Annotated in this window: 90 protein-coding genes, 1 tRNA gene and 1 riboswitch (1 of these 92 running past the window's edge); of the genes, 50 read left to right on the top strand and 41 right to left on the bottom strand. The window is 66.6% G+C overall.

Translation table 11 applies throughout. From position 1 onward, the window contains the following. Positions 1–347: 347 nt before the first annotated feature. The gene (locus ASE90_RS14810; protein ID WP_056002413.1) at positions 348–1,163 is read right to left on the bottom strand and encodes an LD-carboxypeptidase; all 816 of its coding nucleotides are present in this window, start codon (positions 1,161–1,163) and stop codon (positions 348–350) included. A 48-nt stretch (positions 1,164–1,211) separates the two neighbouring features. Between ASE90_RS14810 and ASE90_RS14815 the strand changes: the two genes are divergently transcribed. The 3 genes from ASE90_RS14815 to ASE90_RS14825 all read left to right on the top strand — a co-directional run bounded on the left by ASE90_RS14815 (position 1,212) and on the right by ASE90_RS14825 (position 4,631). Further along, positions 1,212–2,603 (top strand): glutamate ligase domain-containing protein, encoded by a 1,392-nt coding sequence (locus tag ASE90_RS14815; protein WP_056002416.1) that lies wholly within the window; start codon positions 1,212–1,214, stop codon positions 2,601–2,603. Positions 2,604–2,866: 263 nt separating this feature from the next. Further along, positions 2,867–4,216: an MFS transporter gene (locus ASE90_RS14820; RefSeq protein WP_056002419.1), complete on the top strand. Its 1,350-nt coding sequence runs from the start codon at positions 2,867–2,869 to the stop codon at positions 4,214–4,216. Positions 4,217–4,292: 76 nt separating this feature from the next. Beyond that, a complete protein-coding gene (locus ASE90_RS14825) occupies positions 4,293–4,631 on the top strand; it encodes a DUF3060 domain-containing protein (protein ID WP_056002422.1) in 339 nt (112 codons plus the stop codon). 88 nt (positions 4,632–4,719) lie between these two features. On the opposite strand, the gene ASE90_RS14830 is transcribed toward ASE90_RS14825, so the two are convergent. Then, entirely contained in the window at positions 4,720–5,649 is a 930-nt protein-coding gene (locus ASE90_RS14830; RefSeq protein ID WP_056003004.1) for an ROK family protein, read from the bottom strand. A 212-nt stretch (positions 5,650–5,861) separates the two neighbouring features. On the opposite strand from ASE90_RS14830, the gene ASE90_RS14835 reads away from it, so the two are divergent. Then, positions 5,862–6,251, top strand: a complete 390-nt coding sequence (locus ASE90_RS14835) for a hypothetical protein (RefSeq protein WP_056002425.1) — start codon at positions 5,862–5,864, stop codon at positions 6,249–6,251. A gap of 9 nt (positions 6,252–6,260) precedes the next feature. Here ASE90_RS14835 and ASE90_RS14840 read toward each other — a convergent pair whose 3' ends face one another. After that, complete coding sequence (locus ASE90_RS14840) at positions 6,261–7,457, bottom strand: ROK family transcriptional regulator (RefSeq protein ID WP_056002429.1); 1,197 nt, start codon at positions 7,455–7,457, stop codon at positions 6,261–6,263. A gap of 224 nt (positions 7,458–7,681) precedes the next feature. On the opposite strand from ASE90_RS14840, the gene ASE90_RS14845 reads away from it, so the two are divergent. From ASE90_RS14845 to ASE90_RS14860, 4 genes are all read left to right on the top strand, one after another. Continuing rightward, on the top strand, positions 7,682–10,192 hold the full coding sequence (locus ASE90_RS14845) for a glycoside hydrolase family 3 protein (RefSeq protein WP_082449855.1): 2,511 nt from the start codon (positions 7,682–7,684) through the stop codon (positions 10,190–10,192). Between the two features lie 221 nt (positions 10,193–10,413). Continuing rightward, positions 10,414–11,913, top strand: coding sequence for a carboxylesterase/lipase family protein (locus tag ASE90_RS14850; RefSeq protein WP_162235106.1), 1,500 nt, complete (start codon positions 10,414–10,416; stop codon positions 11,911–11,913). Next, positions 11,910–12,641: a GDSL-type esterase/lipase family protein gene (locus ASE90_RS14855; RefSeq protein ID WP_056002439.1), complete on the top strand. Its 732-nt coding sequence runs from the start codon at positions 11,910–11,912 to the stop codon at positions 12,639–12,641. The genes ASE90_RS14850 and ASE90_RS14855 overlap by 4 nt, the downstream gene beginning before the upstream one ends. A gap of 125 nt (positions 12,642–12,766) precedes the next feature. Further along, complete coding sequence (locus ASE90_RS14860) at positions 12,767–13,099, top strand: hypothetical protein (RefSeq protein WP_056002442.1); 333 nt, start codon at positions 12,767–12,769, stop codon at positions 13,097–13,099. A 106-nt stretch (positions 13,100–13,205) separates the two neighbouring features. Here ASE90_RS14860 and ASE90_RS14865 read toward each other — a convergent pair whose 3' ends face one another. From ASE90_RS14865 to asd, 3 genes are all read right to left on the bottom strand, one after another. Beyond that, the gene (locus ASE90_RS14865; protein ID WP_056002445.1) at positions 13,206–14,093 is read right to left on the bottom strand and encodes an ROK family protein; all 888 of its coding nucleotides are present in this window, start codon (positions 14,091–14,093) and stop codon (positions 13,206–13,208) included. Positions 14,094–14,095: 2 nt separating this feature from the next. Then, a complete protein-coding gene (locus ASE90_RS14870; RefSeq protein ID WP_056002448.1) occupies positions 14,096–15,970 on the bottom strand; it encodes a M61 family metallopeptidase in 1,875 nt (624 codons plus the stop codon). A gap of 130 nt (positions 15,971–16,100) precedes the next feature. Further along, positions 16,101–17,021: an archaetidylserine decarboxylase gene (asd, locus tag ASE90_RS14875; RefSeq protein ID WP_235531849.1), complete on the bottom strand. Its 921-nt coding sequence runs from the start codon at positions 17,019–17,021 to the stop codon at positions 16,101–16,103. A gap of 35 nt (positions 17,022–17,056) precedes the next feature. Here asd and ASE90_RS14880 point away from each other — a divergent pair, with 35 nt between their 5' ends. Beyond that, positions 17,057–18,709: an aminotransferase class III-fold pyridoxal phosphate-dependent enzyme gene (locus ASE90_RS14880; RefSeq protein ID WP_056002451.1), complete on the top strand. Its 1,653-nt coding sequence runs from the start codon at positions 17,057–17,059 to the stop codon at positions 18,707–18,709. Between the two features lie 21 nt (positions 18,710–18,730). Here the strand turns inward: ASE90_RS14880 and ASE90_RS14885 are convergent, their stop codons facing one another. From ASE90_RS14885 to ASE90_RS14905, 5 genes are all read right to left on the bottom strand, one after another. Continuing rightward, entirely contained in the window at positions 18,731–18,925 is a 195-nt protein-coding gene (locus ASE90_RS14885; RefSeq protein WP_056002454.1) for a hypothetical protein, read from the bottom strand. A gap of 18 nt (positions 18,926–18,943) precedes the next feature. Beyond that, on the bottom strand, positions 18,944–19,147 hold the full coding sequence (locus ASE90_RS14890; protein ID WP_235512057.1) for a hypothetical protein: 204 nt from the start codon (positions 19,145–19,147) through the stop codon (positions 18,944–18,946). A 408-nt stretch (positions 19,148–19,555) separates the two neighbouring features. Next, positions 19,556–19,840 carry a hypothetical protein gene (locus ASE90_RS14895; protein ID WP_056002460.1) on the bottom strand — a complete coding sequence of 95 codons (285 nt, stop codon included), beginning with the start codon at positions 19,838–19,840 and terminating at the stop codon, positions 19,556–19,558. Between the two features lie 397 nt (positions 19,841–20,237). Beyond that, positions 20,238–20,849, bottom strand: coding sequence for a hypothetical protein (locus ASE90_RS14900; protein ID WP_056002462.1), 612 nt, complete (start codon positions 20,847–20,849; stop codon positions 20,238–20,240). A gap of 31 nt (positions 20,850–20,880) precedes the next feature. Then, positions 20,881–21,567, bottom strand: a complete 687-nt coding sequence (locus ASE90_RS14905) for a class I SAM-dependent methyltransferase (RefSeq protein WP_082449873.1) — start codon at positions 21,565–21,567, stop codon at positions 20,881–20,883. Between the two features lie 266 nt (positions 21,568–21,833). Here ASE90_RS14905 and ASE90_RS14910 point away from each other — a divergent pair, with 266 nt between their 5' ends. Beyond that, the gene (locus ASE90_RS14910; RefSeq protein WP_056002465.1) at positions 21,834–22,706 is read left to right on the top strand and encodes a UDP-2,3-diacylglucosamine diphosphatase; all 873 of its coding nucleotides are present in this window, start codon (positions 21,834–21,836) and stop codon (positions 22,704–22,706) included. Further along, the gene (locus ASE90_RS14915) at positions 22,703–23,758 is read left to right on the top strand and encodes a glycosyltransferase family 4 protein (RefSeq protein ID WP_056002468.1); all 1,056 of its coding nucleotides are present in this window, start codon (positions 22,703–22,705) and stop codon (positions 23,756–23,758) included. The genes ASE90_RS14910 and ASE90_RS14915 overlap by 4 nt, the downstream gene beginning before the upstream one ends. A gap of 92 nt (positions 23,759–23,850) precedes the next feature. Here the strand turns inward: ASE90_RS14915 and ASE90_RS14920 are convergent, their stop codons facing one another. The 3 genes from ASE90_RS14920 to rph all read right to left on the bottom strand — a co-directional run bounded on the left by ASE90_RS14920 (position 23,851) and on the right by rph (position 25,635). Next, positions 23,851–24,066: a hypothetical protein gene (locus ASE90_RS14920; RefSeq protein ID WP_056002471.1), complete on the bottom strand. Its 216-nt coding sequence runs from the start codon at positions 24,064–24,066 to the stop codon at positions 23,851–23,853. A 226-nt stretch (positions 24,067–24,292) separates the two neighbouring features. Beyond that, a complete protein-coding gene (gene rdgB, locus ASE90_RS14925) occupies positions 24,293–24,922 on the bottom strand; it encodes an RdgB/HAM1 family non-canonical purine NTP pyrophosphatase (protein ID WP_056002474.1) in 630 nt (209 codons plus the stop codon). Beyond that, a complete protein-coding gene (rph, locus tag ASE90_RS14930; protein ID WP_056002477.1) occupies positions 24,919–25,635 on the bottom strand; it encodes a ribonuclease PH in 717 nt (238 codons plus the stop codon). The genes rdgB and rph overlap by 4 nt, the downstream gene beginning before the upstream one ends. A gap of 117 nt (positions 25,636–25,752) precedes the next feature. Here rph and ASE90_RS14935 point away from each other — a divergent pair, with 117 nt between their 5' ends. The 6 genes from ASE90_RS14935 to ASE90_RS20225 all read left to right on the top strand — a co-directional run bounded on the left by ASE90_RS14935 (position 25,753) and on the right by ASE90_RS20225 (position 32,038). Next, positions 25,753–26,256, top strand: coding sequence for a DUF6438 domain-containing protein (locus ASE90_RS14935; protein WP_056002481.1), 504 nt, complete (start codon positions 25,753–25,755; stop codon positions 26,254–26,256). Positions 26,257–26,432: 176 nt separating this feature from the next. After that, positions 26,433–27,473: a heat-inducible transcriptional repressor HrcA gene (hrcA, locus tag ASE90_RS14940; protein ID WP_056002483.1), complete on the top strand. Its 1,041-nt coding sequence runs from the start codon at positions 26,433–26,435 to the stop codon at positions 27,471–27,473. A gap of 20 nt (positions 27,474–27,493) precedes the next feature. Then, positions 27,494–28,051: a nucleotide exchange factor GrpE gene (locus ASE90_RS14945; RefSeq protein WP_056002486.1), complete on the top strand. Its 558-nt coding sequence runs from the start codon at positions 27,494–27,496 to the stop codon at positions 28,049–28,051. An 80-nt stretch (positions 28,052–28,131) separates the two neighbouring features. Then, on the top strand, positions 28,132–30,831 hold the full coding sequence (locus tag ASE90_RS14950; RefSeq protein WP_235531850.1) for a [protein-PII] uridylyltransferase: 2,700 nt from the start codon (positions 28,132–28,134) through the stop codon (positions 30,829–30,831). A gap of 39 nt (positions 30,832–30,870) precedes the next feature. Further along, on the top strand, positions 30,871–31,077 hold the full coding sequence (locus tag ASE90_RS14955; protein WP_056002492.1) for a hypothetical protein: 207 nt from the start codon (positions 30,871–30,873) through the stop codon (positions 31,075–31,077). Positions 31,078–31,288: 211 nt separating this feature from the next. Beyond that, complete coding sequence (locus tag ASE90_RS20225) at positions 31,289–32,038, top strand: helix-turn-helix domain-containing protein (protein WP_056002496.1); 750 nt, start codon at positions 31,289–31,291, stop codon at positions 32,036–32,038. Between the two features lie 149 nt (positions 32,039–32,187). On the opposite strand, the gene infC is transcribed toward ASE90_RS20225, so the two are convergent. From infC to ASE90_RS14975, 3 genes are all read right to left on the bottom strand, one after another. Further along, on the bottom strand, positions 32,188–32,721 hold the full coding sequence (infC, locus tag ASE90_RS14965; RefSeq protein ID WP_055758887.1) for a translation initiation factor IF-3: 534 nt from the start codon (positions 32,719–32,721) through the stop codon (positions 32,188–32,190). A gap of 63 nt (positions 32,722–32,784) precedes the next feature. Next, on the bottom strand, positions 32,785–34,797 hold the full coding sequence (gene thrS, locus ASE90_RS14970; RefSeq protein WP_056002500.1) for a threonine--tRNA ligase: 2,013 nt from the start codon (positions 34,795–34,797) through the stop codon (positions 32,785–32,787). A gap of 138 nt (positions 34,798–34,935) precedes the next feature. After that, a complete protein-coding gene (locus ASE90_RS14975) occupies positions 34,936–35,736 on the bottom strand; it encodes a hypothetical protein (protein WP_056002503.1) in 801 nt (266 codons plus the stop codon). 208 nt (positions 35,737–35,944) lie between these two features. Continuing rightward, positions 35,945–36,168: riboswitch (cobalamin riboswitch) on the top strand. 125 nt (positions 36,169–36,293) lie between these two features. Between ASE90_RS14975 and ASE90_RS14980 the strand changes: the two genes are divergently transcribed. The 6 genes from ASE90_RS14980 (at position 36,294) to ASE90_RS15005 (ending at position 45,284) form a co-directional block, all read left to right on the top strand. Next, positions 36,294–37,271, top strand: coding sequence for a putative oxygenase MesX (locus ASE90_RS14980; protein ID WP_056002506.1), 978 nt, complete (start codon positions 36,294–36,296; stop codon positions 37,269–37,271). 28 nt (positions 37,272–37,299) lie between these two features. Next, complete coding sequence (locus ASE90_RS14985; RefSeq protein ID WP_056002511.1) at positions 37,300–38,328, top strand: methionine synthase; 1,029 nt, start codon at positions 37,300–37,302, stop codon at positions 38,326–38,328. Between the two features lie 105 nt (positions 38,329–38,433). Further along, positions 38,434–39,018: a hypothetical protein gene (locus ASE90_RS20375; RefSeq protein ID WP_200910920.1), complete on the top strand. Its 585-nt coding sequence runs from the start codon at positions 38,434–38,436 to the stop codon at positions 39,016–39,018. A 497-nt stretch (positions 39,019–39,515) separates the two neighbouring features. Then, positions 39,516–40,250 carry a FadR/GntR family transcriptional regulator gene (locus ASE90_RS14995; RefSeq protein WP_056002517.1) on the top strand — a complete coding sequence of 245 codons (735 nt, stop codon included), beginning with the start codon at positions 39,516–39,518 and terminating at the stop codon, positions 40,248–40,250. 109 nt (positions 40,251–40,359) lie between these two features. Further along, complete coding sequence (locus tag ASE90_RS15000; protein ID WP_056002520.1) at positions 40,360–43,497, top strand: TonB-dependent receptor; 3,138 nt, start codon at positions 40,360–40,362, stop codon at positions 43,495–43,497. Positions 43,498–43,601: 104 nt separating this feature from the next. Next, positions 43,602–45,284, top strand: a complete 1,683-nt coding sequence (locus ASE90_RS15005) for a DUF5597 domain-containing protein (RefSeq protein ID WP_056002523.1) — start codon at positions 43,602–43,604, stop codon at positions 45,282–45,284. A 522-nt stretch (positions 45,285–45,806) separates the two neighbouring features. Here ASE90_RS15005 and ASE90_RS15010 read toward each other — a convergent pair. Beyond that, positions 45,807–45,883: transfer RNA gene (locus ASE90_RS15010), tRNA-Pro, on the bottom strand. A gap of 164 nt (positions 45,884–46,047) precedes the next feature. On the opposite strand from ASE90_RS15010, the gene lepA reads away from it, so the two are divergent. The 7 genes from lepA to ASE90_RS15040 all read left to right on the top strand — a co-directional run bounded on the left by lepA (position 46,048) and on the right by ASE90_RS15040 (position 51,703). Further along, positions 46,048–47,856 carry a translation elongation factor 4 gene (gene lepA / locus ASE90_RS15015; protein WP_056003014.1) on the top strand — a complete coding sequence of 603 codons (1,809 nt, stop codon included), beginning with the start codon at positions 46,048–46,050 and terminating at the stop codon, positions 47,854–47,856. A 91-nt stretch (positions 47,857–47,947) separates the two neighbouring features. Continuing rightward, positions 47,948–48,286: a hypothetical protein gene (locus tag ASE90_RS20050; protein WP_156361610.1), complete on the top strand. Its 339-nt coding sequence runs from the start codon at positions 47,948–47,950 to the stop codon at positions 48,284–48,286. 188 nt (positions 48,287–48,474) lie between these two features. Next, positions 48,475–48,810 (top strand): phasin family protein, encoded by a 336-nt coding sequence (locus ASE90_RS15020; protein WP_056003017.1) that lies wholly within the window; start codon positions 48,475–48,477, stop codon positions 48,808–48,810. A gap of 74 nt (positions 48,811–48,884) precedes the next feature. Beyond that, positions 48,885–49,643 carry a molybdate ABC transporter substrate-binding protein gene (modA, locus tag ASE90_RS15025; RefSeq protein ID WP_056002526.1) on the top strand — a complete coding sequence of 253 codons (759 nt, stop codon included), beginning with the start codon at positions 48,885–48,887 and terminating at the stop codon, positions 49,641–49,643. Between the two features lie 10 nt (positions 49,644–49,653). Continuing rightward, a complete protein-coding gene (modB, locus tag ASE90_RS15030; RefSeq protein WP_056002529.1) occupies positions 49,654–50,343 on the top strand; it encodes a molybdate ABC transporter permease subunit in 690 nt (229 codons plus the stop codon). Then, positions 50,333–50,953: an ATP-binding cassette domain-containing protein gene (locus ASE90_RS15035; protein ID WP_056003020.1), complete on the top strand. Its 621-nt coding sequence runs from the start codon at positions 50,333–50,335 to the stop codon at positions 50,951–50,953. The genes modB and ASE90_RS15035 overlap by 11 nt, the downstream gene beginning before the upstream one ends. Before the next feature lie 57 nt (positions 50,954–51,010). Next, positions 51,011–51,703 carry a hypothetical protein gene (locus ASE90_RS15040; protein WP_056002532.1) on the top strand — a complete coding sequence of 231 codons (693 nt, stop codon included), beginning with the start codon at positions 51,011–51,013 and terminating at the stop codon, positions 51,701–51,703. On the opposite strand, the gene ASE90_RS15045 is transcribed toward ASE90_RS15040, so the two are convergent. From ASE90_RS15045 to ASE90_RS15055, 3 genes are read right to left on the bottom strand one after another with little or no spacing between them, the layout of a single operon-like run. Next, positions 51,694–52,113, bottom strand: a complete 420-nt coding sequence (locus ASE90_RS15045) for a hypothetical protein (protein WP_235531852.1) — start codon at positions 52,111–52,113, stop codon at positions 51,694–51,696. The genes ASE90_RS15040 and ASE90_RS15045 overlap by 10 nt on opposite strands. After that, positions 52,101–52,550, bottom strand: a complete 450-nt coding sequence (locus tag ASE90_RS15050; RefSeq protein ID WP_056002537.1) for a hypothetical protein — start codon at positions 52,548–52,550, stop codon at positions 52,101–52,103. Before ASE90_RS15050 ends, ASE90_RS15045 begins: the two co-directional genes overlap by 13 nt. Next, positions 52,547–53,110 (bottom strand): hypothetical protein, encoded by a 564-nt coding sequence (locus ASE90_RS15055; protein WP_056002542.1) that lies wholly within the window; start codon positions 53,108–53,110, stop codon positions 52,547–52,549. The genes ASE90_RS15050 and ASE90_RS15055 overlap by 4 nt, the downstream gene beginning before the upstream one ends. Positions 53,111–53,313: 203 nt before the next feature. Between ASE90_RS15055 and ASE90_RS15060 the strand changes: the two genes are divergently transcribed. Then, positions 53,314–55,806, top strand: coding sequence for a PhoX family protein (locus ASE90_RS15060; RefSeq protein WP_056002545.1), 2,493 nt, complete (start codon positions 53,314–53,316; stop codon positions 55,804–55,806). Positions 55,807–56,246: 440 nt separating this feature from the next. On the opposite strand, the gene gspD is transcribed toward ASE90_RS15060, so the two are convergent. The 5 genes from gspD to gspG all read right to left on the bottom strand — a co-directional run bounded on the left by gspD (position 56,247) and on the right by gspG (position 60,595). Continuing rightward, the gene (gspD, locus tag ASE90_RS15065) at positions 56,247–58,289 is read right to left on the bottom strand and encodes a type II secretion system secretin GspD (RefSeq protein ID WP_056002548.1); all 2,043 of its coding nucleotides are present in this window, start codon (positions 58,287–58,289) and stop codon (positions 56,247–56,249) included. An 11-nt stretch (positions 58,290–58,300) separates the two neighbouring features. Then, positions 58,301–59,080, bottom strand: a complete 780-nt coding sequence (locus ASE90_RS15070) for a type II secretion system protein N (RefSeq protein ID WP_056002551.1) — start codon at positions 59,078–59,080, stop codon at positions 58,301–58,303. Next, complete coding sequence (gene gspI, locus ASE90_RS19360) at positions 59,077–59,571, bottom strand: type II secretion system minor pseudopilin GspI (protein WP_082449858.1); 495 nt, start codon at positions 59,569–59,571, stop codon at positions 59,077–59,079. The genes ASE90_RS15070 and gspI overlap by 4 nt, the downstream gene beginning before the upstream one ends. Beyond that, on the bottom strand, positions 59,568–60,035 hold the full coding sequence (locus ASE90_RS15080) for a prepilin-type N-terminal cleavage/methylation domain-containing protein (RefSeq protein WP_321163791.1): 468 nt from the start codon (positions 60,033–60,035) through the stop codon (positions 59,568–59,570). The genes gspI and ASE90_RS15080 overlap by 4 nt, the downstream gene beginning before the upstream one ends. 107 nt (positions 60,036–60,142) lie before the next feature. Beyond that, positions 60,143–60,595 carry a type II secretion system major pseudopilin GspG gene (gspG, locus tag ASE90_RS15085; RefSeq protein WP_268795022.1) on the bottom strand — a complete coding sequence of 151 codons (453 nt, stop codon included), beginning with the start codon at positions 60,593–60,595 and terminating at the stop codon, positions 60,143–60,145. A 106-nt stretch (positions 60,596–60,701) separates the two neighbouring features. On the opposite strand from gspG, the gene gspL reads away from it, so the two are divergent. From gspL to glsA, 5 genes are all read left to right on the top strand, one after another. Then, a complete protein-coding gene (gspL, locus tag ASE90_RS15090) occupies positions 60,702–61,748 on the top strand; it encodes a type II secretion system protein GspL (protein WP_082449875.1) in 1,047 nt (348 codons plus the stop codon). After that, positions 61,745–62,239: a type II secretion system protein GspM gene (gene gspM, locus ASE90_RS15095; RefSeq protein WP_056002563.1), complete on the top strand. Its 495-nt coding sequence runs from the start codon at positions 61,745–61,747 to the stop codon at positions 62,237–62,239. Before gspL ends, gspM begins: the two co-directional genes overlap by 4 nt. Continuing rightward, a complete protein-coding gene (locus ASE90_RS15100) occupies positions 62,236–63,717 on the top strand; it encodes a GspE/PulE family protein (RefSeq protein ID WP_056002566.1) in 1,482 nt (493 codons plus the stop codon). Before gspM ends, ASE90_RS15100 begins: the two co-directional genes overlap by 4 nt. Before the next feature lie 163 nt (positions 63,718–63,880). Beyond that, entirely contained in the window at positions 63,881–65,107 is a 1,227-nt protein-coding gene (locus ASE90_RS15105; protein ID WP_056002569.1) for a type II secretion system F family protein, read from the top strand. Between the two features lie 271 nt (positions 65,108–65,378). Beyond that, positions 65,379–66,293, top strand: a complete 915-nt coding sequence (glsA, locus tag ASE90_RS15110; RefSeq protein WP_056002572.1) for a glutaminase A — start codon at positions 65,379–65,381, stop codon at positions 66,291–66,293. Between the two features lie 290 nt (positions 66,294–66,583). Here glsA and ASE90_RS15115 read toward each other — a convergent pair whose 3' ends face one another. Then, complete coding sequence (locus ASE90_RS15115; protein ID WP_056002575.1) at positions 66,584–67,912, bottom strand: amidohydrolase; 1,329 nt, start codon at positions 67,910–67,912, stop codon at positions 66,584–66,586. A gap of 94 nt (positions 67,913–68,006) precedes the next feature. On the opposite strand from ASE90_RS15115, the gene uvrB reads away from it, so the two are divergent. The 3 genes from uvrB to ASE90_RS15130 all read left to right on the top strand — a co-directional run bounded on the left by uvrB (position 68,007) and on the right by ASE90_RS15130 (position 71,543). Next, complete coding sequence (uvrB, locus tag ASE90_RS15120) at positions 68,007–70,211, top strand: excinuclease ABC subunit UvrB (protein ID WP_056002578.1); 2,205 nt, start codon at positions 68,007–68,009, stop codon at positions 70,209–70,211. Between the two features lie 286 nt (positions 70,212–70,497). Beyond that, the gene (locus ASE90_RS15125; protein ID WP_056002581.1) at positions 70,498–71,016 is read left to right on the top strand and encodes a hypothetical protein; all 519 of its coding nucleotides are present in this window, start codon (positions 70,498–70,500) and stop codon (positions 71,014–71,016) included. Continuing rightward, entirely contained in the window at positions 71,016–71,543 is a 528-nt protein-coding gene (locus tag ASE90_RS15130) for a hypothetical protein (protein WP_156361611.1), read from the top strand. The genes ASE90_RS15125 and ASE90_RS15130 overlap by 1 nt, the downstream gene beginning before the upstream one ends. Before the next feature lie 350 nt (positions 71,544–71,893). Here ASE90_RS15130 and ASE90_RS15135 read toward each other — a convergent pair whose 3' ends face one another. The 4 genes from ASE90_RS15135 to rpoB form a co-directional block, all read right to left on the bottom strand. Further along, a complete protein-coding gene (locus ASE90_RS15135; RefSeq protein WP_056002587.1) occupies positions 71,894–72,673 on the bottom strand; it encodes a formate/nitrite transporter family protein in 780 nt (259 codons plus the stop codon). A gap of 60 nt (positions 72,674–72,733) precedes the next feature. Continuing rightward, on the bottom strand, positions 72,734–73,813 hold the full coding sequence (locus tag ASE90_RS15140; protein ID WP_082449859.1) for a DUF5694 domain-containing protein: 1,080 nt from the start codon (positions 73,811–73,813) through the stop codon (positions 72,734–72,736). A 535-nt stretch (positions 73,814–74,348) separates the two neighbouring features. Continuing rightward, positions 74,349–78,629, bottom strand: a complete 4,281-nt coding sequence (rpoC, locus tag ASE90_RS15145; RefSeq protein WP_056002593.1) for a DNA-directed RNA polymerase subunit beta' — start codon at positions 78,627–78,629, stop codon at positions 74,349–74,351. Positions 78,630–78,755: 126 nt separating this feature from the next. Further along, entirely contained in the window at positions 78,756–82,901 is a 4,146-nt protein-coding gene (rpoB, locus tag ASE90_RS15150) for a DNA-directed RNA polymerase subunit beta (protein ID WP_056002596.1), read from the bottom strand. A gap of 325 nt (positions 82,902–83,226) precedes the next feature. Here rpoB and ASE90_RS15160 point away from each other — a divergent pair, with 325 nt between their 5' ends. The 5 genes from ASE90_RS15160 to ASE90_RS15180 all read left to right on the top strand — a co-directional run bounded on the left by ASE90_RS15160 (position 83,227) and on the right by ASE90_RS15180 (position 88,029). Beyond that, positions 83,227–84,363 (top strand): hypothetical protein, encoded by a 1,137-nt coding sequence (locus tag ASE90_RS15160; protein WP_156361612.1) that lies wholly within the window; start codon positions 83,227–83,229, stop codon positions 84,361–84,363. Between the two features lie 69 nt (positions 84,364–84,432). Then, complete coding sequence (locus tag ASE90_RS15165) at positions 84,433–84,954, top strand: DUF2975 domain-containing protein (protein ID WP_082449860.1); 522 nt, start codon at positions 84,433–84,435, stop codon at positions 84,952–84,954. Beyond that, positions 84,954–85,184 carry a helix-turn-helix domain-containing protein gene (locus ASE90_RS15170; protein ID WP_056002603.1) on the top strand — a complete coding sequence of 77 codons (231 nt, stop codon included), beginning with the start codon at positions 84,954–84,956 and terminating at the stop codon, positions 85,182–85,184. The genes ASE90_RS15165 and ASE90_RS15170 overlap by 1 nt, the downstream gene beginning before the upstream one ends. A gap of 18 nt (positions 85,185–85,202) precedes the next feature. Beyond that, positions 85,203–86,615 carry a M16 family metallopeptidase gene (locus tag ASE90_RS15175; protein WP_200910921.1) on the top strand — a complete coding sequence of 471 codons (1,413 nt, stop codon included), beginning with the start codon at positions 85,203–85,205 and terminating at the stop codon, positions 86,613–86,615. Position 86,616: 1 nt separating this feature from the next. Then, the gene (locus ASE90_RS15180) at positions 86,617–88,029 is read left to right on the top strand and encodes a M16 family metallopeptidase (protein ID WP_056002606.1); all 1,413 of its coding nucleotides are present in this window, start codon (positions 86,617–86,619) and stop codon (positions 88,027–88,029) included. Between the two features lie 35 nt (positions 88,030–88,064). Here ASE90_RS15180 and ASE90_RS15185 read toward each other — a convergent pair whose 3' ends face one another. The 3 genes from ASE90_RS15185 to rplJ form a co-directional block, all read right to left on the bottom strand. Continuing rightward, a complete protein-coding gene (locus tag ASE90_RS15185) occupies positions 88,065–89,159 on the bottom strand; it encodes an energy transducer TonB (protein ID WP_056002609.1) in 1,095 nt (364 codons plus the stop codon). Between the two features lie 251 nt (positions 89,160–89,410). Continuing rightward, positions 89,411–89,788, bottom strand: coding sequence for a 50S ribosomal protein L7/L12 (gene rplL, locus ASE90_RS15190; RefSeq protein ID WP_056002613.1), 378 nt, complete (start codon positions 89,786–89,788; stop codon positions 89,411–89,413). Between the two features lie 48 nt (positions 89,789–89,836). Continuing rightward, a complete protein-coding gene (rplJ, locus tag ASE90_RS15195; RefSeq protein WP_055761025.1) occupies positions 89,837–90,352 on the bottom strand; it encodes a 50S ribosomal protein L10 in 516 nt (171 codons plus the stop codon). 384 nt (positions 90,353–90,736) lie between these two features. Here rplJ and ASE90_RS15200 point away from each other — a divergent pair, with 384 nt between their 5' ends. Next, positions 90,737–91,480, top strand: coding sequence for a copper homeostasis protein CutC (locus ASE90_RS15200; protein ID WP_056002616.1), 744 nt, complete (start codon positions 90,737–90,739; stop codon positions 91,478–91,480). A gap of 22 nt (positions 91,481–91,502) precedes the next feature. Then, positions 91,503–94,400 carry a beta-galactosidase GalA gene (gene galA / locus ASE90_RS15205; RefSeq protein WP_156361623.1) on the top strand — a complete coding sequence of 966 codons (2,898 nt, stop codon included), beginning with the start codon at positions 91,503–91,505 and terminating at the stop codon, positions 94,398–94,400. A gap of 265 nt (positions 94,401–94,665) precedes the next feature. Here the strand turns inward: galA and ASE90_RS15210 are convergent, their stop codons facing one another. The 7 genes from ASE90_RS15210 to ASE90_RS15240 all read right to left on the bottom strand — a co-directional run bounded on the left by ASE90_RS15210 (position 94,666) and on the right by ASE90_RS15240 (position 111,731). After that, positions 94,666–96,573 (bottom strand): alpha-L-fucosidase, encoded by a 1,908-nt coding sequence (locus ASE90_RS15210; RefSeq protein ID WP_056002619.1) that lies wholly within the window; start codon positions 96,571–96,573, stop codon positions 94,666–94,668. Beyond that, complete coding sequence (locus tag ASE90_RS15215; RefSeq protein WP_056002622.1) at positions 96,570–98,684, bottom strand: hypothetical protein; 2,115 nt, start codon at positions 98,682–98,684, stop codon at positions 96,570–96,572. Before ASE90_RS15215 ends, ASE90_RS15210 begins: the two co-directional genes overlap by 4 nt. A gap of 356 nt (positions 98,685–99,040) precedes the next feature. Beyond that, entirely contained in the window at positions 99,041–101,335 is a 2,295-nt protein-coding gene (locus tag ASE90_RS15220) for a GH92 family glycosyl hydrolase (protein WP_056002624.1), read from the bottom strand. After that, positions 101,332–103,926, bottom strand: coding sequence for a glycoside hydrolase family 3 C-terminal domain-containing protein (locus ASE90_RS15225; RefSeq protein WP_056002626.1), 2,595 nt, complete (start codon positions 103,924–103,926; stop codon positions 101,332–101,334). The genes ASE90_RS15220 and ASE90_RS15225 overlap by 4 nt, the downstream gene beginning before the upstream one ends. Further along, positions 103,923–106,535 carry a beta-mannosidase gene (locus tag ASE90_RS15230; RefSeq protein ID WP_056002628.1) on the bottom strand — a complete coding sequence of 871 codons (2,613 nt, stop codon included), beginning with the start codon at positions 106,533–106,535 and terminating at the stop codon, positions 103,923–103,925. Before ASE90_RS15230 ends, ASE90_RS15225 begins: the two co-directional genes overlap by 4 nt. Then, on the bottom strand, positions 106,532–108,817 hold the full coding sequence (locus tag ASE90_RS15235; protein ID WP_235531854.1) for a beta-N-acetylhexosaminidase: 2,286 nt from the start codon (positions 108,815–108,817) through the stop codon (positions 106,532–106,534). Before ASE90_RS15235 ends, ASE90_RS15230 begins: the two co-directional genes overlap by 4 nt. A gap of 139 nt (positions 108,818–108,956) precedes the next feature. Continuing rightward, on the bottom strand, positions 108,957–111,731 hold the full coding sequence (locus tag ASE90_RS15240) for a TonB-dependent receptor (protein ID WP_056002634.1): 2,775 nt from the start codon (positions 111,729–111,731) through the stop codon (positions 108,957–108,959). A 482-nt stretch (positions 111,732–112,213) separates the two neighbouring features. Between ASE90_RS15240 and ASE90_RS15245 the strand changes: the two genes are divergently transcribed. From ASE90_RS15245 to ptsP, 4 genes are all read left to right on the top strand, one after another. Continuing rightward, positions 112,214–112,951, top strand: coding sequence for a GntR family transcriptional regulator (locus ASE90_RS15245; RefSeq protein ID WP_056003033.1), 738 nt, complete (start codon positions 112,214–112,216; stop codon positions 112,949–112,951). A gap of 31 nt (positions 112,952–112,982) precedes the next feature. After that, positions 112,983–114,041: an SIS domain-containing protein gene (locus tag ASE90_RS15250; RefSeq protein ID WP_056003036.1), complete on the top strand. Its 1,059-nt coding sequence runs from the start codon at positions 112,983–112,985 to the stop codon at positions 114,039–114,041. Continuing rightward, complete coding sequence (nagA, locus tag ASE90_RS15255; RefSeq protein ID WP_056002637.1) at positions 114,038–115,165, top strand: N-acetylglucosamine-6-phosphate deacetylase; 1,128 nt, start codon at positions 114,038–114,040, stop codon at positions 115,163–115,165. Before ASE90_RS15250 ends, nagA begins: the two co-directional genes overlap by 4 nt. 76 nt (positions 115,166–115,241) lie before the next feature. Continuing rightward, positions 115,242–115,343 carry the 5' portion of a phosphoenolpyruvate--protein phosphotransferase gene (ptsP, locus tag ASE90_RS15260; protein WP_056003039.1) on the top strand. 2,397 nt of this gene lie beyond the right edge of the window, so the window shows 102 of its 2,499 coding nt (coding positions 1–102); the start codon lies at positions 115,242–115,244; its stop codon lies off the right edge, out of view.

Consider the following 115,343-nt stretch of genomic DNA (forward strand, 5'->3'; position numbering starts at 1 on the left):
CCTCACGCCCTACGAATACATCGCCAAGATCTGGACGTCAGAGCCAGACCGGTTCATCGTCAACCCGATCCACCAGATGCCGGGACTAAACACCTAGCCACAAATACTACCGTTCGTGACGCAAAAATCATGAGTTCCATAGTAAGTGTCATAGTCTGCAAGCTCGATTACTTTCGTGATGCGTCAACCCGATGCAGGTGAGGTCCTACGTCCGGTTCGGAACAGCACTTTCCTACAGCCGCCTCATGCGGCATCGTCCGCCGCTCGCCCGTCGGTAATCCTCACCGGTTCCTTCGAACGCGTCTACGTCGGATGCTGCACGAGTGTGACCTTTGTGACCTTTGGCCTCACACCACCCCGAACGGCACCACCATATTGTCGGCATAATGCCCGACATGCGCCCGCCCAAGATACGGCACGCCCATCGCGCAGGCCCAGCGGGTGACGATCTGTTCCTCGGTTTCGCCGAAGCCGGTGTCGTCGGGATGACGATCGGTAACCGCGCCCAGCCGGATGCCGGCAATCCCCTTCAGCTGCGTCGCCTCGCTCAGCTGCCATAACAGGCGGTCGATCCGGTACAGGTCCTCGCCCACCTCCTCGACGATCACGACATGGTCGGTCAGGTCGGGCAGCCACGGCGTACCGATGAGCGCGCAGAGGATGACGAGGTTGAAGGCGACGGTTGGCCGTCCGTCGAGCTCGGGGGCCAGCATCGCCCGGTCGCCATCGATCAGCCATGCCAGCGATCGTGCCGCGCTGTTGGTGCCGCCGGCCTTGCCGACCTGCGCCGCCATCGGTCCGTGTACCGGCCGCCCGATCCGCCGGGCATAGAGTGCGCCCAGCAAAAACCCCATGTCGGAAAAACCGACATAGCTCTTCGCCGCCGCCGCGCGGTTCAGCTGCGGCATCACCATGTCGAGGATGCGGTTCGAACCATAGCCACCGCGCGCGAACCAGATCGCATCGAACGCGGGATCATTGGCGAATTCGAGGAAGGCTGCGGCGCGCTGTTCGTCGGTGCCGGCGAAATGGCCGGCGTCGAGGAAGCATTGCGGATGCACGACCAGATCGACGGAAGGGTAGGTGAGCGCGGCATAGCCCTGTGTGCGGGCCATCTGTTCCTCGTCCACCCGCCGCGCCGGTGCCACCACGCCGATCCGCATCCCGCAACCCCGCTTGCCACTGAAGGTCAAGGTCGATAGCCCCGCGCGATGCTGTACGGCAAATCCTTCTTCCTCGTCGGGATCGGCGGTTCGGGCATGTTGCCGCTCGCCATGATCCTTGCCGGGCGCGGCGCGACCGTGGCCGGATCGGACCGCTCGCTTGATCAGGCGAGCCTGCCCGCCAAGTTCGACGCGCTGCGCGCCGCCGGCATCGCGCTCTACCGCCAGGACGGCAGCGGTGTCGTGTCGGCCGATCAGATCGTCGTCGCGTCGGCCGCGATCGAGCCGACCGTCGCCGATATCGTCGCAGCGGACGCGGTCGGCGCGCAGCGGATGGGCCGCGCCGAACTGCTTGCCGACCTGTTCAATGCGGCACCGCTGTCGATCGGGGTCGCGGGGACCAGCGGCAAGTCGACCGTCACCGGCATGATCGGCTATCTGCTCCACACGCTCGGCCGCGATCCGACGGTCATGAACGGCGCGGTGATGAAGGATTTCGTGCGCTCCGACCGCCCCTTCGCCAGCGCGCTGGTCGGGCAGGGCGATGCGTTCGTCAGCGAGATCGACGAGAGCGACGGATCGATCGCCTTCTACCGGCCGCAGGTCGCGGTGCTGAACAATGTCAGCCTCGACCACAAGACGCTGGAGGAACTGCGCGCGCTGTTCGGCGGGTTTGCCGACCGCGCGGGCCATGTCGTCGTCAATGTCGGCGATGGCGAAGCGGCGGCGCTGGCGGTGGCGGTTCCGGCGAGCAAGCGCACGACCTTTTCGGTCGAGGGCGATGCCGATCTGGTCGCGCGCGCGCTGGTGCTCGAACCCTTTGCCAGCCGGTTCGAGCTGGTGGCGGACGGGATGGTCCATGCCGTCCGCCTCGCGGTGCCGGGGCGGCACAATATCGCCAACGCGTTGGCCGCGATCGGCGCGGTCGTCGCCGCCGGGGTGCCGATCGCCGATGCGGTCGCGGCGATTGCCGGTTTCTCGGGGCTCAAGCGGCGGTTCGAACTGGTCGGGACGGCGCGCGGGGTCGGCGTGATCGACGATTTCGGGCACAATCCCGACAAGATCGCCGCGACCATCGCGACGCTGCGCACCCAGCCGGGACGGTTGCTGCTGCTGTTCCAGCCGCATGGCTATGGTCCGCTCAAGGTCATGCGCCGCGAGCTGGTGACGATGTTCGCCGGCGCGCTGACTCCCGACGACCTGCTGGTGCTGCCCGATCCGGTCTATCGCGGCGGCACGGTCACGCGCGAGGTCACCAGCGGCGACATCGTCAACGACCTTACGATACAAGGCGCGCCCGCCCGCCACATCCCCGACCGTGCGGCGGCGGCGGCGCATCTGGTGGCGCAGGCACGCGAAGGCGACCGGATCGTGGTGATGGGCGCGCGCGACGACACGCTGTCCGAACTAGCGGCGCAGATTGTCGCGATGCTGGATTAGCGGCGTTCCGGCACCCGGGATCAAGTCGAGACTTCTGCGAAAGTCCGTGGACCGTATCCCGGCCTTCGCCGGGGTACGGCTCGGCTTGGCTCCGTTCGGTACTTTCCCAGAGTTCTCGATTTAGTCCGGGGTGACGAGGGGAACGTGGTCCGGGACTGGCACATCGCGACCGTCCCCCTGCTTGACATTCCCCCCGCCCTCGGCGAGCGCTGTGAATATCATAAGCAAATAGTCGAATTAGTCCGACTAAGGGGAGCGCCGCTTTGGCTGACAAACAGGCGGGATCCGCCACCACCGGGCTGGCATTCGCCGCCGTCACCACCCTGTTTTTCGCCTGGGGCTTCATCACCTCGCTGATCGATCCGCTGGTCGCGGCGGTGAAGGGTATCTTTACGCTGACCGATTTCGAGGCGCAGCTGGCGGCATCGGCCTTTTTCCTCGCCTATGGCCTCATCTCGATGCCCGCCGCGATCCTGCTCGGCCGGTTGAAGGCGGTTCCCTCGATCCTGTTCGCGCTGGTGACGATGGTCGTCGGCTGCCTGACGATGCTGGTCGCGGCGAACCTCGCCGTATTCCCGCTGGTCCTGCTCGGCCTGTTCATTCTCGCCGCCGGCATCACCGTGTTGCAGGTCGCGGCCAACCCGCTGGCCGCCGCGCTGGGCGACCCGAAGCTCAGCCATTTCCGCCTGACGCTCAGCCAGACGTTCAATTCGTTCGGCACGTTCCTCGGGCCGCTGCTCGGGGCCAGCCTGTTCCTCGACGGGGTCGAGGTGAAGGACGGCACGGTGTTGACGCAAGCGGTGCGCGCCGGCGCGTTGGCTGGGATCGACCGCGCCTATTTCTGGATCGCCGGACTGATCGCGGCGCTGGCGGTGTTCTTCTTCCTCAGCCGCAAGGTCGTGTCGGCCGCCGTGCCCGAAACCCCGGCCGATACGCCGTCGCCCGCCGCGCTGCTGCGCGATGCGTTTTCGTCGCGCTGGGCACTGCTGGGGGCAAGCGCGATCTTCCTGTATGTCGGTGCCGAAGTCGCGATCGGTACGCAGATGGCGCTCTTCCTGAACGCCGACACTGTATGGGGCGCGTCGAACGCGCCGTTCGGCGTGCCGCTGCTGGGCTTTGCGATGGGCAGCGACGGGGTGCCCGGCGTGTCGTTGCAGGAAGCGGGCAAGGCCGTCGCCTTCTACTGGGGTGGCGCGATGGTCGGTCGCGCGATCGGATCGGTGCTGCTGTCGAAGGTGAAGGCGTGGAAGCTGATGGCGCTGTTCACCGCCATTGCCGTCGGCATGTGCTGCTATGTCGCGGCGGTCGGCGGGGTGACCGCCGGGTTCGTCGCGCTGTCGATGGGCCTGTTCAACTCGATCATGTTCCCGGTCATCTTCACCCTGACCCTCGAACGCTCGACCGCCAGCGAAGCAGCGACATCGGGGCTGTTGTGCACCGCGATCTTCGGCGGGGCGGTGATCCCGCCGGTCGTCGGTCTGGTGTCGGGCGCGGTCGGCCATGGTCCGGCGTTCCTCGTGCCCGCGCTGTGCTATGCCGCGCTGTGCGGCTTCGCCATCGCCGCCGGCCGCACCGCGACGCGCAATATCGCTTCGGCGAAGAGCCTGCACTGATCGGCGCAGCGGCGGCTTGGTATCGGGCCGTCGCTTCGACTAGGCTCGCTGGACAGAACCGAACGGGAGAGACCAGATGACCGTCGTCCAAGCCACGCTGATCCTGTCCGCGCTCGTGCTGCCGGCATCGTTGTCGGCACAGGCGCGCTACGAAGGGGCCGGCGCGACGCAGGAACTCGACTGCGACGGCGGCACCGCGACCATCCAGGGGGCCGGCAACACCATCCGCGTGACCGGGCGCTGCTCGGCGCTGGTGATCGAGGGGGCGAGCAACCGCGTGCAGGCCGATCTGGCACCCAAGGGCAGCATCCGCATATCCGGCGCGAGCAACACGGTAACCTACCGCACCGCCGATGGCAGCAAGGCGCGGATCAACGTCGCCGGGGCCGGCAACCGGGTGTCGGTCGCGAAGTAAGCGGCGCTATGAAGCAGTTTCAAAACGCGCGTTCTTCGGGCCGGCACCGCACGGTAATGCGCCCTTCGACGCGTTTCCGAACGGACGCTTACGCCGCGACGCGGGCCTGCAACGCGTTCTGCGCCAGCGCGATCGATCCCAGCGGCCCTGCCTGATCGCCGAGCGCCGGTGCGACGACATAGTCGCGTTCCGGCAGCGGCAGATACCCGTTGATGCTGGCCCGCAGCGCCGGTTCGATCCGCGCCAGCAGATGCGGCTGCTTGTTCATCACGCCGCCACCGATCGCGATCCGCCTCGGGCCGGTGGTGCACACCATCGCATGGCACATCGCCACGATCGACGCGGCGGCGCGGTCCCACACCGGATGGTCGGCCGACAGCGTCGACACATGGACATCGCCCAGCGCGGCCTTGATCCCCGTTCCCGACGCCAGCCCCTCGACGCAATCGTCATGAAACGGGCAGCCGCTGGGCAGGGTGTCGCCGGGCAGGCGTGGCGTGCGCAGATGGCCGATCTCGGCATGGCCGATGCCGCGCGTCGGCCGGCCATTGACCAGCAGCCCCACGCCGACGCCGGTGCCGATCGTCACATAGGCGAAGTCGTCCAGCCCCTGCGCACAGCCCCATCGCGTTTCGGCAAAGGCCGCGCCGTTGACGTCGGTATCGAACGCGCTGGGCACGTCGAACATCGCCGACAGCGTGCCGGCGACGTCGGTCATCGGCCAGTCGGGCTTGGTCGTGGCAAGGATATGGCCCCAGGTGGCCGAGGCGGGGTCGAGATCGACCGGGCCGAAGCTGGCAATGCCCAAGGCGGCAAAGCCGGTCGTGTCCCACCAGCGCTGCAACACGGCGGCAATGGCTGGCAGGGTGGTATCGGGATGTTCGGTCGGGACCGTTTCCTGCGCCAATATCCGATCCGGCCCGTATGCCAGCGTGCAGACGCATTTCGTGCCGCCCAGTTCGATCCCGGCGAAGGGCAAATCGCCCCGATCGCGCACCGCCAGTGAATCGATAATCATGTTCATCCCCGAAAACCCTGTCACAGGTAAACCCCGGCGTAACGTTGCAGGGATTCGGACGAAAGCGCAAATGAGAAAATCGGTTTGTTTAAGGTAATGGGGCAGGCCGTACCGTTACATCGTGGCACGCCGGATTTCGTATAAAGTCCGCCGCCCGCTAACCGGGCGTCAAGGTCCGCCATGCCAAAACCGGGTCGAGAACGGAGTCGGCGATGCGGATCGATACGGTACAGGCGAAGATGGGCGGCACGGTCGATGCCGGTGCCGGCGGACGGTTCGAACTCGCCTTCGCGGCGCAGTTCAAGGGCAATGCCGCGCAACCGGCGTCGATCGTGCCCCCGCCCGATATCCGTAATCTGACGCCGCGCGAAATGGCCGAGTACGGCTTCCGCCTGTTCGGTGACGGCGTGATCGACATTCACACGCTCCACCGGTTTCGGCGCGAACTGATCGCGACCGACGGTACGCCCGCCGCCGATACCAAGATGGATTTTGTCGACCAGGCCCGCCGGCGGCTGGCGAATCTCGATGCGGTGTTCGAACCGAAATCCTCGACATCCTACCGCTCGCTGCGTCGGCTCCTCGATTTCGCGAAGCCGTAAGGGCGGCGACTACCCGACCTCGTCCGCCTTCCACAGCGCCGTCGCGCTCGGCAACAGGAAATGGCTGAACGGCAGGATGGCCGCACCAACCGCCGGCGCATCCTCGGCCAGCATCGCCCGGCGTACCGGGGCCAGTGCGGGGACGTTCGTCGCATCGACCCGCAACCGTTCGTTCAGCCGCTCGGCCAGCGTTTCGACATGCTGCCCCGGCAGCCGCCCGCCGACGAAGATCGCCGCCGGATTGATCAGGCAGTTGATCGCGATCAGCGGCTCGACCAGCCGGTCGACCGACGCATCGATCCAGTCATCCACCACCGCCAGCAACGTGGCATCGTCGCCGCGCTCGCCCCGGATGTCGCCCAGCGTGAAGCCCGCCCGCCGCAACGGATGCAACAGGCCCGACAGCGACACGCTATGCTGGATCTGGGTGCGCCCGCCCTTGCCGTCGCTCCCCATCAAAAAGCCGAGTTCGCCCGATCGCCCCTTGGCACCACGGAAATAGCTGCCATCGATCACCAGCCCGCCGCCGAGTGCCGCCGAGATCAGGACGTAGAAGAAGCTTGCCTGATGCTGGCCATGGCCCAGCTGCAACTCGCCCATCGCCGCCGCCGCCGCATCGTTTTCGACGAACACCGGCAAGTCGATCGGCGTGGCGAACAACGCGGCCATGTCGACGCTTTCCCATTCGGCATAGCTTGCCGGGCGGCCGGGCAGGTCGACGGTGCCGAGATCGTCGGGCCGCGCAACGCCGATGCCGACGATCCGATTGGCGTCGACCCCGGCTTCGGCGATCAACCCCTCCACCGCCGAGCGATAGAAACCGGCAACCTCGTCTGGCAGCGCGAAATCGACGTCGCGGGTGGCGCGCGCCAGCGTCTGTCCGGTAAAGTCGACCAGCACGATCGTCACATGATCGCGGTCGATGTTGATGCCGATCGCGTAGCAGGCGGCGGGATTGACCACCAGCTTGGTCGGCGGCTGCCCGCGCCCGCCGCGTCGCTGCCCCGCTTCGAGGATCAATCCTTCGCTCAGCAGCCGGCGGGTGATGTTGGCGATCGCGGGCGGGGTCAGCCCGGTGATGTTGGCCAGGTCGATCCGCGTCAGCGACCCCGACACCCGGATCGCATGCAGCGTGACCCGCTGGTTATGATCGGCGGCACGTTCGAGGTTGGTCCCCGACAGTCGAATCGGCGTACGATCGATCACGTCCGGACGTCCCGGGCGGCTACGGGGAATGGCAAACTTCGTCTCCCGGTCACGGCATCGCCGTTCGTTGTTTTGTGACAGCGTGGACCAGTGGACAGACCAGTTCAATTGTAAACCGTATTGTCGAAACGCCGGTCCGACGATTGACAACGTTGTCGGAATTGGCGAACGGGGCGGCAAAGGGATGCGCGCGGCCAGATCGCGGGCAAAGGGAGAGCGACGCGATGAAACCGGTTCCTCAATTTTTGTTGTGCACGATGCTCGCCGGGTTCGGCGGGGTGTTGCCTGCCGCCGCGCAGACTGTGCCGGCACCGGCCCCCGCCGCGACCGTGCATCCCGACATCTGGCCGCGCGCCAACTGGCCGTACAAGGTCGATCCGGCGCTGGAAAAGCGCATCGCCGACCTGCTGAAGAAGATGACGCTCGAGGAAAAGGTCGGACAGGTCGTGCAGGGCGATATCGCCAGCCTGACGCCCGTCGACGTGAAGCGGTATCATCTCGGCTCGGTGCTGAACGGCGGCAACTCCGCGCCGAACAACGACGAATTCGCGCCTGCCTCCGAATGGCTGAAGCTCGCCGACCGTTTTTACGAAGCCTCAGTCGACAAGAGCGACGGCGGCGTCGGCATTCCCGTCATCTGGGGCACCGATGCGGTGCATGGCCACAGCAATATCGTCGGCGCGACGCTGTTCCCGCACAATGTCGGTCTGGGCGCGATGCACGACCCGGCGCTGATGCGGAAGATCGCGCAGGCGACGGCGGCCGAAATCCGCGCGACCGGCATCGAATGGACCTTCGCACCGACGATCACCGTGCCGCAGGACCTGCGCTGGGGCCGCGCCTACGAAGGCTATTCGTCCGATCCGAAGCTGGTCGCCAGCTACGTCACGCAGTTCATCGAGGGGCTGCAGGGCGCACCGGGGTCGACCGACCAGCTCAAGGGACCGTACGTCCTCGCCTCGACCAAGCATTTCCTTGCCGATGGCGGTACCTTTGGCGGGCAGGATCAGGGCGATGCCAGGATTCCCGAAACCACGCTGCGCGACATTCATGGCACGCCCTATGTCTCGGCGATCAACGCGGGCGTGCAGACGGTCATGGCCAGCTTCAGCAGCTGGAACGGCGAAAAGATCACCGGGCACAAGGGCCTGATGACCGATGTCCTCAAGAAGCGCATGGGTTTCGGCGGCTTCATCGTCAGCGACTGGAACGCACACGGTCAGGTCGCGGGCTGCACCAACGCGTCGTGCCCGCGCGCGATCAATGCCGGGCTCGACATGTATATGGCGCCCGACAGCTGGAAGCCGATCTGGGAAAACCTCGTCAAGCAGGTCAAGTCGGGCGAAGTGCCGATGGCGCGCCTCGACGACGCGGTATCGAACATCCTGCGCGTGAAGCTGCGCGCCGGCCTGTTCGATGCGGGCAAGCCGTCGTCGCGGCCGTTGTCGGGCAAGTTCGAGCTGCTCGGCAGTCCCGAACACCGTGCGGTCGCGCGCGAGGCAGTGGCGAAGTCGCTGGTTCTGCTCAAGAACAATGGTTCGCTGCTGCCGATCAAGGCGGGCGCGCGGGTGCTGGTCGCCGGTGACGGGGCGAACGACGTCGCGCGTCAGTCGGGCGGCTGGACGCTGACATGGCAGGGGACGGGGATCGATCCGAAATATTTCCCCGGTGCGACCACGATCTGGCAGGGGATCGATACGGCGGTAAAGGCGGCCGGTGGCTCGGCGACGCTGTCGGCCGATGGCAGCTTTTCGGGCAAGAAGCCCGATGCGGCGATCGTCGTGTTCGGCGAAACGCCCTATGCAGAGTTCCAGGGCGACATCAAGACGCTCCAGCTGCGCCCCGAACTGCGTGGCCCCATCGAGACAATGAAGAAGCTGAAGGCGCAGGGGATTCCCGTCGTCGCGCTGATGCTGACCGGCCGTCCGCTGTTCGTGAACGCCGCGATCAACGCCGCCGACGCCTTCGTCGTCGGCTGGCTGCCGGGATCGGAGGGCGCGGGCGTCGCCGACGTGCTGCTGCGCGGACAGGACGGCAAGGCGAAGCGCGATTTCTCGGGCACGCTGTCCTTCCCATGGCCCGCGACCGGCGATGCGACCGGGCCGACCCAGTTCCCGATCGGCTATGGCCTGACCGCCGCCAGCAAGACGGTGGTGCCAGCCTTCTCCGAAGACCCCAAGGTCGCCGAAGCCGATGCCGGTGACGTGTTCATGGACAAGGGGCTGCCCGCGACCGCATGGTCGCTGGAGGTCGGCGGTGCCGGCACCGGCGGCAACACCCGCATCACCACCGTGCCCGCGCAGTCGGGCGCGGGCCGGGTCAAGGTTACCGCGACCGACCACGGCGTACAGGAAGGCGCGCGCCGCTTCGAGATCGACGGCAGCGGCCCGGCACAGATCGTGCTGAGCACCCAGTCGCCGGTCGACCTGACGCGGCAGACCAATGGCGACGTGATGCTGGTATCGACGATGCGCGTCGACGCCGCCCCGACCATGGCGGTCACGCTGTCGCTGCGCAGCGGTCCCGGCGGCGGACAGGTCGCGCTCGGGCGGATGGAGAAGCTGCCGGTCGGCCAGTGGAAGACGCTGGGCGTCCCGCTCAAATGCTTCGGCGGCAATGTGAACATGGCCAAGGTCGATACGCTTTTCGCCCTGTCGACCGACGGCAAGCTGACGGTCAGCGTCGCGCGCGTGGCGCTGGGCACCACGGCCGACGTGACGGTGAGCTGCAAGTAAAATCCTCCCCGGCACGGGGAGGGGGACCATGCGCAGCATGGTGGAGGGGGGTGTCCGCATACGCAGCCGATCCGTATGCGACGCGCTCCTCTGTCACTATTTATCATTCCCGCGCAGGCGGGAATCCATTGCCGCCAAGGTTTCTTGCTGATTCGCGATGTTGGCGCATATGGACTCCCGCCTTCGCGGGAGCGACGAAAGCGGATAAAAGGGGCATGGCGATGAAGGCAATCTGGGCATCTCTACTGCTGGCCACCGCCACCCCGGCCATCGCCCAGGACGCCGCACCTGCGACCGCCCCGATCCCTCCGCGCGTCTCGGTCTCGGGCGGCATCGTCGAGGGCAAGGCCGAAGCCGACCGCGTCCTCTTTCGCGGCATTCCCTTCGCCGCCCCGCCGCTGGGTGCGAACCGCTGGCGCGAACCGCAGCCGGTGGTCGAATGGACCGGCATCCGGACCGCCACCGCGCCGTCGCCCGCCTGCCTGCAGAACGATTATGGCTGGAACCGCGCCGACCATGTCTTTGCGGCGGAGGATTGCCTGACGCTCGATGTCGGCACGCCGGGGCTGACCGGCAAGCGCCCGGTGATCGTGTGGATTCACGGCGGCAGCAACCGCGCCGGATCGGCGGGCGGCATGGCGCTGTCGGCGATCGGCAAGCGCGACGTGGTCGTCGTCGCGGTCCAGTATCGCCTCGGCATCTTCGGCTTCCTGCCGCACCGCGCGCTGGCGGCGGAAGCGAACGGGGCCAGCGGCAATTACGGGCTGATGGACCAGATCGCGGCGCTGCGCTGGGTCCGCGACAACATCGCCAAGTTCGGCGGCGATCCCGACAACGTCACCATCGCCGGTGAAAGCGCCGGATCGCAGGACGTGTCGCTGCTCCTCGCCTCGCCGCTCGCCCGCGGCCTGTTCGCGAAGGCGGCGATGGAATCGGGCACGCCCGGCTTCGGCCTGCCATGGCGTCCGCTCAAGGAAGCGTTCCGCATCGGCGATCAGCTCGACGTGCTGCTGGGCACGCGCGGGACGGCGGCGCTGCGCAGCGCCTCGCCCGCCGCGCTGCTTGCTGCCGATCTGAAACTGCACGATGCCAAGCTGACCGCCGACGATTATCTGTACCTGCGCACCACCATCGACGGCGCTGTCCTGCCCGATACGCCCGACCGGCTGTTCGTCACCGCGCCCAAGCGTCCGGTCATCATCGGCAGCAACGTCCTCGAACTCGATCTGCCAGGCGACCGTCCGGCGCGCGACGGCTTTGTCGACCTGTCGTTCGGCACCAATGCGGAGGCCGCCCGCACCTTCTACCGGCTCGACGAACCTGATTCCGTCGCCCATCCGCGCATGGGCACCCGCGATCAGCAGATCGCGACCGACGCCACCTTCCGCTGTCCGGCCGGCAACCTTGCCAACCTGCTCGCCGGGCGCAGCTGGCCGGTGTGGCGCTATGAATTCGACATGGCCGGCGATGGCGGTCCCGGCCGCACGTCGCATGCCGCGGAGATCGGCTATATTTTTGCCGACAAGCGCGTCGGACCGGTGTCGATGCAGGATTACTGGCTGGCCTTCGCCGTCACCGGCGATCCCAATGGCGACGGCCGCCCGACCTGGCCGCGCACGACCAAGGGAAAGCCCGCCAATATCCTGTTCGACGCGCGCGGTGCCACGCCGCGCGACGGCGATATGCGCCCCGAAATCTGCCGTTTGCAAGGATCGCTATGACCCACGATCGCCGTCATTTCCTGAGCCTCGCCGCCGGGGCGGCGCTCCTTCCCGCCGCCGCCTGCGCGCAGGAGGACAGCTATGAGGTCAAGCGCCAGCGCCAGTTGGCGACCGACTGGCCGTGGCTCGGCCGCTATGCCGCCGCCAATGCCGCGCTCGCCGCTTCGGGCAAGCCGACCGACATCGTGTTCATGGGCGATTCGATCACCGAAGGCTGGGCCGGCAAACGCCCCGAATTTTTCCGCGCCGGGCGAGTGGGCCGCGGGATCAGCGGGCAGACGACGCCGCAAATGGTCCTGCGAATGATGGCCGACGTGATCGCGCTGAAACCGAAGTTCGTCCACATCATGGCCGGCACCAACGACATCGCCGGCAATACCGGTCCGATGACGCCGCAGCAGACGCAGGACAATCTGGCGATGATGGTCATGCTCGCGCGGGCAGCGAAGATCGGCGTGTTGCTGGCCAGCGTGCCCCCGGCGGACGGCTTCCCGTGGCGTCCGGGCCTTGCCACCGTCGCGCCGATCCGCGCGCTCAACGCCTGGGCGAAAACCTATGCCGGGCAGGTCGGCGCGACCTTCGTCGACTATACGCCTGCACTTGCCACGCCGGGCGGCGCGATGAAGCCCGGCTTCGCCGACGACGGCGTCCACCCGACCGCCGCCGGCTATGCCGCGATGGAGACCGTGCTGACCCCGGTCCTGCGCGCGAAGCGCCTGGCCGCCTGACAAGCTGAACGAACCCGCCTCTGCCGCGACAATCCGACACAATTTTAGTACCTTCGCGACAAACGCCTGCGACACGCCGCCCCCATCTTCGGTTCAGCCCAAGGGGTTCGAACAGGAGAAAGTTCATGAAGAAGTTCGCACTGATGATCGCCGGCCTCGGCGTCGCGATGACCGCGCTGCCCGCCGCCGCCCAGCCATGGCAGTCGGTCAACCAGCGTCAGGCGCAGATCGAGCGTCGCATCGATCAGGGTATCCGGAGCGGTTCGCTCAGCCGGCGCGAGGCGGTGAACCTGCGCGGCGAATTCCGCCAGATCGCCCAGCTCGAACAGCGCTATCGCCGCTCGAACGGCCTGTCGATGCAGGAACGCCGCGACCTCGACCGCCGCTTCGACGCGCTGGCGTACAAGGTGCGGGTCGACAAGCACGACCGCAACGGCCGTCCGGGTCATCGGCGCTGACCGCCGCAAGCCGTATCCCCGCGTAGGCGGGGATCCAGGGCCAGGCAAGCCGACATAGCGTTTGACGCTCTGGACCCCCGCCTGCGCGGGGGTACGGTTGCCCGTGTCACGCCCCCGCCACGAATGCCCCGATCAACCCCGCATCCTCCCCCAGCCGCCCCGGTACGACGATCGGCGCCGTCGCCGGGGTCAGCAGGTTCGCCCGCACCCGCCCGTCCAGTTCCGCGATCAGCGCGGTGGCATTGGCCAGCCCGCCGCCGACCGGCACGATCGTTGCCGACACGGCGTGCAACAGCATCGCCAGCGGCCCGCCGACCAGGTCGCACCAGTAATCGACCGTCGCCGCCGCCCGGCGCTCGCCGGCCTTGGCACCCTCCGTAATCGCGATACTGGCAGCCTCGACGCCGTGCAGAAAGCGATGCAACCGCTCCAGCCCACGCGCGCTGCCGATCGTATCGAGGCACCCGACAAGGCCACAGCCACAGGGAAACACCGGATTGGCCCCCGGCGCGATGCGGCTTTCGTGCACCACCTGCCCATGGCCCCATTCGCCGCCGATCCCGCCCGCGCCGCTCACGATCCGGCCGCGTTCGACCAGCCCGCCGCCGACCCCGGTGCCAAGGATGATGCCGAACACCCGGTCATGCCCGATCGCGACCCCGCGCGCCGCCTCGGCCAGCACGAACGCATCGGCGTCGTTCACAACCCGCACCGGCACCCCCAGCGCACGGGCCAGTTCGTCGGCCAGCACTTGCCCGTCGATACAGCGAATATTGGCGCTGGTGACGATGCCCGATAGGGGATCGACCAGCCCGGCGGTCGCGATCGACACCCGGTCGCCCTTCGTCACCGCCAGCGCATCGGCAAACACGGTGACGAACGCCGCCCAGTCGCCGACCGGCGTCGGCACCTTGCGTCGCCAGCCGATCGCCCCCGCATCGTCGAACGCGGCGATATCGACGAACGACCCGCCGACATCGGCGCAAAGCCGCATCGTTATTCCGCGCCCAGCCAGCTCTTGCGGAATGCCCGTTGCGTGGCCGTCAGCGCCTGTCCGACCGTCTCGCCACGCACTACCTCCAGCGTCGGATCGGCCGCCGGGGTCAGCGTCGTGGTGCGTTCGGCCCCGAACCGGCGATAGCGCAGCTCGACCGGCGTGCCCGGCTTGAGCGCCGCCAGCGCGGTGTTCCACGCAGCGCCGTTGCCGATCGCTTGCCCGCCGAGCGCGACGATGACGTCGCCCTGATCCAGCCCGGCGGCGAACAGCGGCGAATTCTGCGCGGGCGGGAAGGTCAGCGTCACGCCCTCCGCCTCTTCGCTCGCTGCCGTCCGTCCGATCCAGCCACGCGCGGGCGCGGCGGGCCGCAGCACCAGCCCCGCCTGCGCCAGCAGCGGTGCGAAGTCGGGCAGGCCGCTGCCATCGATCGACCGTGCGAAGAACGCGTCGGCAAAGCCCTGGTCCCCCGTCGTCGCGGCCAGCGCCGCGCGCAGATCGGCGGGCGTGTACGGCTTCTCGCCCTTGCCATGCCGCGCCCACAGCGTCCGCATGAAATCGTCGAGGCTCTTGCCCGCGAACCGCTGCCGCAGTTCGAGGTCGAGCGCCATGCCGATGATCGCGCCATAGGGATAATAGGACACGAAGATATTGGGATCGACCGGATCGATCGAGCGCGCGGCATCGACGAACGGCGCGCGCAGGCTCATCTCCTGCGGCGATGCGTTGATCCGCGCTGCGATCCGCGCCGGATTGTTGACGATGCCGCTCAGCATCGGCCCCATCTCGCCCAGATACTCGTCGACGCTGGCAAGGCCCGCGCGCCGGATCGACAGCGGCCCGTAATAGCTGGTGAACCCCTCGGCCAGCCACAGCGACGGCGTCGGATTGGCGCGGGTGAAGTCGAACGGTTCCAGTTCGGCCGGGCGGATGCGCTCGACGTTCCAGCTATGGAAGAATTCATGCGCCAGCGTGCCGAGCTGGTCGTCCTTCGCCTCCGCCAGCGACTGCGCGTTCGTGATGATCGTCGAGTTTCGATGCTCCATGCCGTCGCCCACGATCGACGGGCGATAATCGGCGATGAAGGTATAGCGGCCGAAATCATAAGGAGCCGGCGCGCCGAAGATCGCGATCTGCTGCGCCACGACCTTCTTCGCCTTTTCGGTGAAGCGGTCCATGTCGGCGGCGCTGCCGTCATGGTGGAGCGCAAGGCGATAGGTCTTGCCGCCCGCCTGCCATTCGCGGACCATATGGTCCGACAGCTCGGTCGGACTGTCCATGAAATATTGCAGGTTCGGCGCCCAATAGGTGCCGGGCGCGTCGCTCTCCGGCAACTGCGTCGCGACCTTCCATGTGGGGTCCGGACTCTGAAAGCGGACGCGGATCGGCTGCGCGTCATAGCCGGACGCCCACAGGAAGGTGGCCGGCATGTTCAGATGCGCATGGCTCGTATCGATCTGCGCATAGGTGCCGTCGCCGTGATCGGCGAACAAGGTGTAGGCGACGACGACCGTGCCGTCATGCCCCGCGACGCTCCAGCCATAGGGATCGATGCGCGTCAGCTTCAGCGGCCGCCCGGCGCCGTCGGTCGCGGTCACGTCATAGACGTTCTTGGCGAATTCATGGATCGCATAGCGCCCCGGCGACGACCGCGACATCTGGACCCGCAAGGGGCCGGCGGGTACCCCGGTCCATGTCGCGGTGATCCGCGCGCGGTGATGCTCGACCTGCGGAAACGAAACGTCGTAGCGCACCTTCGCCGCCGTGCCGGGATCGCGCTGGCCGGGGGCAGGGGCCGGATGCACCGGCGCACTCTGCGCCAGCGCGGGCAGCGCGATTGACGAAACAAGCAAGGCAGCAAACAGCGAACGGACCATGGAGGCTCCCCGGAAAGACAGTCGCCGTCTTCTAGGCCGGGAGGGGTGGAACGGTCCACGCCTTCTTCTCCCCTCGCTGGTCGGGAAGGGCAGTGAAGCCGCCGACGTTCCGGTCGATCGTTGATCCGCCCTAGATGTCCTCGATCACCACCCGATCGAACAACACGTCCCCCGCGCGCACTCGGTCGCCGGTCGCCACCCCCGCCGCCGTCACGAACGGCGCGGGCGTCAGCATCACGATCGTCGAGCCATGTTCGAACCAGCCCATCTCCTCCCCCTGCACGACCGGCGTCGCCAGCGTCGCGACCGGATCGGCCCGTTCGCGCAGCAGCTTGACGGTATCGAGGAAGGTCAGCCGGATCGCCGCGACCAGGATCGCAGCGACCGGCACCAGCAGCACCGGCGTCCCGTCGTCCAGCCGCAGCCGCACCGTCGCGCGTTCGTTGCGACAATACAGCCGGTCGACGCGATTGAGCGCGGGCGGATTGACGTTGAAACAGTCGCCGGGAAAGTAGCGCACCCGTTCGACCACCGCATCCTGTGGCGCATGGAAGCGGTGATACATCCCCGCCGTCAGCCGCAGCGTCACGAAACTGCCGCCGATATACGCCTCTCCCTCGCCGCCGGTCAGCTCACTGATAGAATAGCGCCGCCCCTTGGCCTGAATGATGCTGTCACCGTCGATCCGGCCACTGGCGACGATGATCCCGTCCGACGGTGAAGACAATTGATGCGCCGGCGCGCGGAACGTCCGCGCCCCCGGCCGCAGCCGCCGGATGAACGCGGCGTGCAGCGACGGCCACCGCGCCTCCGCCGCATCGGACAGGTCGACATCGCAAAAGATTCGCCACACCGCGATCAGGCTGCGCGCGACCAGCGGATGTTCGACCTTGCTCAGCCAGCCCATCGCCCGCGTGGCGCTGCGTCGCGGCAGCCAGTTGGTCAGCGCGTAATTGACCGATTCGATGTCGGTCAGCTTCGCAATGGCGCGCGACAGGGCGGAATTCACGGGCGTGGGCGGGGCGGGGCGGATATCGTCCATGGCCGTCATCAATATTTCCCCATCGGGTCATATTCGCGACAGTCATGTCGCCACTCGCCATCGTGCTCGCCGCCGGTACCGCCGGTCTCGTCGCTACCAAGGGCCGCGCCCGCCTCGCGCTCAGCCGTGCCAAACACGGCTCGCTGACCGGCCATGTCCGCTGGGGACAGCGGATCGCGAGGGCGATCGCCTTCTACGACTATTACGACGCGCGCTTCTTTGCCGCCGACGACGCCCCGGCCGACATCGCCGCCCGGCGTCGCGCCGGCTTCGACCGCCTGTCCGCGCTCTACGAAACCCGATTCGCGAAAACGGTCGCCGCGACGAAGGAATTGCGCGAAGGCCTGTCCGACCTGCAATTCACCGGCCGCTACCGCGTACCGTTCCAGTTCAGCCGGCTGGTCCGCGAACGCCTCGCCACCGGAGCCTTCTACCAATCGTCGTCGGGCGTCACCGCCACCGACCTCGACGGCAATGTCTTCCACGACCTTGCCGGCTCCTACGGCGTCAACCTGTTCGGCCATGATTTCTACAAGGACTGTATTGCGGAGGGCAGCGCGCGCGTCGCCGATCTGGGGCCGGTGCTCGGCACCTATCACCCGGTCATCGCCGCCAATGTCGCCCGGCTGCGCACGATCAGCGGCATGGACGAGGTGTCGTTCCACATGTCCGGCACCGAAGCCGTCATGCAGGCGGTGCGCCTCGCGCGCTATCACACCGGCCGCCGCCGGCTGGTGCGCTTCGCCGGGGCCTATCATGGCTGGTGGGGCGATGTGCAGCCGGGCATCGGCAACCCGACCCCGGCCGACAACACGCTGACCCTGTCCGAAATGTCCGACCGGACGCTGCATGTGCTGGCGACGCGCAAGGATATCGCCTGCGTGCTGGTCAACCCGCTACAGGCGATGCACCCGAACAAGGGCGCGCCGTCGGACGGGACGCTGATCGACAGCAGCCGCTGCGCGCATCTCGACCGCGCCGCCTATCGCGACTGGCTGGTGCGCTTGCGGGAAGTTTGTACCGAAGCCGGCATCGTCCTGATCTTCGACGAAGTCTTCATGGGCTTCCGACTGGCAAAGGGCGGCATGGCCGAGGCGTTCGGCGTGCAGCCCGACATGGTCACCTATGGCAAGACGCTGGGCGGGGGTCTGCCGGTCGGCGTCGTATGCGGCCGGGCCGATCTGATGAAGCGTTTCCGTCCCGACCAGCCCGCCGACATCTGCTTCGCGCGCGGCACCTTCAACGCGCATCCCTATGTGATGGGGGCGATGGACGTGTTCCTCGAACGCCTCGATTCGCCCGAGGTGCAGGCGATGTACGCGAACGTCGACGCCCGCTGGGACGCGCGCATCGACCAGTTCAACGCCGCGATGGCGCAGGCCGACCTGCCGGTCCGCGCCACCGGCATGCAGACGGTCTGGACGATCGGCTACACCGTGCCGTCGCGCTACAACTGGATGCTGCAATATTACTGCCGTGCCGAAGGGCTGGCGCTCAGCTGGGTCGGCACCGGCCGCCTGATCTTCAGCCTGAATTACGACGATGCGGCGTTTGCCGAGGTCGTCGCGCGCTTCGTACAGGCGGCACAGGCGTGTCAGGCCGATGGCTGGTGGTGGAGCACCCCCGGCACGACCAACAAGATGTTGCGGCGGCAGGTGCTGAAGGAAACCCTGTCGCGGCGGCTGGGTCGGGGATAGGCATCCCCGACCCGTCCCGGCCTATTGGCGACGCTGCGCCATTGCCGCCTGCAACGCGTCGATGATCGCCCGGTTGGCCACCGGTCCCGACAGATCCTGCGCCAGCGTGGTAAAGCCCTCGCGGCGCAGTGCCTGTCGGATATGATTCACCGAAATATAGTCGCCGGTGGCGGCCAGTTCGATTGCCCGCGTCAACGCCGGCGTTTCGCGAGCCACGCGCTGTCGCCCGTCTGCTCAGCCGTTCCGCACCCACGGCGTTCGCACGACGGCACCGGTGATGACCTTCTTGCCGAACGCCTTGCGCATCTTGTCGGCACCTTCGCCGTTCCGCAGCACGACATGCGTGCCCCCCGAATGCAGTGTCTCGATGGCGCTGATCGATGCGTCATGCTTGCGGCACAACGCCACCACATCGGCCTGGGCGATGCTGACATTCATCGCGCGCGATGTCGTGGTCGGGGTCGAAGCGCCCCGGCGCCAATCGTCCTGCATGCAGATCCATTCATATTTCGAGCATGCGGACCAGCCGGGCCACGCGGGAAGAAGTAACCAGCCGGCGCCGGTAGCAGGGCCGTTCGGTCGATACCGGGTGAACCGAATCGTATATGGGGTGCCGGCGGCGGCAAACCAGAGGGGTTTGGGGCTTTCTGCTGTCCTGCGGTTTTTGCGTCTGTTGGATGCCAGTGGAAGCAGAAGAAACGTGCATGGGGCTCTCAGATGCCGCAAAAGGTCGGATCAACCCGCGCATCGCATCGGGAGTGAGTGGCCGATCAGTAGCATTCGGATAGAATTGGGCCCTGCATCACACATAGATATGGTTCTCATGTCGAACGACTATCCCCATTTCTACCGCATCGGTTTGATCCGGTTCCGCCGATGTGTGGTCCGACGTTTCATCAGGACGATGGCCGCCGCGACAATGAAGGTACCGGGGATCATCCACAGCCAAACGAACAGAAGCAGTTCGTCCCAACGTCCATTATGGAGAAGACGTCCGCTATGGAATAGCTCAACCCAAAGACATTCCCGGCTATAACAATACAAGCCATAACGATCAGGCCATCCCAGCTTGATCGAAAGCCACTCATATACGCCTACGGTGCCGACCCCGATCGCGATGATAATGGCCATGCAGCAAAAGAACCTTGCGGGCCCCATCGTGCGATAGACCGCTATGAAGTCGGATAACGAAGCCACCGCCCCCTCCTATCGTATTGACGGCTGCGACTATCCTGTTCGATCGCGACGGGAGCCTACCGGCTTCTACTCGACCGGCCAACACGCCGCTTTCCTACAAGTGGGTCGTTCGTCACACTGCTGGCCGTTCTTTCTCTTCGTCGATCGTTCTCGCGTAAAACGATGCGACTGGTTCGCAAAGGTGCAAACCGGCCGCGAGTGTGACTTTTGTGACCTTTGGCCGAAAAACGCTGTGTTTTCAGGCCCGGCCACGGGCAATGCCCGTCGAACGGTGCTTTTCGCGCCGCCGGCCGGGCGCGCCTGAAGGTTCGTGGATAGCTTCGCTATTCCCTTACCGGCGCGCCGCTTCTTGCAAATCGGTGTCGATCCGCGCGCCCTTCAACAGCTGCACCGGCGCCTTGCGATACAGGATGAAGTCGTTGAAGGGATCGGTCACGATCTTCGTCGCCCACACCAGCCCGGTCATCACGTCGCGCTGCACGAACAGCTGTACCACCCGGAACAACAACCCGCCGACCGCGAACGCCAGCCACAGCAGCGCCAGATGTCGCAGGAACCCGACAAAGCCGACATGCGGTTCGAACAGCCCCAAGAAGGTCGGATCGATCAGCAGCGGGATCGGCGTCGCCGCCCACAGCCCCATGAACACTACCTTGCGGAACAGGTTGTAGCCGACCTTGATCTCTTCCTTATGTTCGTGCGTCGCCTGATTCTGATGATCGTAGGTCTTGGGTTCGAAGAAGAAATGCCCCGATTGCCGCGCGGTCATCGCCACCAGCCAGCCGAGCAGGCTGGCGACCGCCGGGTCGATCCACACCACGACATAGGCGATCAGGAACGTCGTCGCGCTGACGAAATGCAGCGCCTGGTTGATGATGCTGTGATGGTAGTAGCGATGATCGTCCCACCGCTGTTCCTTCAGCGCTTCCTTGAATCCGGACATCGAATAAGCCTTTGATGAAAAGGGTTTGGGTTCAGGCGGTCGCGGCGTGCGCGGGCGTCGGGTGGTTGTCCTGCACGCCCGCCGCGCGCCGGAAGCAGACCAGCGAGAAATGGCCGAGCGGGGGGAGCGGGCGGCGCTCGATAAGTTCCGCCTGCGGGTTGCGCGCCGCCCAGTCGCCATAGATCGACCATGGGAAATCGGTGCGCCAGCCCAGCCGGCTGGTGATCGGCATCAGCACGCGCTCGATCTTCGCCCGCATCCCCGCCTCCGCACCCAGCCGGGTCGCGATCACGATCATGCCGCCGGGCCGCACCACGCGCAGGAATTCGCTCAGTGCGCGGTCGGGATGCGGCACTGCCGACACGACATATTGCGCGACGACCACGTCGAACGACGCATCGGCGAAGTCCAGCGCCTCGGCATCGCCGATCGCGATCCGTTCGACATGGTTCAGCTTTAGCCGGCGAACCCGGTCGCGCGCCTTGTCGAGCATCTGGTCGGCGATATCGATGCCGGTGATCCGGCTGTCGGCACGGTAATGCGGCAGCGAGATGCCGGTGCCGACGCCGACCTCGAGGATGCGACCGCCGACCGTTTCGGCGGCATCGATCGCGGCACGACGCCCGCGCTTGAACACCGGACCGAAGACCAGATCGTAGATCGGTGCCCAGCGATCATAGGCGGTCGCCACGCCGAGGCGGTTCAGTTCCTGAGCCAATCCGAGAGTTTCCTTGTCCAGTGCCGCACCGGGCTTGTCTGGCCCGATAAGATGACGTGCGTCGATGACACGCCAATGTCGCGGACGTGTCAGCAAGGTTTCAGTTTGATGGAACTCGCCGTCACACGCGCGAAATACAATTGTCGCGCGGCATCGCTACAGCGACATCATCGCAGGGACGCAAGTCCCGTCCACTGGCGTGGAGAAGTACGATGACGACGGCATCTGTATCCCGGACCAATCGGCATAATTCATCGGCCGCGACCGTGAAGTCCCTCGCGCGCAAGATTCCCGACTGGATCAACGACCCGCAAAGCTATCGTGCCGAGGGTCCGAAAAAGTCCTATCGCACCGTCTTCATCTCCGACGTCCATCTCGGCACGCCGGGATGCAGTGCGACGCAACTGGTCGACTTCCTCCATTCGTTCGAATGCGAGACGCTGTATCTGGTCGGCGACATCGTCGATGGCTGGCAGATCCGGCGCGGCTGGTACTGGCCGTCGAGCCATAACGACGTGATCCGATCGATCCTGAAGTTCGCGCGGCGCGGCACCCGCGTCATCTACATCCCCGGCAATCATGACGAGGCGTTTCGCGACTATACCGGTCTCGAATTCGGCGGCGTCGAAATGGTCGAGGAGGATATCCACGAAACCGCCGATGGCCGCCACCTGCTGGTGCTGCACGGCGACAAGTTCGACGGCGTGGTGCTCTATGCCAAGTGGCTCGCCTTTCTCGGCGACCATGCCTACACCGCGCTGCTGAAGGCCAACAGCGTCTGGAACTTCGCGCGGCGCAAGCTCGGCCTCCCCTATTGGTCGCTGTCAGCCTATGCCAAGCACCGGGTCAAGAACGCGGTCAATTTCATCGGCCGGTTCGAGGAAACCGTCGCCCATGCCGCCGCCGAACATGGCGTCGACGGCGTGGTGTGCGGCCATATCCACACCGCCGAAATCCGCCAGATCGGCGACATCATGTATTATAACGACGGCGACTGGGTGGAGAGCTGCACCGCGCTGGTCGAGGACCATCAAGGGGCACTGTCGCTGATCGACTGGCGTGCCGAGACGTGGGAACGGGAACTGGCAAGGTCGAACGGCAAGGCCGTCGATGCCGGCCGGGCGGTCGCCACCGCGTGAGGATCGCCATCGTCAGCGATGCGTGGAGCCCGCAGGTCAACGGCGTCGTCCGCACGCTGCAAACGACGATCTCTCGTCTGCAACACCGCGGCCATGTGGTCGAAACCTTCACCCCCGACGGTTTCGCCTCCCGGCCATGCCCCGGCTATCCCGAGATCCGGCTGGCGTTCGGCTGCGGTTCCGAGCTCGGCCGTCGGATGGCCGCCTTTCACCCCGACGCGATCCATATCGCGACCGAAGGACCGCTCGGCTGGGCTGCACGGCGCTGGTGCCGGGGGCGGGGGGCGCGCTTCACGACCTCTTTCCACACCAATTTCGCCGACTATCTGGCGATGCGCACGCACCTGCCCGCCGGGCTGTTCTGGCCGTTCCTGCGCCGTTTCCATGCCGCCGCCAGCGGGGTGATGACCGCGACCGCGCGCGTCGCCGGCGCGCTCCACGACCACGGCATCGCCCATACCCGGCGCTGGTCGCGCGGGGTCGACCTGTCGCTGTTCAAGCCCGATGGCGCGCAGCTCGACGTGGCGACGCTACCGCGCCCGATCCTGCTCCATGTCGGGCGCATCGCCATCGAAAAGAATATCGAGGCGTTCCTCGCGCTCGATACGCCGGGCACCAAGCTGCTGGTGGGCGACGGCCCGGCGCGCGCCGATCTGGAGCGGCGCTATCCGCTGGCGCAATTCGTTGGGGTGAAGCAGGGCGCGGCGCTCGCCGCTGCCTATCGCGCTGCCGATGTGCTGGTCTTTCCCAGCCGCACCGACACGTTCGGCCTCGTCATGATCGAGGCGCTGGCCTGCGGCACGCCGGTTGCCGCCTATCCGGTGCCGGGGCCACTCGACGTGATCGGGCTGGACGGCACGGGCGGCGGCAGCGGACGCGTCGGCGCGCTCGACGCCGATCTGGCAGCGGCGGTCGAACAGGCGATCATTGCTGACCGCGACGCCTGCGTCCGTGTCGGCACCGGCTATTGCTGGTCGCACTGCACCGACCAGTTCGTCGGCAATTTGGTCGATGCCGGCCTGACGACAGATGGTGCGGCGGTGGCTGCGTAGCGAAGAGCGTTCCTCCGCACCGGGTTCCCGGCCGCACCCGTCACCCCTGATCGCCGACGAACCGCTTGGGTCCGGGGTGACGAACGGCCGGTTCAGCCCCGTGCGCCGGCGATCATCTTCGCGGCTATATGCCGCACGGCCCCGTCATTCTTGTCGCCGCCCGGGCTCGGGTCGCCCAGCTTGTCGAGGCTGGCCTCCAGCGAATCGAGCAGGCCGGGATGCTGTTCCTCGACATAGCGCATCGTCCAGAACAGCAGATGCTCGACCGCGATCTCGCGGTGGCGGGTTTCGGTGATCGCGTCGGGCATGGGAATTCCTTTCGGGGCGTCCAATGCCCGGACGCGGGCGGGCGTTCCCTTCGGTACGCCCGATCCGGCCTTGGAGTCCGTTTGGAAACTCGCGGAAGGGCGAGTTTCAAGGCGGTGCCGGCCCGCTCCCCCGCCCGGCCACCCACAGGGTACACTCAATGGGTGGTCGGGCGGGGGAGCGGACCGGCACCACAAAACGCGCAACCGCGCGTTTTCAAACAGCCTCTCAGAACACCGCCTTCACCAACTGCGCAAAGGCATCGGCACGGTGGCTGATCGAATGCTTGTGATCGGGATCGATCTCGCCATAGCTCTGGTTCATGCCGTCCTGAACGAACATCGGGTCATAGCCGAAGCCATGTTCCCCACGCGGCGGCCAGACCAGCTTGCCGTCGACGCGCCCTTCGAACCATTCGACATGACCATCGGGCCATGCGAGCGCGAGCGCGCAGACGAAGTGCGCCGCGCGGCTGTGATCCGGGCCGGTCGCCTGCATCCGGTCCTCGACCAGCCGCATCGCCGCGGTGAAGTCCTTGGACGCCCCGGCCCAGCGGGCCGAAAAGATGCCCGGCTCGCCGTTCAATGCCTCGACGCACAGCCCGCTGTCATCGGCCAGTGCCGGCAGGCCCGACAGGTCGGCGGCCTGCAACGCCTTCAGCTCGGCATTGGCGACGAAGGTCGTGCCGGTCTCTTCCGGTTCGGGCAGGTCGAGCTCGCCCGCCGAGATCGGGGTGACGCCATATGGCCCGAGCAGCGCCGCGATCTCGCGGATCTTGCCGGGATTATGGCTGGCGATCACCAGCTTGCCCGGTTGTAACTTGCGGATCGCCTGTGGCTCCTTGCCCTCGCCACTCATCGGCCGGTCGCCCGCAGCTGTTCGGCGAAGATGCGACCGCAGCCGATGCGGGCGAGGCGCAGCAGACGCAACAGCGCCTCCTCGTCATAGCATGCGCCCTCGGCGGTGGCCTGTACCTCGGCGATGTTGTTATCGCTGGTGAGCACGAAATTGGCATCGGCATCGGCGGCCGAATCCTCGATATAGTCGAGGTCGAGCACCGGCGTACCCTGATGGATGCCGCAGCTGACCGCCGCGACCTGCCGGCTGATCGGATCGACCTCCAGCTTGCCTTCGCGCATTAGCCCGTCGACCGCGAGCCGCAGCGCGACCCACGCGCCGGAGATCGACGCGGTGCGGGTGCCGCCATCAGCCTGGATCACGTCGCAATCGAGCGTGATCTGCCGCTCGCCCAGCGCCTTCAGGTCGACCACTGCCCGAAGGGAGCGCCCGATCAGCCGCTGGATTTCCTGCGTACGGCCCGACTGCTTGCCTTTGGCCGCCTCACGGCTGCTGCGGGTATGGGTGGCGCGGGGGAGCATCCCATATTCCGCCGTCACCCAGCCTTCGCCCTTGCCGCGCAGCCATGGCGGCAGGCGTTCCTCAAGCGATGCGGTGACCAGCACCTTGGTATCGCCGAATCCGATCAGGCACGATCCTTCGGCATGGCGGGTGAAGTTCGTCTGGATCGTGATGCTGCGCATTTCGTCGGGGGCGCGGCCGGATGGGCGCATGGGAATCTCCTGAAATTTCGTGAAGTCCTAGCCGTCCGTTCATCGCCGCGCCAGTCGCCGCGCGGTACGCCGCTGTGACGGGTCCGGAACGACGGGTCCGCAACAGGGAGCCACTTCATGAAGATCATTGCCTTGGGACTGCTGCCGATACTCGGCGGCTGCGTCATGGCGGTCGGCAATACGACCACCGAAGGCGCGCCGGTCGCGATCGAGCGCGAGACGATCACCTATGAGACATCGCCGTGCTTCGGCACCTGCCCAGTCTATTCGGTGACCATTCAGCCCGACGGTTCGGGGGTGTTCGAGGGGCGGCGCTTTACGGCGGTCACCGGTACGCGCGTGTTCCGCGCGACGCCGGCGCAATATCGGGCGTTCGCCGCCAAGATACGCCCCTATCGTCCAGCGCAGGGCGACCGGCTGCTGCAACCGGGCCAGCCGGGATGCGAGAATGCGCCGACCGACATGCCCTCGGTCGATATCCGCTGGAACGAGATCAGCGGCGCGTCGCAGCGGCTATCCTATTATTTCGGCTGCGGCGCGGCGGATGACGGCCGGACCGGCGCGGCGCTGCGGGGGGCGGTGAAGGAATTGCCGATCACAAGCTTCATCGCCGCCAACTAACTCCTCCCCGGCACGGGGAGGGGGACCATGCACAGCATGGTGGAGGGGGGTGTCGGCACACGGCACGGCTGCGTTGCACGACCAACCCCTCCACCACCGCTTCGCGGCGGTCCCCTTCTCCGCGAGCGGGGAGGATTTGGGTTCCGCAAAGCGTCGCGCCACCCTACATTCCCCCCATGGCCCAACCGATCCGTGAATTGACCGACCGCGCCCGCGACGTGTTTCGGATCGTGGTCGACAGCTATCTGTCGACCGGTGCGCCGGTCGGGTCGCGGACCATCGCGCAACTGTCCGGCCTGAACCTCTCGCCCGCATCGATCCGCGGGGTAATGCAGGATCTGGAGGAAGCCGGCCTGCTCGCCGCACCGCATGTCAGCGCCGGGCGGATGCCGACCGAAACGGGTCTCCGCCTGTTCGTCGACGGCATGATGCACGCGATGGAGCCCTCCGCGCAGGAACGCGCGACGATCGAGGCGCAGGCCGATACCGCCGGCCCGGTCGAGGAGGCACTGGCCGGCACCGCCGCTGCCTTGTCCGGCCTGTCCGCCAGTGCCGGCGTGGTGCTGGTCCCCAAGCGCGAACCGGTGCTCAAACAGGTGTCGTTCGTGCCGCTGTCGGGCACCCGCGCGCTGGCGGTGCTGGTCGGGGCCGACGGATCGGTCGAGAACCGCGTCCTCGATGTCGCGACCGGGACCAGCGTCACTGCCCTGGTCGAGGCGGGCAATTACCTGACGGCGCGGCTGTCCGGCCTGACCTTGAGCGAGGCCCGCGCGCGCATCCTGCGCGAGATCGGGCAGGAACGTGCCGAACTCGATACGACCGCCCGCGCGCTGGTCGAGGCTGGTCTGGCGATGTGGAGCGAGGATGGCGGGCATCGCCCGGTGCTGATCGTGCGCGGACAGGCCCGGCTGATCGATCCCGCCGCCGCCCATGATCTCGACCGCGTGCGGCAGTTGCTCGACGAACTGGAGGGCAAGGAAGAGATCGCCCGCCTGCTCGAATCGGCACAGGACGGCGATGCCGCGCGCATCTTCATCGGATCGGAAAACAAATTGTTCGCATTGACCGGATCGTCGGTCATCGCCAAGCCGGTCCGCGCGCTGGACGGGCGCGTGGTCGGCGTCGTCGGCGTGATCGGGCCTGTCCGGTTGAACTATGCGCGCGTCGTGCCCATGGTGGATTTCACCGCCGCGACCCTGACGCGGCTGCTCGGCTGACAGGACAAGAAGAGACCGGAATGAACGACACTCCCGCCAACGACGATACGAACGACCTGCGCGAAGCCACCGCCGAGGCCGCGCCCGAAGTCGCCGAAGCGGATCGCCTCGCCGACCTCGAAGCGAAGCTGGCCGATTCGCAGGCCGAAACCCTGTACGCCCGTGCCGATCTGCAGAATGTGCGCCGCCGCGCCGAAAAGGAAGTGGCCGACGCCCGCGCCTATGCCGCGACGGCGTTCTCGCGCGACATCCTGTCGGTGGCCGATAATCTGTCGCGCGCGCTGTCGGCGATCCCCGACGACCTGCGCGGCGACGACCGGCTGAAGGGCCTGATCGTCGGCCTCGAAGCGACCGGGCGCGAGCTGGAAAGCATCTTCGGTCGCCATGGCATCACCAAGATGGTGGCAGTCGGCGAAGCGCTGGACCCCAACAAGCATCAGGCGATGTTCGAGGTGCCGTCGAACGACGTCGCACCGGGCACCGTCGTGCAGGAAATCCAGACCGGTTACATGATCCGCGACCGGTTGCTGCGGCCGGCGCTGGTCGGCGTGGCCAAGACGCCGGAGGGCGGGGCCTGAGCGACACGGTTCGGCCCGACCTCGCCACGCCGCCCCGGTTCGAACGGATCGTCCACCCGGAGGCGATCGTCGAGCCGGCGGTGCTGGCGGCGTCGCTCGCGGCACTCTGCACAGGCGGTCAGGACGGCACGGCACTGCGTCGTGCCGCGACCGCCGTGCTGCGCGACGCGATGGTGCGTGGCCGGGCGGAGATCGAACGGCGGCTGAATGCCAACCCCAGCCACGGGCTGGAGACGTCCGCCGCCTATGCGTATCTGACCGATGCGATCCTCGTCGCGCTCACCGGCTTCATCGTCGAACACGTCCACCCGAACCATAATCCGACCGCGGCCGAACGGATGACGCTGATCGCGGTCGGCGGCTATGGCCGGGGGGAAATGGCCCCGCATTCGGACGTCGATATCGGCGTGCTGACGCCGTGGAAGCAGACGCCATGGTCCGAACAGATCATCGAATCGATCCTCTACGCGCTGTGGGATCTGGGGCTGAAGGTCGGCCATTCGTCGCGTTCGCTCGACGAAATGGTGCGGCAGGCGAAGGGCGACGTCACGATCCGCACCGCGCTCGTCGAGGCGCGCTATGTGTGGGGCGATACGACGCTCTATGCCGAGGCGGCGCAGCGCTTCAAGAACGAGGTGCAGGACGGGACCGCGCGCACCTTCATCGCCGAAAAACTGGCCGAGCGCGATGCCCGGCACAAGCGGATGGGCGATACCCGCTATGTCGTCGAACCCAATGTGAAGGAGGGGAAGGGGGGGCTGCGCGACCTGCACGCCCTCTTCTGGATCGGCAAATACGCCTATAACGTCCGCCGCGCCGCCGATCTGGTGCGGGTCGGCCTGCTGAGTGCGCCCGAATTGCGCAAGTTCAACCGGGCCGAGGATTTTCTGTGGGCGGTGCGCTGTCACCTCCATCTCATCACCGGCCGTGCCGAGGAACGGCTGACGTTCGACGTGCAGACCGAGATCGCGACACGGATGCGCTACAGCGACCGGGTCGGCAAATCGCGCGTCGAACGCTTCATGCAATATTATTTCCTGCAGGCGAAGCGGGTCGGCGACCTGACGGGTATGTTCCTCAGCCATCTCGACGAAACCTATGCCGCGCGGGGCAGCCGGTTCGGTTTCCCGCGCCTGCGGCGGCGGCCGCGGCGGTTGAACGGCTTCGTGCTCGACCGCGGGCGTCTCGCGCTGCCCAAGGACGATTTCTTCGCGCAGGACCCCGTCCGGTTGATCGAAATCTTCGCGCTTGCCGATCTGCACGGGCTGGAAATCCATCCGCTGGCAATGCGCGCGGCCTCACGTGACGCGCGCATGGCGGCGCATGTTCGTTCGCACCCCCGCGCCAACCAGCTGTTCCTCGACGTGCTGACGTCCCCGCGCGATCCCGAGCTGGTGCTGCGCTGGATGAACGAATGCGGCGTGTTCGGCCGCTTCATTCCCGATTTCGGCCGCATCGTCGCGCAGATGCAGTTCGACATGTACCACCATTACACCGTCGACGAGCACACGATCCGCATGATCGGCCTGTTGTCGCAGGTCGAACGCGGCATCTGTCGTGAGGAGCATCCGCTGTCGACCGCCCTGTTCGGCGGCATCGTCCAGCGGCGCGCGCTGTTCGTCGCGGTGCTGTGCCACGACATTGCCAAGGGGCGTGGCGGCGACCATTCGATCCTCGGTGCCGAAGTCGCCGAACGACTTTGCCCCCGGCTGGGCCTGACCCCGGCCGAGACCGAGACGGTGGCATGGCTGGTCCGCTATCACCTGTTGATGTCGGCAACGGCGTTCAAGCGTGACCTTAGTGACTTTAAGACGATCCTCGACTTCACCAGCGTCGTGCAATCGCCGCAGCGGCTGCGCATGCTGCTGGTCCTGACCGTCGTCGATATCCGCGCAGTCGGTCCCGGAACGTGGAACGGGTGGAAACGGCAGTTGCTGACCACCTTGTTCGAAACCGCCGAGGAGGTGCTGCGCCTGGGCCACAAGCAGCGCGGACGTGACGAACGCATCGCCGAAAAGCAGGAACGGCTGCGTGAGACGCTGGGTTGGGACAAGGATACGCTGGCGGCCTATGTCCGGCACCTGCCGCCCGCCTATTGGATCGCCGAGCCCGACGACGTGATCGCCGCCAATGCGCGGATGGTCGATCAGGCGGGCGACGTGCGCCTGACGATCGAAACCAGCGTCGACGAGGATCGCGGCGCGACCGTCGTCACGGTCCATGCCGCCGATCATCCGGGGCTGTTCTACCGCATCGCCGGGGCGATCCACGCGGCGGGCGGCAACATCATCGATGCGCGCATCCATACGACCCGTACCGGCATGGCGCTCGACAATTTCCTCGTCCAGAATCCGCTCGGCGGTCCGTTCGACGAAGCGGGGCAGTTGCAGCGGCTGAAGACCACCATCGCCGACGCGCTCGCCAACCGGATGAAGCTGACCGACCGGTTGGCCGCCAAGCCGTTGTCCCGCCCGCGCGCCGATGCCTTCCCGATCGAGCCGAACGTCCTGATCGACAATGCCGCGTCGAATCGCTTCACCGTGATCGAGGTCAATGCCCGCGACCGGCCCGCGCTGCTCCACCATCTGGCGCAGGCGCTGTTCCAGTCGAAGGTGACGCTGCACTCCGCCCACGTTGCCACCTATGGCGAACGCGCGGTCGACACCTTCTACGTCACCGACCTGACCGGCGACCGCATCACCGGCCAGTTGCGGCTGAAGTCGCTCGAACGACGGATGCTCGACGCGGCGGCAGGCAAGGATTTCAGCGCCTTCGCGTAATCCCTTGCGAATCGATAGGGATTGCAGCAGGATCGGGTTATGGACCTGATCCTGCTGGCCGTACTGGTCATCGCCGTGCTGCTGATCGCCCTCGTCGCGATCGCATCGCACCGTCGCAAGCTCCGCCATGCCGGGGCAGATGACGGGGGAGACCTCATTTTCGGATGGTTCGACGGGGCCAGCACGTCGGCGGACTGCGGCAGCGACGGTGGTGGCTGCGACGGTGGGGGTGGCGGCGGCGATTGAGCGGCGATGCCGGTTCGCCCAGTCGGCAGACTGCAGGAAGTGTGAATGCTCTGGACTGGGGGCGGCAGAGTCCGGCCTCGGTTTACGGAAGCGCGTACTTGCCTCGATGCCCGACTGCCATCGGTAAGGAACAGCAATGATCCCGATCGGTCGGCAAAGTACCAGACGACCGTACTTTCCCGGCGGATGAACGCATCCTATCCGGCGGGACATGGAAAGCGGTAATGATCTGGCCAAGCTGACCGAGCGGGAAAAGGTCTGTCTGAGGCAATGGCTCCAGCACAAGTCTGCCAAGGAGATCGCCGTCGATCTGGGCATTTCGCATCACGCGGTCGAAAAGCGGCTGAAAATGGCGCGCCTGAAACTGGGTGTCGCATCCTCCTTGCAAGCCGCGCAGATGCTCGACGCGGCAGAAGGGTACCAGCAAGCCGTACCCCAGACGCCGGCCCTCGCGTCCAGTGCTGGTGGAGGTCAATCGACGTTCATTCGTCCATTGGTATTGGGAGCAATCGCTATGAGCCTTATCGCGGCAACCCTGCTGGCACTTATGTGGCAGCCTTTGGAACGATCTACTCCTGCCGCCGGGGATCAACGGCTCATTCGAGAGTATGACCAGCAACTCGACGCAGTACTGAACGCGTTGCTCACTGCCGCCGAGATTGCGCCAGACGGCGAAATCATTCTCCGAAATCCGGTGGCCGACGAGCGTTTCATCCGGTTTGGCAGCGGTTATTATTGGCAAATCAGCGGAACCGGACAGGAAGATTTCCGGTCGCGCTCGCTGGCAGGGCGCACACTTGTGCCGAAGGTTGATACCCCATCGACGGCAGCACTTTCCTATGAGTCCAACCAATTTCCGAATGAGCCGCTGCGGGTCGTCGAGCGTACGGTCCGGCTGACGGGCAGCGACGTCGAGTGGCGCTTCATGGTCGCGCGGTCCTGTCGCGAATTATGTCGATGACTCTTTGAGCCGATCAAACCGCGCGCGGGCGTTCGGGCCTTCCCCAAGCGCTCCCATGCAAACCAGCGCAACCCGACAAACGGAAAAGCCGCCACGTCCACGCAAAGACATGGCGGCTGTTCAATATCGCACGTCGGACGAACCGGCGCTTATTTCGGCGACAACACCATCAGCATCTGTCGGCCTTCCATGCGCGGATAGGCTTCGACCTTGGCGATTTCCTGCGTCGCTTCGGCGACACGCTGCAATACCGCCATGCCGAGCTGGCCGTGGCTCAGCTCGCGCCCGCGGAAGCGCATCGTGACCTTCACCTTGTCGCCTTCGGTGATGAACTGCTCGACCTTCTTCATCTTCGTATCATAATCATGATCGTCGATGTTCGGACGCATTTTGATCTCCTTGATCTCCTGCGTCTTCTGGGTCTTGCGCGCGAGGTTCGCCTTCTTCTGCGCCTCGTACTTGAACTTGCCCACGTCGAGGAACTTCGCGACGGGCGGGTCGGCGTTCGGCGACACCTCGACCAGATCGAGTCCGACCTCCTGCGCCTGCGCCATCGCTTCGCGCGTGAACATCACACCCAGATTCTCGCCCTCATGGTCGATCACGCGGACCTTCGGCGACTGGATGAACTCGTTGAATCGGGGGCCGTTCATCGGCGGCGGCGCATTCGGGCGACGCATCATGGGCGGACGGATAGGTGCTGCTCCTTCAGTGTTCGAAACTTCTATATAGTCAATTCTGCACGATTACGAAAGGTTCCGCGCAAGATCGGGTGCCAGCGATTCCGACGACAGCATTGCGACCAGTTCGTCGAGCGTGATGACCGACTGTCCCTGACTGCCCAGACGGCGCAGCGCGACGGTGCGTTCCTCCGCCTCGCGCTTGCCGACCACGACCAGCGCCGGGACCTTGGCGAGCGAGTGTTCGCGCACCTTGTAGTTGATCTTCTCGTTGCGCAGGTCGGTTTCCACCCGGATACCCGCCGCCTTCAGCGCCGCCGCGACCTCGTCGGCATAGTCGTCGGCATCGGACACGATCGTCGCGACCACCGCCTGCACCGGCGACAGCCACATCGGCATGCGGCCCGCATGATGCTCGATCAGGATGCCGAGAAAGCGTTCGAACGTGCCGAGGATCGCCCGGTGCAGCATCACCGGGCGGTGGCGATTGCCGTCCTCGCCGACATAGGTCGCGTCGAGTCGTTCGGGCAGCACCCGGTCCGACTGGATTGTGCCGACCTGCCATGTCCGCCCGATCGCGTCGGTCAGGTGAAATTCGAGCTTGGGCGCATAGAAGGCCCCTTCGCCTGGCAGTTCCTCGAATTTCGCCTTGATGTCCTCGGACAGGTTCGACGACAGCACCGCCTCGCGCAGTTCCGCCTCGGCCGTGTCCCACATCGCATCCGACCCGAAGCGCTTCTCCGGGCGCAGCGCCAGCTTCACTGCATAATCGGTGAAGCCCAGATCGCGATAGACCGAGTCGAGCAGTTCGCAGAAGTCGCGAACCTCCTGCACCAGCTGATCCTCGCGGCAGAAGATGTGCGCGTCGTCCTGCGTGAACTGGCGGACGCGCATGATGCCGTGCAGCGCGCCATGCGGTTCGTTGCGGTGGCAGCAGCCGAATTCGGCCATGCGGATCGGCAGGTCGCGATACGACTTGATCCCCTGACGAAAGATCAGGACGTGCGCCGGGCAGTTCATCGGCTTCAACGCCATCATGTCGGCATCGGCGCTGACGATCGCGCCCTCGTCCTCGGTATTCGGGATTTCGTCGGGCACCACGAACATATTCTCGCGATACTTGCCCCAATGGCCCGACTGTTCCCATTGCCGCGCGTCCATCAGCTGCGGCGTCTTCACTTCCTGATAGTCGGTCGCGTCAAGCCGGCGGCGCATATACGCCTCCAGCTGCCGCCACATCATATACCCCTTGGGGTGCCAGAAGACCGAGCCCTGCGCTTCGGACTGGAGGTGGAACAGGTCCATCTCCGCGCCCAGCTTGCGATGGTCGCGCTTGGCGGCCTCCTCCAGCCGGGTCAGATGCGCGTCGAGCTGCTTCTTCGACAGCCATCCGGTGCCGTAGATACGGCTAAGCATCGCGTTCTTCTGGTCGCCGCGCCAATAGGCACCCGACACGCGGGTCAGTTTGAACGCCTGCGGATCGAGCTTCGCCGTCGATTCGAGGTGCGGCCCGCGGCACATGTCGAGCCACTGGCCCTGCCGGTAGATGGTCAGCTCTTCACCCTCGGGCAGTTCGGCGGCCCACTCCGCCTTGAAGGTCTCGCCCTGCTGCGTCCAGCGGTCGATCAGCTGCTGGCGGGTCACGACCTCGCGCTCGAACTTCTCGCCCTTCGCGATGATCTTGCGCATCTCTGCCTCGATCAGTGGTAGATCCTCGTCGGTGAAAGGCCCACGGCCCGGCGCGGGCGCGAAGTCGTAATAGAAGCCGTCGTCGGTCGCCGGACCGAAGGTAATTTGCGTACCCGGATACAGCGTCTGCACCGCTTCGGCGAGGACGTGCGCGAAGTCGTGGCGATGCAGTTCGAGCGCATCGGCCTCGTCCTTCGTCGTCACCAGCGCCAGCGACGCATCGCCGTCGAACGGTCGGTTCAGGTCGCGCACCTGCCCGTCGACCCGCGCGGCGATCGCCGCCTTGCGCAGACCCGGCGAGATCGCGGCGGCGATGTCGGCCGGCGTAGTGCCCGGCGTCACCTCACGGACGGCACCGTCGGGGAGGGTGATGCGGAACAATGCGGACATGCGAAGCGACCTGACATGCGAGGGAGATAAACGCCTGCCGACTAGCCGCTGGGGGCGGGGAGAGCAAGGACACGCGCGCTGCCACTCGCCCGCACCGTCCTTCCGGCGAAGGCCGGAATGGCGGCAAGCGTCAGGGGATCACTCCACCGCCGCGCCCGCGTCGGTATAGGTGATCCGGATGCGGACCCAACTGCCGATCAGCGGCCGCCCGCCGACGCGCGGCGGCAGGATGCGGAACTGCCACGCCGCCTGGCGCACCGCGCCGGCCAGGCCCGATCCCCGCGCCGACTGGCCGATTTCGCGGCAATCGGTCACCTGATTGTTGGGAATGGTCCGGCACGCGACCTCGCCCCAGCCCGGTTGCGCGCGGCGGGGCAGATAGGTCGCCAGCTCGGTATGGGTCGGGCGGCGGTACCAGTCGGCGGCGTAAAGGCGCTCGCCGCCACCGCTGCCGCCGCCGGTATCGGCCTCCGCATCGCCGTCGCCGCTGTCACTCGTCGCACTGCCGGTGCCGACCCCCTCCGCGCTGCGGGTGCCGGGGGTGATGGCGGCCCGTGCGAACTCGCGGCCGGTCATCGGAATGACCTTTGACCAGACGTCGGACGAACGGTCGGCGGGGACCGGCGGGGGCGGCGGAACCTCGGGCGGCGGTGACACCGTCGCGGTGGGCGGGGCGCTCGCGGCGCTGCCGGCGGCGGCCTTGCGCTGAACCTGTTTGGCCGGGGCGGCGGCGGGCGCGACCCGGTCGGCGGGCAGCATGTCGACGACCAGCGGCGATTTTTCACCCGGCGGCGGCGACATCATCGTGGGGGCGATGCGCAGCAACAGCAACAGGATCAGCACATGGATCGCGACGACCAGCACCAGCGTCGTCAGGCGCCGCGACAGCGGCGACGGGCTTTGCGCGGAGAACCGTTGTTGAATCACCTGCGTCGCCACGCCGAAGCCCCTAGCGCAGCCGAAGCGCAAGGGCGACGGGAAAGAACGCGTATTGCCGGCCAACCGACAAACGGCGCGCGTGGCGCGAGAGATTGTCGAGCGTCGTCCTGTATAGCGGTCATCATCGCCGTACCCATCTTCTCGCAGAGAACATCACCGTCATATAAAGATATCTTTATATCGTCATTGACAGCCCTAGCCCGATGGTGTTGAACGCCCATGTCGAGGTTCCCCATCCCAGGCGTGGCGATGGGGCTAAGACGGGAAGCCGGTGGTGTCCTTCGGGGCAGAATCCGGCGCTGCCCCCGCAACTGTAAGCGGCGAGCGGCGGCTCCATTTCGTGTCACTGGGTTCCCGCAAGGAGCCTGGGAAGGCCGGAGCCACCGCAGTGACCCGTGAGCCAGGAGACCTGCCTTTCGACGCCATAACGTTCCTCGGACGGGGGTTCCTCCGGTGGATCGCGCTTGATGCGACGGTCCGTGGCGTGATGCCTTCCCGGCCCGTCCGTACCCTGCGCGCTTTCGCCAGACCTCCCGCCCGCAAAGCTTGGGTGAGTCATGACGAATAGCGGCTTCACGTTTGCGCTCAGCAGCTTGTCCTTCGACGAGGAATATCGTCCGGCCGACAACACGCGCATCACCACCAACTTCGCCAATCTCGCACGGGGGACAAGCCGGCAGGAAAATCTGCGCAACACGCTGGCGATGATCGACCATCGCTTCAACGCGCTGATGCACTGGGACAATCCTACGGGGGATCGCTACGCGCTGGAGCTGACGATCGTCTCGGCCGCGCTTCGGACCGGCAAGGACGCCGAACCCTTCCCGCTGATCGAGATCCTGCACACGGTCGTTATCGACCGGACCCGCGGCGAGCGGACCGACGGCATGGTCGGCAACAATTTCTCCTCCTATGTCCGGGACTATGACTTCAGCGTCGTCCTGCCGGATCACTTCAAGGCCGGGGGCAGCGGCGCGCCGGAGGGGTTTGGCGACCTGCACGGCAATCTGTTCAAGCAGTTCCTCGGTTCCGGCGCCTATCGCGACCGTTTCCGCAAGGCCCCGGTCATCTGCCTGAGCGTGTCGAGCAAGGAAGTCTATCACCGGACCGCCAACACGCATCCGATCCTCGGCGTCGAATATCGCACCGACCGTTCCTCCGCGACCGACGCCTATTTCGCGAAGATGGGCATGACGGTGCGCTACTTCATGCCGCCGCACGGCGTCGCGCCGCTGGCCTTCTATCATATCGGCGATCTGGTCAGCGAGTACACCAACCTCGAACTGGCCAGCACCATCGCCACGATGGAGACCTTCCAGAAGATCTATCGGCCGGAGATCTACAACGCCAATTCGGTAGCCGCCGAGCACTATCGGCCGAGCCTGACCTATCAGGACTATTCGCTGACCCGCATCCTCTATGATCGCGAGGAGCGCAGCCGGCTCGCCGCCCGGCAGGGCAAGTTTGCCGAGGAGCATGTCATCAAGCCGCATGGCGCCGCGCTCCGGCGCTGGTCCGCGACCTGCGGCCTGTGATTCCCAGCTACACGGAGGATTTTGCATCATGACGACCCTGTTGCCGACGACCACCGCGGGCAGCCTGCCCAAGCCTTCCTGGCTCGCCCGGCCCGAGACCCTGTGGTCACCGTGGAAACTGGAGGGCGACGAACTGATCGCGGGCAAGCAGGACGCCTTGCGTCTGGCGGTCGACGATCAGCGGCAGGCGGGGATCGACATTCTCGGTGACGGCGAACAGACCCGCCAGCATTTCGTCACGACCTTCATCGAGCATCTGGACGGCGTCGATTTCGAGAAGCGCGAGACGGTACGCATCCGCAACCGCTACGACGCCAGCGTGCCGACGGTCGTCGGCGCCGTCTCGCGGCCGAAGCCGGTCTTCGTCGACGACGCCCGTTTCCTGCGCGCCCAGACCGAACAGCCGATCAAATGGACGCTGCCGGGACCGATGACGATGATCGACACCCTGTACGACGCGCACTATCGGAGTCGCGCGAAACTGGCGTGGGAATTCGCCTGCCTCCTCAACGAGGAAGCCCGCGAGCTGGAGGCGGCCGGCGTCGATATCATCCAGTTCGACGAACCCGCGTTCAACGTCTTCTTCGACGAAGCCAATGACTGGGGCATCGCCGCGCTGGAGCGCGCGGCCGAAGGACTGAAGGCTGAAACCGCCGTTCACATCTGCTACGGCTATGGCATCAAGGCGAATACCGACTGGAAGAAGACGCTCGGCTCCGAATGGCGCCAGTATGAGGAAACCTTCCCCAACCTGCAAAAGTCGACGATCGATATCATTTCGCTCGAATGCCAGAATTCGCGCGTGCCGATGGACCTGATCGAACTGATCCGCGGCAAGAAGGTAATGGTCGGCGCGATCGACGTCGCCACCGACACCGTCGAGACGCCCGAGCAGGTCGCCGACACGCTGCGCAACGCACTGCGCTTCGTCGACGCCGACAAGCTTCTGCCCGCCACCAATTGCGGTATGGCACCGCTGTCGCGTGACGTCGCACGGGGCAAACTGAAGGCACTGGGTGCCGGTGCGGAAATCATCCGCAAGGAATTGGCGGCTTGACCGGGAATAGGCGACGGGGGCGGTCAATACGGGAGCATTCACGGTAGATGCCATTCTCTAACGGCTGCGGATGACGTCTATATCGTTACCATTCTCTTCAGGGTGATGGTCGCGGCGATCATCCCTGTTGGCTATGCCGGCAGGAAAAATTCTCGATTTGCCAATGCAGGGTGTATGACGGATGCGGTGCATGCGAAGGGTCGCCGCATCTTCGTCCAGCTCTGGCATGTCGGGCGCGTCAGCCATGTCGATCTGCACGGCGGCGAGGCGCAGGTAGCTCTGTCGGCGATCCGCGCCGAGGCCAAGACCTTCGTCAACAACGGCTTCGCGGACGCGTCCGCGCCGCGCGCGCTTGAGCTGGACGAGCTGCCCGGCATCGTCGAGAGCTTCCGCCAGGCGGCCGCGAACGCGATGGAGGCTGGTTTCGAAGGGGTAGAGGTGCATGGCGCTAACGGCGATCTGCTCGACGAATTCCTGCGGGAGACGGCGAACGTGCGAACCGACGCCTATGGCGGTTGGATCGGGCGAGCGTTTGCCACGACCGGAATCGGGTCTCAAACGAGAGGTAATGGATCAATCATTGTCGAGATGCCCCTCACCATATGCCGTTTGGTAACCCGATTTATCAATACACCAGCACTGGAGCGCAGCGCCATTTCGATCTCGATTGAAACAGCCCGATGCCGATAAGCATGCTTCTGCCAAGCACGACCATCGATCCTGCGATAGACCACTGCCCGATCACAACGAACAGACCGATGAGCGTGCGCCCTTCTCTCCGACCCGCCAGCGGATAAGGCAAAAGGGCAATCCTCGAGCCACGAAGATCACTGTGGTGACAAGGAGAACTCCGCGCTGCATGGATCGAGCGTTGTCTCAGCGCGAGGGATAACGCGATAAGGGGCAAGACCAGCTAGCATACGGGAAGTGGAATAGCGTGTTCCGCCGTTATCGTCGCTGGGCGACGACGGGCTTTTTCGATGGCTACCCTTTGTCCACGATGCGTAGAACGGGCAGATCACCAAGCCTGCTATCGAATGGAGCTCATGGGCCGTTCCGCGCGCTCCTCATCGGACCTGGTTTTCTGAAGAACCGGCAAGTGCCACTTCGAGCCGATCGACCGAACCGAAATTGGGTTAGCGCTCGCCCGCCGTCATGCTAGTCGCTTGCTCGTAAAAGGGAAAAGCATGGCCCAGGCTGAAAAACTCTATCGGCGCGTGATCGACTTCGCTGCGGCTCAAATGAATGCGGGCACCTTTCCTATCGGTGCTCGCCTGCCAACCGAGCGCGAGCTGGCCGAGAGCCTTGCAGTAAGCAGGGCTACCGTACGCGAGGCGATGGTCGCACTTGAAATCATGGGTGTGGTCGAAATCCGGAAAGGCTCGGGGATCTACGTCGTTGCGCCATCGGCGTTGAATGGCCGGGTCGCCGCGCTCGATATCGGCGCATTCGAGCTACTTGAGGCGCGGCGGAGCATCGAGGCGGAGGTAGCGGCGCTGGCGGCGCAACGGATCGCGGCCGATGAACTCGCCGAGCTCCAGGCGTTGTTGGACGTGATGACGCAGAAGGACATCGCAGCCAGCGAACGGGCGGATCGGGAATTTCATCTTTGCATCGCCAAGGCGACCGGCAACGCCGCGATGGTGAGCGTCGTCACCGATCTGTGGAACATGCGCGACCGCTGTCCGCTGGCACGCACAATCCATCAGCGCGCACGTGGTGGCGACGAGCTGCTGCGCCTCGAGGAGCATCGCACCGTGTTCGACGCCCTGCGTGCGAAGGACCCGGATCATGCCCGGCAGGCGATGCGGGATCATCTCGACGCTGTCATCGATCATCTGTTGGCCAAAACCGAAAGCGACGAACTCGCTGCCGTGCGCCAGCGAAGCGCCGAACTGCGCGGCCGGATGCTCGTCAAATAGGCCTGATAAATTAGCCAGACAAATTGGTTGACAGCGAGTTCGTTACCGCTACCATAACTCATCAAGGCACGGCTCCGGGAGTGAGCCGGCATAGGAGCTGGAAAAGGGTATGTTTGGCGACGTCTTCCTGCGCGAACTGCGCGCATCGACTGCTTTCCTGCTGATCGCGACCGCCGCGTCGCCTGCACTAGCCCAGACCGGTACGGCCGCGCCCGAGCAGGAAACTGTCGATCCCTCTGCCACCGGCAACGAAGACATCGTCGTCACCGGCTATCGCGCGTCGCTGACCAGCCAGACGAACGCCAAGCGGAACTCGATCGGCTTCACCGACACGATCTTCGCCGAGGATATCGGCAAGTTCCCCGACACCAACATCGCCGAATCGGTCAACCGCATCCCCGGCGTGACGATCAGCCGCGAAGTCACCGGCGAAGGCGCGAACGTCGCGATCCGTGGCCTCGGCACCAACTTCACCCGCGTGCTGCTGAACGGTGCGCCGGTCGCGATCGCCTCGGTCCGCTTCGATGCGCAAAGCACCAACCGCGAGGTCGATCTCGACCTGATCCCGACAGAGCTGTTCACGCAGCTGACCGTCAGCAAGTCGCCCACCGCCGGCCAGATCGAGGGCGGCGCCGCCGGCACGGTCAACCTGCGGTCGGCGCGTCCGTTCGACAATCCCAAGCCCTATGTCAGCTATGGCCTGCAGGGGTCGAAGGTCAGCAGCGCCGACAAATGGGGTTATCGCGGTCATGTGCTCGCCAGCGCGACCTTCGGCGACTTCGGCATCCTCGTCGGTGGGGCGGCGGTCAAGAACCAGTTCCGCGTCGACGGGTTCGAGACGGTAGGCTGGACCAACCCGAACCTGACCGCGACGCAGAGCAGCAGCGCGACCCGCAACGCGACCGGCGGCGGCAATTTCACCATTCCGGGCACCGTGCCCGCCAATGCCGGCAACGGCCTCGTTCCCGGCACCGTCATCGATCAGGCGTTCCTGCTGCGCAACAATCCCGGCGCGACGATCGAACAGATCGACAACGGCATCCTGCCGCGTCTTGGCCGGCCACGCACCGAAATCGGCGAACGCACCCGCTATAACGGCCTCGTCAGCCTCGAATGGCGGCCCAGCGACGCGCTGCACTTCTACGTCGACGGGATGTATGCCAAGCGCGATACCGAGTTCACCCGGACCGCGATGAACTGGGCGGTGCGCAACGGCGCTGCGATCCCGCTCAACACCACCTACGATCAGACCAGCTGCTCGGTCGGCTGCACCGTCACCGGCGGCACCTATGCCAACGCGCAGTTCTTCCTCGAATATCGCCCGTACAAGGACACGCAGGATTATTGGGGCGTGAACCCCGGCGTGGAGTTCGTGGTCAACGACTTCATCAAGGGCGATTTCCAGGCGAACTATACCAAGAGCAATTTCCGCCGCGAAAGCCCGACCTTCCTCGTCATCACCCCGCCGAGCAGCGGCACGACCGTCACCTACAGGAACGACGGCGGCATCCCGTCGATCACCACCAACATCGACCTGAACGATCCGCGCAATTTTGGCTGGGCCGGCGGCGGGCGCGTCAACCTGAACGGCGAGGAGCGCGCGACCGAGACGCGGGGGATCCGCGGCAGCCTGTTGTTCGGCGACGAGGCGAAGTTCAGCGTCCGCGTCGGCGGCGCCTATGATGACACCAAGCGCCGGATCACGCCGTTCGACAATACCATTCCGTGGCAGGCCGCGATCTGCGGCAACAACCCCAGCGTCGTGCTGCCCGGCCCGAACCGCCAGCCGATATGCGACGGCGCGAACTTGCCCGGCACGGTCGCGCCGGCGGGCTATCCGACCTATCCGGCCTATGGCACCGCCGCGACGCTGGGCGGCGCACCGCTGATCTATCGCGGTTCGCTGATCCCGACCGCCGCCGTGCCGTCGTTCCTGCTACCCGGCGACAACGGCTATGTCACCGTCGACTGGAACAAGGTGAAGGCCGCGACCGGCTATGACGCACTGCTGGCCGGTGCGACCGAAACGGGGTCGGGCAGCAGCGGCGCGAACGGCGGCCTGATCCGCGAAAAGGTGACCGGCACCTTCGTCGAGATGAACGGCGTGTTCGACATCGGCGACCAGGATACGCTGCGGCTGAACGGCGGCATGCGCTATGTCCGCACCGAACAGATCGTCGGCGGCCGGACCACCATCCCCAATCCGCTCAACACGCGGGGCGGCGTGACCTGCCCGGGCACCAGCCCGACCTTCGCGCTCGATGGGTCGTGCTACGCCCCGATCGTCAACTTCACCGAGACGAACCGGCTCTATTCCAACTTCCTGCCCTCGGCGAGCATCGCCTACAGCTTCGGGCGCAAGGCGGTGGCACGCGGCTCGATCTCAAGAACGATGACGCGGCCCGATCCGAACCAGCTGCTGCCCGGCGCCAGCTTCATCCAGCCATCGGCGGACGTCGGCACGCTCGGCAACAACGCGCTCAACCCGTATATCTCGGACAATATCGACCTCGGCTTCGAATATTACACCGGGGGCGAAGGCGTCATCGCGTTCGCGGCGTTCCGCAAGTCGATCACCGGCTTCACCGTGAACGGCGTGACCACCGTGCCCTTCTCGACGCTCGAACCGTTCGGCATCACCTTCTCGTCGCTGACCCAGGCGCAGCAGCAGGCGCTGCTCGACCGGGCGCGCCCGTCGGGCATCACGCCCGAACAGGTGCCGATCCAGATCCAGCAGCAGGTCAACGCCGACGGCAAGCTGAAGGTCAACGGGCTGGAGTTCCAGATCACCCAGCCGCTCGATTTCCTGACGCGTCATATCGGCGTCGAAGGGTTCGGCGTGCAGGGCAACCTGACCCTGATCGACCAGAAGGGCGAAGGCACCGGCGCACCGGCGATCGCGCTGGGCGTCGCTCCCACTACCTATACGCTGACCGGCTATTACGAAGGCAACGGCCTGTCGGCACGGCTGACCTATACCTATAACGAAGGGTCGCAGCAGTCCGGACTGAACCAGAACGGCATCACCAATGCCGCGATCTTCGGGCGCAGCTACGGCCAGCTCGATTTCTCGGGCAATGTCGACCTCGGCAAGATCCTCGGCAACGACTATCTGCCCACCCTGGTGGTCAACGTCATCAACATCACCAAGGAAGCCCAGGCGAGCTACTTCCAGTTCCCGAACGCGACCTTTAACGAATACAACCCCGGCCGGACGCTGCTGCTCGGTGTACGCGGCAGATTTTGAGTTTGCTTTCCTTCCTTCCCCAAAGGCCTGCTCGGGCCGGTCTTCACGACCGGCCCACTTCTTTTAGGGGCGGTTGGGCCATGTTCTCGCGATCGGAAATGCCAATGCGCCTGCTCTTCTTGGTAACCGCGCTGCTCTTCGCCCTCTCGCCGGTCGCTGTCGTCGCGCAGGCGCGCGATCCTGCGCCGCCACGCCTCGAACAGCGCGGGAAAGCCACGCAGCTCGTCGTCCAGGGCAAGCCGTTCCTCATGCTGGGCGGAGAGATCCATAATTCGAGCAGTAGCGATCTCGCGTACATGACGCCGATCTGGCCGAAGCTGAAGGCGATGAACCTCAACACGGTGCTGGTGCCCATCGCATGGGAGACGATCGAGCCCGTCGAGGGACAGTTTGATTTTGCACTGCTCGACGGGCTGTTGCGCGGCGCCCGCGCGCACGACCTGAAGGTCGTGCTCCTCTGGTTCGGCGCTTGGAAGAACACGTATTCCAGCTACGTCCCCGCCTGGGTGAAGCGGGACCAGACCCGTTTCGCACGCGTGCTGACCGCCGATGGGCGCGGCACCGAGCGGCTGTCGGCCTTTTCCGACGCGGCGCGCGATGCGGATGCACGAGCATTCGCCCGGCTGATGCGCCATCTGAAGGCCATGGACGGCGCGCAGCAGACGGTGATCTCCGTACAGGTCGAGAACGAGGTCGGGGTCATCCCGCAGTCACGCGATCATTCGCCTGCCGCCGAGGCGGCGTTCGCCGGTCCTGTCCCGGCAGTGCTGATGGAGCAGCTCGCCGCGAAGCGGACACGTATTCACCCCGAACTGCGCACCGCCTGGGAGCGGGCCGGCGGCCGGGGGGCGGGGACGTGGCGCGACGTCTTTGGCGACACCGGCATGACGGAATCGCTGTTCATGGCATGGCACTATGCGACCTTCATCGAAAAGGTCACCGCGGCCGGTAAGGCCGAATACGCGCTGCCGATGTTCACCAACGCAGCGCTGATCCGGCCAAACTACCAGCCGGGCCAGTATAATTCCGGCGGTCCGCTGCCCTTCGCGATCGACGTTTACAAGGCGGGTGCGCCCTCGCTCGACTTCCTCGCCCCCGACATCTATTTCGAGGACTATGTGAACTGGGCGTCGCAATATGCGCGGCCGGACAATCCGCTGCTGGTGCCGGAGGCGCGCGGCGGTCCTGCGGGCGCCGCGAACGCACTCTATAGCTACGGGTCGCTCGGTGCGATCGGCTTTTCCCCCTTCGGCATCGACGGTGAGGGCGTGGTGCTTCAGGGGGATGCGAGCATCGGGCTGCAGGCGGCGGGCGAAGGCGATCCGGCGATGGCGCATCTCTACGGCCTGCTCGCTCCGCTCGCCCCGCGCATCCTCGACGCTCAGGCAAAGGGCACGATCTCGACCGTCATCCTCGAAGGCGGCGCCCAGCGGTCGGGTCGCGGGCGGATCGGCGACTATGTGGTCGACGTGCAGCGTGCGACCGGTCCCGACGGCAAGCTCGATCCGCTCAGCCGGGTAGCGGCGATGTTTCTGCAGACCGGACCTGACGAGTTCACCGTCGTCGGTGCGGGCGACATGCAATTGTCCTTCACGACCGACCGCCCGGGCGCGCCGACCGCCGGGATCGAGAGTGTCGATGAACAGTTTCTCGGTGTCACCGGCGCTCCGCGGACCGGTCGCCGGCTAAATGGGGACGAGACGGGGCAAGGACAGGGCCTGCGCCTGTTCTCGACCGATGCTGCGGACCGGAAAGCCTACCGCCTGCGGCTATACCGGTATCGTTGAGGTCGGTGCAGGTCGCGGTTTCGGTCTTCGTGCCGGCACAATCGACCTGCCGAACCGATCGCCTCACCGGGCTCATTTCTGCTGAACAGATGACCGCTTTCCGCAAGGGCGTTCGGAAAGCTGCGCGACCCATCATGAGCCAGCTACAGGCTCGGTGCTGCCAATCTGGCTTTGCAGTATGCGGTCCAACTGCCCGCGCATCGCATCCAGGAAAATGCGTTTCAGCGTCGCCGCATCAGTCGAGGACCCACGCCGTCCGTACGCCAAACGCAAATCCTCCAGAGCGCCCCCAAGGCGCTCGGCGATGCCGCGGGCATGGTAAAATTTGCTGTACCCAGCGGCAACCCGATCGCGATCATCGTGCCGCGAAGAGTGATTTTGCGACGCCAGCAGAACAGGTGTCCGCGGCGGGCGAGGTTAGGATACTTCTCCGCATGTACGGCCGTGTACAGCGAAGAGGACATTCTGGGGGGTAGGGGGCTCCCTCAGGGGGGAAGGACGTCTACAACGCTTTAGTGAAATTGGTCGGGGAGAGAGGATTCGAACCTCCGGCCCCTGCCTCCCGAAGGCAGTGCTCTACCAGGCTGAGCTACTCCCCGACGGAGTATCGACGGGCTGATCGAGGCACCCGCCGTTGCTTGGAGGCGCGCCTATAGCGGGCGGTCGCCGGCTCCGCAAGCGGGATTCGTACGCCGCGCTGTTTGGCTTTGAGCGCGAAGCTGCTACGGGGCGGACACGACCTTCTCTTACCGATTGTGTGACCGTGGCCACTCCGCTCGACAAACTGCGTAATTTCTCGATCATCGCCCATATCGACCATGGCAAGTCGACGCTTGCCGACCGGCTGATCCAACGCACCGGCGGCCTCGCCGAGCGTGAGATGTCGGCGCAGGTGCTCGACAATATGGAGATCGAGAAGGAACGCGGCATCACCATCAAGGCGCAGACGGTGCGGCTCGAATGGAAGGGCCATGTCCTCAACCTGATGGACACGCCGGGCCATGTCGACTTCGCCTACGAAGTGTCGCGGTCGCTGGCGGCGTGCGAGGGCGCGCTGCTGGTGGTCGACGCGGCGCAGGGGGTCGAGGCGCAGACTCTTGCAAATGTCTATCAATCGATCGAGCATGACCATGAGATCATCCCGGTCATCAACAAGATCGATTTGCCTGCGGCCGAGCCCGAGAAGGTCAAGGCCGAGATCGAGGACCTGATCGGCCTCGACACCTCGCGCGCGGTGCTGGCATCGGCCAAGGCCGGGATCGGCATCGACGAGATCCTCGATGCGATCGTCGAACAGATTCCGCCGCCCAAGGGCGATGCCGCCGCGCCGTTGAAGGCGATGCTGGTCGACAGCTGGTACGATCCGTATCTCGGCGTCGTCATCCTGATCCGCGTGATCGACGGGTCGATCCGCAAGGGTCAGCAGATCAAGTTCATGAACGCCGACACGACGCATCTGGTCGACCGCGTCGGCGCGTTCCGGCCGAAGATCGAGCAGCTGCCCGACCTCGGCCCCGGCGAGATCGGCTTCATCACCGCGCAGATCAAGGAAGTGGCGCAGACGATGGTCGGCGACACGATCACCGACGCCAAGCGTCCGACCGCCGAACCGCTGCCGGGGTTCAAGGAAGTGCAGTCGGTGGTGTTCTGCGGCCTGTTCCCGGTCGATGCCGCTGATTTCGACAAGCTGCGCGAGTCGATCAGCAAGCTGCGGCTGAACGATGCCAGCTTCACCTTTGAAATGGAAAGCTCGGCTGCCTTGGGCTTCGGGTTCCGTTGCGGGTTCCTGGGGTTGCTGCATCTGGAGATCATTCAGGAGCGGCTGACGCGCGAATACGACCTCGACCTGATCACGACCGCGCCGTCGGTGGTGTATCAGATCGAACTGACCCATCCCGATCCGGCGGGCATAACCGAGATCGACCTGCACAATCCGGCCGACATGCCCGACGTCAACAAGATCAAGACGATCAGCGAGCCGTGGATCAAGGCGACGATCTATGTCCCCGACGAATATCTGGGCGGCATATTGAAGCTGTGTCAGGACCGGCGCGGCATCCAGCTGAACCTGACCTATGTCAGCGGTCGGGCGCAGGCGACCTATGAACTGCCGCTCAACGAAGTGGTGTTCGATTTCTACGACCGGTTGAAGTCGCTGTCGAAAGGCTATGCCAGCTTCGATTACGAACAGATCGGCTATCGCGAGGGCGATCTGGTCAAGATGAGCATTCTGGTCAACGAAGAGCCGGTCGACGCACTGTCGATGATCGTCCATCGCGGGACCGCCGAAGTCCGCGGGCGCGGTATGGTCGAGCGGCTGAAGGAACTGATCCCGCGCCACCTGTTCAAGATTCCGATCCAGGCGGCGATCGGCGGCAAGGTGATCGCGCGCGAAACGATCAGCGCGATGCGCAAGGACGTGACCGCCAAATGCTATGGCGGCGACGCCAGCCGCAAGCGCAAGCTGCTCGACAAGCAGAAGAAGGGCAAGGCGAAGATGCGCGAATACGGATCGGTCAGCATCCCGCAGGAAGCCTTCATCGCCGCATTGCGCATGGGCGACGAAAGCTGATCCCGGCCCCGACCGGTGTCGGGGTGATCATCAACGGACAATATAAAAGCGGCCGATGCCACGGGGCACCGGCCGCTTTTTGATGTAGGCAGTGCTGGCTTACGCCAGAACGCTCATCACCATCTGGACGGTCAGTGCCACCCCGGCCCAGCCGATCGCGGCCATACCGACCATAGTGGCGATGGTCGCTCGCCCGGAATATTTGGTGTGCATCCTCGCCCTCCTTGTTCTTGTCTGGGACAGATTGTTCGAAACCGGCGACGATTGCAAATTTGTGATTGCCCGGATTTGGCGTAAAATTGCTGCAGAAACCGTGCGTTTGCTGCGCCGCACAACGAAATTTGCGCAGTGCAAAAACTGCGTTCCGACCGGACGTGCCAAAATGGAACGATATTTTTGGCGCGCCTTCGCATCTGCAATGCGTGGTTAATGCGGCCCGACAGCCTGAAAATTTTTTTTCGACCCCGTTTGGCGTAGCGAAATTAGGGCAGATTCGGGCTGCAAACGTTTCGCGAGCGATTCGTGATGGATGGTTCTGATCTAATTTTACCGTGGAACTTTTGGCCGATTCGAACGTCGGCGGGGCGCCGGTTTCGGCATTACGACATGGAGAACGACATGACCGACACTGATCGAACGTTCGGCGGCGCGCAGCAGGCTACCGATCAGATGAAGGCAGCAGGCGATCGGATGCAGGCGGCCGGCACGCAGATGACCGAACAGGGATCGCAGCTCGGCCTGACCATCCTGTCGCAGGCCGAATCCAATACGCAGGAAGCGTTCAAGGCGATGCGCGCAGCCGCGCAGGCCCGCGACCTGAACGAAGTGATGAAGATCCAGTCGGAATATATGCGCGAACAGGGATCGCGATCGATGACGCAGGCCCGCGAAGTCGGCGAGATGATCGCCCAGTTCGGACGCAGCGCCATCGGACAGATGACCGGGCGCGACTGATCGGTCTATGCCGATGATCCGTCGCGGCCATGGGCTGCGACGCATGGGGCGTGGCGGAAGCTGAGGGGATTGGAATGGGTCGTTGGTTTCTGTGGCTGTTCGCTCTGCTGACGCTGGCAGGAACCGCAATTGCCCAGTCGAAGCCGCCGGTGGTGCTGGCCGCTGCCAGCCTGCAGGAATCGATGAACGCGGCGGCGGATGCATGGGCCGGGCGTGGCCATGTCCGGCCGACGCTGTCCTTTGCCGCCAGTTCGGCGCTGGCGCGGCAGGCCGCGGCGGGCGCGCCGGCCGACCTGTTCGTGTTGGCCGATGTCGAGTGGATGGACGATCTCGATCGGCGGGGACTGCTTGCGCCGAACACCCGTGTTAACTTGCTCGGTAACCGGCTGGTCCTGATCGCGCCGGTCGACAGCAAGGTTCGCGTGGCGTTGCGTCCGGGTGTCGACGTGGCGCGGGCGCTGAACGGCGGACGGCTGGCGATGGCCGATCCCGATGCGGTGCCGGCGGGGCGCTATGGCAAGGCGGCATTGACCCGGCTCGGCGCATGGGCCGGCGTCGCGCCGTCGGTGGTGCGTGCGGAGAATGTTCGCGCCGCGCTGGCGCTGGTCGAGCGCGGGGTCGCGCCGCTCGGCATCGTCTATGCCACCGATGCCAAGGCGTCGGCGAAGGTGCGGATCGTCGGCGTCTTTCCGGCGGCGAGCCATCCGCCAATCGTCTATCCGATCGCGCGGCTGAAGGCATCGCGCAACGTCGACGGCGAGCGATTCCGCCGGTTTCTGATCAGCCCGGCCGGCAAGTCGATCTTCAAACGCTACGGCTTTTCCGCGCGCTGATGATCGGCTGATGATCGATAGCGCCGAGTGGGCGATCGTCCTGTTGTCGTTGAAGATCGGCGGGGTGGCGATGCTGGCGGCGCTGCCGGTCGCCTATGCACTGGCATGGACGTTGGCGCGCGGGCGATTTCCGGGAAAGGTGCTGCTCGACGGGGTCGTCCATCTGCCGCTGGTGCTGCCGCCGGTGGTGACCGGGTGGCTGTTGCTGCTGGCGTTCGCGCCAGGCGGACCGATCGGTGGCTGGCTGGAATCATGGTTCGGGGTGAGCGTATTGTTCCGATGGACCGGGGCGGCGATCGCGGCGGCGGTGATGGCGCTGCCGCTGATGGTCCGTGCGATCCGTTTGTCGATTGAGGGCGTCGACCGGCGGCTGGAAAGCGTCGCACGGACGCTGGGGGCCGGGCGCGTGCGGGTCTTCTGGACGGTGACTGCGCCCCTAAGCCTGCCGGGCATGCTGGCCGGCATGGTGCTGGGCTTCGCCCGCGCGTTGGGGGAGTTTGGGGCAACGATCACTTTCGTATCCAACGTGCCGGGCGAAACCGCGACGCTGCCGATCGCGATCTACAGCGCGTTGCAGGTGCCCGGCGGAGAGATCGGCGTCGTCCGGCTGGCTGCGCTGTCGGTGGCGCTGTCGCTGATCGCGCTGGTGCTGTCCGAATGGCTGGCGCGGCGTGGTGGTCGGGGCGGCCATGTCCTTTGATATCGACGTCACCGTCCGGCTGGGCGAGGCGGTGGTCGGCGCGATCGTGCCGGATGACGGACAGGACAGCGGACTGACGGTGCTGTTCGGCCCGTCGGGGGTCGGCAAATCGAGCGTGCTCAACATGGTCGCGGGGTTGCTGCGCCCGGCGGCAGGGCATGTCCGGGTCGGCGGGCGCACACTGTACGACAGCGCGGCGGGAATCGACGTCGCAGTACCCGACCGATGCTGCGGCTATGTGTTTCAGGAGCCGCGCCTGTTCCCGCACCGCCGGGTCGCGGCCAATCTGCGCTATGGGATGGGGCGGGGCACGCCGCCGATCGGTTATGCCGACATGATCGCGCTGCTGGGGCTGGAGCATCTGCTCGACCGCTGGCCCGCGACCCTGTCGGGCGGCGAGGCGAAGCGGGTGGCGATCGGGCGGGCGCTGTTGTCGGGCGCGCGGTTCCTGTTGATGGATGAACCGCTCGCCTCGCTCGACCGGGGGCGGCGTGAAGAATTGATGGTCGCGATCGAACGGCTGCGCGACACGCTGCGCCTGCCGATCCTGTACGTCACCCATGATGCGGCGGAGGCGGAACGGTTGGCTACGCGCATCGTCGTGATGTGACCATGGTGCCGCCGCGATCGGGCATGATGACGATCCCGAAACGATCGGGAGTTTGCGATGCGGATGATGGTGGCAGGGTTGGCGATGATGCCGGCAGACGCGCAGGACATCGAACCCGATGGCCCCGACATTGTCGTCACCGCCGGCAAGCCGTTGCGCGTCGATGCGAAGCTGCTGCGCGCAGCCCAGCGGCGTTTTGCGGAGGATCGACCGGCCCATGCCCCGCGAGCGACGCTCCGGTTCGAATTGTGGCGCGGGTACAGCCGGATATCGGCCACCGACGTCGGCCTGGCGCTGACCGACGGGGCGGGAGGGCAATTGCCGGTCACGATCGATGGCGATGGCCGGGTGGTATTCGCGACCTTGCCCGCCGGACGCTGGTTCCTCACCGCGCCGGCGCAGTCGCAGGGCATGCACCTGCGACCGATCGTCTTGTCGAGTGGTACCAGTGTGGAGGACCGACGACTGGGCGACCTGCGCGCACAATGCCGGGTGATGGTGGCCATGGCAAAGGCGGATGCGTCGTTGCTGGCGATGCCGCTGATCGGGATGTTCGATGCGATCGGCGGATGCGCCAGCAAACGCTTCGGTTTCTACCATCCGGTAGAGCATCCGTTGGCCAGCGCGACGGCGACGGGTGCGGGCGTCATGCGTACGCTGCGGCTGTCTGTAACGTCGACCTCGTATGAAGCGCCGCTGTCCGATCGCAACCTGCCCAATGACGCGCGGGTCAGGCTCGCCTATCGCTGATCGTCTGTGCCGGGCATCGGTACGCGCGCCGTCTGTCCGCCGCGGGTGAAATAGGCGGCGTCGATCGCGAGGCTGCGCAATTGCCAGCCATCGACGCTGTCGCCGGGCGACAGGGTGCGCGTGCCCTCTGCGCCGCGGACCAGCGCGACGGCATCGCGCCCGAGCCGCCCGACCACGCCCAGCAACACCGGCGCGTCATCGGGCAATGCATCGGCGGCGGGCGGGGCGAACAGCGTCCGGGCAAAGGCGGCGCGCATCGGCGGCGGGGTGGCCGGGGCGGCCAGCGGCCCGACCACCGGCGCCGGTGCCTTACCGCGATCGGTGTCGCGCAACAGCCATGGCGGCAGTGCGAGCGCGACCAGCGCCGCCGTCGCGATCAGCCCATGGTCGCGCAGGCTCATCCCCGCCATGGGGCCACCAGTCGGGCGTCGAGCCGCACCCCGCCCGGGGCCGAGGTGAGTCGCCATGCCGCTATCCGCACCGGCGGGCCGCCCCGTTCGAGCAGATCGGCGAACGCCACCACCGCCTTTTCGCTGCCCGATGCACGCAGGGTCAGGATGGCGAGCGGGGCGGGGGCGGCGGGATCGGCGGCAAGGCTTTCGACCAGCACCCCGCCGCGCGCGGCATGGGTACGGACGCGGGCCGCCAGACGGCGGGCGGCATCTGCGGCATTGTCGGCGGGGAAGGCCGCACCGGCGACCGCGACCGCTGCAGGGATGGTTGTCGCGTCGGCGCGGGCACTGTCGCGATCGGCACGGGCGTTCGCGAGGTCGTCGAGCGCGTCGGTCGTCGGAACGGCGAGCAGCGCGGCGATGCCGAGCGCGATCAGCGGCAGGCGCGGCGTCATCGCGGCTGTTCCAGCGTGATCCGCATCCGCCCGTCGCCATCGGCGCGGCTCTGCGCGACGGCGCGCAGCCCGCCCAGCGCCGGATCGCGACGGAGCGCCGACAGGGCGCGATCGGGATCGGGGGCGGCGACGTCGATGGTCAGCGGGCCGGTGTTGCGCTCGACGCGCAGCAGCGCGGCATCCTCCGGCAGCGCGCGGGCGATCGCCTCCACGGTCGCGCCGAGTGTCGGCGCATTCCACGCCATGGCGAGCGCGGCGCGGCCACGATCACGTTCGGTGCGCGCCGCGACGGCCGGTGCCGATCGTTCGGTCAGGGTGCGGGTCTCGCGCCGGACGTGCGCGGTCATCAGCGTCGCCCCGGCAAGCGTCAGCAGCGGGGCGGCGACGATCGCGAGCGCGAGGATCAGGGCGGCACGATCGGGCCGGGGCCGTTCGGCCGGCTGCGGGGGTGGATCGGCCGGTACTGGTGGGCGCGATGCCGGCCGCGCCGCGCCCAGCGCCCGGTCGAACAGGCTGGGCCGCACGGGCGCGCTGTCATTGGCGGGGCGGGGATCGGCCATGGCCCGCTCCTACGCCCGGGGGCGGTCGGTGGACAAGCGCGATCGGGCCGGCGTCGTCGATCGGCACCCCCGTCACGGAACCGTCTTCATTCCGCCACGCGATCGTCTTCGATCCGCAATCGCCGTGTCGCAGCTTTGCGCCAACGGGGGGCTGGGGAGGACGCCGGCGGTGCCGGCTTCCGGGACAAATTGCGGGGATTTCCATGGCGAACAACGACCTGACCATCGGATACGATGATGGCGATATCGAAACGAATCTGAGCAACGGACCGAACCTGCAGGATCTGGTCGACCAGCGGTATTCGCGGCGGCAAGCGCTGCGCGGCGGTGCGTCGACCGCGGCGGTCGCGGTGTTCGGCGGGTCGCTGCTCGCCGCGTGCGACGACAAGGTCGAGGGCATCGACAACACCCCGCCGGTCGTCGGCGGCCGGTCGAGTGGTGCCACCACCGGTGGCCGCGTGGTCGTGCTGACCGGCACCGCCACCGACGACAACGCCATCGTCACCCAGGCCTTTACGCAGGTGTCGGGTCCGACCGTCGCGCTGTCGAACGCGAACACCGGTGCCGCAAGCTTCATGGCGCCGGCGGTATCGACCGCGACCAACCTCGTCTTCCGCTACACCGCGACCGACGTGAAGGGTGCTGCGAGCAGCACCGACATCACCGTCGCGGTCGCTCCGCCGACGCTGGGCTTCTCCGCCGTTCCCAAGAGCCTTGCCGACGCGCTGACCGTTCCGGCGGGCTATACCGCGACCGTCCTGTACCGGCTGGGCGATCCGCTCAACAGCGCGACTGCCGCCTATGCCAATAACGGCACCGATACCGGCTTTTCGGCGCGTGCGGGCGATCATCACGACGGCATGAGCTATTTCGGTCTCGCCGCCAGCGGCACCGCGCAGGACGCGAACAATTCGACGCGTGGCGTGCTGGTGATGAACCACGAGAATATCTCGGAACAGTATCTGCACGTGAACGGCGTGACGTCGGTCAACGGCGTCCGTCCGACCGCCGAAGTGGTCAAGGAAATGGAATGCCACGGCGTGTCGGTGGTCGAAGTGACCCGCGCGTCGACCGGTGGCTGGAGCTATGTGCAGGGGTCGGCGCTGAACCGCCGGATCACGCCCTATACGCCGACGACGTTCAGCGGTCCGGTGCGCGGCAGCGCGTTGCTGTTCACCGCCTATTCGACCGATGGTACCGCCGGGCGCGGCACGATCAACAATTGCGCCAACGGCCATATGCCGTGGGAAACGTACATGACCTGCGAGGAAAACTGGGCAGGCTATTTCCGGCGGGACGCGGGCGACAATGTGCGGCGCGCGGCCGCGCTGGGTACGAAGGCGGTGCAGGCGTTCACCCGCTACGGCCTGAACACCGCGAGCGGCGACACGCTGCGCGGCGGCAATTACGCCTGGACCACGGCGGCAGAGGCCGTTTCGGGCCAGACGCTGATCCGCAAGTTCAACGCGACCGTCGACGCCACGCAGCCCGCCAACGGCACCGGCGACTTCCGCAACGAACCGAACCAATATGGCTGGTGCGTCGAGATCGATCCCTATGATCCGGCCGCCGCGCCGCGCAAGCGCACCGCGCTCGGCCGGATGAACCACGAAGGCGTATGGCCGGGCCGCGTGTTCGCCGGGGTCAAGCCGGCCTTCTACATGGGCGACGACGCGCAGAACGAATATATCTACAAGTTCGTGTCGAACACCGCATGGGTCGCGGCGGATGCGGCGGCGACCAACCGCCTTGCGATCGGTGACAAATATCTGGACAGCGGCACGCTGTACGTCGCGAAGTTCAACGCCGATGGCTCGGGCGAATGGATCGCGCTGGTGTTCGGGCAGAACGGCCTGACCGCCACCAACCCGCTCTATGCCTTTGCCGATCAGGCCGATGTACTGACGCATTGTCGCCTTGCCGGCGATGCGGTCGGCGCGACGCGGATGGATCGTCCCGAATGGACCGCGGTCAACCCGGCGACCGGCGAGATGTACTGCACGCTGACCAACAACTCGTCGCGCGCACCGGCACAAGTCGACGCCGCCAATCCGCGGTCGTACATCGACCCGCGCACCAACGGCACGCGTTCGACCGGCAATGCCAACGGCCATATCGTCCGCCTGCGCGAGCGCGGCGACACGACCGAAGCGACGGCGTTCACGTGGGACGTCTATGCCTTTGGTGCCGGTTCGGACCTCGAACCGACCAACATCAACCTGTCGAGCCTCGACGCGACCAACGACTTCTCCAGCCCGGACGGCCTGTGGTTCGGCCGCGCGTCGAACGCCAGCGGACAGGTGACGCCGGTGCTGTGGATCCAGACCGACGACGGTGCCTATACCGACGTCACCAACTGCATGATGCTGGCGGCGATGCCGGGCACCGTCGGCGACGGCGGCACGCGCACGATCACCAATACCGGCGTGTCGGCGACCAGCACCGCCACGACCCGTATCGGCAAGGCACCGGGCACGACGCTGCGCCGCTTCCTGGTCGGGCCGGTCGGCTGCGAGATCACCGGCGTCGATTCGACGCCGGATGGCCGGTCGCTGTTCGTGAACATCCAGCATCCCGGTGAGAACGGCAACCTGTCGAACATCACCAGCATCTGGCCGGCGACGACGGCGGGCAGCCGTCCGCGATCGGCGACGGTGGTCATCACCAAGGAGGACAATGGCGTGGTCGCGCTGTAAGTCTTTGGTTCTACGGTATCGGGGCGGGCGGTGGTCGAAAGGCCGCCGCCCGTTTCGCGTTCAAAGGTCACAAAGGTCACACTCGTGCGCATCGTGCGGCGAGTGCGGTTCCGGTACATCGACCCAGAGTTGCACCGGGCGACTGCGGACGCGGCGGACCGATTTCAGCGCCGTGGCGGCGTTGCGCGTCGTGAACGATGCTTCGGCATTGCGCCTTCCTCGCACCTTGCCACCGACTAAAATCGGTACCGTCCCGATGATCCAAGCGGATCGACAAATGCACCAGCCAAGGAGCGCGAACCTGGCCGTCGATCCTGCGCAGGATCGCGCGATGTAGGAAAGCGCCGATATCGGACCGCGTGCCGCGCCCGCCCGTTAGTAACGGTACCCCTCGGCCCGGTCGAATCGCGCGATCGGTCCGGGCCGGGCGGCGGGTCCGGTCAATAGATGCCGTCGATTTCCATCGTCAGGCGCGGGGCGGGGGGATTGAGCAGCAGGCTGCGCTTGTCGCCCTGTAGCACTTCCTCCTGCCGGAGCCGGTCGTAGCGGCTCCTGGCCGCTGCCGCCGCGTCGGCACCGTCGCGCAGGATGGTGGGTTTGAGGAAGACGAACAGCGTGCGCTTTTCACGGCGTTCGTTGCGGCCCTTGAACAACTCACCGAGGATCGGAATGTCGCCAAGGACCGGCACCTGGCTGCGGACGCGTTGGTAATCGTCGCTGGTCAGGCCGCCCAGCACGATCGTCTGGCCATTATCGGCAAGAACGGTGGTGTTGGCCGATCGTTTGTTGGTGATGATGTCGGCCGCGCCGCTGACCTGTGTGGGCGCGATCGAGGATGCTTCCTGACTGACTTCGAGGCGGATCGTGTCGCCGGCATTGATGCGCGGCAGGACGCGCAGGGTGATGCCGACGTCCTTGCGCTCGATGGTGGTATAGGGATTGGCGGTGCCGTTGCCGGTCAGGATCGATCCGGTCACGAACGGTACTTCCTGCGCCACGACGAACTCGCCGAGCTTGTTGTCGAGCACCGTGATCTGCGGGGTCGAGAGCAGATTGGCTTTGGTCGACTGGCTGAGCGCCTGCACAAGGATCGAGAAGTCGTTGCCGATGCCGATATTGCCGCTGATGCCGTTGCCGAGCAGATTGCCCGCGGGTACGCCCAGCGCGCGCAGGATGCCGCCGAGCGACGCTCCGGCGTTGTCGAATGATGTCGCAACCCCTTCGACGCGGGTCAGCGCCGCGCCCGACGTGCCGATCTGTACCGCCAGTTGTTCGGCGTCCTGACCGGTGATTTCGGCGATCGCTGCCTCGATCAGCACCTGCGGACGGCGCACGTCGAGGTCGGGGATCAGCCGTTCGATCTGGGCGATGGCGGTGGGCGTGCCGCGCACGACGACGGCGTTGATGTCGGGGGCGGGCTGGACGGTGATGTCCGGGGTGGTGAAGCCCTGTGCCGAAGTGGTCGACGCGTTCTGGCCGACCGTGCTGATGCTGGCGCCTGTACCGGTGCCGACGCCGTTCGCGGCGGCGATCCCCGCCGCGCTCGCACCGCCATTGGCGATCAGGCCCGACAGCGCCGCGCCGGCATTGTTGCGCTGGCTGGTGGTCGAGAGACTCCGTGCGACCGGGTTCGAGGCGGACTGCTGCTGGCCGAGGATGCCGCGCAGGACTTCGGTCACGCTTTCGGCATCGGCATAGTTCAGGCGGAATACGCGGGTCGAGGGGGTCGTGCCGCTGCCGCGCGCGTCGAGCGACTGGGCAATGCGCCGCGCCTCGGCGACGCCCGCCGGGGTGCCGCGCACGAGGATGGTGTTGCTGCGCGCGTCACCGGCGACCCGCGCGCCGCCTTCGCCCAGCACCGCCTGCATCGCCGTCGCGATATCGGCGGCGTTGCCGTTCTGCAGCGTGATCGTGGCAAAGGTCGATCCGCCGCCGCCGTCGAGCGAGCGGGCCAGCGCCTCGATCCGGCGGACATTGTCGGCATAATCGGTGACGACGATGGCGTTGGGCTGGGTCAGCGGTTCGACGCTGCCGAAGCTGGCGACCAGCGGGCGCACGATCCGCGCGGCATCGGCCGGGGGGACGTTCGACAGCCGGACCATGCGCGTGGTCAGTTCCTGCCCGCCGACGCCGCGCCCGCGCACCCCCCCGTCGCGCACCGCGTTCGCCTGCGGAATGATCCGCCATGCCGAGCCGGAGCGGACCGCCGCAAAGCCGTTGGCGCGCAGCACCGACTGGAACAGCTCCCACACGCCCGCCGGCGACAGCGGTTCGGCGGAGGTGACCGTCACCTGCCCCTTGACCGTCGGGTCGAGGATCAGCGTGCGGCCGGTGATGCGGCTGATCTGATCGGCGACGTCGGCGATCTCGACGCCGCGCATGTTGACGACGACGTCGGCCGCCTGCGTCTGGCCCATGACCGGCGACAGGCTGGTCGTGGCGAGCGTGAGGGACAGGAACGCGGAAACGAGGCGATGGCGCACGGAGGGAGACCCTAACGAATGGGAATGGAGACGGTGTTCGGCTTGCCGTCGCGAAGGATGGTGACCTGGGCCTGCCCCGATGCGGCGGCGCTGGCGATGGCGGCGTTGACCGCCGACGGATCGGTCAGGGCGGCGCCGTTGACCGACTGGATGACGTCGCCCGCGCGCATGCCGGGCGGCGGGTTCGCACCGATCGCATAGCCGCCCGCGACCGGGGTCGCGTTCAGGCGCGACAGCACCGTCTGCGCGCTGGGCGGCGGCGGGGCTGCGGCGGGGGCGGCGGAGGGCTGTACGGTGAAATTGGGGGCAGGGGCCGCCTGACCGGGGGTCGGCGTCGCCTGTCCGAACGGATCGGGGAAGGCGAGATATTCCAGCCGCCCGCCATTGTTCAGGATGATGCGGTCGCGGCGGATCTCGGTCACCTGCGCCCCGGCCAGCGCATCGCCGACCTTGAACGGCTTGGCCGCTTCGTTGCCGATCGATACGAACGAGATCGACAGTTCCGCGGGCCGGGCGAAGACCACGCCCTTCAACACCGCCTGGATGGCCGTGGGGCTGGTGGCGTCGGCGGCGGTCGGGCTGCCGAAGGGTGCCCAAGCGAGCGCCGGGCCGGTGTCGACGATAACCGCGCGGGTGCGTGCTGCGGACGGCACGGTGATCGCGCCGGTGCCGGCATGGCCCGCGATCCGCCAGACGAGGCCGGCGAGCGCGAACGCGACCGACACGATCGCGGCGGCGGCGAGCCAGTCGGCCCAGCGTTCGCGCCATCGCAGCCGTTCGACGACGATCATGCCGCGTCCTTGCGCAGGAAACCGTCGAGCCGGGCCATGGGCGCGGCCTCGCCCGCCGGGGCGACGGTGATCGTCACCCGGTCGAGCGCGGGGTCGCTGGTCGCGGTCCGGTTCACCGCCACGCTCCATTGCCGCCCCAGCATGTCCACCGCGTCCGCATTCGCCTCCGGCGTCCCCACTTCCAGATCGGCCAGCCGGTTTTCGGCGACCCACATCGCGATCGCGCGGCGTTCGACGCCACGGGTCGAATCGATATGCTGCTCGACCGCGCCGATCAGCCCTACCGTGGCGATCGCCAGTACCGCCAGCGCCACCATCGCCTCGATCAAAGAAAAGCCGGCATCGAGTTGATCCTCCCCGCTTCGCGGGGAGGGGGACCATGCGCAGCATGGTGGGGGAGGGCGGCGCAACGCAACGGCAGCGTATGCGGCGACGCCCCTCCACCAGCCTATGGCTGGTCCCCCTCCCCGCACAGCGGGGAGGATTTTCATGACGTTACCTTCGTGGCGCGGGCGGTGATGCCGTCATAGCGCACCCGCCACGTCTGGTCGCCGCCGGTGATCGTCGCGCCCAGCGGCTGGCCGGTGCCGTCGACGCCGAGGACCACCGGCGGGGCGACGTCGAGCGTCATCACCATGCCGCCGGGCAGGGTATGGAACGCCAGCGGGCCGTCGGTCCGCGGGGTCAGGCCCCTCGCCCCGACCTGCGCAAAGCCATAGCCATGGGTTTCGGTGGTCAGCGCGATCAGCTGGTCGCCGAGCATCGCGTCGTCCGCCGCCGCCTGCAGCCGCACGGCGAAGCGCCGCGCCTCCGCCTCGACATTGGGGGCGCGGGTGGCGGCACCGATGCCGAGGCTGACCGCACCCGCCGCCACGCCGATGATGGCGAGGACGATCAGCATTTCGATCAGGGTCATGCCGGATTGGCCGGGGGGCACCACGCGCGCCTTCGTCACTCCCGCGACGGCGGGAGTCCATACACGCTGGCAGCGCGATTCTTTCGCAGGCGCCAGCGGCAATGGATTCCCGCCTGCGCGGGAATGACGATGGGTGGTGGCGAGGATCAGCGCGCCGTCCCGTCGATATCGGCGTCGAGTCCCTCGCCACCGGGCTTGCCGTCCTTGCCCAGCGACGTGATGGTGAAGCGTCCGCCGGTCGATTCGTAGACATACGGGTTGCCCCACGGGTCCTGCGGCATCTGCGACAGATAGCCGTCGGGCGGATAGGCACCGGGGACCGGCGGCTGGGTCGGTTTTTCGAACAGCGCCTTCAGCCCCTGCGTCGTTGTCGGATAGTCGCCATTGTCCAGCCGGTACATTTTCAGCGCGGCGGAGATCGATTTGATGTCGGTGCCGGCGGTCGTCACCCGCGCCTGATCGGGGCGGTTGATGACGTTGGGCACGATCAGCGCGGCGACCAACGCGATGATCGCCAGCACGACGATCATTTCGACCAGCGTCAGTCCCGCCTCGCGGTCGGGGACAGAAACCTTGCGGGCGGCGGGGTTCGCGGCCAAGGTGTCACGAAACTTTCGGAATAAGATGCGCATCCACGCCCCAATGCGTCCACACGATGAAGCCATTGTGACAATCGAACCCGCCTCCGCCGGTCCGGCCGCTGGCGTGTGGGCTGTCGCGGGCGGCAATGCCATTGTAGTCGATGGCACGGTCCCCGCAACAACCTTGCTTGTGCCGTCCGAATCAGTCCTTCTGCTCAGCGTCGACCTGCCGCTGCCCAGCCGGGCGAAACGGCTGGCGGCGCTGCCCTTCGCGGTCGAGGACCGGATCGCGGATCCGATCGATGCCGTGCACCTGGTGCTGGGCGATGCGATCGGCGACCGGCGCTATCTGGTCGCGGTCGTGCGGCACAGCGTCATGGCCGAATGGGTGGCGATCGCCGATGCCGCCGGGATCGGCGGCGCGGCATTCGTGCCCGATGCGCTGACGGTGGCCGTGCCGGTCGAGGGATGGAGCGTCGAGGTGATCGGCGGGAGGGCGCTGGTCCGCGCCGCCGACGGCACCGGCTTCGCCATGCCGCTGCCGATGCTGGTCGCGGCGTGGGAGGCGGCGGGGCGACCGGCCGTGCAGGCGCTGGGTGATGCGCTGCCGGCGGCGATGGCGGGCGACGGCGTGGCGTTCCCGCCCGCGCCGCTCGACCAGCGCATCGCCGATGCACCGATCGATCTGCGGCAGGGGGTCTATGGCCGCCGCCGGACGGCATGGCCGAGCACGACGCGCAAGGTGGCGATGATCCTCGGTGCGGCCGCGCTGGCGCATGGCGTGATCGCGGTCGCCGACACGCTGATGCTTGAGCGAATCGCCGAGCGGCGGCAGGCGGCGCTGCAACAGCTGGTGGTGACGACCGCGCCGTCGATCCCGACCGGCGGCGACGATTTCATGGTGCGCGTCGCCGATCTGCTGCCGCGCCCGACCGGCAGCAACCGATTCGTGCCGCTGCTGTCGCGCGTCGCCGGCGCGTTGTCGCCGATCGGCCCGGCATTGGTGGTCAACCGGATGGATTTCGAAGGAAACGCGCTGACCCTCGATTGCCAGTCGCCCGAAACCGGCATGGCCGACCGGCTGCGCGCCGCATTTTCCGCCGCCGGCGTCGCCGCACAGGTGAGCGCCGCCCCCGGCGGGGCGCTGCGCATCGTGGCGCGCGGGGCATGATCGTAGTCCGGCGCAGCGCCCGGATCGAGGGGGCCCTCGCCCGGTTCGATGGCTGGTGGCAGGGGCTGACCACGCGCGAGCGGGTGCTGGTGGGGACGCTGGCGGCGCTGCTCGCCGGGGTCGTGCTGGTGTACGGCGTGGTCAAGCCGGTGCAGGCGGCACGGGCGCAGGCGCGCGCCGATATCCGGCAGGCGGAGACGCTGATGGCGCGGGTGCGTGCCGCCGGACGGCTGGAAAGCGCACCGGCGACGACCGCTGCCGGACCGCCGCAAACGGTGATCGCATCGGCGGCGACGACCGCCGGGTTGCAGCCGGTGCTGGCCGAGGCCAATGGCGGCGTCACCGCGACGCTGACCGACGCGCCTTATCCGGCGGTGGTGACGTGGCTGAGTTCGGTCGCATCGACCAGCACGATCGCCGTGCGGCGGGTGACGATGCAGCGTGGTTCGACCTCCGGCCGGGTCAATGCCAGCGTGGAGTTTCGACCATGACCGACACGCTGCTCCATGCCGAACCCGTCCGCCTGCCCTATGGCTATGCGCGTAAAGGGGGCGTGCTGATCCGGCTGGGCAAGGCGGGCATGGAATGCGTCCACCGCGCCGATGCGACGCTGGACGCGATGCTGGAGGTGCAGCGGGTCGCGCCGGGCATCGCGTTCGTGGCACTGGACGATGCGGCGTTCGATGCGGCGTTGCAGGCGAGCTATGGTGGCAGCGCGTCGACCGCCGCCGATATCGAACTGGCCGAAACCGATCTGGCGGCACTCGCCGACAGTGCGGCGGCGGTCGACGACCTGCTCGACGCGCGCGACGATTCGCCGGTCATCCGCCTCATCAACGCGCTGTTGCTGGAGGCGATCAAGGAAGGCGCATCCGACGTCCATGTCGAGACGCAGGAAAAGCGCCTCGTCGTCCGCTTCCGCATCGACGGCGTGCTGCGCGACATCGTCGAGCCGCCGCGCGCGCTTGCCCCGCTGCTGGTCAGCCGGATCAAGGTCATGGCGAAGCTCGACATCGCCGAGCGCCGCACGCCGCAGGACGGGCGGGTAACGCTGCGCATCGGCGGGCACGACGTCGACGCCCGAGTATCGACCATGCCGACCCAGCATGGCGAGCGGGTGGTACTGCGTCTGCTCGAACGTGGCGGCATGATGCTCGACCTCGGCGGGCTGGGCATGTCGGAGCGCGACGAAAGCGTGTTCGGGCGGTTGCTGGAACGGCCGCACGGGCTGTTGCTGGTCACCGGGCCGACCGGGTCGGGCAAGACGACGACGCTCTACACCGCGCTCACCCGGCTGAACGATCGCCGCCGCAACGTGATGACGGTCGAGGACCCGATCGAGTATGAACTGGCCGGCATCGCCCAGACACAGGTCAATCCGCGCACCGACATGACCTTTGCGCGGGGGCTGCGCGCGATCCTGCGGCAGGACCCCGACGTCATCATGGTCGGCGAAATCCGCGATCAGGAAACCGCGCAGACGGCGGTGCGATCGTCGATGACTGGCCATTTCGTGCTGTCGACGCTGCACACCAACACCGCGATCGGATCGGTCACGCGGCTGATCGACATGGGCGTCGAGCGGTACCTGCTGGCACCGATGCTGGTCGGGCTGGTCGCGCAGCGGCTGGTGCGGCGGTTGTGCGTCGAATGCCGGTGGCAGGATCGCTCGACCGAGGCGGACAGCGTCCTGCTGGGCGGCGCGATCAAGCCGGGCAAGAAGCTGTGGCGCAAGGGCGGGTGCGAGGCGTGTCATCACGAAGGCTATCGCGGCCGCGCCGGGCTGTACGAGGTCGTCGCGGTCGATGACCGGTTGCAGGCCATGATCCACAATGGCGTCGCCGAGGCCGAACTGGAACGCGCGGCGCGGGTCGATAATCCGGCGTTGCTGGATGATGGCGTGGCGAAGGTGAAGGCCGGGGTGACGACCGTCGAGGAGGTCGCGCGGGTCGTGCGGGACGAGGGGTGATTCTTACCGCCCTTAACCCCATCCGTTTGGTTCGAGTAGCGATCGAGCTTGTCGAGAGCGCGTATCGAGAACGCCTCTCCTCGGGCGGGCCGTTCTCGACGGACGCTTCTCGACAGGCTCGAAGCTGCTCGAACCGAACGGCAATTTTGACTGGGTTGGGCAGGTGACCGCCTACACCTACCGCGCCGCCTCCCGCACCGGCGCGACCGTCAAGGGCGTGATCGAAGCCTCCAGCCCCGCCGCCGCCCGCGCGATCTTACGCGAACGCGGCGAATTGCCGCTGTCCGTCGAGGAGGCTGCGGAAAAAGGCCCGAAGCTCGGCAGCATCCAGCTGCCCCGCCTGTTCCGGCGCGGCGTGTCGAGCAAGGCGCTGGCGACGCTCACCCGCCAGATCGCAACGTTGGTCGGATCGGACATCTCGATCGAGGAATCGTTGCGCATCGTCGCCGGACAGGCCGACAATGCGGCGGTCAACGCGCTGCTGCTCGACGTGCGCGCCGCGATCCTCGACGGGCGCAGTTTCGCGCAAGGCCTGGCGCGGCATCCCAAGGCGTTTCCCGAATTCTATCGCGCGTCGGTCGCGGCGGGCGAACAGTCGGGGCGCTTGCCCGACGTGCTCAACCACCTCGCCAATTTCGTCGAGACCCGGCAGGCCAATGGCCAGAAAATGCAGCTGGCGTTGCTGTATCCGGCGCTGTTGGCGACGGTCAGTTTTGGCATGATGGTGCTGCTGATGGTCTATGTCGTGCCCGACATCGTCCGCGTGTTCGTGTCGCGCGGGGCGGAACTGCCGTTCCTGACGCGAGCGCTGATCGCGCTGTCGGCGTTCATCCAGAAGTACGGGCTGTACGTCGCGGTGGCGGCGCTGGTGCTGTTTCTGGTCGGCGCGCGCTGGCTGAAGGTGCCGGGCAACCGGCTGGCGGTCGACCGGCGGCTGGCGACGCGGGCGCCGTTCCGCCGGTTCAGCCGCCAGCATAATGCCGCGCGCTTCGCCGGTAGCCTCGCGACGCTGGTCGGCAGCGCGGTGCCGCTGGTCGAGGCGCTGCACGCCGCCGCCGCCGTCACCCCCAACCGCTTCGTGCGCGACAAGGCGCTGACCGTCGCCGCGCGGGTGCGCGAGGGGTTGTCCTTACGCGCGGCGATGGCGGAGGCGGAAATCTTTCCGTCGATGCTGGTCGCGATCGTCGCCTCCGGCGAGACGTCGGGGCGGCTGGCACCGGCACTCGACCGCGCCTCGGGCGAGCTGGAGCGCGAACTCGACGCGCTGGTGGCGACGCTGGTTGCGCTGGTCGAACCGATGGTGCTGTTGCTGATGGGCGGGCTGGTGCTGATGATGGTGCTGGCGATCCTGTTGCCGATCATCAACCTGAACAATCTGGTGCAGATTTAGGGCCGATCGACATTCAGTACGGTCTTGCCTTCTCCCCTCCCTGATAAGGGAGGGGTCGGGGGTGGGTAGGCCGGTTGTGGCGCGCCCACTTTCCCTCGCAGACCGACCCAACCCCCAGCCCCTCCCTTGTCAGGGAGGGGAGTAGTTTGCTGGCCTGACAGCTGAATGTCGATCGGTCCTAAAGCCGTATCCCCGCCTGCGCCGGGGAACGGTTCACGCAGGTGACGGGTGCGTGCTAACGCTGCCGTCCGTCTCGCAACAAGGAAGCACCATGACCGACCTCGCCCGCATCGTCGCCGAGGTGACGGAGGAGATCACCGCCAACGCCGCCGAGATCGAGGCGGCGGCGGACGCCGGGCTCGACTATCCGCCCGACTGGTTCGGCATGGCGGTGGCGACGCCCGATGGCGGGCTGTTCCATGGCGGCTATTCCCATATCCGTTTTCCGTTGCAGAGCATCGCCAAGATCTTTGCGCTCGAAATGGCGTTGGAGGCGTGCGGGGACGCGGTGTTCAAGCGCGTCGGGCGCGAGCCGTCGGGTGATCCGTTCAATTCGATCGTCGACCTCGAACGCAACAAGGGCGTGCCGCGCAATCCGTTCATCAATGCCGGCGCGCTGGTGGTGTGCGACATTTTGGTCGAGCACCAGGCCGACGATTGCGCGCGTGCGGTGGTCGACTTCATTGGTCGCGAGGCCGGGCTGGCCGAGGTAATCCTCAATCAGGACGTGCTGGAGACCGGCCGCACCGGCGGCGACCTGAACCGCGCGATGATGAGCTTCGCGAAGCATCACGGCAATCTGCATTGCGACATCGACGAGGTGATGGAGGCCTATGTCCACCAATGCGCGATCGAGATCGATGCGAAGTCGCTGGCGAAGGCCGGGCTGTTCCTGACCCGCACCGCGCGGACCGGCGATGCGGCGGGCGACAAGCGCGCCACGCGGACGCGGCGGCTGCTGTCGTTGATGACGACGTGCGGGCAATATGACGGGTCGGGGGATTTTGCCTATCGCGTCGGGCTGCCGGCCAAGAGCGGGGTGGGGGGCGGTATCCTCGCCATCGTGCCGCAGGTCGCGTCGATCGCTGTGTGGTCGAACAATCTCGACCGGCAGGGGAACTCGATCCTCGGCATACGCGCGCTGGAGTTGCTGGCAGACAAGGCGGATTGGTCGGTGTTCGGGTGACTCCACCCGTTCGTCCAGAGTAGCCGCTGAGCTTGTCGAAGGGGCGTATCGAAGAACCATTGGTGGCGGGTGCTTCGATACGGGTATTCGATTTCGCTCGGCCCCTGCTCAGCACGAACGGCCTTTTTCGTACTTCCACCCTCCCTTCCGTTTGCTTCGAGCGCAGGTTCGAGCCTGTCGAGAACCGAAGTCGAGAAGGGGTTGGCCCGAACAGCGAGTTCTCGACGGGCGCTTCTCGACAAGCTCGAAGCTGCTCGAACCGAACGGGGTGGGGCGGGGATAAGGCGGGGTCAGCCCGCCTTTTTCGGCCCCAGCAGATCCAGCACCGCGGCGGTCATCGCGATCGTGCCGGTCACGATCGACGGTTCGGGCGCGACCTTGAACAGGGGCGAATGGTGCGACGGCACCGGTGCGCCGCCATTCCGCGCCGCGACGATGTCCGCCATCGGCGTGCCGCCGACCGCGAAATAATAGCCCTTCACCTTGGAATCCGGCTGGACCAGATAGGCGAAGTCCTCCGCACCCATGCCGGTCTGTTCGAAGGGCATCACGTTCTTCGGGCCCAGTGTCGTCGCCATCACCGCGTTCAGCCGCCGGGCGAGCGGCGCGTCGTTGATCGTGGTCGGCGTGCCCTCGATCACCTTCACCACCGGCATCTTGTCGGCGGGCATCCCGTTCAGCGTGCCGATGCCGCCCGCGACGCGCCTGATCCCGTCAAGCAGTTGCTTGCGCGTCCCCTCGTCATTGGCGCGGACGGTGACCTGCAATTTCGCCAGATCGGTGATGATGTTATGCTTCAGCCCCGAATGGAACGAACCGACGGTGATGACGCCGGGGTCGAGCGGCTGGCGTTCGCGGCTGATGAGGCCCTGCAAGGCGATCACCAGCTGCGACGCCACATAGACCGGGTCCTTGCCGGCATGCGGGCTGGCCCCGTGCGCGCCGATGCCGGGCACGTCGATATCGACCGAGTCCGACGACGAATATTGAATGCCCTCCGATGCCGAGACCATGCCCGCCGGCAGTCCGGCGGCGACGTGGAAGGCCAGCGCGTAATCGGGTTTCGGAAAGCGGTTGTAGAGGCCGTCGGCCAGCATCGCCTTCGCCCCGCCGACGCGTTCCTCGGCGGGCTGAACGATGAACACGATCGTGCCCTGCCACCGGTCCTTCAGCGCCGCCAGCCGCCGCGCGGTGCCGACCATCGCGGTGATGTGGGTGTCGTGACCGCAGGCGTGCATCACCGGGGCCTCGACCCCGTCGACGCCGACCTGCCGCGCCTTGCTGGCATTGGGCAGGCCCGATTTCTCCTCGACCGGCAATCCGTCCATATCGGCGCGGACCAGCACGGTCGGACCGGCCCCGTTCTTCAGCACGCCGACCACGCCGGTGCCGCCGACGCCGGTCGTCACCTGCATCCCCGGCACCCCGCGCAGCTCGGTCGCCATGCGCTCGGCGGTCTTTACTTCCTTGAACGACAATTCGGGATTGCGGTGGAACCAGTCCCACATTTGGCCCAGCGACGCCGTGTAATCGGCGCGGACGGCAGGTGCCCAGTCGGGTTCGGCCATGGCCGGCGTCGCGGCGAACAGGCAGGCGGCGGTGGCGATCAGTGTGCGCATGTTGGGTCCCCTTTGGGCCTTAAGCTATCCGCTTTCGCCAAAGTGTCGAGGGTCGATGTTGCCGTCCCGTTCCGCGTCACCCATATCCATCCGCATGGCGATCACGATCCGCACCGACCTGTCCGAGCCGGAAACCGGCCAGACCTTCGTCCCCCACCGGCCGGCCCGCCCGGCAAAGGTGGATGCGGGCAAACGCTTCGTCATCAAGTCCGATTACGAACCCGCCGGCGACCAGCCGACCGCGATCCGCGAACTGGTCGCGGCGGCGCGCGCGGGGGAGAAGGATCAGGTCCTGCTGGGCGTCACCGGGTCGGGCAAGACCTTCACCATGGCCAAGACGATCGAGGAATTGCAGCGCCCGGCGCTGATCCTTGCCCCCAACAAGATCCTTGCCGCGCAGTTGTACGGCGAAATGAAGTCATTCTTCCCCGACAATGCCGTCGAATATTTCGTCAGCTATTACGATTACTACCAGCCCGAAGCCTATGTCGCGCGGTCCGACACCTATATCGAAAAGGAAAGCTCGACCAACGAGGCGATCGACCGGATGCGGCATTCGGCCACCCGGTCGCTGCTGGAGCGCGACGACGTCATCATCGTCGCGTCGGTATCGTGCCTGTACGGCATCGGATCGGTCGAAACCTATTCGGCGATGATTTTCGACCTGAAGAAGGGTGATGTCGTCGACCAGCGCGAGATCGTCCGCAAGCTGGTCGCGCTGCAATACAAGCGCAACGACGCCGCGTTCCAGCGCGGTAATTTCCGCGTGCGCGGCGACAGCCTCGAACTGTTCCCGTCGCATTATGACGACAGCGCGTGGCGGATCACCTTCTTCGGCGACGATATCGAGGAGATCACCGAATTTGATCCGCTGACCGGCAAGAAGGTCGCCAGCCTCAATTCGATCCGCGTCTATGCCAATTCGCACTATGTGACGCCGGGACCGACGCTGAAACAGGCGGGCGAGGCGATCCGCCACGAACTGACCGAGCGGCTGAAGGAACTGGTCATGGAGGGCAAGCTGCTGGAGGCGCAGCGGCTGGAACAACGCACCAATTTCGATCTGGAAATGATCGCCGCCACCGGTTCGTGCGCGGGGATCGAGAATTACAGCCGCTTCCTGACCGGACGCCTGCCGGGCGAACCGCCGCCCACGCTGTTCGAATATCTTCCGGAAAATTCGCTGCTGTTCGTCGACGAAAGCCATCAGACGATCGGCCAGATCAACGGCATGTCGCGCGGCGATCACCGGCGCAAGATCACGCTGGCCGAATATGGCTTTCGCCTGCCGAGCGCGATCGACAACCGGCCGCTGCGCTTCAACGAATGGGACGCGATGCGGCCGCAGACGGTGTGCGTGTCGGCGACGCCCGGCGGGTGGGAGATGGAGCAGACCGGCGGCGTGTTCAGCGAACAGGTCATCCGCCCGACCGGCCTGATCGATCCGCCGATCACGATCCGCCCGGTCGAGGAACAGGTCGACGACCTGATCCACGAGGCGAAGGAGACGGCGAAGAACGGCTATCGCACGCTCGTCACCACGCTGACCAAGCGCATGGCCGAGGATCTGACCGAGTTCATGCACGAAGCCGGCCTGAAGGTCCGGTACATGCACAGCGACGTCGAGACGCTGGAGCGCATCGAGCTGATCCGCGACCTGCGCATGGGTGTCTATGACGTGCTGGTCGGCATCAACCTGTTGCGCGAGGGACTCGACATTCCCGAATGCGGGCTGGTCGCGATCCTCGATGCCGACAAGGAAGGGTTTTTGCGCAGCGAAACCTCGCTGATCCAAACGATCGGCCGTGCCGCGCGCAACGTCGACGGCCGGGTGATCCTGTATGCCGACCGCATGACCGGCAGCATGGAACGCGCCATCGCCGAAACCGATCGCCGTCGCGAAAAGCAGCGCGAATATAACGAAGCGCACGGCATTACGCCCACGACGATCAAGCGCCAGATCGGCGACATCATCGCCGACGTCGCCTCGCGCGATCAGGTGACGGTCGAGATCGACGAGGACGGCCCGCGCCACATGGTCGGCCACAATCTGCGGTCGTATATCGAGAGCCTCGAAAAGCAGATGCGCGAGGCGGCGGCCAATCTGGAGTTCGAGACCGCCGGACGGCTCCGCGACGAGATCCGCAGTCTCGAAAACGAGGAACTCGGCCTGCCGGCGAGCGAGCACAAGGCACCGATCATGGGCCGATCGAACGAAGGCAAGCCGGGTACCCGCAAGACCCGCTATGGCAAGCAGAAGGCGATGCGCATGGCCGGCGGGGGCGGGCGGGGGCGGTAGCCGACGATCGTCATCCCGGCTTGGGCCGGATTCGTAGACGCTGACGCCAAAGCTGAACACGCAACGTCGGCGTGCATGGCCTTCCGCCTGCGCGGGCGTGACGATCGCCCAAAGATCGTCTTCCCGGCGCAGGCCGGGATCCATTGTGTCGGGCGTTCTCGACTCCATCGCCGCCTCCCCCATCCGTGGATTCCGGCCTACGCCGGAAGGTCGAGCGGTTCGATGGAAGGGGCACGGTGCCCCATCCCCGGTTGAGGCCGCCGCCCGCATCGCCCATAAGGTGGCGATGCGTATCAAGTTCCTTGCCCCCGCTCTCCTGCTGGCCGGGTGCGTGCCGCCGGGTGCGCCGCCCGAGCCGGTCACCGCACCATCGCCCGCGCCACGACCCACCGCCGTCGCGCCGACCTCGCCGCCGGTCAGTGACTGGCGCGACCTGCCGCGCACTCCCGGCGACTGGCAGTATCGTGGGCTCGGCACCGGATCGGCGGCGACCTACGCCGTGCGCGGTGCGGCCCCGGTCGCGACCCTGACCTGCAACCGCGCGGCGAAGCAGGTGACGATGGTCCTCGCCACGCCCCGCCCCGCCGCCGGCACGGTGACGATCCGCACCACCAGCACGCAGCGCAGCGTCGCCGTGCAGCCGATGGCGGGCGGCGTCGGCGTGGCGCTGCCGGCCAGTGACCGGCTGCTCGACGCGATCGGGTTCAGCCGGGGCCGCTTCGTCGTCGAAGGCGCCGGGATCGGGCGACTGGTCCTGCCGAGCTGGGCGGAAATCCTGCGCGTGACCGAGGATTGCCGCGGCTGATGCGGGGAGTCGCGCTCTGGTCGCTGGTGCTGCTGGCGGGTTGTTCCAGCGAACCGCCCCCCGCGCCGGCCCCGACCGAGCGCCCGCCCCCTACACCCCGGCCCACGCCTTCGCCACGCGCGCTCAAGCCCGGCGAGTTGCCGACCCCCGAACTCGACGGCGCGACGCCGCTCGCCGGGCGCTGGCGGTATCAGGCTTCGGCTACCGGCAGCGCCGCGCTGTATGAATCGAACGGCGCGGCGGCCTTTACCATCCGCTGCGACCCGCAGGCGAGGCGCATCGTCTTCGCCCATCCGGGGCAGGGGCGCACGATTCGCCTCTATGTCGCCGATGCCGCCGCGACCTTCCCGACGCAGGTCGTCGACGGCGCAGCCGAAGCGGCGGTGACGACCGGGCAGACCTTTCTCGACGCGCTCGCCCGTGCCGATGCGATCGGTTTCGCCATCGACGACGACCCGGTCGCGCAACTGCCGGGCGACAAGGCGATCGGAACGGTGGTGCGGGGGTGCCGGCCGGGACTGCGCTGAGTCTGCGTCGGCAGGGCGCGAACTATGGCGGAAACATCGTGCAATACAAGTCTTGTACGCGGCGGCGAGATGCCCCAGATTCCCTGTGCGCCACCGTTCGGGGCGTAACGGCTTTAACTAGCGAAAGGAGGTGATCCGATGTCTCATGGTTCAGCAGTGGGTTCGGTTCAGTTCGTTCGGGAGACGCGCCGCTAAAGCGTGGGCCACGTGCGGGGGGTATTCTCCCTCAGTCAACGCCGTGGCACCATGAATGCGGCTCGCATGGTCTCCCGGGCTGGAACTTCCGGCCGCTGACCATGCTTGAGGTCGTCGGGTGTCGAGAGACCCCGGCGGCCTCTCTCATATCCGCCCTATGCGGTGTTCAGCGTGCGATGCCCCGCCGCCAGCACGATCGCGACCAGCGATCCGCCGACGATATTTCCCGCCGTCGCCAGCAACAGATTGCCCGCCATCGCGGTCGCCGGCACCGCCGCCGGATCGATGGCCCACGCGATCGGCAGCAGCGTCATGTTCGCGACCGAGTGTTCGAACCCTGCCGCGACGAACAGCGCGACCGGCCCGACGACGCCGACGATCTTGCCCGCCACCGACTGCGCGCCCGTCGCCATCCACACCGCGAGGCAGACCAGCATGTTGGCGAGCACGCCCGAGGCGAACAGTTCCACCCAGTCCTTGGCCAGCTTCGTATCGGCGGTCTTCAGCGCCGCCTGTCCGACCGCGCCGTCGATCGCATTCGGCGCGCCCGATGCGACGAACAGCGCGGCGATTGCCAGACTGCCGATCAGGTTCGCGACCCACACGGTCGTCCAGTCGCGCACCGTCTCGCCAATGCCCAACCGGTCCTGCGCGGCAGGCAGCACCAGCATCGTGTTGCCGGTGAACAATTGCGTGCCGGTCACCATCACCAGCATCAGCCCGACCGAAAAGGCGACACCCGACAGCAACTGCGTCGCGCCACCCGGCGCGGACCCCGCCTGCGCGAGCAGATAGCCGATCGCGCCGAAGGCGATCTGCGCCCCCGCCGCGATGCCGAGCAACAGCATCGCGCCGACCGGCGGACGGGTCTTGGCGAGCAGGGCGTCGTCGACGCTGTCGGCCAATGTGTCGGCGGTGGCGTCGTCCTTGGCCATGGCGTGTCCTCGCGCTGCTCGGTGTCACAAGCGGAACGATCGACGCCGGTCGCGGCTCCTTCAGCGCAGCATCGGCTGGATGTCGACGATCCGGACGTCGTGCATCTGGTTCAGATACGCATCCAGATATGGTTTGTGGGACGCGCCGACCACGACCAGCGCCCGCATCCCCGGTCCGGGAGCCTCGGCCAGCATGTCGCGGATATTCGCCGCCATGCGCAGGTTGCGCACTTCCCAATAGGCGACATATTGCCGGCCGAACCGCTGCGGCGAGGGTTCGTTCAGCGCCGCGCCGAAGTCGCTGTCATAGATCATCTGGACGATGCCCGGCGCGTTATGGGCGCGGTACAGTGCCAGCAGCCCCGGCCCGGTAGCCAGGTCGCGTTCGGCCGCTTCGTTGACCGCGCGCCGCTTCGCGCCCGCCGGATTGTCCCACGCCGTCTGGATCGCCTTGCCATACGCCGCCTCGTCGGCCTTCGGAATCGATCGGTCGGCGCTGTGATCGTCCATCGCATAGACCCGCTCCAGCCCCAGTCGGGCGGCAAGGCGGGCGGCGATCATCAGGCTTTCGTCGGGGCGGGTTTCCAACTTGGTCAGGCGCTCGACCAGCGCGGCGTCCAGCCCGTCGCCGGCATGGCGTTCGGCGGCGGGCAGGCGCAGCCACTGGACCAGCGCGGACGCCTGCTCGCCCCCGGAAAGGAAGGTAGCCGACAGCCGGCGACGCTGCGCGGGAGAGGGCGTCGCGGGCCAGGCGGCGAGCATCTTCAGAAACGCGACGTTCGCCGCCGGAACGTCCAGCCCGGTCGCGGCACGCGCGGCGGCGGTATCGGGACAATAGGATGCCACGGTATCGGCATAGCGATCGGGATAGCGGCGCAGTTCGTCGCACTGGACACCCGATACGTCCTCGATCGCGATCGCCTGCGGCTTCCATGCGGCCAGCTTGTCGAGTAGCGGCGCCAGTGCTTCGGGCCGGAAACGATCCGGCAACTGCGACAGATGCGCCGACCCCAGTATCGCGACCTCGTTGACCGGGCCGTTGCGCGGACCCTTGTGCGCCGACGGGTCGAAATCGGGACGATAGCTTTGGGCGGTGGCCGGCGCGGCGAGCAGCAGCAAGGTCGACAGGATGCGTTTCATCAATTTCCCCCTTTGGCCGCAGCGTAGGGGGGCAAGCGGGGAAGGGGAATGCGGTTTGATGGCGATCAGACTGCAACCTTCCCCTCGCGCCACAGGGGAGAGGGAGGCGCAGACTTGGTCTTTGCCTTGGCAAAGGCCTAGGCGGGATCGACATTCAGTTCACTCGGCGCAGAAATAGCGTTCGATTCCCTTTCGTCACTCCCGCGCAGGCGGGAGTCCATATACGTCAGCGTCGCGAATCCAGCCAAACCGTCAGCGTCTATGGATTCCCGCCTGCGCGGGAATGACGAAATTCCGTGCGTATCGCTGAATATCGATCGGTCCTAGTCGAGGCAGGGAGGGAAGCGCGTGCGGAGCGCGCGCGAGCCGAAGCCTCGCCTCGCCCCTCTCCCAAGCTACGCTAGCCAGCAGGCTGGCAAGCTCCGCTATCCCTCTCCCCTGTCCAGGGGAGAGGGCGGGGCCTGTACCCCCCAAAACGAAACCGCCGCCCGGTTTCCCGGACGGCGGCTCGTCTACATCACGAAAACCCGAACGATCAGTCGTTCAGATATTCGCCTGCATCGGCGTCGGTGCCGGTGCCCGAGGGCACGACATCGGCCAGCGGATCATTGGCGCCCTGCCCGTCGCGGGGTGAGCGTGCCCGTTCGGCGGCGCGCTCTTCCTCGGCCGAATGCGGCGCGACGAAGCCCTGCAACGCCTTATGCTGTGCCCGCAGCGCCGCGTCGCGCGACGATGCCGCCACGCGCAGGCGGTTCATGCCGGCACCGGTGCCCGCCGGGATCAGGCGACCGACAATGACGTTCTCCTTCAGACCGTTCAGGCTGTCGATCTTGCCCTGCACCGATGCTTCGGTGAGGACTCGGGTCGTTTCCTGGAACGATGCGGCCGAGATGAACGACCGCGTCTGGAGCGACGCCTTGGTGATGCCGAGCAGGACCGGCTTGCCCTGTGCCGGGGCCAGACCCGGCGCAAGCTTCGCATTGGCTTCGTCCATCTCGTCCCGGTCGAGCTGTTCGCCGGCCAGCAGGGTGGTGTCGCCACCGTCGGTGATCTCGACCTTCTGCAGCATCTGACGAACGATCGTCTCGATGTGCTTGTCGTTGATCTTCACGCCCTGCAGTCGATAGACGCCCTGGATTTCGCTGACCAGATATTCGGCCAGCGGCTCGATGCCGAGCGTTTCCAGAATGTCGTGCGGGTTCGGCGAACCACCGATCAGGTTGTCGCCGCGCTTGACATAGTCGCCTTCCTGAACGTCGATGACCTTCGACTTCGGGATCAGATACTCGACGACATCGCCGCCATCCTCGGGCTGGATGCCGATCTTGCGCTTCGCCTTGTAATCCTTGCCGAAGATCACGCGGCCCGAAACCTTGGCGATGATCGCCGCTTCCTTCGGGATACGCGCTTCGAACAATTCGGCGACGCGCGGCAGACCACCGGTGATGTCGCGGGTCTTGGCCGATTCACGGGCGACACGGGCAAGAACGTCGCCCGCCTGCACCTGTGCACCATCCTCGACCGACAACACCGCGCCCGGTGCCAGCATGTAACGTGCCGCCTCACCCGAATTCGCGTCGAGCAGGGTCATGCGCGGACGCAGATCCTCCTTCGACTTCGACGTCACGCGATATTCGATGATCTCGCGCTGGGCGATACCGGTCGCTTCGTCGACGCGTTCGGTGACGGTCTTGTTCTCGATCAGATCGATGAACTTCACCGTACCGCCCGTTTCGGTGATGACCGGCGCGGTGAACGGGTCCCATTCCGCCATGCGGTCGCCCTGCGAAACGATGTGGCCATCGTCGAACAGCACGTACGCACCATACGGGATGCGGTGGACCGACAGGTCGCGGCCGTCCATGTCGACGATCGCGATTTCGCCCGAACGGCTGAGCACCACCCGACGGCCGCGCTGATCCTCGATCAGGCGCAGGTCGCGGAACTCGACCGTGCCGTCGACCGGCGCTTCGAGGTTCGACTGTTCGTTCAGCTGCGCCGCGCCACCGATGTGGAAGGTACGCATGGTCAGCTGCGTACCCGGCTCACCGATCGACTGCGCCGCGATGACGCCGACCGCTTCGCCGATGTTCACCGGGGTACCACGGGCAAGGTCACGGCCGTAGCAGGTGCCGCAGACGCCGACCTTGGCTTCGCAGACCAGCGGGCTGCGGATCTTCATCGCCTGAAGTCCGATCGCCTCGATGCGGGTAATCATCGCCTCGTCGAGCAGCGTTCCGGTCGGGAACACGACTTCGCCGGTCTTCGGATCGACCACGTCCTCTGCCGTGGTGCGGCCGAGGATGCGTTCGCCGAGCGACGCGATCGTCGCACCACCTTCGATGATCGACCGCATTTCCAGCGCGCGCTGGGTACCGCAGTCTTCCATGATGATGACGCAATCCTGCGACACGTCGACCAGACGGCGGGTCAGATAGCCCGAGTTCGCCGTCTTGAGCGCCGTATCCGCCAGACCCTTGCGGGCGCCGTGGGTCGAGTTGAAGTATTCGAGGACGGTCAGGCCTTCCTTGAAGTTCGAGATGATCGGCGTTTCGATGATCTCGCCCGACGGCTTGGCCATCAGCCCGCGCATGCCGGCCAGCTGCTTGATCTGTGCCTGCGAACCGCGGGCACCCGAGTGGGCCATCATGTAGATCGAGTTGATCGGCTTCTCGCGACCCTTGTCGGGACCCTCCTCGTAGCGGCGGACCGCCTTGATCTCGTCCATCATCGACGTCGCCACCTGATCGCCGCAACGGCTCCAGGCGTCGATCACCTTGTTGTACTTCTCCTGCTGCGTGATCAGGCCGTCCTGATATTGCTGCTCGAAGTCCTTCACCTGATCGCGCGTCTCGTCGACCAGCTTGTCCTTGTCCGGCGCGATCAGCATGTCGTCCTTGCCGAACGAGATGCCGGCCTTGAACGCGTGGCGGAAGCCCAGCGCCATGATCGCATCCGCGAACAGCACGGTCTCTTTCTGACCGGTGTGGCGATACACCTCGTCGATGACGTCGCCGACGTCCTTCTTGGTCAGCAGGCGGTTGACCGTTTCGAACGGGACCTTGTGGCTGTGCGGCAGCGTTTCGCCCAGCAGCATGCGGCCCGGCGTGGTCTCATACCGCTTGAGATACTGCTTGCCGTCCTCGTCGGTCTGCGGAACGCGGCTGATGATCTTGGTATGCAGCGTGACGGCACCGGCGTGGAGTGCCTGATGCACCTCCGCCATGTCACCCAGCAGCATGCCTTCGCCCGGCTCGTTCGTCTTTTCCATCGACAGGTAATACAGGCCCAGCACCATGTCCTGCGACGGCACGATGATCGGCTTGCCGTTGGCGGGCGACAGGATGTTGTTGGTCGACATCATCAGGACGCGCGCTTCCAGCTGCGCTTCGAGGCTCAGCGGAACGTGCACGGCCATCTGGTCGCCGTCGAAGTCGGCGTTGAACGCCGAGCAGACCAGCGGGTGCAGCTGGATCGCCTTGCCCTCGATCAGCACCGGCTCGAACGCCTGGATGCCCAGACGGTGGAGCGTCGGCGCACGGTTCAGCATGACCGGGTGTTCGCGAATGACTTCGTCGAGGATGTCCCAGACTTCCTTGCGTTCCTTCTCGACCCACTTCTTCGCCTGCTTGAGCGTCATGCTCAGGCCCTTGGCGTCGAGGCGCGCGTAGATGAACGGCTTGAACAGCTCGAGCGCCATCTTCTTCGGCAGGCCGCACTGGTGCAGCTTGAGTTCCGGGCCGGTCACGATGACCGAACGACCCGAATAGTCGACGCGCTTACCCAGAAGGTTCTGGCGGAAGCGGCCCTGCTTGCCCTTGAGCATGTCGGACAGCGACTTCAGCGGACGCTTGTTGGCGCCGGTGATCGTGCGGCCACGGCGACCGTTGTCGAACAGCGCGTCGACCGCTTCCTGCAACATGCGCTTTTCGTTGCGGACGATGATGTCCGGCGCGCGCAGTTCCATGAGGCGCTTCAACCGGTTGTTGCGGTTGATGACGCGGCGGTACAGGTCGTTCAGATCCGACGTCGCGAAACGGCCGCCGTCGAGCGGCACCAGCGGGCGCAGTTCGGGCGGAATGACCGGCACGACGTCGAGGATCATCCACTCGGGACGGTTGCCCGATTCGAGGAAGCTCTCGACGACCTTCAGCCGCTTGATGATCTTCTTGGGCTTCAGTTCCGACTTGGTGACGGCCAACTCTTCGAGCAAGTCGCGCTTTTCACCCTCGAGGTCGAGGTCGATCAGCATCTGCTTGACCGCTTCGGCACCGATCCCGGCCGAGAACGCGTCCTCGCCATACTGGTCCTGCGCGTCGAGCAGTTCGTCCTCGGTGAGGAGCTGATACTTTTCGAGGGCAGTCAGGCCCGGCTCGATGACGATGTACGATTCGAAATACAGCACCCGCTCGAGCTGCTTCAACTGCATGTCGAGCAGCAGGCCGATGCGCGACGGCAGCGACTTCAGGAACCAGATGTGCGCAACCGGCGCGGCCAGTTCGATATGGCCCATCCGCTCGCGGCGGACCTTCGACACCGTGACTTCGACACCGCACTTTTCGCAGACGATGCCCTTGTACTTCATGCGCTTGTACTTGCCGCACAGGCACTCGTAATCCTTGATCGGACCGAAGATGCGCGCGCAGAACAGGCCGTCACGCTCGGGCTTGAACGTGCGATAGTTGATCGTCTCGGGCTTCTTGATCTCGCCGAACGACCACGAGCGGATACGCTCGGGGCTGGCGATCCCGATCTGGATCATGTCGAAGGTTTCCGGCTTGGCCACCGGGTTCGCGAAATTGGTCAGTTCGTTCATGATCTTACCTCATAGCCCTCTCTCCTTCAGGGGAGAGGGTTGGGAGAGGGGAAGTGCGGAGAGGGTAGTGGACTACCCCTCTCCCCGACCCTCTCCCCGCACGCGGGGAGAGGGAGATTTGGTCGCTTATTCCGCCGCGTCGGCCAGTTCTTCCGGCTTTTCGATGCTGCCCAGCTCGATGTTGAGACCCAGCGAGCGCATTTCCTTGACCAGCACGTTGAAGCTTTCCGGGATGCCGGCCTCGAAGGTGTCGTCGCCCTTGACGATCGCCTCATAGACCTTGGTGCGGCCGACCACGTCGTCGGACTTCACCGTCAGCATTTCCTGGAGCGTATAGGCGGCACCATAGGCCTGGAGCGCCCACACTTCCATTTCCCCGAAACGCTGGCCACCGAACTGCGCCTTGCCGCCCAGCGGCTGCTGGGTAACGAGGCTGTACGGCCCGATCGAACGCGCGTGGATCTTGTCGTCGACGAGGTGGTGCAGCTTCAGCATGTAGATGATGCCGACGGTGACCATCCGGTCGAACTGGTCGCCGGTCCGCCCGTCGAACAGCACCGACTGACCCGACGTGTCGAGACCCGCCAGCTTCAGCATGTCGGACACATCGCTCTCGCGCGCGCCGTCGAACACCGGGGTGCCCATCGGTACGCCCGTGCTGATGTTCTGGACCAGCTCGTGGAGCTGCTCGTTCGAACGGCTGTCGATGTCCTCGGCATAGTGATCGCCATAGATCTCCTTCAGCCGGTCCTTGACCGCCGCCGGCATTTCGCCGCCGACCGCATCCGGATTGGCTTCGCGCCAGTCGCGCAGCGACCGGGCGACTTCCATGCCGAGGTTGCGGGCGGCCCAGCCGAGGTGCGTTTCGAAGATCTGCCCGACGTTCATGCGCGACGGCACGCCCAGCGGGTTGAGCACGAGGTCGACCGGCGTCCCGTCGGCGAGGAACGGCATGTCCTCCGCCGGCAGGATGCGGCTGATGACGCCCTTGTTGCCGTGACGGCCGGCCATCTTGTCGCCCGGTTGCAGCTTGCGCTTCACCGCGACGAACACCTTGACCATCTTCAGCACGCCCGGCGGCAGCTCGTCGCCGCGCTCCAGCTTCTCACGGCGATCGTGGAACTTGTCGGTGATCCGCTTCACCGCCTCGTCATACTGCGCCTTGACCGCTTCGAGGTTCGACTGCGCCGCATCGTCGGCGACGGCGAACCGCCACCACTCATGCTTCTCGACGCTGTCGAGCAGTTCGCGGTCGATGACCACGCCCTTCTTCACGCCCTTGGGGGCGGCCGTCGCGGTCTGCCCTTCGAGCATTTCGCGCAGACGCGACCAGGTCGCACGGTTGAGGATGCCGCGCTCGTCGTCCGAGTCCTTCTTCAGGCGCTCGATCTCCTCGCGCTCGATCGCCATGGCGCGCTCGTCCTTGTCGATGCCGTGACGGTTGAAGACGCGGACGTCGACAACCGTACCCGACACGCCCGGCGGCAAGCGCAGCGAGGTGTCGCGCACGTCGCTGGCCTTTTCACCGAAGATCGCGCGGAGGAGCTTTTCCTCCGGCGTCATCGGTGATTCACCCTTGGGCGTGATCTTGCCGGCAAGGATGTCGCCCGGTTCGACCTCGGCACCGATATACACGATGCCCGCCTCGTCGAGGTTGCGCAGCGCTTCCTCACCCACGTTCGGAATATCGCGGGTGATGTCTTCCGGCCCCAGCTTGGTGTCGCGGGCCATCACTTCGAACTCGTCGATATGGATCGACGTGAACACGTCGTCCTTCACGATCCGCTCGCTGATGAGGATCGAATCCTCATAATTGTAGCCGTTCCACGGCATGAACGCGACGAGGGCATTGCGGCCCAGCGCCAGCTCGCCGAACTCGGTCGATGGGCCGTCGGCGATGACCTCGCCGGCCTTCACCACGTCGCCCACCTTCACCAGCGGACGCTGGTTGATGCAGGTCGACTGGTTCGAACGCTGGAACTTCATCAACGTGTAGATGTCGACGCCGCTCTCCGCCGCATCGACCTCACCGGTCGCGCGGATGACGATGCGGGCCGCATCGACCTGATCGACGACGCCGGCGCGCTTGGCCGAGATCGCCGCGCCCGAATCGCGCGCCACGGTCTCTTCCATGCCGGTGCCGACGAACGGCGCTTCCGCCTTCACCAGCGGCACCGCCTGGCGCTGCATGTTCGAACCCATCAACGCGCGGTTGGCGTCATCGTTTTCGAGGAACGGAATGAGCGACGCGGCGACCGACACCAGCTGCTTCGGGGACACGTCCATCAGCGTGACGTTTTCGGGCAGCGCCATCAGGAATTCGCCGGCCTGACGCGCCGACACCAGTTCCTCGGCGAAGCTGCTGTCCTCGTTCAGCGTGGCCGACGCCTGCGCGACGGTGTGCTTCTGCTCTTCCATCGCCGACAGGTACACGACGTCGTTCGTGACCTTGCCGTCGACGATGCGACGATACGGGGTCTCGATGAAGCCGTACTTGTTGACGCGGCTGAACGTGGCCAGCGAGTTGATCAAACCGATGTTCGGGCCTTCCGGCGTTTCGATCGGGCAGATACGGCCGTAGTGGGTCGGGTGAACGTCGCGGACTTCGAAGCCTGCACGCTCGCGCGTCAGACCGCCCGGCCCGAGCGCCGAAACGCGACGCTTGTGCGTCACTTCGGACAGCGGGTTGGTCTGATCCATGAACTGCGACAGCTGCGACGAACCGAAGAACTCGCGAACGGCCGCGACCGCCGGCTTGGCGTTGATCAGGTCGTTCGGCATGACCGTCGAGACGTCGACCGACGACATGCGCTCCTTGACCGCGCGCTCCATGCGCAACAGCCCGACGCGATACTGGTTTTCCAACAGCTCGCCGACCGACCGCACGCGGCGGTTGCCGAGATTGTCGATATCGTCGACTTCGCCCTTGCCGTCCTTCAGGTCGACCAGCGTCTTGACGACCGCCAGGATGTCCTCGCTGCGCAACGTGGTCACCGTGTCCGGCGCGTCGAGGTCGAGACGCATGTTCAGCTTCACGCGGCCGACGGCCGACAGGTCGTAACGCTCGGGATCGAAAAACAGGCCGGCGAACAGCGATTCGGCGGTTTCCAGCGTCGGCGGCTCGCCGGGGCGCATCACGCGATAGATGTCCGACAGCGCCTGTTCGCGCTCCTCGGCCTTGTCGACGTTCAGCGTGTTGCGGATCCACGGACCGGTCGACACATGATCGATGTCGAGCAGCTCGATCCGCTCGATGCCGGCCTGGTCGAGCAGTTCGAGGTTCTCGGCGGTCACTTCGTCGCCGGCTTCGATATAGATCTGGCCGGTGGTCTCGTTGATGAGATCATAGGCGCTGTAGCGGCCGAAGATTTCCTCGGTCGGGATCAGCAGATCGGTCAGACCGTCCTTGCCCGCCTTGTTCGCGAGGCGCGGGGAAATCTTGGTGCCGGCCGGGAACACGACTTCGCCGGTGTTCGCATCGACGATGTCGAACGACGGCTTCTGGCCACGCCAGTTTTCCGGCGCGTACGGAATCCGCCAGCCGCCTTCGCCACGGACGAAGGTCACGCGGTTGTAGAAGTGGTTGAGGATGTCCTCGCCGGTCATGCCCAGCGCATAGAGCAGCGACGTGACCGGCAGCTTGCGCTTGCGGTCGATGCGGACGTTGACGATGTCCTTGGCGTCGAATTCGAAATCGAGCCACGAACCGCGATACGGAATGACGCGCGCGGCGAACAGATACTTGCCGCTGGCGTGGGTCTTGCCGCGGTCATGGTCGAACAGCACGCCCGGCGAGCGATGCATCTGCGACACGATCACGCGCTCGGTGCCGTTGATGAAGAAGGTGCCGTTGCCCGTCATCAGGGGCATGTCGCCCATATAGACGTCCTGCTCCTTGATATCGAGCACCGACCGGGCTTCGGTATCGGCGTCGACCTCGAACACGATCAGGCGCAGCGTGACGCGCATCGGCGCGGCATAGGTGATGCCGCGCTGACGGCACTCTTCCACGTCGAACTTGGGATCTTCCAGTTCGTAGGTGACGAAGTCGAGCTCGGCGGTGCCGGCGAAGTCGCGGATCGGGAACACCGACCGCAGCGTCTTTTCGAGGCCGGAGACATAGCCGATCGACGGGTCGGAACGCAGGAACTGTTCATAGCTCTCGCGCTGAACCTCGATCAGATTCGGCATCTGCACCACTTCGTGGATGTCGCCGAACACCTTGCGGATGCGGCGCTTGTGCGTGCCGGTTGCGGTTGCCTTGGTCGCCATGGAGTCGTGGGCCTCGCTTGCAGTCAAATCTCGTGCCCGGTTGCCACCGGGCTGGCGTGCGATCGGGACGACGAAAGCCGCGTCACCCACATGGGGCCGCAGCTGATCGAGCGTCCTGGAATGGCGACAGGCCTATGCATGGAATGCGTTGCGCGACGACGCATTCTTTCCCGGTCCTGAAGCAAGCCGTCGATATAGAAGCCATGACCGGGTGTGTCAACGCGGGCCAGTCGTGGGTTCGACTGGCCGTGGAACCAACCCGCTTCGTCGCAACCGGGTGCCAGGTGGGCTAACGCTCGCACGGAAAGCCCGGTTCAGGGCGACGATGCAGTTCCAGCTTTCGTGCGCGGCGATCGTCGCGACTCTTGCCGTACCCGCCGCCGCGCAGCAGGCGCAACCCGGCGGATCGATTCCGATCTACGACATCACGCCGCAGGTCGCGCCGACCCCGGTGCCAACTTCGACGCCGATCGCAACCCCGACCCCGCGCGGCACGCCGTCGCCGACTCCGCGCGCGCCCCGGGCTCCGGTCCCGACCGCCACGCCGACCCCGCCCGCGCCACGTCCCCGCGTGACACCTTCGCCAACTTCGAGTCCTGCACCCGTCGCTACCCCAGCGGCCGCCCCGGCACCGCAGGCGACCTATGCCGGCCCGCCGGTGCTGCCGACCCCGGCCGCCTCGCCCACGCCCGACCTGCTCCCGACCCCCGCCGCCCAACCCGCTCCGGCACCGACCGGCGATGCGCTGCCATGGTGGCTGTGGTTCCTCGTCGGGATCGTGGTCGCGACCGGCGTGGCTCTGCTGTTCGCCCGGCGGCGGCGTCGATCGGCGACGGTGGTCGACGATGCCGTGCCGGTTCCGGACCTGCCGCCCGAACCGGTAGCCCCGCCCGCGCCGCCGCGCGCCGCCCCGCCGCCCCCCGCGCCGGTCGTCCCGCCACCCCCCGCAGCGCCCGCGCCGACGCCGGGGCCGTTCCTCGAATTCCAGCTCGCCCCGATCCGGGTCGGAACCGAGAACGAGCGCATCCTGCTCGATTTCGACCTGACGGTCGGCAATCCTGCATCGATGCCGGTGACCGAAGTCAGCGTCGCGACGATGCTGCTGACCGCCCATGCCGGACAGGACGACGCGATCGCTGATTTCTTCGCCAATGACGGCAAGCGCGGGCTCGACCCGTTCGCGCTGGGCGCGGGCGAGCAACGGCATCTGGAGGCGACGATGACCCTGCCGCGCGTGGCGGTGAACATCGTCACCGCGCGGGACCGGCCGTTCTTCGTGCCGATGATCGCGATCGACGCGCGTTATCGCTGGGAGGACGGTCGCGAATCGCGCACCACCGCCGCGTTCATGGTCGGCCCCGCCGCGCCGCAGGGAAAGCTCGCCCCGATCTTCACCGATCGCGGCGACCGCATGACCGATCGGCTGGAAGTGCGGCTCTATGGGCAGGTGCGGCGCACGTAACGCCGCCATCGCCCTTGGCGATAATCGATATACCCGGTAGCGTCCACGCGGGACAGGAAAGAGGGCGGCATGGGGCGGCGGGACCGGATATTGCGATTGACCCTCGGCGTGCTGCGGCTGCTGCTCGCGCTCAATATTCTCTTTGCGATCATCTTCCTGCTGGCGGCCATTGCCAGCCTGCCGTTGCACGACATGCTCGCCGCACAGATGGTCGCCAAATATCCGGCGATCGATGCCGAACGCATGATCGGCGGCATCCGCGCGCTGTTGCTGGTCGGCGTCGTCGCATCGGTGCCGGCCCATGTCATCTTCTCGCGGTTGATCGCCATCCTCCGCACCGTGCTGGCGGGGGAGACGTTCGCGTCGCCCAATGCCCGGCGGGTGCGCGCTGTCGGCTGGGCGTTGCTGGCCATCCAGCTGCTCGACATCCCGTTGTTCGCGATCCTGCCGCGCTTCGATGGCATCGGGGTTGGAGTGGACGGTTCGTCCTTCTCGATCGGGGGCTGGTTGTCGGTGCTGGTCGCATTCGTGCTGGCCCGCGTCTTTGCCGAGGGCGCGGCGCTCCGCGAGGATCTGGAAGGGACGGTCTGATGGCGGTGCTGGTCCGCCTCGACGAAGTGTTGCTCGCCCGCCGCATGACGCTGACCGAACTGGCGCAGGCGGTCGATATCACGCTCGCCAACCTGTCGATCCTGAAGACCGGCAAGGCGCGGGCGATCCGGTTCACCACGCTGGACGCGATCTGCCGGGTGCTCGAATGCCAGCCCGGCGACATTCTGATCCATGCCGAAACGGCTGAGGAACGCGATACCGACGACTGATCAGCAAAAGGGGGAACGATGACGCGTATCATGAAGCGGCTGTTGCTGGGGGCGGCGCTGGCCGCGCTGCCGGTGACCGCGACCGTATCGGCGGCGCAATCGCGCCCCGCCGCCACCGCGCCGGCGAAGCTGGCGATCGACATGCGGTACCTGACGCTGCCCAACGGGTTGAAGGTCGTGTTGTCGCGCGACACGCTGGCCCCGACGGTCACCGTCGGCGTCTATTACGGCATCGGCTTCCGCGTCGAACCGCGCGAACGCACCGGCTTCGCGCATCTGTTCGAACATCTGATGTTCCAGGGGTCGCAGAACGCACCGAAGGGCGTGTTCATCAACACGATCAGCAATGCCGGCGGCGTGCTGAACGGATCGACCCGGTTCGATTTCACCAATTATTTCGAGATCGCGCCGTCGAACGCGCTGGAGCGCATCCTGTGGCTGGAGGCCGATCGCATGGCGCGCCCGGTCATCGACGACACGGTGCTGAAGAACCAGCAGGGCGTCGTCGGCAACGAGGTGAAGGTCAACGTCCTCAACCAGCCCTATGGCAGCTGGCCGTGGATCGACCTGCCGATGCTGGCCAACACCAACTGGTATAACAGCCATAACTTCTACGGCGATCTGAAGGAGATCGAGGCGGCGACCGTCGCCGATGCCAAGCAGTTCCACTCCGCCTTCTATCGCCCGAACAATGCGGTGCTCGTGGTCGCGGGCGACATCGACTATGCCCGGGCCGAGGCGATGGTCCGCAAATATTTCGGTCCCCTGCAAAAGGGCGCGCCGGTGAAGCTGCCCGACCTGGCCGAACCGCGCCAGACCGCGGAAAAGACTCGCAGCCGCGTCGACGCGCTGGCGCCCAAGCCCGGCTGGGCGGCGGGCTATCACATGCCGCCGCGCGGCACGCCCGAATGGTATGCGATGGGGCTGATCGACCAGATGCTGGTGCAGGGCGACGACAGCCGCCTGTCGCGCAAGCTGGTGTCCGAAACCGGCATTACCGGCGATCTGTCAGGCGGGATCAATGCCTCGCTGGGCAACATGTACAACTATAACGGCCCGATGCTGTGGGCGTTCAACTTCACCCATGATCCGCAGTTTGGCGATGCGCAGATCCGGCAGGCGGTGGACGGCGTCATGGAGCAATTGCGGACGACCCCGGTCACGCAGGGCGAACTCGACCGGGCACGGACCAAATTGCGCTCCGATCTGTATTCGTCGGTCGATGGCGGCACGCGCGTCGGGCTGATCGATCTGCTCGCGGTCTATGCGCTGTTCGACAATGATCCGCAGGCGGTGAACCGGATCGAAGCAGGCTTTGCCAAGGTGACCCCCGCGCTGATCCAGAAGACGGCGCAGGAATATCTGCGGCCGACCAACCGTTCGATCTACACCATCGTACCCGGCAGTGCCGCCGCCAAGGGAGGCAAGTGAGATGCGCCGTTCGATCCTTCTCGCCGGCCTTGCGCTGATCGCCGCGCCGCTCGCCGCACAAACCCCGCCGCCGGCACTTCCCGCGCCGCCGATCGGGGCTCCCAAGCCGTTCACCGTGCCCGCCTCGGAAACCTATACCCTGCCCAATGGCATGGGCGTGACGCTGATCCCCTATGGCAACGCGCCGAAGGTCACGATGGTGTTGCAGGTCTATGCCGGCAATCTGGAGGAGGGGCGCGATCCGTGGCTCGCCGATCTGGCCGGCAGCATGATGAAGGAAGGGGCGGGCAGTCGCGATTCTGCGGCGCTCGCCACCGCTGCCGCCGGCATGGGCGGCAATCTGGGCGTGCGTGTGAGCTATACCGGCACGTCGATCAGCATGAGCGGCCTGAGCGAATTCGCACCGCAGGCGGTTGCGCTGATCGGGGACGTCGCCCGTCATCCGACCTTTCCGGCCGGCGAGTTCGATCGCGTCAAGGCGAACAGCGCGCGCTCACTGACGCAGTCGCTGGCGCAGCCGGGGATGCTGGCCGACTATGCGCTGGCCCGTGCGACCTATGGCGACCATCCCTATGGTCGCATCCTGCCGACCCCGGCGCAGCTGAACGGCTACACGCTCGATCAGGTGAAGCGCTTCTATGCCACCAATTTCGGTGCGCAGCGCGCACGGCTGTATGTCGCGGGACGGTTCGATCCGGCGCAGGTGAAGGCCGCCGTGCAGCAGGCATTCGGCGATTGGCAGAAGGGGCCGGCACGTCTGTCGCTGGTGCCGACCGCCGCGGCGGGACCCCGTGTGTTGCTGGTCGACCGGCCGGATGCGCCGCAATCGACGATCCGGCTCGACTGGGCATCGCCGCTGGCCGGAAGCGACGGCGACATTCCGCTGCGCGTCGCCAATGCGCTGCTCGGCGGTAGCTTCTCGTCGCGGATCACCCGCAATATTCGCGAGGACAAGGGCTATACCTATTCGCCCGGATCGGGGATCGCCCAGCGTCCCGGCGACGCCCGCTGGACGTTCGATGCCGATGTTACGACCGCGGTGACCGGCGCGTCGCTGAAGGAAGTGTTCCACGAAATCCGGACGCTGCAATCGACCCCGCCGAGCGCCGAGGAAGCCGGCGGCATGCGCAGCTACAATGCCGGGCTGTTCGTATTGCGCAGTTCGGACAGCGCCTCGCTGATCGGGCAACTTGTGACGCGCGACGCGCTGGGCCTGCCGGCCAACTGGCTCGACCGCTATGTACCGGCGACCATGGCGGTCAGCGACGCGCAGTTCAGCAGCGCGATCCGGCTGAGCCTGCCGCTCGACAAGTTCACGCTGGTCGTGGTCGGCGATCTGGCCAAGGTGAAGCCGCAACTGGGCGCGCTGCCGGAGTTGAAAGGCGTGCCGGTGCAGACGGTGACGGTCCCCTGAACCGGGACGCCGGGGCGGCGCGATCCGCCCCGGCGTTACTCGATGACCACCGGCGGTGGCGGCGGCCCGTCGGCGCTGGCGGCTGCTCCGGGCGGTCGGATCGCGAAGCGGATGCGTTCGATACAGCCGCTGGCACCGGTCGTCGACGGCGCGCGACGCGCGGTGCGGATCACCTGCATCGCTTCCCGACCGAAATCCTCGGCCGGCTCGCTTGCCAGCACCCGCGTGTTGCCGACTTCGCCCCAAGGGGCGACATCGAACTGGACCACCGCCCATCCTTCGATCGAACGGCGGTTCCACGCCGGCGGATAGATCAGCCGTGGTTGCTGGACCCACGGCGCGGTCGGGCAGTGCGGCGTTGGACCGAACGCATCTTCTGGCGGAGCGGGTGGTGCCGCGATCCGGAGCGGGCCACGCCAATAGGGGTACATGCAGCCGGTACGCGCACCGGCGACGAAACGCGATTTCGCGACGGCCTTGCGCGACGCCGCATCCAGTGCGGCATCGCCGGTACCAGCAACGGTTCGCACGCTGATCGGGCGACCCTTTTTGTCGAGGTCGTAGCCGGTCATCGACCATTGCCGCTCGCCCGGCGTGCCGGGAAGCTTGTCGAAATCGGGAAAGGCGCGCAACAGGTCCGCCGGATACGGCCGACGCCGGCAATCTGTATCGGGTGGCGTGATCCGGTCCCAGCCTTCGGGGGGTAACGGGCCACTGCTCGGATCGAGCGAATAGGCCATCAGGTCGGCCCGTTCCGCCGTCGCAAGCGTGGTCAGTTCGATCGTATAGTCGATCGCGCAGTCGTTTCGCGGACTGCCGGACGCGAACTGCGATGCGGCGAAGGCCGGGACAAGATCGCTGCCGAACGGGATGAAATCATTGCTGCCCGCCCGCTTGATCGACAGCGGCCGACCGCTCGCATCGATGCGGAAGCGCAAGGTGGTCACCTTCGACGGTACTTCGCCCCAAGCCAGTTCGGGGCGCGACCGGACCAGTCGTACCGGATCGATGACGGTACCGCCGCATCGGACCGGACCGGGCGTCCAGCGGGCCAGACGTTGCTGGGGCGGCGGGGGTACGACCGACGTGGTGGCCGCCGTCAGGAACAGCGCGAGCGATACGATTGCCATGGCCTGGAGGATGCGGGTGTTTTGTTACCGGCGCAAGGCGCCGCCGGTCTTCGATTGCTGCGCGGGCTCGAGGGTCGGATCTCGCGGGCGTTGCGCAAAAAAAGGGGCGACCCGTCGCCGGATCGCCCCTCTTCTTTGTCGCCAAGCCGGGATGGAAGTGAATTCCATCCCGTCGGTCGGGCCTTGCGGCCCGCCGGCCGGCCTTGCGGGAATGCGGGGCAGCATCGCTGCTCCGTCTCTCCCGCTGCGGCTTACTTGACTTCGACGGTTGCGCCGGCGCCTTCGAGCTGCGCCTTGATCTTGGCGGCTTCGTCCTTGTTGACGCCTTCCTTGACGGCCTTCGGAGCGCCTTCGACCAGCGCCTTGGCTTCGGTCAGGCCGAGACCGGTGATGGCGCGGACTTCCTTGATGACGTTGATCTTCTTGCCACCGTCGCCGGTCAGGATGACGTCGAATTCGGTCTGCTCTTCAGCAGCCGGGGCAGCGGCGCCACCGCCAGCGGCCGGAGCGGCAGCAACGGCAGCAGCGGCCGAAACGCCCCACTTTTCTTCGAGCAGCTTCGAGAGTTCAGCTGCTTCGAGGACGGTCAGTTCGCTCAGCTGGTCGACGATTGCGTTGAGGTCAGCCATGATATTCTCCGTAAATCAGATAGGGGTAAATGGGTCGGAAGCCGCCGATCAGGCCGCGTCCTTCTCCGCATATGCCGACAGGACCCGGGCGATCTGTGCCGCGGGAGCCTGGGTGATGGTCGCCAGCTTCGTTGCCGGGGCAACGATGAGGCCGACGATCTTGGCGCGCAGTTCGTCGAGCGACGGCAGCGAGGCGAGTGCCTTGATACCTTCCGCATCGAGGAGCTGGCCGCCCATCGCGCCACCGACGATCTCGATCTTGTCGTTCGTCTTGGCGAAGTCGTTGATGACCCGTGCCGCGGCAACGGGGTCGGTCGACGTCGCAAGCGCCGTCGGGCCGGTCAGCAGGTCGGCGATCACCGCGTACGGCGTGCCTTCGGCTGCGATCCGGGCAAGACGGTTCTTCGAGACCTTGTAGCTCGCGCCGGCGTCACGCATCTTGTTACGCAGGCCCGTCGACTGTGCGACGGTCATGCCGAGGTTGCGGGTGACGACCACCACGCCGACCTCGTTGAAGGTGCGGTTCAGCTCGGCGACGGCTTCACTCTTCTGAGTGCGATCCATGCCGTTCTCCTTAACTGGGGCGTACTTCCGACAATTCGGAAAACGCCCGCGAACAATCCGCCCGCCGCAGATGCGACAAACGGGGCGACAGTCCGTGAAGGGGCATGGTCGCCATGCGAAGAAACCGGGCAGTCGCGCGGATTTCCCATGGCTGGCCCGGCGTGGCAGGTGCTGCGCCCGGCGAGTTAACGCATTCCCCGCCTCGGCAGGACATTAAGCGGGAAACCCGCACCTGCTGTCTCGGACGGACGTCGGACCTGGACGAATCCAGCCACGACGCTTGCCGGCGCGCTTATGCCGGGTACGTCCGGGAGTCAAGCACGGGAAGGCGCTTGACCTTCGGCGGCGAGGCTTCATTGGTCCTACAAACCGATTGGGGGGCGCATGCCGCGGACGATGCTGGAAATCTGTATCGACAGCGTTGCGGGGTGCGACGCTGCGATATCCGGGGGGGCGGACCGGATCGAGTTGTGCGGTGCGCTGTCGGTGGGCGGGCTGACGCCGTCGCCGGGACTGGCGGCGCTGGTCGTCGCGCGGGCGCGGGCGGCGGGGGTTCGGGTCCATGCGATGGTCCGGCCGCGCGCGGGTGACTTTGCCTATGATGCGGGCGACGTCGCGACGGCGGTCGCCGATGCGCAGGCACTGATCGCCGCCGGGGTCGATGGGTTGGTGTTCGGTGCAGTGCGGGGCGGCGCGATCGACGAAGCGGCCCTGCGCGAATGGGTCGCGGCGGTGCGGGCGGTTCGCGACGATATCGACCTGACGCTGCACCGCGCGGTCGACCTGTTGCCCGATCCGGTGGCGGCGATCGAACCGGCGGTGGCGCATGGCTTTGCCCGCATCCTGACGTCGGGTGGCGCGGTGCGTGCCGTCGATGGGGCGGCGGTGATCGCCGCGATGGTTCGCGCGGCGGCGGGGCGGATCGTGGTGATGCCGGGATCGGGCGTGCGGCCCGACAATGTCGTGGAACTGCTGTCGGTAACGGGTGCGGTGGAGGTTCATGCTTCGGCCGGTGTTGCGGTCCCGCAGGACGATGCGCGCGTCCACGCGCTCGGCTTTGCCGGGCCGGGACTGGCGCGGACCGATGAGAAGATCGTGCGGGCGCTGCGCGCCGCGATCGATGGATAACGGGAGAGATCGAATGACGTTCATGCCGCTGGGCCGGCGCGCCCTGCTGACCGGAACCGCGGGATCGCTGGCGGCGGCGACGCTGCCGGTGCGCGCCATCGCCGCGCCGCGCCCGACCGAGCCGAGCGGACTGCTGCACGGACTTGGCCGCCGCGACGGGCTGTTCGAACGCCTTCCGGTCGAGGACCCGTCGCGGACGCTGCTCGCGCGCGGGTGGTTGTTCCACGAGGGCGATATCACGCCCCCGGCACCGGTCACCCATGACGATACGTACAGCAATGCCAAGGCCGGTAACGCGCGCGGCGCGGCGGCGATGGATTATGACGACAGCGACTGGGCGGCGGTGACGCTGCCGCACGACTGGGCGTCGGCGCAGGGCTTTGTCGAGACCGCGAACGTTGCACAGGGGTATCGCCCGCGCGGGATCGGCTGGTATCGCCGGACGCTGCGGCTCGACCCCGCCGATCGCGGCAAGCGGCTGGAACTGCATTTCGGCGCGATCGCGACCGCGGCGACGATCTGGATCAATGGCAGCATCGTCGCGCGCAACTTCTCGGGCTACAACGCCATCGACATCGATCTGACGCCGTTCGCACGGTTCGGCGACGAACTGAACGTTATCGCGATCCGCGTCGACGCCAACGCGATGGAGGGCTGGTGGTACGAAGGCGCGGGCCTGTACCGCCAAGTCTGGCTGTCGAAGCGCGCGCCGGTATCGATCACGACCGACGGGGTGCATTGCGATCCGCGCCTTGGCAGCGATGGCCGCTGGAGCGTGCCGGTTACCGTCGCGCTAAACAGTATCGCCCGCGAGATGGCGGCGGCGAATGTGCTGGTCGACCTGCTCGACCCCGCCGGCAAGGTCGTCGCCAGCGCACGCGGGCAGGCGCAGTTGCCGCCGCTGGGCGAGGCAGAGGTCGCGCTGTCGCTGCCGGTCGCCGACCCGCAGCTTTGGTCGATCGAGACGCCGACGCTCTATACCGTGCGCGTCATCACCGATGCCCCGGGCGGTGGGGACGAACGCCGCATCGCGATCGGCTTCCGCACGATCCGCTTCGATGCCTCGCAGGGATTTTTCCTGAACGACAAGGCCGTGAAGCTGAAGGGCGTGTGCCTGCATCAGGACCATGCCGGGGTCGGCGTGGCGGTGCCCGATGCGTTGCTGGCGTGGCGGCTGCAGCGGATGAAGGATACCGGCGTCAACGCCATCCGCTGTTCGCACAATGCGCAGGCCGAAGCCTTTTACCAGCTATGCGACCGGATGGGGTTCGTCGTCATGGACGAAAACCGCGTCTTCAATCCTGCGCCCGAGAATATGGCGCAGCTGGAATGGCTGGTCCGCGCGCATCGCAATCATCCCAGCATCATCCTGTGGTCGGTCTTCAACGAGGAACCGATGCAGGGCACCGAAGCGGGCGTCGAGATGGTCCGCCGAATGGCGGCGCAGGTCCATGCGCTGGACGACAGCCGCCCGGTGACGGCGGCGATGAACGGGTCGTTCTATGACCCCAAGAACGTGTCGAGCGTCGTCGATGTCATGGGGTTCAACTATTATCAGGGCGATTACGACAAGTTCCACGCGCTGAACCCCGCAAAGCCAAGCACGTCGTCGGAGGATACCAGCGCGTTCATGACGCGCGGGGCCTATACCACCGACAAGGCCGCGCATGTCCTGTCGTCGATGGACGATGAGGCGGCACCATGGGGCGCGACGCACCGTGATGCGTGGGCGGAGATCGCCAAGCGCCGCTTCATCGCCGGCGGGTTCGTGTGGACCGGGTTCGACTATCATGGCGAGCCGACGCCGTTCACCTGGCCGACCATCGCCAGCTTTTTCGGAATCCTCGACCTGTGCGGCTTTCCCAAGACCGCGTACGACATCCACCGCGCGCACTGGATCGACGATCAGGCGGTGGTCGGCGTCGCTCCCCATTGGACATGGCCGGGCAAGGAGGGGCAGCCGATGCCGCTGCTCGTCACCAGCAATGCCGAACGCGTCCGGCTCGTGCTGAACGGGCGGATGATCGGCGAACAGGCGGTCGACCGGATCATGGGCAACCGCTTCACCGTCGCCTATGCGCCGGGCAGGCTGGAGGCGATCGCGCTGCGAGGCGGGCGCGAAGTGGCGCGGGCGGTGCACGAAACGGCGGGACCGGCGGTCGCGCTGCGGCTGACCCCGGCGCGGCGGCAGATGCTGGGCGACAACGAGGACGTCGTGCCGGTCACGATCGATGCGGTCGATGCGAAAGGACGCCACGTCCCGACCGAGAACCGGACGACCCGCTTCACCATCGACGGCGCGACGCTGATCGGCGTCGGCAACGGCGATCCCAACAGCCATGAAAGCGAAAAGGCACCGCAGCGGTCGCTGTTCAACGGTCTGGCGCAGATGCTGGTGCAGGCGGGCGAGGGGCGCGGGAAGGTGACGATCGTCGCCAGTGCCGACGGGCTGCGTGCCGCCCGGCTGGTGATCGACCGCCTCGCGGCGACCCCGCGGGCGCAGGTGGCAGTGACGCCGCCGGGGGCGTTCATCCTCGGCTGGCGACGCTCCAGATCGTTCGCGACCGCGCCCGATCCGGGAATGACCCCGCCGGTGAACGACAATAACAGCTGGGACTTCACCCGCAGCGGCACGCCCGCCGCACCCGAGGCCGGGCCGTCGTTCCGCCTGTATCGCGCGGCGCTGCCGGTACGGCGACGGGTGGTGGCAGAAGGCGGGACGCTGAGCTTTGCGCAGATCGAGGGGCGGGCGACCGTTTATGTCGATGGACGGCAGGTCGCGGCCAAGACCGATCCCGCCGCCGGCACGCTGGTGGTGCCGGTACCCGCCGGGGCGAAGGGCGTGGCGGTGCTGGTCGCGGCGGTGCCGGGTGCACGGTCGGGGATTACGGGGGCGGTTCGGCTGGCGCCCAAGGGGTGAGTGGCAGGCGGGACTCATCATGACCGGGATAGGCACTCGACGTACGCTCAGCCCCTACTCGGCATGAACGGTGTGCACTGGCCGGTGCCGCTTCCACGTTCGTGGATCGGCCCTAAAATCAATCCCTCCGTTTGCTTCGAGCGGAAGTTAGAGCTTGTCGAAAACCGTAGTCGAGAAGGGGTTGCCCCAAGCGGGGCGTTCTCGACAAACGCTTCTCGACAGGCTCGAAGCTGCTCGAACCGAACGGTGGCGGGGCGTTTTTAGCTCAACGGAACGCCCCGATTTCCGCGACCGCAATGGCCGGTGCCGGCACGGCCGGCTGCGGGAAGGCGAAGCGGAGGTAACGGGCGGCACGCGCCTTCGGGAAGGGCAGGCGCTGCGTCGCGCGGGCGTAGTTGATGTTCGGGAACTCGCCTTCGCCGCCAGACACCCATGTCCTGCTGTCGGTGCTGGTTTCCACGCGGTATTTCATCGGCGGAGCGGCGTTCGGATCGACGTGGCGGGTCGGGGTCAGGGTGAAGCCAGCCAGCGTCTCGCTGCGGCCCATGTCGATGGTCAGGGTCGCTGGCGCGGGGCTGGTCCAGGCGGTGCGGGGGGACGCGTCGAGGATTGCTTCGCCGCCCGGCGCGCTGGCGGCGGTGACCTTCCACCCTGCCCGGTCGACGATGCTCGCGTCGGTAACCTTCAGCGGCGGCAGGTCGACGGGTGCGACCGAGCGGAACAGTGCGAATTCGCGGATCGCCGGACCGGCGTCGGCGGCGACGGTGCGGAAGCGGACGCGGCGGGGTGAAATCGGCGCGGGCAGGCGGACGAGGCGCTGGGGGCCGACCATGTCCTTTTCGGCGACGGTGGTCCATCGGTCGCCGCCGTCCGACACGTCGATCGCGAAGCGGGTGACGCGCAGACCCAGCGGCAGCCATTCCTGCAAGCGGACCGTGTCGAAGCTGCGGCCGGGCGGCAGGTCGAGGATAATGCTGGCATTTTTGGCTTCCGGCGGGGCGAGCCAGAAGGTGTCGGGGCGGCCGTCATTGACGTTGCGGGCGGAATTGCCCGACAGGTCGGCGCTGGCGGTGGCGACCGCGCCGTCGGCCTGGTTGTTGGCGAAGGTTGCACGTAGCGCGTTGCCGAAGGCGGTCAGGCTGGCGACGTCGCGGTCGTGGATGCGGCCCCGGCGATCGGGGGGCAGGTTCAGGTGGAAGGTCGTACCGTGACCGACCGAGTTATCGTACATCTCCATGATTTTGCTAGATAATTTTACCTGCGCATCCTCATCGGCATGGTAGAACCAGCCCGGCCGGATCGACACGTTGGTCTCCGCCGGCCACCACAATTCGGCCCCGCGCACGCCGGTATTGCCCTTGGCCTGATCGTACGGCTCGTTCGGCATGGTCGGCCAGCACGGGTCGGCGGCGTGGCCGTCTTCGTTGCCGACCCAGCGGATATCGGCCCCGAGCGGGTCGAAGGTGCAGGCGTCCGGTTGCAGGTCGTGGACCAGCTTTACGATCGACGGCCAGTTATAATATTGAACCGCATCGATTTTCCGTGTCTCGCGCGCGCCACCATAATAGCCGTCGCCGCCATTCGCACCGTCGAACCACACCTCGAACAGGTTGCCGTAGCGGGTGCAGAGTTCGGTCAATTGGGCGCGATAATAGGTGATGTAGCTGGGCGTGCCGTAATCGGCGCGGTTGCGGTCCCATGGGGACAGGTACACGCCGAAGTTGATCCCGCCGCGCCGACATGCCGCCGCCAGTTCGCCGACGATGTCGCCCTTGCCCTGTTTATAGGGCGAATTGCGGATGCAATGTTCGGTCAACATCGTCGGCCACAGGCAGAAGCCGTCATGATGCTTGGCGGTCAGGATCAGCCCGGTGAGTTCGCCGGCCTTGGCCGCCGCCACGATCTGATCGGGGTCGAAATCGGTCGGGTCGAACAGCTTGGGGTCTTCGTCGCCATAGCCCCATTCCTTGTCGGTGAAGGTGTTGATCGAGAAATGGATGAAGCCGTACTGGCGGCGATCATGCCATTTGAGCTGGCGGGGCGAGGGGGTGGCCCCCCATGGCGCGGGCAAGGCGGATCCGGCGGCGACAGGCGAACTGCCGGTGCGCGGGGTGCAGGCGGCGGCACCGGCGATCAGGCTGCTGCCCATCAGGCTGCGGCGGGAAAACTTCATTGCTCTGCTCCGGGGGCTTTGGGTTCGGGAGATAGGGGTTCGGGAATCAGCCATGTCTGCGCGATCTGATGACCACGCCCGCCGCCGCCGATGCCGGCTGGGCGGTGCCATTCGAGGGTCAGCGCGCTATCGGCGGTAAGGGTTTGCGGGATCGGGGTTTCGATCGTTTCGCGATCGCCCTTGCGCGCGCGGAAACCGTGGAGTTCGACGCCGTCGCCGGTCAGGCGCATCGGCAGGGCATAGTCCTCGCCCGCCCAGCGCGCGATCAGGCGGTAGCGGCGACCCCGCTCCAGCCCGGTATACGACAGGCGGACGGGGGTTTCGTACAGCCCCTCGGCATAGCTCAGGTCCGCCATGCGCCAGCCCTGATCGGGGATATGGTCGGCGACGCCGTCGATCGCGCTGGCCAGCGATTGCGGATCGGCGTCGAAGCCCGGCCCACGCACCAGATGCGGTTCGGCGGTCGGGTCGCCGAGATCGTCGTAGAGCGCCATGTCGCGGCTGCGCCACGGATCGCCGATCGCATAGAGGCGGGCGGCGGCGTCCGGCCGGGTCAGTGCCTCGGTCATCGCCGCTTCGACGGACGTGCGGTCGTTGAGCTGAATATCGGCGCGATCGAGATTGGCGCCGCGTTCCCAGTTGGAGGCACCGTGGCGCGGGACCGACAACTGCATCCGCGCGCGCCGCCACAGCCGGTCGGCGATGGCGGTCAGGTCGGCCCGCAGCGGGGCGATTATCGCCGGTTCGGGGCGGGCATAGGCGAAGCGCGCGGCGACGACGGCCGGTTCGGCCCCGGTGGCGGGTGCCTGACGCAGCGTCCAGAGCGCCTCGCCCTGTGCGGCTTTCGCCGCGATCAGGCGGTGGCGGACGAGCGCGTCATAGGTGGCGCGGTAGCGATAGAGGTCGATGCGCCAGTCAGCCCATCGGGCGGGTTTCAGGTCGGCGACCAGCCGGGCGGTGGCATCGATCCCGGCATTGGCCGACGGGTCGCCGCGCCAATTGCCCTCCAACGCCTGCGGAACGGCGGCGAACGCTATGTCGCCGACGAACATCCGGGCATAATCGGCGGCAATCTCGGCGGCGGGGGTCGCCGGGTTCCAGCCGAGGCGGAACCATTGGGTCACGTTCCAGTCGTCATTGATCCCCTCGCTATAGGTCACGAAGCCGCGCGTTTGCGGGGCGAGATAGGCGAAGATTTGCGCGGTGGCGGCGGGGCGGGGGTTCACCGGCTCGCGGCCTTGCGTCAGTGCGAAGGCGGGGTGCCAGTCGGGGATCGGGAATTGCGCGTGCATGGTGTGCGCGGTGTCGGGATAGGTTTCTACGGGCAAGCGCCCGGCGATCCGCGCGCGGTGCGTGGCGAGGCTGTCGCGGGTCTGCGGGCCGACGAAGATCGCGGTCAGCCAGCGCGGGTGCTTTGCCAGTTGCGCGTGAAAGGCGTCGAGGCCGGCGGCGTCGAACCCTTGCGTCGACAGGAGGATTTCGGCGTTCGCGAACCGCCGGCGCAGCGCGGTGGCGATGCGCTGTGCGACGGGGAACAGCCGGTCTGGTGCGGTATGACCGGGATCGCCGCCGGGGATGTAGAGTGCGTCGAGCGCGGGCAGTCTGGCGGCGAGCGTCGCGAAGTCGGCCACCTCGGCATCGGCGCTGCCGGATTTTTCGTAATCGCGCAGCAGCGGGTAGAAGAGCGCTACGTCAAGGCCGAGGCGGTGGGTGGCGGCGGCGACCGCGATGAGCGTTTCGGTGGCGGGAAGCGGGGAGAGCGGCGAGGTGGCGGCATCGTCCGACACCGGCGCGACGAACTGGATACGGTTGCCCCCGAGTAATGCGAAATCCTCGATCCGGCGGGTGAGCATGGGCAGTCCCCAAGCGTCATAGCTGTTGTTCTTGGCGCGGTAGCCGATCTGGGTGCCGCGGATCGCCATCGCCGGGGCTTCGGCGACATGTGGCGGGGCGGTGAGGGTCAGATCGTCGAGATGGCGGAGCAGCCAGCCGGCAGCGAACAGGCGGCCGCGGGTGGTGGCGGCGCAAATGGTGATCGTGCGCGGGGTGGTGGTGATGGCGAAGGCTTCGGGGGCGAGTTTTGCCGACACGAACCGGATCGCTACGGGCACCGCACATCCGTATTCCCGCGCAGGCGGGGATCCAGTGTCACGAACGCAATCGTTCGGTCTGCTTGGCTCTGGCCCCCCGTCTGCGCGGGGGTACGGTGCCGGTTGGAGCGTAGCCAGATTCGCCACGCCGTCATTCCGGCGAAGGCCGGAATCCATTGTGTCGGGGGCTGTCGCTTCCTGCGCGACCGTCTCGTCGTCCATGGATCCCGGCTTTCGCCAGGATGACGAAGGGCAGGATGCTCCCCGCTCCGTCAACCGCTCGCGCAGGACCTGCGCCGCCGGATCGGTGCCGACGACGCACGCGGCGTTCAGCGGTACGACGACCGGCGCGGCGGTGGCGAGGAGCGTGGCGAGGATCACCGGGTGCCCGGCCGATCCTCACGGCGCTGCCCGAACGCCTTGTTCGGGGTCGCCGACATCTCGAACACCAGTCGCCCGCCCTTCACCAGATCGGCATGCGCGATCCAGCTTTTGGTCCATGGCCGGCCGTTCCATGTGACGGTGCGGACATAGGGGCGGTCGGGCGCATTGCCGCGCGCCTCGACGATCAGTCGCTTGCCGCCACCGACCCGTACCGTCGCGCGATCGAACAGCGGACTGCCGAGCACATAGGTCGCGCTGACCGGATCGACCGGGTAGAAGCCGAGCGCGGAGAGCAGATACCATGCGCTCATCTGGCCGCAGTCGTCGTTGCCGATGATGCCGTCGGGGCGGTCATGGTACATGTCGGTCAGCAGGCGGCGGACCATCGCCTGCGTCTTATACGGCGCGCCGCACCACGCGTACATGTACGCCACGTGGTGGCTGGGTTCGTTGCCGTGCGCATATTGCCCGACCAGCCCGGAGATGTCGGGCGGGGCGTCGGCCGGGAGTTCGGACGAGGCGTTGAACAGCCCGTCCAGCTTTGCCTCGAACGCGGCATCGCCGCCCATCGCCGCGATCAGGCCGGGGATGTCGTGCTGGTTGAGGAAGGTCGCCTGCCAGCCATTGCTCTCGGTGAAATCACGCCATTTCTTCGAATGGCCCAGCGCATTGGGGGCATAGGGTTCGGCCCAGCTGCCATCGGCCAGCCGCCCGCGCGCAAAGCCGATCCGGGCATCGAACACATTGCGCCAGTTGCCCGACCGCTTGCGCAACCGCGCCGCCCCGGCGGCGTCGCCCGCCGCATCGGCGATGAACGCGCCGGCATAGTCGTCGTAGGAAAACTCCAGCGTCTTCGACACGCTTTCGAAGATGCGGTCGGCGGGCGCATAGCCGAGTTCGTCATAGGCGCGTACGCCGATGCTGTTGTCGAGATTGGGCGTCGACCAGTCGAACGAGCGTTTCTTCACCCCGCCCCATGCGGCGGCATAGTCGGCGGCGACGCCCTTCGCGCGGGCTTCGGCGAGAACAGGGACCGCGTGCCAGCCGATCATCGTGCCGGTCTCGACGCCCTGTAGCGGCCAGACGGGTGGGCCGAACGGGCTTTGCTGCGTCTGGCGGATCAGGTCGCGGGTGAACGCCTCTGTCAGCTTCGGGCGGATCAATGTCTGAAGCGGGTGGAAGGCGCGATAGGTGTCCCAGAGCGAATAGGCGCTGTACGCCGCTTCGCCGCGCGGCACGGTATGCGTCTGGCGGTCGAGGCCGATATAGCGGCCGTCGGTGTCGGAGAACAGCGTCGGACCGATCGAGGCGTGGTAGAGCGCCGAGGCGGCGACGGTGCGTTGCTGCGCGGTGCCGCCCTCGAACCGGATCAGGTCGAGTTCGCGCGCCCATGCGGCGCGGGCCGACCGGGCGTAGCGGTCGAAGTCCCAGTGCTTGGCTTCGGCGGTCAGATTGGCCTTTGCGCCCGCAAGATCGACCGCGGAGATGCCGGTGCGCAGGACGATTGGCGCGGCACCGGCGTCGTCATAATGGAGCACGGCCTTCAGCCGTTTGCCGGTGACGCTTTTGTCGCCGCCGGGCGTGTCGTCGTCGCCGAAGAATTCGATGCGGTCGGGCCGGCGCGACAGCTGCATCGCAAAGAAGATGCGGCGGCCCTTCGCCCAGCGGAACACGCGGCGGGTGCCGGTGATGCTGCCATCGGGTTCGAGGGTCAGCGCGGCTTCGTCGATATAGGGCGACTGGTTAGGCCCCTCCATCACCAGATGCGACAGGTCGATCAGGATATGGCCGGGGCCGGCGGGAAAGCGGTGGCGCTGAATGCCGGTGCGGTCGGTGACGGTCAGTTCGGACCGGACCCCGCTTTCGAGGGTGACGGCGTAATAGCCGGGCTCGGCGACTTCCTGCGAATAACGCTGGCGGTAGCCCTTGTCGGGATCGTCGAGCGGGCCGCCGTCGAGTTGGACGGGGCCACGCGTCGGGACCACCAGCACGTCGAGCATGTCTCCGATGCCGGTGCCCGACAAATGGGTGTGGCTGAAGCCGAGGATCGAGCTGTCGCCCTTGTGATAGCCCGAACAGGTCGCCCAGCGCGCGGTGTCGGTGTCGGGCGACAGCTGCACCATCCCGAACGGCATGGTCGCGCCGGGAAAGGTATGGCCGTCGCCGCCGGTGCCGATGAACAGGTCGGGGCGGGCGGGCGCGGTGCCGGCGGCACCGACGGGCAGGGCATCGACCAGCGCCAGCGCGGCGGTGCCGCCGAGCAGGGCGCGGCGGGAAAGCGTCGTCATTTCGGCAACTCCTGCGTGCCGGTGATGGTGAAGGCGACTTCCTGTCCGGAGGTGCTGCCCGGCTGGCCGCCGCCGAGGAACAGGCGATAGTCGCCCGGCCGTACCGCGCGGGTGCCGTCGAGCGACACGGTGCTGAGCAGGCGCGGGTCGAGGGTGAAGGTCACGGTCTTGCCCTGTCCGGGCTTCAGCGCGACGCGCTGGAAGGCGACGAGGCTGTGGCGCAGCACCGGGTCGTTCCATGCGCCGACCCTGTTGAGCGCGGCAGGGGCGATCAGATAGGCTTGCGCGACCTCTTCACCGGCGCGTTTGCCGGTGTTGGTGATGCGGGCGGTGACGGTCAGCGGCTGGCCGGCGGTCAGGGTCGCCGGGGCCTTTGCTTGCGTATAGGCGTAGCTGGTGTAGCTCAGCCCGTGGCCGAAGCCCCAGAGCGGCGTCCCCTCGAAATAGCGATAGGTCCGGCCCTTCATATTGTAGTCGACGAAGGCGGGCAGGTCGCTGGTCTTGGCGTAGAAGGTCACCGGCAGCCGGCCCGACGGGTTGGTCGTGCCGTCGAGGACGTCGGCGATCGCGGTGCCGCCGACCTCGCCCGGATACCAGCCGGCGACGATCGCGTCGGCATGTTGCTTGGCCCATTCCATCGCCACCGCGCTGCCCGACAGCAGGACGACGATCAGTGGCTTGCCCGATGCCTTGACCGCTTCGAGCAATTGTTGCTGCGCTTGCGGAAGCGCGATGTCGGTACGATCGCCGCCCGAGAAGCCGGCGACTTCGAGGCGCAGCGCCTCGCCCTCGACCGCAGGAGACAGACCGACGAACGCGACCACCGCATCGGCGGATCGGGCAGCGGCGACGGCTTGCGCCCGCTGCGGATCGGCAGGCGCGATCCAGGTCAGCCGGATGCTGTCGTCGGTGCTGGCGTGGGTCAGGTCGAGACGGAAAGGTTTCGGGCTGGCGTCGGCGAAGTCGAGGACCGCCTCCATCCGTTCGGACTTGCTGTCGTTCGCCGCGCCCTCGATGGCGGCGGTGCCCGTGGCGCTCAGCACGTCCCTGCCATCGACCCACAGCCTGACCGCGTCACGGCCCGAACATTTGTCCCAGCAGCGGTTGATGTCGATGCGCAGCGTGTAGCGGCCCGGACCCGGCGGGGTGAGCATCCCCGACCAGCGCACGCCGTAGCGGTTTACCGGCAGGTTCGCGGCGGGGCTGGTTCGCCGCCAGTTGAAATCGATGGTGCGGTCGGTGCGGGTCAGCACCGGCGCGCCGGTCATCGCCGGGTCGGCGAAGTATTCCGCCTTCAGCCCCGCACCGAAGGCGGTCCGGGACACTGGCAGGGGCACGCCCCCGGCCAGGGTCGACCCCTGCGCATAGGTGACGGCGAAGCGGTCGGTCAGGCCGTCGAGCGGCGTGACCGGGTTTGCCGAGGTGCCGTTGTAATTGGCCTCCAGCACGTCGAGGCTGTCGGCGTTGGGACCGACCACCGCGATCCGGGCACCGCGCTTCAGCGGCAGGATGCCGTTGTTCTGGAGCAGGACCAGCGACTTGCGCGCCGCCTCCAGCGCAAGGGCACGATTGGCGGGGGTGTGGAGCGCGCTGGCCGGGATCGCGTCCCAGCGGCTCTTGCTGCCGAAGGCGTCGCCCAAGCGCTTGCGCACTTCGAAGGTACGCTCCAGCGCACGGTCGACCACCGCTTGCGTGGTCAGGCCGCGTTCGAGCGCCCTGGGCAGCGCGGCATAGGCCGAGCCGCAATTGACATCCATGCCGGCATTGATCGCGGCGGCGGAGCCGGCGGCGTTGTCGAGCGCGTAGCGTTGATAATGGGCGATATTGCCGATCGCGTCGCAGTCCGACACCACCAGCCCGTTCCAGCCCCAGTCGCGGCGCAGCCGTTCGTTGAACAGCCAGCCGGCGGCGCACACCGGCACGCCGTGAATGCCGTTATAGGCGCACATCACCGATTGCGCCTTCCCCTCGGTCAGCACGCGGCGGAACGCGGGGAGGTAGGTCGCTTCCATGTCATAGGGTGCGGTCTGGACACTGAAGGCGTCGCGGCCCGCCTCCGGCCCGCTATGCGCGACCAGATGCTTGGGCGTGGCGATGACGCGGGGTTGCAGCGGGTCCGGCCCTTGCAGGCCGCGCACATAGCCGACGGCCATCGCGCCGGTCAGCACCGGGTCTTCGCCATAGGTTTCCATGCCGCGGCCCCAGCGCGGATCGCGGAAGATGTTGATGTTGGGCGACCAGAGGGTCAGCCCCTCGTACCGCCGCCGGTTCTTGCCCGAGAGCGCATTGTATTTGGCACGCGCCTCGGTCGAGACGACGGTGCCGATCCGCTCCATCAGCGGCGCGTCCCATGTCGCCGCAAGCCCGATCGCCTGTGGGAACACGGTGGCGACGCCGTTGCGGGCGAGGCCGTGCAGCGCCTCGTTCCAATAATCATAGGCCGGCAGGACATCGCCCTGTGCCGGGGCGGTGCTTTGCAGCTGCGCCGCCTTTTCTGCCGGGGTCATCGCGGCGATGGTCGCGGCGATCTGCGGATCGGGCCGAAGATCGGACTGACCGGCCCCGGCGAGGAGCGCGAGAAGGATGCTCATTTGGCGGCTCCCAGCGTTTGCAGGCGCAGCGCCTTTTTCAGCGCGCCGGCCGATGCCTTGCCCTCGATCGTCACCGTCACGCTTTCGCCGGGCAACAGGTCGAGGAAATTGTCCGACGCCTGCACGTCGAGCGTCCCGAAGCCGATCCACAGCGCGCGGGCGAGGCGCCTAGCGGTGACGGTCAGCGTCGGCTTGCCATCGACCATCGACCAACGGGTCGTTAGGCCCGGATCGGGCAGGTCCATCGCCTTTTCCGGCAGCGCCGACACCAAAGCGCGCGAGGTCGGCTGACCATCGACCAGCAGTTCGAACACCGCGAAGCTGCGCTTGGGATCGGCACCCTTGAACAGGTCGGCGTCGGTCAGCGTGGCGATTTTCGTCGACGACAGCGCCGGCAGTTGCACCGCGCGTTCGAACTGGTTGGCGACGCGGCCATCGACATCGATCGTCCGCACCCGCCAGCGCGCGGTGACCGGCCGGGTCGCGTCGGAGATCAGCGCGACCTCGGTCGGGCCATCGGCCTTGCGCGCCGCCGAGATGGCGAGCGGGGCGAAGAACCGGCGGGCGGCGAAGTGCAGCGCCTTCCACCGGCCATAATAATCGATGCTCGACCATGACGCGCCGGGCCACACGTCGTTCAACTGCCAATAGAGCGTGCCGCTGGTCACCGGGCGGCAGGCGCGGTGGTGGAGCGCGCCCAGCTGGATGCCGTCGGCCTGCATCACCTGACTGAGATAGACGAAGTCGGCGAAGTCGCGCGGCTCGCGGTACCGCATCCGGATATAGTCGAGCAGGCGGCCTTGGCCTTCGCCCTTCAGGAATTTCTGATGCGCCTTCATCACCGGCGCTTCGATCCCGTAGTCGGCGGGTTTGGCGAACTTCGCGATGGTCGCCATGTCGGGCATCGCCTGCAGCCCATATTCGGACATGAAGCGCGGGCAGCTGTCGAGGTACGCGGTGGCGGGCTTCTTGCCGCCCCACACGTCCCAATAATGGCGGTCGCCATTGCCGTCCTGATCAGGCTTGCCCTCGTAATTGGCGCTTGGGCTGCCGGGCCAGTACGGCACGTCGAAGTCGCGGCGTTCGGCGGCATCGCGCAGGACGCGGTCGAACAGGATCGCCATGCCGACGCCGACGCGTTCCTGTTCGTCGGCCCCGACGCGCTTCTTGAAGGCGGTGCGGTCGCTCCAGCCCTCCCAGCCCGACAGCACTTCGTTATTGCCCGACCACAACACGATCGAGGGGTGCGCCTGTACCCGGTCGACCTGTTCCTCGGCCTCGATCTTCACGCTCTCGCGATACTCGGGGTCATAAGGGGTGATCGCGCCGCCGAACATGAAGTCGGACCAGATCATCAGCCCCAGCCGGTCGGCGGTGTCGAAGAAGCTGTCGGGCAGGTACATGCCGCCGCCCCAGATGCGCAGCATGTTCATGTTCGCCGCCTGTGCGTCACCCATGATCTTGCGCATATAGGCGTCGGTGACGCGCGGGCCGAAGCTGTCGAACGGAATCAGGTTCGCGCCCTTGGCAAAGACGGGCACACCATTGATCCTGAACAGGAAGCCGCGACCGATCGCGTCCTTCTCCCGCACCAGTTCGACGGTGCGGATGCCGGTCGAGCGTTGCTGGCTGTCGACCAGTTCGCCGTCGAGCCGGGTTTCGGTGGCGACGGTGTAGAGCGGCTGCGCGCCATAGCCGGCGGGATACCACAGCTTCGGGTTGGCGATGGCAACGGGTACGCTGACCCGGTTCTCACCCGCCGTGACCGCGACGGTGCGGGTTGCGCGGACCTTGCTGCCGTCGGGCGCGGTGACGATCGCGTCGACCTGCACGGTCGCGTCGCGATCGGCGATCAGGGTCACGTCGGCGGACAGGCGCGCCTCGGCCGGGGTCACCGCCTCCTGCTGGACGCGCAAGGTATCGATGCGGACATCGTCCCACGCATCGACCTGTACTGCGCCATTGGGGCCGACGTTGATGATGCGGGGACCCCAGTCCCAGCCATAATGGTATTTGGGCTTGCGAATATAGGGCGAGGTCTGCCGCGCCTCGGGCTCGTCGCCCGCGGTCGAATCATATTCGCCGGGCAGGGGGTTCTCGATCTTCGCGACCATCGGTTTCAGCACGCCGAGCGGCGATTTGAAGGCGATGCGGATTTCGTTCGCGCCGGCCTTGAGCAGCGGCTTGGCATCGGCGCGCCAGCGGCGATGGGCATTGTCGGCGGCGAGCAGCTTGGTGCCGTTGACGAACACCTCGGCAAAGGTGTCGAGTCCGTCGAAGACCAGATCGACATGGTCGCGCGCGAGCAGCGCCCGCGTCGCGTTCAGGCGTCCGCGATAGTCCCAGTCGCTGCGCCCGACCCACTGGATCGTCGCCTCGTTCAGCCGGAGGAAGGGATCGGGCGTGATCTTCGCCGCGATCAGATCGGTCTGGACGTATCCCGGCACCCTGGCGGGCAGCCAGCGCGCGGCCTTCGGGTGCGCCTTCGCCGCCGGATCACCGGGGGCGAGGCGGACCTCCCAGCCCTTGTCGAGCGTCACCGTCTGGCGTGGGGCCGCCCCCAATGCGGCGGGGGCGGCGGCAAGCAACAGGAACAGGGCTGGCTTCACTTGGACTCTTCCAGTTGCAGCGTGTCGACGGTGTAGAAGGGGTGCGACAGCGGCGAGGTGAATTGCAGGCACACATCCGCATCGCCCGCCTGTTTCGGGAAGCGGCCGGTGAAGTCGAAGCGGTTGGGTGCGGTGTCGGGGTCGGGGAGCGGGAAGGTGGCGGCCACGGTACCGGCGCAGCCGCCGACGCGCATCACCAGTTCGCCATATTGCGTGACCGAATAATGCAGGCGGACCTTGCCCTCGTCATGCGCGAGGCCATAGTTGCGCGGCAGGCGCGCGACGGTGACCTTGAACGCCTGTGCGACGTCGAGCGGCATTTTCAGCGCCTGGGTACAGGTGTCGAACAGGTTGACGTTATAGGCCGGCGCATCGCCGCTCTGGCCCGAGACCAGCGGCACGCGGAGGCCCAGCGCCCCCTTGGGACACGCCACCATGTCGTTGCCGCCGGTCGCGCGCAGCAGCGCCGGACGGGTCGCGTCGAAGCGGCGCGGCACGGCGAGCGCATGACCGTCCTTCGCGAACGCCGTGGCCGTGACGACCTGACCCGGCTTCACCGCGATCGGCGCGGCATAGGCGCGCGAGCGGGCGGTCGGCTGGCTGCCGTCCACGGTGTAGCGGATCGTGCCGGCACCGGTCTGCGTGGCCATCGTCAGCTTGGGCAGCTTCTGCCGCAGCACATCGCCGTTCGTGCCGGACAGCGTGTAACCGACCGCGAAGGCCGCATCGGCGGCGGCGATCCCCTGCCGCTGATAGCGCAGCATCTGCGGCTGGAGGCGTTCGACGAACCCCTTGAAGTCGCGCTTGTCGCGCGGGCTCCACGTGAATTCGGCGATCGCCGACAGGCGCGGGAAGGTGGCGTGTTCCTTCTGCTTCGCCGTCGCCAGATATTCGGACCACGCATTGCCCTGCGCGCCCAGCACGTGCGCGGCGGCCTCCGCCGTCACGCCGGGGCGGACCGGTTCATAGCCATAGACCATCTCCAGCGTCTGCAGCCCGATGCGGCCGGGCGGTTCGTCGCCGGCGGTCGACTGGATATTGTCGAGATACAAATTGGGGGCGGGCGACATGACGACGTCATGCCCCTTGTTCGCCGCCTCGACCGCGCCCGCCTCGCCGCGCCACGACATGACGGCGGCGCTGGTCGGGACGTCGCCTTCGAGGATTTCGTCCCAGCCGATCAGTCGGCGGTTCTTGGACGCCAGATATTTGCCGAGTTCGGAGATCATCCAGCCCTGCATCTGGTTCTCGGTCTTGAGGCCCAGCGCCTGCATCTGCGCCTGCACTTCCGGCGATCGCTGCCACTGGTCCTTCACCGCCTCGTCGCCGCCGACATGGATGAACTGGCCGGGGAAGATGTCGAGCAGTTCGTCGAGGACGTTCTTGATGAAGGTCATGCTGCGCGGGGAGGGCGAGAACAGCCACGGATTGACGCCCCAGTCATGGCCGACCGGCGGGCGGTCGCCGAGCACGCCGACCTCTTCCGGATAGGCGGCGACCGCTGCCTGTGCATGGCCGGGCATGTCGATTTCGGGGACGATGGTGATGCCGCGTTCCGCCGCATAGGCGACCAGCTTGCGCAGTTCGTCCTGCGTGTAGAATCCGCCGACCTTCGGACCCGGAGCGCCGCCGGCGACGGGGGGCAAGCGGAACGCGCCGATCTCGGTCAGCTTCGGATAGCGCTTGATCTCGACCCGCCATCCCTGATCGTCCGACAGGTGCATGTGCAGCGTGTTGAGCTTTTGCGCGGCCATGGTGTCGACGATCGGGTAGAGCGTGTCGATCGGCTGGAACGACCGCGTCACGTCGACCATCAGCCCGCGCCAGCGAAAGCGTGGGCTATCGTCGATGCTGGTCGCGGCCACCCGGACCGGCTTGCCGAACGCGGTATCGGGACTGAGCAACTGGGCGACCGTCATCGCGCCCCAGATCAGGCCCCGGTCGCCGCTGGCGGTAATGGTGATGCCCTTTGGCGTGACGGTCAGGCGATAGGCTTCGTCACCGGTGATCGCCGCATCGCGGACGAAGCGGATCTTGCCGGTGGCAGCGGTCGTCAGCGTCAGTCCGCGATCGACCTTCACCCGATCGGTCAGCAGCCGTGCGGCGGTGGCGGCACCGGTATCGCCGGCCGGTACGGCGATGCCCGCGCCATCGGCAATGGTGATCGTGCCCTTGGCCGGGGCGATCCGCGCGGGCAGGGGCAGGAGCGGGGCGGTCTGCGCATGGACCGGAGCGATGGTCGCGGTGGTCGCGGCAAGCGCCGCCCAGATCAAATGCTTCACGCTGATACTCCCCTGTGGCTGGCACGCCGATTCGCTGTGCCCGGAACTCTAGCGGCCCGAACGAAAAAAGGCCCCGGCAAAGCCGGGGCCTGTGACGAAGCGGGGGGCACGGGCCGCACCCCCCGTATCGCCGGCCCCCTTACATGCGGAAGGTGGCGCTGAGCGAGAATACACGACCGTTCTTGTAGATCGACGTCGGTGCGTCCGGCGTGCTGCTGTACTGATAGTAGGTTTCGTCGAGCAGGTTCGACGCCGCTGCCGTCAGGCCGATGCCTTCCGAGATGGCGTAGCTGATCTGCGCGTCGAGCTGGCGATAGCGATCGGTATAGTCCGAGCTTGCCTGACGGCCGAAGCGGTAGAAATACTTCGAACGCCGGTTGTAGCTGACCCGCGCCTGGAACGGGCCTTCCTCGTAATAGGGGACGATCGTGAAGGTGTGCCGCGACAGGAAGGGCAGGCCGTTGGCGAACGGGGTTTCCGCATCGGCAAAGGTGTAGCTGCCCTGCACGCCGAAGCCATAGGCGATGTTGGTGTTGCCCGACAGCGACATGCCGGTCACCGACGCCTTGCCGCCGTTGATCGGACGCGAGATCGAATAGGTCAGCGTACGGCCGGTGACGCTGTTGGTGAACTCCACCCCGTCGTCCACCTGATTGCCGACGTAGTTCGAGATGTCGCGATAGAAGAACTCGCCCGACAGGAAGCTGGCCGGTGCGAAATACCACTCGGCCGACAGCCCGTAGTTGGTCGCGGCATAGGGCCTCAGGTCCGGATTGCCGCCGCTGCCCGAGCGGGTGGTGTCGTCGAGCGACAGCGAACCGGCCAGGTCGCCGTAGCGCGGACGCGCGATCACTTTCGCCGCGGAGGCGCGCAGCACCACGTCCTCACCCGCCTGGAAGATGACGTTGGCGGCGGGCAGGAAGCGCGTCTCGTCGTTATTGACCTTGGTCAGCGCGAACTGGCTGCTGCCGTTCACGGTGCTCTGGACGTAGAAGGTCGATGCGTCCGACGTGTTGACGACACGGCCGCCAAGGTTGCCGCGGAACTTGCCCAGCTCGAAGTTGGCCTGGATATAGCCCGCCGCGATCTTTTCGCGCACGCGCCAGTAATCGCCGCGCGACAGACCGCGATCGGCTGTGAAATTGCCATACTTCGTCAGCGCACTGAGAATGCCGTCCTTGTCGAGCGTGGCATAGGGCGTGCCGTTCCCCGACGTGCCGAGACCGTTGTACAGGTTCTTGTCCTGCACGTAGAAATCGAGATCGGCCAGCGTGTAGTTCTGGTTGGTGTAGACGGCGTTGCTGTAGGTCGTGTTGCCGTTCAGGTGCGAGGCATAACGGCCGCCGAACAGGATCGCCTTAAGCGGACCGAAGTCGACGTCGCGCTTCACATTCACTTCGCCGAAGATCTCGCTGTCGGTGGTGAAGCCCGACTGGAGCGGGATGCCGCCGATCTGGCGGCCGAAGAACCGGCGGCCGTCGGGTGCGGTGATGTTCTCACCGCCATTGGCGGTGAAGTTGCTCAGCCACTTGGTCGCATCGCTGGCCGGCGAGTTCCAGTTGACCTGCGTGTTGCGGCCGTTCGCCCCGGCGGTGAAGCCCTGCTGCGTACGGAAATCGAGCAGATATTCGGGGTCCTTGCCGCCGGTGGCGCGGGTGGCACCGAGGTTGCCGTTGATGGTCCATTCGCCCGGCGTCCAGTCGACCAGCAACGATACCGAGTCGTTCTTCAGGCGGGTACGGCGATAATAGGTGTCGAGCTGGCCGGTCGATCCGGTGCCCGACGTGATGCCGGTGAAGGTCGCCGAATCGACGATGCCCGGCTGGCCGTTCTGACCCGGAACGAAGGTCGCCGCGGTCATCCGCGATCCTTCGAAGCCATAGGTATATTCGGAATTCGACACGTTGTCGTAATTGCCGCGGATGATCAGCCCGGTGCCGGTCACGGTCAGGTTGTCGGTCGGCTTGGCCGAGACCGCGCCGCTGAAGCTGATGCGCTCGCGCTCCTGTTTGAAGAATTCGCGGGCGAGGAACGAGGCATAGCGCGACGCGCTGAATGCCGAGATGGTGGCGGCGGTGGGGCGCGAACCGTTGATGGTGGCACCCATCACCGCGCGACCGTCGGCACCATATTGGATCGGATTGCGCGAGCCGTCGGCATTGGTCGTGCTGAAGCTTTCGAGCAGCGCGGCACCGGTGCGGTACCAGTAGCTGGCGACGCCGGCGCGGCTCAGCTGTTCCTTGTCGTAGCTGACCGAGCCGAGGAAGCCGATCGTCTCGTCCTGGTTCTTCCAGCTGTACAGCGCCGAACCGCGGAAGCTGCCGCGCTTCGCACGGTCGTTATATTCGCCGCCGGCGGTCGCGGCGATCGTGTTCGACTTCAGCTCGAGCGGCTTGCGGGTGACGATGTCGACGGTGCCGCCGATGGCGCCTTCCTGAAGCCGGGCTTCGGGCGTCTTGTACAGGACGGCCTGGCTGATGATCGTCGGCGACAGCAGCGAGTAGTTGAACGAACGGCTCGACCGGTCGGACGGGTTGCCGCCCCAGTCGGCCGATGCGACCGAGTGGCCGTCGATGGTCACGCGGTTCAGCGCGGGTTCGGTGCCGGCGATCGAGAGCTGCTCGCCTTCGCCGAACTGGCGGTCGACGGTGACGCCGGGCAGGCGGGCGAGCGAGTCGGCGATGTTGCTGTCGGGCAGCTTGCCCACGTCTTCGGCCGAGATGACGTCGACGATCGAATCGGCGCGCCGCTTGGTCGCGATCGAGTCGGCGATCGACTTGCGGATGCCGGTGACGGTGATCGTGTCGTCTTCAGCCGTCGAGCTGGTCGGTGCGGGCGCTTCCTGCGCCAGTGCCGGCGTCGCCACAGCGACCAGCGCGGTGGAGGCTAGATATGCGAAACGCGAAAAAGCCATGGTCCCTACCCCTTCTATCCGGGCGCGAAATGCGCCCTCCCCGATTGGCCGCGACGGGCAGCGACGCCATGCGTCACGCTCTGGTACTGCTTTGGTACCATGCAAGCTCGTTTTGGTCGGCCGCAATGTGACCAATCACAATCATAAAATCTACATAAAAATGAAAAAGATCTACACTGGTGAGAAAATATGGCGCTAACGTTGCCTAAATCGGCTGGTTTACACCGTTTATTTCTCCAATGCGTAACATAGTTACAAAAATGCTGGCGGTCAGGTGAACTGTATACACTGGCAGGTAGTAGCGAAACAGCGGTACGGCATAGTGCCAATGATGATACGGCAATGGCGGATAGCCCGTTTCCACCGGTATTCTTGGCGCTCACGTGCACTTGCGTAGTACCAAAAACATACCTATCACGGCGATTGTGATCCTCCAGACCGCCCCTTACGTTGATCGCTCGATGAGTTCGAAGGGCGTGGTCATGGAATTTTCAGATCGGGTCGGCCGGTTGCGCGACGATGCGCATGCGCCGCTCTATGTGCAGCTGCAGCAGCTGGTTCGAACCGCGATCGAGCGGAAGATCCTGCAACAGGATGATGCGATCCCGCCCGAACGCGAACTGGCCGTGGAATATGACGTGTCGCGCATCACCGTGCGCAAGGCGATCGAGGGGCTGGCCAAGGAAGGTCTGGTCGTGCGACGGCGCGGGGCGGGGACGTTCGTCGCGGCGCGGGTCGACAAGAGTTTTTCGAAGCTGTCCTCCTTTTCGGAGGATATGGTCGCGCGCGGCCGCGTGCCCAGCAGTGCGTGGGTGTCGAAATCGACCGGGCTGGTAACGCCCGAGGAATCGATGTCGCTGGGGCTGTCGCCCGGCGCGCCGGTCTATCGGTTTCAGCGGATGCGCTATGCCGACGACGTGCCGATGGCGGTCGAATATGCGACCATCGCCGGCAATTGCCTGCCCGGCGTTGATGCGGTCGGCGACTCGCTCTATGCCGCGCTGGAGGCGGCGGGATCGCGGCCGGTGCGCGCGTTGCAGCGGCTGCGCGCTATGGCGTTTCCCGTCGAACAGGCACGCCGGCTGGGGGTCGAGACCGGCCATGCGGGGTTGTTCATCGAACGGCGCGGGTTTCTGGCCGATGGCGACACGGTCGAATTCACCCAGTCCTATTATCGTGGCGACGCGTACGACGTGGTCGCCGAACTCAACGCAAGCTGATCCGGCACAGGCCGGCACCAAGAAGGGGTTCATGACGTCCACCGTCGAAACCGGGCCAACGCCGGTCGTTGCCGAGCATACCGCCATGCACCGCGAAGCGGGGGAGGGCGGTGCGTCCGTCGCCCGCTTCCTGTCGCGCAATGCGCAGGCGCTGGCGGAGCTTGGCGCATTGCTGCGCGCCGATCCGCCGGCACTGGTCGTCACCTGCGCGCGCGGGTCGTCGGACCATGCCGCGACCTATGGCAAATATCTGGTCGAGACGCTGTGCGGCGTGCCGGTCGCCAGCGCCGCGCCGTCGGTCGCGTCGGTCTATGCGACGCGGATGGAGCGGATGAACGCGCTGGTGATCGCGGTATCGCAATCGGGCCGCAGCCCCGACCTGCTGCGCACCGTCGAAAGCTACAAGGCGGCGGGCGCCCGCGTCGTCGCGCTGGTCAATGTCGAGGATTCGCCGCTCGCTGCGCTTGCCGATACCGTGCTGCCACTGTCGGCCGGTCCCGAAACGTCGGTCGCGGCGACCAAGTCGTTCATCGCCTCGCTGACCGGCCTAGCCGCGATCGCCGCGCACTGGAGCGAGGATCAGGCGTTGCTGACGGCGCTGAACGATCTGCCCGCACAGCTTGAGGCGGCGTTCGACCTCGACTGGACGACGGTCGCCGACACGCTGGTGCAAGCCCGCAACCTGTTCGTGATCGGCCGCGGCTACAGCTTCGGCGTCGCGCAGGAAGCGGCGCTCAAGATGAAGGAAACCTCGGCGCTCCATGCCGAGGCGTTCAGCAGTGCCGAAGTCCGCCACGGGCCGATGGCGATCATCAACGACGGCTTTCCGCTACTGGGTTTCGCGACGTCGGACGATGCCGGCGACGATGTCCGCGCGGCGGCGGCCGAGTTCGCCTCGCGCGGCGCGGCGGTGCATCTGGCCGATGCGTCCGATGGCGACAGCCACCCGCCGACGATCCGCAGCCATCCCGCGATCGAACCGATCCTGATGATCCAGAGCTTCTACCGCATGGTCAACACGGTGTCGCTGCGCCGGGGCCTGAACCCCGACCAGCCGCCGCATCTGCGCAAGGTCACCGAAACGCGATGAGCAGCTTCGTCTTCCGCGGCGGGCGCGTGCTCGCCGACCAGTGTCAGCACGACAGCTGTGCGTTCCGTGTGGAGGGCGGCGTCATCGCCGACTTCCACGCCGGTGACGATGCGCAGGTGATCGACCTCGACGGCGGCTGGCTGGTGCCGGGCTTCGTCGATACGCAGGTCAATGGCGGCGGCGGTGTGTTGTTCAACGACCGCCCGACCGTCGCGGGCATCGCCGCGATCGGCGCGGCCCATGCGAAGTACGGAACCACCGCCTTCCTGCCGACCCTTATCAGCGATCGGCTGGACGTGGTTGCCGCGGGCCTCGACGCGGTCGATGCCGCGATCGAACAGGGTGTGCCGGGCGTCGTCGGCATCCATGTCGAGGGGCCGTTCCTGAATCCTGCGCGCAAGGGCATTCACGACGCGAACCATTTCCGCGCGCTGGATGACGCCGCGATCGACCTCCTGACCCGGCCGCGCAAGGGCGTGGTGATGGTCACGCTGGCCCCCGAGCGAAACGAACCCGCCGCCATCGAGCGGCTGGTCGCGGCGGGCGTGATCGTCAGCATCGGCCATAGCGATGCGACTTATGAGGAAGCCCGCGCCGCGATCGATGCCGGCGCACGCGGCGTCACGCATCTCTACAACGCGATGTCGCCGCTCAAGCACCGCGATCCGGGTGTGGTCGGGGCGGTGCTGGAGGACAAGTCGGTCTATGCCGGCCTGATCGTGGACGGCGCGCACCTGCATCCTGCCGCGATCCGCGTGGCGCTGGCGGCACGGCCGATCGACCGATTCATGCTGGTGACCGATGCGATGCCGACGGTCGGTGCGGAAGCCAAGGAATTCGTGCTCAACGGGCAACCGATCCATGTCGAAAACGGCGTGTGCGTCGATGCCAACGGCACGCTGGCCGGATGCGATCTCAACATGGCGACGGCAGTGGCCAACACGCACGAACTGGGGGTCGCGTTCGAGGATGCGGTGGCGATGGCATCGGCCAACCCCGCCGCGTTCCTGCGCCTGTCGCACCGGATCGGCAGCCTCGATATCGGGCATAGCGCCGATTTCGTCTGGCTCGACCGGGACCTGACCGTGCGCGGCACGTGGATTGCGGGCAACCGCATCGTCTGACCCCGGTTCGCCGGGACGAACAACAGCATCCGCGCGGATCGCCGGGGGGGCGGACGTGCGCACGAAGGGGCCGACCATGACCGCCATCCTGCTGACCGCACCGCTGCAAGGCTGGGCAAACGCGCTCGACGAGGTGCCCGACGCGGTGTTCGCGGGGCGGATGCTGGGCGACGGGGTC

The sequence above is a fragment of the Sphingomonas sp. Leaf67 genome, from assembly GCF_001421965.1.
Lineage (GTDB): Bacteria > Pseudomonadota > Alphaproteobacteria > Sphingomonadales > Sphingomonadaceae > Sphingomonas.

Coding starts and splice junctions, on each gene's coding strand:
- ASE90_RS14810 (WP_056002413.1), bottom strand. CDS start 1,163: ATGCGGATCGGCGTGGTGGCACCGGCGCGGCGGGTGGACGAGGAACAG.
- ASE90_RS14815 (WP_056002416.1), top strand. CDS start 1,212: ATGCTGTACGGCAAATCCTTCTTCCTCGTCGGGATCGGCGGTTCGGGC.
- ASE90_RS14825 (WP_056002422.1), top strand. CDS start 4,293: ATGACCGTCGTCCAAGCCACGCTGATCCTGTCCGCGCTCGTGCTGCCG.
- ASE90_RS14830 (WP_056003004.1), bottom strand. CDS start 5,649: ATGATTATCGATTCACTGGCGGTGCGCGATCGGGGCGATTTGCCCTTC.
- ASE90_RS14835 (WP_056002425.1), top strand. CDS start 5,862: ATGCGGATCGATACGGTACAGGCGAAGATGGGCGGCACGGTCGATGCC.
- ASE90_RS14845 (WP_082449855.1), top strand. CDS start 7,682: ATGAAACCGGTTCCTCAATTTTTGTTGTGCACGATGCTCGCCGGGTTC.
- ASE90_RS14850 (WP_162235106.1), top strand. CDS start 10,414: ATGAAGGCAATCTGGGCATCTCTACTGCTGGCCACCGCCACCCCGGCC.
- ASE90_RS14855 (WP_056002439.1), top strand. CDS start 11,910: ATGACCCACGATCGCCGTCATTTCCTGAGCCTCGCCGCCGGGGCGGCG.
- ASE90_RS14860 (WP_056002442.1), top strand. CDS start 12,767: ATGAAGAAGTTCGCACTGATGATCGCCGGCCTCGGCGTCGCGATGACC.
- ASE90_RS14865 (WP_056002445.1), bottom strand. CDS start 14,093: ATGCGGCTTTGCGCCGATGTCGGCGGGTCGTTCGTCGATATCGCCGCG.
- ASE90_RS14870 (WP_056002448.1), bottom strand. CDS start 15,970: ATGGTCCGTTCGCTGTTTGCTGCCTTGCTTGTTTCGTCAATCGCGCTG.
- asd (WP_235531849.1), bottom strand. CDS start 17,021: ATGACGGCCATGGACGATATCCGCCCCGCCCCGCCCACGCCCGTGAAT.
- ASE90_RS14880 (WP_056002451.1), top strand. CDS start 17,057: ATGTCGCCACTCGCCATCGTGCTCGCCGCCGGTACCGCCGGTCTCGTC.
- ASE90_RS14890 (WP_235512057.1), bottom strand. CDS start 19,147: ATGAATGTCAGCATCGCCCAGGCCGATGTGGTGGCGTTGTGCCGCAAG.
- ASE90_RS14895 (WP_056002460.1), bottom strand. CDS start 19,840: ATGGCCATTATCATCGCGATCGGGGTCGGCACCGTAGGCGTATATGAG.
- ASE90_RS14900 (WP_056002462.1), bottom strand. CDS start 20,849: ATGTCCGGATTCAAGGAAGCGCTGAAGGAACAGCGGTGGGACGATCAT.
- ASE90_RS14920 (WP_056002471.1), bottom strand. CDS start 24,066: ATGCCCGACGCGATCACCGAAACCCGCCACCGCGAGATCGCGGTCGAG.
- rdgB (WP_056002474.1), bottom strand. CDS start 24,922: ATGAGTGGCGAGGGCAAGGAGCCACAGGCGATCCGCAAGTTACAACCG.
- rph (WP_056002477.1), bottom strand. CDS start 25,635: ATGCGCCCATCCGGCCGCGCCCCCGACGAAATGCGCAGCATCACGATC.
- ASE90_RS14935 (WP_056002481.1), top strand. CDS start 25,753: ATGAAGATCATTGCCTTGGGACTGCTGCCGATACTCGGCGGCTGCGTC.
- hrcA (WP_056002483.1), top strand. CDS start 26,433: ATGGCCCAACCGATCCGTGAATTGACCGACCGCGCCCGCGACGTGTTT.
- ASE90_RS14945 (WP_056002486.1), top strand. CDS start 27,494: ATGAACGACACTCCCGCCAACGACGATACGAACGACCTGCGCGAAGCC.
- ASE90_RS14955 (WP_056002492.1), top strand. CDS start 30,871: ATGGACCTGATCCTGCTGGCCGTACTGGTCATCGCCGTGCTGCTGATC.
- ASE90_RS20225 (WP_056002496.1), top strand. CDS start 31,289: ATGGAAAGCGGTAATGATCTGGCCAAGCTGACCGAGCGGGAAAAGGTC.
- infC (WP_055758887.1), bottom strand. CDS start 32,721: ATGATGCGTCGCCCGAATGCGCCGCCGCCGATGAACGGCCCCCGATTC.
- thrS (WP_056002500.1), bottom strand. CDS start 34,797: ATGTCCGCATTGTTCCGCATCACCCTCCCCGACGGTGCCGTCCGTGAG.
- ASE90_RS14980 (WP_056002506.1), top strand. CDS start 36,294: ATGACGAATAGCGGCTTCACGTTTGCGCTCAGCAGCTTGTCCTTCGAC.
- ASE90_RS14985 (WP_056002511.1), top strand. CDS start 37,300: ATGACGACCCTGTTGCCGACGACCACCGCGGGCAGCCTGCCCAAGCCT.
- ASE90_RS20375 (WP_200910920.1), top strand. CDS start 38,434: ATGGTCGCGGCGATCATCCCTGTTGGCTATGCCGGCAGGAAAAATTCT.
- ASE90_RS14995 (WP_056002517.1), top strand. CDS start 39,516: ATGGCCCAGGCTGAAAAACTCTATCGGCGCGTGATCGACTTCGCTGCG.
- ASE90_RS15000 (WP_056002520.1), top strand. CDS start 40,360: ATGTTTGGCGACGTCTTCCTGCGCGAACTGCGCGCATCGACTGCTTTC.
- ASE90_RS15005 (WP_056002523.1), top strand. CDS start 43,602: ATGCGCCTGCTCTTCTTGGTAACCGCGCTGCTCTTCGCCCTCTCGCCG.
- ASE90_RS15020 (WP_056003017.1), top strand. CDS start 48,475: ATGACCGACACTGATCGAACGTTCGGCGGCGCGCAGCAGGCTACCGAT.
- modA (WP_056002526.1), top strand. CDS start 48,885: ATGGGTCGTTGGTTTCTGTGGCTGTTCGCTCTGCTGACGCTGGCAGGA.
- modB (WP_056002529.1), top strand. CDS start 49,654: ATGATCGATAGCGCCGAGTGGGCGATCGTCCTGTTGTCGTTGAAGATC.
- ASE90_RS15035 (WP_056003020.1), top strand. CDS start 50,333: ATGTCCTTTGATATCGACGTCACCGTCCGGCTGGGCGAGGCGGTGGTC.
- ASE90_RS15040 (WP_056002532.1), top strand. CDS start 51,011: ATGCGGATGATGGTGGCAGGGTTGGCGATGATGCCGGCAGACGCGCAG.
- ASE90_RS15045 (WP_235531852.1), bottom strand. CDS start 52,113: ATGGCGGGGATGAGCCTGCGCGACCATGGGCTGATCGCGACGGCGGCG.
- ASE90_RS15050 (WP_056002537.1), bottom strand. CDS start 52,550: ATGACGCCGCGCCTGCCGCTGATCGCGCTCGGCATCGCCGCGCTGCTC.
- ASE90_RS15055 (WP_056002542.1), bottom strand. CDS start 53,110: ATGGCCGATCCCCGCCCCGCCAATGACAGCGCGCCCGTGCGGCCCAGC.
- ASE90_RS15060 (WP_056002545.1), top strand. CDS start 53,314: ATGGCGAACAACGACCTGACCATCGGATACGATGATGGCGATATCGAA.
- ASE90_RS15070 (WP_056002551.1), bottom strand. CDS start 59,080: ATGATCGTCGTCGAACGGCTGCGATGGCGCGAACGCTGGGCCGACTGG.
- gspI (WP_082449858.1), bottom strand. CDS start 59,571: ATGAAAATCCTCCCCGCTGTGCGGGGAGGGGGACCAGCCATAGGCTGG.
- gspM (WP_056002563.1), top strand. CDS start 61,745: ATGATCGTAGTCCGGCGCAGCGCCCGGATCGAGGGGGCCCTCGCCCGG.
- ASE90_RS15100 (WP_056002566.1), top strand. CDS start 62,236: ATGACCGACACGCTGCTCCATGCCGAACCCGTCCGCCTGCCCTATGGC.
- glsA (WP_056002572.1), top strand. CDS start 65,379: ATGACCGACCTCGCCCGCATCGTCGCCGAGGTGACGGAGGAGATCACC.
- ASE90_RS15115 (WP_056002575.1), bottom strand. CDS start 67,912: ATGCGCACACTGATCGCCACCGCCGCCTGCCTGTTCGCCGCGACGCCG.
- uvrB (WP_056002578.1), top strand. CDS start 68,007: ATGGCGATCACGATCCGCACCGACCTGTCCGAGCCGGAAACCGGCCAG.
- ASE90_RS15125 (WP_056002581.1), top strand. CDS start 70,498: ATGCGTATCAAGTTCCTTGCCCCCGCTCTCCTGCTGGCCGGGTGCGTG.
- ASE90_RS15130 (WP_156361611.1), top strand. CDS start 71,016: ATGCGGGGAGTCGCGCTCTGGTCGCTGGTGCTGCTGGCGGGTTGTTCC.
- ASE90_RS15135 (WP_056002587.1), bottom strand. CDS start 72,673: ATGGCCAAGGACGACGCCACCGCCGACACATTGGCCGACAGCGTCGAC.
- ASE90_RS15140 (WP_082449859.1), bottom strand. CDS start 73,813: ATGAAACGCATCCTGTCGACCTTGCTGCTGCTCGCCGCGCCGGCCACC.
- rpoC (WP_056002593.1), bottom strand. CDS start 78,629: ATGAACGAACTGACCAATTTCGCGAACCCGGTGGCCAAGCCGGAAACC.
- rpoB (WP_056002596.1), bottom strand. CDS start 82,901: ATGGCGACCAAGGCAACCGCAACCGGCACGCACAAGCGCCGCATCCGC.
- ASE90_RS15160 (WP_156361612.1), top strand. CDS start 83,227: ATGCAGTTCCAGCTTTCGTGCGCGGCGATCGTCGCGACTCTTGCCGTA.
- ASE90_RS15165 (WP_082449860.1), top strand. CDS start 84,433: ATGGGGCGGCGGGACCGGATATTGCGATTGACCCTCGGCGTGCTGCGG.
- ASE90_RS15170 (WP_056002603.1), top strand. CDS start 84,954: ATGGCGGTGCTGGTCCGCCTCGACGAAGTGTTGCTCGCCCGCCGCATG.
- ASE90_RS15175 (WP_200910921.1), top strand. CDS start 85,203: ATGACGCGTATCATGAAGCGGCTGTTGCTGGGGGCGGCGCTGGCCGCG.
- ASE90_RS15180 (WP_056002606.1), top strand. CDS start 86,617: ATGCGCCGTTCGATCCTTCTCGCCGGCCTTGCGCTGATCGCCGCGCCG.
- ASE90_RS15185 (WP_056002609.1), bottom strand. CDS start 89,159: ATGGCAATCGTATCGCTCGCGCTGTTCCTGACGGCGGCCACCACGTCG.
- rplL (WP_056002613.1), bottom strand. CDS start 89,788: ATGGCTGACCTCAACGCAATCGTCGACCAGCTGAGCGAACTGACCGTC.
- rplJ (WP_055761025.1), bottom strand. CDS start 90,352: ATGGATCGCACTCAGAAGAGTGAAGCCGTCGCCGAGCTGAACCGCACC.
- ASE90_RS15200 (WP_056002616.1), top strand. CDS start 90,737: ATGCCGCGGACGATGCTGGAAATCTGTATCGACAGCGTTGCGGGGTGC.
- galA (WP_156361623.1), top strand. CDS start 91,503: ATGCCGCTGGGCCGGCGCGCCCTGCTGACCGGAACCGCGGGATCGCTG.
- ASE90_RS15210 (WP_056002619.1), bottom strand. CDS start 96,573: ATGAAGTTTTCCCGCCGCAGCCTGATGGGCAGCAGCCTGATCGCCGGT.
- ASE90_RS15220 (WP_056002624.1), bottom strand. CDS start 101,335: ATGACGACGCTTTCCCGCCGCGCCCTGCTCGGCGGCACCGCCGCGCTG.
- ASE90_RS15225 (WP_056002626.1), bottom strand. CDS start 103,926: ATGAGCATCCTTCTCGCGCTCCTCGCCGGGGCCGGTCAGTCCGATCTT.
- ASE90_RS15240 (WP_056002634.1), bottom strand. CDS start 111,731: ATGGCTTTTTCGCGTTTCGCATATCTAGCCTCCACCGCGCTGGTCGCT.
- ASE90_RS15245 (WP_056003033.1), top strand. CDS start 112,214: ATGGAATTTTCAGATCGGGTCGGCCGGTTGCGCGACGATGCGCATGCG.
- ASE90_RS15250 (WP_056003036.1), top strand. CDS start 112,983: ATGACGTCCACCGTCGAAACCGGGCCAACGCCGGTCGTTGCCGAGCAT.
- nagA (WP_056002637.1), top strand. CDS start 114,038: ATGAGCAGCTTCGTCTTCCGCGGCGGGCGCGTGCTCGCCGACCAGTGT.